This is a genomic window from Pseudoalteromonas sp. 4NS20-0020, assembly GCF_057554385.1.
The window spans coordinates 519,043-634,385 of record NZ_BAAJMI010000003.1 but is presented as its reverse complement, the minus strand read 5'-3'; the positions used below and the strand labels follow the sequence as shown (position 1 = coordinate 634,385).

At 39.6% G+C, this 115,343-nt stretch carries 101 protein-coding genes and 1 tRNA gene (1 of these 102 running past the window's edge); 66 read left to right on the top strand and 36 right to left on the bottom strand.

The window, feature by feature from the left end; genetic code table 11:
- The 3 genes in view from edd to gap are tightly spaced (at most 33 nt apart) and all read left to right on the top strand, a layout consistent with a single transcriptional unit that may run on beyond the window.
- Positions 1–537: the 3' end of a phosphogluconate dehydratase gene (gene edd / locus AC27JL_RS10090; RefSeq protein ID WP_039036878.1), read on the top strand. Its footprint begins 1,314 nt before the window's first position; the window shows 537 of its 1,851 coding nt (coding positions 1,315–1,851); the start codon falls outside the window, past its left edge; its stop codon occupies positions 535–537.
- A gap of 33 nt (positions 538–570) precedes the next feature.
- Positions 571–1,191 carry a bifunctional 4-hydroxy-2-oxoglutarate aldolase/2-dehydro-3-deoxy-phosphogluconate aldolase gene (eda, locus tag AC27JL_RS10085; RefSeq protein WP_008131571.1) on the top strand — a complete coding sequence of 207 codons (621 nt, stop codon included), beginning with the start codon at positions 571–573 and terminating at the stop codon, positions 1,189–1,191.
- Positions 1,192–1,200: 9 nt separating this feature from the next.
- Entirely contained in the window at positions 1,201–2,205 is a 1,005-nt protein-coding gene (gene gap / locus AC27JL_RS10080) for a type I glyceraldehyde-3-phosphate dehydrogenase (protein WP_039036880.1), read from the top strand.
- A gap of 66 nt (positions 2,206–2,271) precedes the next feature.
- Here the strand turns inward: gap and AC27JL_RS10075 are convergent, their stop codons facing one another.
- The 4 genes from AC27JL_RS10075 to AC27JL_RS10060 all read right to left on the bottom strand — a co-directional run bounded on the left by AC27JL_RS10075 (position 2,272) and on the right by AC27JL_RS10060 (position 8,580).
- Positions 2,272–3,603: a leucine-rich repeat domain-containing protein gene (locus AC27JL_RS10075; protein WP_487195544.1), complete on the bottom strand. Its 1,332-nt coding sequence runs from the start codon at positions 3,601–3,603 to the stop codon at positions 2,272–2,274.
- A gap of 33 nt (positions 3,604–3,636) precedes the next feature.
- Entirely contained in the window at positions 3,637–4,350 is a 714-nt protein-coding gene (locus tag AC27JL_RS10070) for a YebC/PmpR family DNA-binding transcriptional regulator (RefSeq protein ID WP_487195543.1), read from the bottom strand.
- A 202-nt stretch (positions 4,351–4,552) separates the two neighbouring features.
- Complete coding sequence (locus AC27JL_RS10065; protein WP_487195541.1) at positions 4,553–6,631, bottom strand: M13 family metallopeptidase; 2,079 nt, start codon at positions 6,629–6,631, stop codon at positions 4,553–4,555.
- Positions 6,632–6,801: 170 nt separating this feature from the next.
- Positions 6,802–8,580: an ABCB family ABC transporter ATP-binding protein/permease gene (locus tag AC27JL_RS10060; RefSeq protein ID WP_487195540.1), complete on the bottom strand. Its 1,779-nt coding sequence runs from the start codon at positions 8,578–8,580 to the stop codon at positions 6,802–6,804.
- Between the two features lie 94 nt (positions 8,581–8,674).
- Here AC27JL_RS10060 and AC27JL_RS10055 point away from each other — a divergent pair, with 94 nt between their 5' ends.
- From AC27JL_RS10055 to AC27JL_RS10025, 7 genes are all read left to right on the top strand, one after another.
- Positions 8,675–9,136: a hypothetical protein gene (locus tag AC27JL_RS10055; RefSeq protein WP_487195539.1), complete on the top strand. Its 462-nt coding sequence runs from the start codon at positions 8,675–8,677 to the stop codon at positions 9,134–9,136.
- Positions 9,137–9,247: 111 nt separating this feature from the next.
- Complete coding sequence (secD, locus tag AC27JL_RS10050) at positions 9,248–11,086, top strand: protein translocase subunit SecD (RefSeq protein ID WP_487195538.1); 1,839 nt, start codon at positions 9,248–9,250, stop codon at positions 11,084–11,086.
- Positions 11,079–12,011 (top strand): protein translocase subunit SecF, encoded by a 933-nt coding sequence (gene secF, locus AC27JL_RS10045; RefSeq protein WP_487195537.1) that lies wholly within the window; start codon positions 11,079–11,081, stop codon positions 12,009–12,011. The genes secD and secF overlap by 8 nt, the downstream gene beginning before the upstream one ends.
- A gap of 117 nt (positions 12,012–12,128) precedes the next feature.
- Complete coding sequence (locus AC27JL_RS10040; RefSeq protein ID WP_487195536.1) at positions 12,129–12,605, top strand: GreA/GreB family elongation factor; 477 nt, start codon at positions 12,129–12,131, stop codon at positions 12,603–12,605.
- A 430-nt stretch (positions 12,606–13,035) separates the two neighbouring features.
- Positions 13,036–13,278: a DUF6678 family protein gene (locus AC27JL_RS10035; protein WP_487195597.1), complete on the top strand. Its 243-nt coding sequence runs from the start codon at positions 13,036–13,038 to the stop codon at positions 13,276–13,278.
- Between the two features lie 252 nt (positions 13,279–13,530).
- Positions 13,531–13,779, top strand: a complete 249-nt coding sequence (locus AC27JL_RS10030; protein ID WP_487195535.1) for a hypothetical protein — start codon at positions 13,531–13,533, stop codon at positions 13,777–13,779.
- Between the two features lie 278 nt (positions 13,780–14,057).
- Positions 14,058–14,459 carry a hypothetical protein gene (locus tag AC27JL_RS10025; RefSeq protein ID WP_487195534.1) on the top strand — a complete coding sequence of 134 codons (402 nt, stop codon included), beginning with the start codon at positions 14,058–14,060 and terminating at the stop codon, positions 14,457–14,459.
- Between the two features lie 50 nt (positions 14,460–14,509).
- On the opposite strand, the gene AC27JL_RS10020 is transcribed toward AC27JL_RS10025, so the two are convergent.
- A complete protein-coding gene (locus tag AC27JL_RS10020) occupies positions 14,510–14,860 on the bottom strand; it encodes a zinc ribbon domain-containing protein YjdM (RefSeq protein ID WP_487195533.1) in 351 nt (116 codons plus the stop codon).
- A gap of 317 nt (positions 14,861–15,177) precedes the next feature.
- Here AC27JL_RS10020 and AC27JL_RS10015 point away from each other — a divergent pair, with 317 nt between their 5' ends.
- The 4 genes from AC27JL_RS10015 to AC27JL_RS10000 all read left to right on the top strand — a co-directional run bounded on the left by AC27JL_RS10015 (position 15,178) and on the right by AC27JL_RS10000 (position 19,433).
- Positions 15,178–16,572, top strand: a complete 1,395-nt coding sequence (locus tag AC27JL_RS10015; protein WP_277054388.1) for a RimK family protein — start codon at positions 15,178–15,180, stop codon at positions 16,570–16,572.
- A gap of 4 nt (positions 16,573–16,576) precedes the next feature.
- Positions 16,577–17,686: a peptidase C39 family protein gene (locus AC27JL_RS10010; RefSeq protein WP_487195532.1), complete on the top strand. Its 1,110-nt coding sequence runs from the start codon at positions 16,577–16,579 to the stop codon at positions 17,684–17,686.
- Between the two features lie 17 nt (positions 17,687–17,703).
- On the top strand, positions 17,704–18,216 hold the full coding sequence (locus AC27JL_RS10005) for an MgtC/SapB family protein (RefSeq protein WP_487195531.1): 513 nt from the start codon (positions 17,704–17,706) through the stop codon (positions 18,214–18,216).
- A gap of 188 nt (positions 18,217–18,404) precedes the next feature.
- Entirely contained in the window at positions 18,405–19,433 is a 1,029-nt protein-coding gene (locus AC27JL_RS10000) for a GGDEF domain-containing protein (protein ID WP_487195530.1), read from the top strand.
- 13 nt (positions 19,434–19,446) lie between these two features.
- Here AC27JL_RS10000 and AC27JL_RS09995 read toward each other — a convergent pair whose 3' ends face one another.
- Positions 19,447–20,457: a GlxA family transcriptional regulator gene (locus AC27JL_RS09995; protein ID WP_010557444.1), complete on the bottom strand. Its 1,011-nt coding sequence runs from the start codon at positions 20,455–20,457 to the stop codon at positions 19,447–19,449.
- Between the two features lie 124 nt (positions 20,458–20,581).
- Between AC27JL_RS09995 and AC27JL_RS09990 the strand changes: the two genes are divergently transcribed.
- Both AC27JL_RS09990 and AC27JL_RS09985 read left to right on the top strand, forming a co-directional pair.
- The gene (locus tag AC27JL_RS09990) at positions 20,582–22,489 is read left to right on the top strand and encodes a beta-ketoacyl synthase (protein WP_487195529.1); all 1,908 of its coding nucleotides are present in this window, start codon (positions 20,582–20,584) and stop codon (positions 22,487–22,489) included.
- A gap of 163 nt (positions 22,490–22,652) precedes the next feature.
- Positions 22,653–23,675 carry an energy transducer TonB gene (locus tag AC27JL_RS09985; RefSeq protein ID WP_487195528.1) on the top strand — a complete coding sequence of 341 codons (1,023 nt, stop codon included), beginning with the start codon at positions 22,653–22,655 and terminating at the stop codon, positions 23,673–23,675.
- Between the two features lie 65 nt (positions 23,676–23,740).
- Here the strand turns inward: AC27JL_RS09985 and AC27JL_RS09980 are convergent, their stop codons facing one another.
- Positions 23,741–24,157: an MgtC/SapB family protein gene (locus AC27JL_RS09980; RefSeq protein ID WP_487195527.1), complete on the bottom strand. Its 417-nt coding sequence runs from the start codon at positions 24,155–24,157 to the stop codon at positions 23,741–23,743.
- A 244-nt stretch (positions 24,158–24,401) separates the two neighbouring features.
- Here AC27JL_RS09980 and AC27JL_RS09975 point away from each other — a divergent pair, with 244 nt between their 5' ends.
- Positions 24,402–24,779 carry a hypothetical protein gene (locus AC27JL_RS09975; RefSeq protein WP_487195526.1) on the top strand — a complete coding sequence of 126 codons (378 nt, stop codon included), beginning with the start codon at positions 24,402–24,404 and terminating at the stop codon, positions 24,777–24,779.
- On the opposite strand, the gene fghA is transcribed toward AC27JL_RS09975, so the two are convergent.
- Together fghA and AC27JL_RS09965 are read right to left on the bottom strand one after the other, a co-directional pair.
- Positions 24,733–25,575 (bottom strand): S-formylglutathione hydrolase, encoded by an 843-nt coding sequence (fghA, locus tag AC27JL_RS09970; RefSeq protein WP_487195525.1) that lies wholly within the window; start codon positions 25,573–25,575, stop codon positions 24,733–24,735. The two genes, AC27JL_RS09975 and fghA, sit on opposite strands and share 47 nt — an antisense overlap.
- 68 nt (positions 25,576–25,643) lie before the next feature.
- A complete protein-coding gene (locus AC27JL_RS09965; protein ID WP_006794756.1) occupies positions 25,644–26,765 on the bottom strand; it encodes an S-(hydroxymethyl)glutathione dehydrogenase/class III alcohol dehydrogenase in 1,122 nt (373 codons plus the stop codon).
- Between the two features lie 131 nt (positions 26,766–26,896).
- Here AC27JL_RS09965 and AC27JL_RS09960 point away from each other — a divergent pair, with 131 nt between their 5' ends.
- From AC27JL_RS09960 to AC27JL_RS09935, 6 genes are all read left to right on the top strand, one after another.
- The gene (locus AC27JL_RS09960) at positions 26,897–27,769 is read left to right on the top strand and encodes a LysR family transcriptional regulator (protein ID WP_487195524.1); all 873 of its coding nucleotides are present in this window, start codon (positions 26,897–26,899) and stop codon (positions 27,767–27,769) included.
- A 137-nt stretch (positions 27,770–27,906) separates the two neighbouring features.
- The gene (locus AC27JL_RS09955) at positions 27,907–29,124 is read left to right on the top strand and encodes a lipoprotein-releasing ABC transporter permease subunit (RefSeq protein WP_138740875.1); all 1,218 of its coding nucleotides are present in this window, start codon (positions 27,907–27,909) and stop codon (positions 29,122–29,124) included.
- Entirely contained in the window at positions 29,117–29,815 is a 699-nt protein-coding gene (gene lolD / locus AC27JL_RS09950; RefSeq protein ID WP_010557437.1) for a lipoprotein-releasing ABC transporter ATP-binding protein LolD, read from the top strand. Before AC27JL_RS09955 ends, lolD begins: the two co-directional genes overlap by 8 nt.
- Positions 29,805–31,049: a lipoprotein-releasing ABC transporter permease subunit gene (locus tag AC27JL_RS09945; RefSeq protein ID WP_010557436.1), complete on the top strand. Its 1,245-nt coding sequence runs from the start codon at positions 29,805–29,807 to the stop codon at positions 31,047–31,049. The genes lolD and AC27JL_RS09945 overlap by 11 nt, the downstream gene beginning before the upstream one ends.
- Before the next feature lie 106 nt (positions 31,050–31,155).
- Positions 31,156–31,617 carry a YehS family protein gene (locus AC27JL_RS09940; RefSeq protein ID WP_487195523.1) on the top strand — a complete coding sequence of 154 codons (462 nt, stop codon included), beginning with the start codon at positions 31,156–31,158 and terminating at the stop codon, positions 31,615–31,617.
- Positions 31,618–31,845: 228 nt separating this feature from the next.
- Complete coding sequence (locus AC27JL_RS09935) at positions 31,846–32,928, top strand: GGDEF domain-containing protein (RefSeq protein WP_487195522.1); 1,083 nt, start codon at positions 31,846–31,848, stop codon at positions 32,926–32,928.
- 44 nt (positions 32,929–32,972) lie between these two features.
- On the opposite strand, the gene AC27JL_RS09930 is transcribed toward AC27JL_RS09935, so the two are convergent.
- Positions 32,973–34,706 carry an AMP-binding protein gene (locus AC27JL_RS09930; RefSeq protein WP_487195521.1) on the bottom strand — a complete coding sequence of 578 codons (1,734 nt, stop codon included), beginning with the start codon at positions 34,704–34,706 and terminating at the stop codon, positions 32,973–32,975.
- A 185-nt stretch (positions 34,707–34,891) separates the two neighbouring features.
- Positions 34,892–35,338 (bottom strand): DUF3010 family protein, encoded by a 447-nt coding sequence (locus tag AC27JL_RS09925; RefSeq protein WP_006794749.1) that lies wholly within the window; start codon positions 35,336–35,338, stop codon positions 34,892–34,894.
- Positions 35,339–35,695: 357 nt separating this feature from the next.
- On the opposite strand from AC27JL_RS09925, the gene thrS reads away from it, so the two are divergent.
- From thrS to AC27JL_RS09875, 10 genes are all read left to right on the top strand, one after another.
- Complete coding sequence (gene thrS / locus AC27JL_RS09920) at positions 35,696–37,606, top strand: threonine--tRNA ligase (protein ID WP_058428952.1); 1,911 nt, start codon at positions 35,696–35,698, stop codon at positions 37,604–37,606.
- A 59-nt stretch (positions 37,607–37,665) separates the two neighbouring features.
- Positions 37,666–38,226 carry a translation initiation factor IF-3 gene (infC, locus tag AC27JL_RS09915; RefSeq protein WP_006794470.1) on the top strand — a complete coding sequence of 187 codons (561 nt, stop codon included), beginning with the start codon at positions 37,666–37,668 and terminating at the stop codon, positions 38,224–38,226.
- A gap of 212 nt (positions 38,227–38,438) precedes the next feature.
- The gene (gene rpmI / locus AC27JL_RS09910; protein ID WP_002960713.1) at positions 38,439–38,639 is read left to right on the top strand and encodes a 50S ribosomal protein L35; all 201 of its coding nucleotides are present in this window, start codon (positions 38,439–38,441) and stop codon (positions 38,637–38,639) included.
- Between the two features lie 15 nt (positions 38,640–38,654).
- Positions 38,655–39,014, top strand: coding sequence for a 50S ribosomal protein L20 (gene rplT, locus AC27JL_RS09905; RefSeq protein ID WP_002960711.1), 360 nt, complete (start codon positions 38,655–38,657; stop codon positions 39,012–39,014).
- A gap of 298 nt (positions 39,015–39,312) precedes the next feature.
- On the top strand, positions 39,313–41,130 hold the full coding sequence (locus AC27JL_RS09900) for a M14 family metallopeptidase (RefSeq protein ID WP_487195520.1): 1,818 nt from the start codon (positions 39,313–39,315) through the stop codon (positions 41,128–41,130).
- A gap of 2 nt (positions 41,131–41,132) precedes the next feature.
- On the top strand, positions 41,133–41,774 hold the full coding sequence (locus tag AC27JL_RS09895) for an MBL fold metallo-hydrolase (RefSeq protein WP_487195519.1): 642 nt from the start codon (positions 41,133–41,135) through the stop codon (positions 41,772–41,774).
- A gap of 115 nt (positions 41,775–41,889) precedes the next feature.
- A complete protein-coding gene (locus AC27JL_RS09890; RefSeq protein ID WP_002960703.1) occupies positions 41,890–42,348 on the top strand; it encodes an Lrp/AsnC family transcriptional regulator in 459 nt (152 codons plus the stop codon).
- Between the two features lie 113 nt (positions 42,349–42,461).
- A complete protein-coding gene (locus AC27JL_RS09885; RefSeq protein ID WP_006794467.1) occupies positions 42,462–44,018 on the top strand; it encodes a SulP family inorganic anion transporter in 1,557 nt (518 codons plus the stop codon).
- A gap of 244 nt (positions 44,019–44,262) precedes the next feature.
- Complete coding sequence (locus AC27JL_RS09880; protein WP_243533537.1) at positions 44,263–45,336, top strand: sensor histidine kinase; 1,074 nt, start codon at positions 44,263–44,265, stop codon at positions 45,334–45,336.
- Positions 45,333–46,157 carry a LytR/AlgR family response regulator transcription factor gene (locus AC27JL_RS09875; RefSeq protein ID WP_006794465.1) on the top strand — a complete coding sequence of 275 codons (825 nt, stop codon included), beginning with the start codon at positions 45,333–45,335 and terminating at the stop codon, positions 46,155–46,157. Before AC27JL_RS09880 ends, AC27JL_RS09875 begins: the two co-directional genes overlap by 4 nt.
- Positions 46,158–46,214: 57 nt before the next feature.
- On the opposite strand, the gene pyk is transcribed toward AC27JL_RS09875, so the two are convergent.
- Positions 46,215–47,651 (bottom strand): pyruvate kinase, encoded by a 1,437-nt coding sequence (pyk, locus tag AC27JL_RS09870; protein WP_039036906.1) that lies wholly within the window; start codon positions 47,649–47,651, stop codon positions 46,215–46,217.
- Between the two features lie 378 nt (positions 47,652–48,029).
- On the opposite strand from pyk, the gene gndA reads away from it, so the two are divergent.
- On the top strand, positions 48,030–49,403 hold the full coding sequence (gene gndA / locus AC27JL_RS09865) for an NADP-dependent phosphogluconate dehydrogenase (RefSeq protein WP_039036907.1): 1,374 nt from the start codon (positions 48,030–48,032) through the stop codon (positions 49,401–49,403).
- Between the two features lie 64 nt (positions 49,404–49,467).
- Here gndA and ansA read toward each other — a convergent pair whose 3' ends face one another.
- Together ansA and sppA are read right to left on the bottom strand one after the other, a co-directional pair.
- Positions 49,468–50,478, bottom strand: coding sequence for an asparaginase (gene ansA, locus AC27JL_RS09860; RefSeq protein ID WP_006794462.1), 1,011 nt, complete (start codon positions 50,476–50,478; stop codon positions 49,468–49,470).
- A gap of 81 nt (positions 50,479–50,559) precedes the next feature.
- A complete protein-coding gene (gene sppA, locus AC27JL_RS09855) occupies positions 50,560–52,425 on the bottom strand; it encodes a signal peptide peptidase SppA (RefSeq protein WP_487195518.1) in 1,866 nt (621 codons plus the stop codon).
- A gap of 288 nt (positions 52,426–52,713) precedes the next feature.
- Here sppA and AC27JL_RS09850 point away from each other — a divergent pair, with 288 nt between their 5' ends.
- The 7 genes from AC27JL_RS09850 to bamJ all read left to right on the top strand — a co-directional run bounded on the left by AC27JL_RS09850 (position 52,714) and on the right by bamJ (position 58,044).
- On the top strand, positions 52,714–54,675 hold the full coding sequence (locus tag AC27JL_RS09850) for an oxidoreductase (protein WP_487195517.1): 1,962 nt from the start codon (positions 52,714–52,716) through the stop codon (positions 54,673–54,675).
- Between the two features lie 89 nt (positions 54,676–54,764).
- Entirely contained in the window at positions 54,765–55,448 is a 684-nt protein-coding gene (locus tag AC27JL_RS09845; RefSeq protein WP_006794459.1) for an HvfX family Cu-binding RiPP maturation protein, read from the top strand.
- A gap of 118 nt (positions 55,449–55,566) precedes the next feature.
- Positions 55,567–56,115 (top strand): NAD(P)H nitroreductase, encoded by a 549-nt coding sequence (locus AC27JL_RS09840; RefSeq protein ID WP_006794458.1) that lies wholly within the window; start codon positions 55,567–55,569, stop codon positions 56,113–56,115.
- A 206-nt stretch (positions 56,116–56,321) separates the two neighbouring features.
- Entirely contained in the window at positions 56,322–56,699 is a 378-nt protein-coding gene (locus AC27JL_RS09835) for a hypothetical protein (RefSeq protein WP_006794457.1), read from the top strand.
- A 126-nt stretch (positions 56,700–56,825) separates the two neighbouring features.
- Positions 56,826–56,916, top strand: a tRNA-Ser gene (locus AC27JL_RS09830).
- Positions 56,917–56,967: 51 nt separating this feature from the next.
- Positions 56,968–57,354: a hypothetical protein gene (locus tag AC27JL_RS09825; RefSeq protein WP_006794456.1), complete on the top strand. Its 387-nt coding sequence runs from the start codon at positions 56,968–56,970 to the stop codon at positions 57,352–57,354.
- Positions 57,355–57,423: 69 nt separating this feature from the next.
- Positions 57,424–58,044 (top strand): BamJ family beta-barrel-assembly machinery protein, encoded by a 621-nt coding sequence (bamJ, locus tag AC27JL_RS09820; protein ID WP_006794455.1) that lies wholly within the window; start codon positions 57,424–57,426, stop codon positions 58,042–58,044.
- A 245-nt stretch (positions 58,045–58,289) separates the two neighbouring features.
- Here the strand turns inward: bamJ and AC27JL_RS09815 are convergent, their stop codons facing one another.
- Together AC27JL_RS09815 and AC27JL_RS09810 are read right to left on the bottom strand one after the other, a co-directional pair.
- A complete protein-coding gene (locus tag AC27JL_RS09815; protein WP_487195516.1) occupies positions 58,290–60,674 on the bottom strand; it encodes a TonB-dependent receptor in 2,385 nt (794 codons plus the stop codon).
- Between the two features lie 136 nt (positions 60,675–60,810).
- On the bottom strand, positions 60,811–61,197 hold the full coding sequence (locus AC27JL_RS09810) for a YkgJ family cysteine cluster protein (protein ID WP_487195515.1): 387 nt from the start codon (positions 61,195–61,197) through the stop codon (positions 60,811–60,813).
- 358 nt (positions 61,198–61,555) lie between these two features.
- Here AC27JL_RS09810 and AC27JL_RS09805 point away from each other — a divergent pair, with 358 nt between their 5' ends.
- Together AC27JL_RS09805 and AC27JL_RS09800 are read left to right on the top strand one after the other, a co-directional pair.
- Entirely contained in the window at positions 61,556–61,984 is a 429-nt protein-coding gene (locus tag AC27JL_RS09805) for a tetratricopeptide repeat protein (RefSeq protein WP_243533552.1), read from the top strand.
- Positions 61,985–62,022: 38 nt separating this feature from the next.
- Entirely contained in the window at positions 62,023–62,622 is a 600-nt protein-coding gene (locus tag AC27JL_RS09800) for a DUF1287 domain-containing protein (RefSeq protein ID WP_243533554.1), read from the top strand.
- Positions 62,623–62,648: 26 nt separating this feature from the next.
- Here AC27JL_RS09800 and yfaE read toward each other — a convergent pair whose 3' ends face one another.
- From yfaE to ubiG, 5 genes are all read right to left on the bottom strand, one after another.
- Positions 62,649–62,921 (bottom strand): class I ribonucleotide reductase maintenance protein YfaE, encoded by a 273-nt coding sequence (yfaE, locus tag AC27JL_RS09795; RefSeq protein ID WP_010557418.1) that lies wholly within the window; start codon positions 62,919–62,921, stop codon positions 62,649–62,651.
- Entirely contained in the window at positions 62,921–64,051 is a 1,131-nt protein-coding gene (nrdB, locus tag AC27JL_RS09790; protein ID WP_006794448.1) for a class Ia ribonucleoside-diphosphate reductase subunit beta, read from the bottom strand. Before nrdB ends, yfaE begins: the two co-directional genes overlap by 1 nt.
- A 65-nt stretch (positions 64,052–64,116) precedes the next feature.
- On the bottom strand, positions 64,117–66,399 hold the full coding sequence (nrdA, locus tag AC27JL_RS09785) for a class 1a ribonucleoside-diphosphate reductase subunit alpha (protein ID WP_008132948.1): 2,283 nt from the start codon (positions 66,397–66,399) through the stop codon (positions 64,117–64,119).
- 412 nt (positions 66,400–66,811) lie between these two features.
- Positions 66,812–67,492, bottom strand: a complete 681-nt coding sequence (locus tag AC27JL_RS09780; RefSeq protein ID WP_487195514.1) for an HAD-IA family hydrolase — start codon at positions 67,490–67,492, stop codon at positions 66,812–66,814.
- The gene (gene ubiG, locus AC27JL_RS09775) at positions 67,492–68,202 is read right to left on the bottom strand and encodes a bifunctional 2-polyprenyl-6-hydroxyphenol methylase/3-demethylubiquinol 3-O-methyltransferase UbiG (RefSeq protein ID WP_487195513.1); all 711 of its coding nucleotides are present in this window, start codon (positions 68,200–68,202) and stop codon (positions 67,492–67,494) included. The genes AC27JL_RS09780 and ubiG overlap by 1 nt, the downstream gene beginning before the upstream one ends.
- Before the next feature lie 177 nt (positions 68,203–68,379).
- Here ubiG and gyrA point away from each other — a divergent pair, with 177 nt between their 5' ends.
- The 10 genes from gyrA (at position 68,380) to AC27JL_RS09725 (ending at position 79,268) form a co-directional block, all read left to right on the top strand.
- Positions 68,380–71,079: a DNA topoisomerase (ATP-hydrolyzing) subunit A gene (gyrA, locus tag AC27JL_RS09770; RefSeq protein WP_008132953.1), complete on the top strand. Its 2,700-nt coding sequence runs from the start codon at positions 68,380–68,382 to the stop codon at positions 71,077–71,079.
- Positions 71,080–71,196: 117 nt separating this feature from the next.
- Positions 71,197–72,279 carry a 3-phosphoserine/phosphohydroxythreonine transaminase gene (serC, locus tag AC27JL_RS09765; RefSeq protein WP_008132955.1) on the top strand — a complete coding sequence of 361 codons (1,083 nt, stop codon included), beginning with the start codon at positions 71,197–71,199 and terminating at the stop codon, positions 72,277–72,279.
- Positions 72,279–73,556, top strand: coding sequence for a 3-phosphoshikimate 1-carboxyvinyltransferase (gene aroA / locus AC27JL_RS09760; protein ID WP_010557413.1), 1,278 nt, complete (start codon positions 72,279–72,281; stop codon positions 73,554–73,556). The genes serC and aroA overlap by 1 nt, the downstream gene beginning before the upstream one ends.
- Positions 73,557–73,662: 106 nt before the next feature.
- The gene (cmk, locus tag AC27JL_RS09755) at positions 73,663–74,373 is read left to right on the top strand and encodes a (d)CMP kinase (RefSeq protein WP_008132958.1); all 711 of its coding nucleotides are present in this window, start codon (positions 73,663–73,665) and stop codon (positions 74,371–74,373) included.
- A 95-nt stretch (positions 74,374–74,468) separates the two neighbouring features.
- A complete protein-coding gene (gene rpsA / locus AC27JL_RS09750) occupies positions 74,469–76,136 on the top strand; it encodes a 30S ribosomal protein S1 (RefSeq protein WP_006794164.1) in 1,668 nt (555 codons plus the stop codon).
- Positions 76,137–76,203: 67 nt separating this feature from the next.
- The gene (gene ihfB, locus AC27JL_RS09745; RefSeq protein WP_006794165.1) at positions 76,204–76,491 is read left to right on the top strand and encodes an integration host factor subunit beta; all 288 of its coding nucleotides are present in this window, start codon (positions 76,204–76,206) and stop codon (positions 76,489–76,491) included.
- Between the two features lie 21 nt (positions 76,492–76,512).
- Positions 76,513–76,794, top strand: coding sequence for a lipopolysaccharide assembly protein LapA domain-containing protein (locus AC27JL_RS09740; RefSeq protein ID WP_008132961.1), 282 nt, complete (start codon positions 76,513–76,515; stop codon positions 76,792–76,794).
- Between the two features lie 2 nt (positions 76,795–76,796).
- Positions 76,797–77,933 (top strand): lipopolysaccharide assembly protein LapB, encoded by a 1,137-nt coding sequence (lapB, locus tag AC27JL_RS09735; RefSeq protein ID WP_006794167.1) that lies wholly within the window; start codon positions 76,797–76,799, stop codon positions 77,931–77,933.
- A gap of 163 nt (positions 77,934–78,096) precedes the next feature.
- Positions 78,097–78,801, top strand: a complete 705-nt coding sequence (pyrF, locus tag AC27JL_RS09730; RefSeq protein ID WP_006794168.1) for an orotidine-5'-phosphate decarboxylase — start codon at positions 78,097–78,099, stop codon at positions 78,799–78,801.
- A gap of 92 nt (positions 78,802–78,893) precedes the next feature.
- On the top strand, positions 78,894–79,268 hold the full coding sequence (locus tag AC27JL_RS09725) for a hypothetical protein (RefSeq protein WP_010557408.1): 375 nt from the start codon (positions 78,894–78,896) through the stop codon (positions 79,266–79,268).
- Between the two features lie 37 nt (positions 79,269–79,305).
- Here the strand turns inward: AC27JL_RS09725 and AC27JL_RS09720 are convergent, their stop codons facing one another.
- A complete protein-coding gene (locus AC27JL_RS09720; protein ID WP_058428938.1) occupies positions 79,306–80,142 on the bottom strand; it encodes a CvfB family protein in 837 nt (278 codons plus the stop codon).
- Between the two features lie 2 nt (positions 80,143–80,144).
- The gene (locus tag AC27JL_RS09715) at positions 80,145–81,467 is read right to left on the bottom strand and encodes a DEAD/DEAH box helicase (protein WP_487195512.1); all 1,323 of its coding nucleotides are present in this window, start codon (positions 81,465–81,467) and stop codon (positions 80,145–80,147) included.
- Between the two features lie 198 nt (positions 81,468–81,665).
- On the opposite strand from AC27JL_RS09715, the gene trhO reads away from it, so the two are divergent.
- The 5 genes from trhO (at position 81,666) to AC27JL_RS09690 (ending at position 89,633) form a co-directional block, all read left to right on the top strand.
- Positions 81,666–82,673, top strand: coding sequence for an oxygen-dependent tRNA uridine(34) hydroxylase TrhO (gene trhO / locus AC27JL_RS09710; protein WP_276754882.1), 1,008 nt, complete (start codon positions 81,666–81,668; stop codon positions 82,671–82,673).
- A gap of 171 nt (positions 82,674–82,844) precedes the next feature.
- Positions 82,845–83,858, top strand: coding sequence for an efflux RND transporter periplasmic adaptor subunit (locus tag AC27JL_RS09705; protein ID WP_487195511.1), 1,014 nt, complete (start codon positions 82,845–82,847; stop codon positions 83,856–83,858).
- Between the two features lie 2 nt (positions 83,859–83,860).
- Positions 83,861–86,941, top strand: a complete 3,081-nt coding sequence (locus AC27JL_RS09700) for an efflux RND transporter permease subunit (RefSeq protein WP_487195510.1) — start codon at positions 83,861–83,863, stop codon at positions 86,939–86,941.
- A gap of 88 nt (positions 86,942–87,029) precedes the next feature.
- Positions 87,030–88,925, top strand: coding sequence for a DUF294 nucleotidyltransferase-like domain-containing protein (locus AC27JL_RS09695; protein WP_487195509.1), 1,896 nt, complete (start codon positions 87,030–87,032; stop codon positions 88,923–88,925).
- Between the two features lie 3 nt (positions 88,926–88,928).
- Entirely contained in the window at positions 88,929–89,633 is a 705-nt protein-coding gene (locus AC27JL_RS09690; RefSeq protein ID WP_487195508.1) for a 3'-5' exonuclease, read from the top strand.
- Positions 89,634–89,691: 58 nt separating this feature from the next.
- Here AC27JL_RS09690 and AC27JL_RS09685 read toward each other — a convergent pair whose 3' ends face one another.
- The 4 genes from AC27JL_RS09685 to pxpB all read right to left on the bottom strand — a co-directional run bounded on the left by AC27JL_RS09685 (position 89,692) and on the right by pxpB (position 95,225).
- Complete coding sequence (locus tag AC27JL_RS09685; RefSeq protein ID WP_006794177.1) at positions 89,692–91,272, bottom strand: BCCT family transporter; 1,581 nt, start codon at positions 91,270–91,272, stop codon at positions 89,692–89,694.
- A 376-nt stretch (positions 91,273–91,648) separates the two neighbouring features.
- Positions 91,649–93,322, bottom strand: a complete 1,674-nt coding sequence (gene asnB, locus AC27JL_RS09680) for an asparagine synthase B (protein WP_010557399.1) — start codon at positions 93,320–93,322, stop codon at positions 91,649–91,651.
- A gap of 319 nt (positions 93,323–93,641) precedes the next feature.
- A complete protein-coding gene (locus AC27JL_RS09675) occupies positions 93,642–94,571 on the bottom strand; it encodes a 5-oxoprolinase subunit C family protein (protein WP_487195507.1) in 930 nt (309 codons plus the stop codon).
- 3 nt (positions 94,572–94,574) lie between these two features.
- Positions 94,575–95,225 (bottom strand): 5-oxoprolinase subunit PxpB, encoded by a 651-nt coding sequence (pxpB, locus tag AC27JL_RS09670; RefSeq protein ID WP_487195506.1) that lies wholly within the window; start codon positions 95,223–95,225, stop codon positions 94,575–94,577.
- Positions 95,226–95,470: 245 nt separating this feature from the next.
- On the opposite strand from pxpB, the gene msrA reads away from it, so the two are divergent.
- Positions 95,471–96,760 (top strand): peptide-methionine (S)-S-oxide reductase MsrA, encoded by a 1,290-nt coding sequence (gene msrA, locus AC27JL_RS09665; RefSeq protein WP_487195505.1) that lies wholly within the window; start codon positions 95,471–95,473, stop codon positions 96,758–96,760.
- An 869-nt stretch (positions 96,761–97,629) separates the two neighbouring features.
- On the opposite strand, the gene AC27JL_RS09660 is transcribed toward msrA, so the two are convergent.
- From AC27JL_RS09660 to AC27JL_RS09620, 9 genes are all read right to left on the bottom strand, one after another.
- Complete coding sequence (locus tag AC27JL_RS09660) at positions 97,630–98,514, bottom strand: LysR family transcriptional regulator (RefSeq protein WP_006794182.1); 885 nt, start codon at positions 98,512–98,514, stop codon at positions 97,630–97,632.
- 331 nt (positions 98,515–98,845) lie between these two features.
- Entirely contained in the window at positions 98,846–99,502 is a 657-nt protein-coding gene (locus AC27JL_RS09655) for a 3-oxoacid CoA-transferase subunit B (protein WP_487195504.1), read from the bottom strand.
- Positions 99,503–99,516: 14 nt separating this feature from the next.
- On the bottom strand, positions 99,517–100,215 hold the full coding sequence (locus AC27JL_RS09650) for a CoA transferase subunit A (protein WP_006794184.1): 699 nt from the start codon (positions 100,213–100,215) through the stop codon (positions 99,517–99,519).
- 102 nt (positions 100,216–100,317) lie between these two features.
- Positions 100,318–101,220 (bottom strand): hydroxymethylglutaryl-CoA lyase, encoded by a 903-nt coding sequence (locus AC27JL_RS09645; protein WP_487195503.1) that lies wholly within the window; start codon positions 101,218–101,220, stop codon positions 100,318–100,320.
- Positions 101,220–103,211, bottom strand: a complete 1,992-nt coding sequence (locus AC27JL_RS09640; protein ID WP_487195502.1) for an acetyl/propionyl/methylcrotonyl-CoA carboxylase subunit alpha — start codon at positions 103,209–103,211, stop codon at positions 101,220–101,222. Before AC27JL_RS09640 ends, AC27JL_RS09645 begins: the two co-directional genes overlap by 1 nt.
- Positions 103,212–103,219: 8 nt before the next feature.
- The gene (locus AC27JL_RS09635) at positions 103,220–103,990 is read right to left on the bottom strand and encodes an enoyl-CoA hydratase/isomerase family protein (protein WP_006794187.1); all 771 of its coding nucleotides are present in this window, start codon (positions 103,988–103,990) and stop codon (positions 103,220–103,222) included.
- A 14-nt stretch (positions 103,991–104,004) separates the two neighbouring features.
- On the bottom strand, positions 104,005–105,612 hold the full coding sequence (locus AC27JL_RS09630) for a carboxyl transferase domain-containing protein (protein WP_487195501.1): 1,608 nt from the start codon (positions 105,610–105,612) through the stop codon (positions 104,005–104,007).
- Between the two features lie 10 nt (positions 105,613–105,622).
- On the bottom strand, positions 105,623–106,798 hold the full coding sequence (locus AC27JL_RS09625; RefSeq protein ID WP_008131008.1) for an isovaleryl-CoA dehydrogenase: 1,176 nt from the start codon (positions 106,796–106,798) through the stop codon (positions 105,623–105,625).
- 54 nt (positions 106,799–106,852) lie between these two features.
- Positions 106,853–107,287, bottom strand: coding sequence for a MerR family transcriptional regulator (locus AC27JL_RS09620; RefSeq protein ID WP_006794190.1), 435 nt, complete (start codon positions 107,285–107,287; stop codon positions 106,853–106,855).
- 330 nt (positions 107,288–107,617) lie between these two features.
- Here AC27JL_RS09620 and AC27JL_RS09615 point away from each other — a divergent pair, with 330 nt between their 5' ends.
- The 7 genes from AC27JL_RS09615 (at position 107,618) to AC27JL_RS09585 (ending at position 115,310) form a co-directional block, all read left to right on the top strand.
- On the top strand, positions 107,618–108,799 hold the full coding sequence (locus tag AC27JL_RS09615) for a thiolase family protein (protein ID WP_487195500.1): 1,182 nt from the start codon (positions 107,618–107,620) through the stop codon (positions 108,797–108,799).
- Positions 108,800–108,890: 91 nt separating this feature from the next.
- Positions 108,891–110,381, top strand: a complete 1,491-nt coding sequence (locus AC27JL_RS09610; protein WP_487195499.1) for a CoA-acylating methylmalonate-semialdehyde dehydrogenase — start codon at positions 108,891–108,893, stop codon at positions 110,379–110,381.
- 134 nt (positions 110,382–110,515) lie between these two features.
- Positions 110,516–111,673 carry an acyl-CoA dehydrogenase family protein gene (locus AC27JL_RS09605; protein WP_039036937.1) on the top strand — a complete coding sequence of 386 codons (1,158 nt, stop codon included), beginning with the start codon at positions 110,516–110,518 and terminating at the stop codon, positions 111,671–111,673.
- Between the two features lie 10 nt (positions 111,674–111,683).
- Positions 111,684–112,469, top strand: coding sequence for an enoyl-CoA hydratase (locus AC27JL_RS09600; RefSeq protein WP_010557388.1), 786 nt, complete (start codon positions 111,684–111,686; stop codon positions 112,467–112,469).
- Entirely contained in the window at positions 112,469–113,620 is a 1,152-nt protein-coding gene (locus AC27JL_RS09595) for an enoyl-CoA hydratase/isomerase family protein (protein ID WP_487195498.1), read from the top strand. Before AC27JL_RS09600 ends, AC27JL_RS09595 begins: the two co-directional genes overlap by 1 nt.
- Positions 113,621–113,630: 10 nt before the next feature.
- Positions 113,631–114,530 carry a 3-hydroxyisobutyrate dehydrogenase gene (mmsB, locus tag AC27JL_RS09590; protein ID WP_487195497.1) on the top strand — a complete coding sequence of 300 codons (900 nt, stop codon included), beginning with the start codon at positions 113,631–113,633 and terminating at the stop codon, positions 114,528–114,530.
- 9 nt (positions 114,531–114,539) lie between these two features.
- Positions 114,540–115,310, top strand: a complete 771-nt coding sequence (locus AC27JL_RS09585) for an SDR family oxidoreductase (protein WP_487195496.1) — start codon at positions 114,540–114,542, stop codon at positions 115,308–115,310.
- Positions 115,311–115,343: the final 33 nt, after the last annotated feature.

Here is a 115,343-nt window from a genome sequence, read left to right as displayed (position 1 = left end):
AATTTAGGTAAAGCGGTTATTAAAGTGTCTGCTGTAGCTGAGGAGCATCAAGTTGTTACTGCACCTGCTAAAGTTTTCAACTCGCAAGGAGCATTACAAGACGCGTATACCCGCGGCGAGTTAAATCAAGACTTTATAGCTGTGCTTAAAGAGCAGGGCCCTAAAGCGAAAGGTATGCCAGAGCTTCATAAATTAACGCCAGTAATGGCAACCCTTCAAGACCAAGGTTTTAAAGTTGCTATTGTAACTGACGGTCGTATGTCGGGTGCATCAGGTAAAGTACCAGCTGCAATTCACCTAGCACCAGAAGCCGTTGAAGGTGGCATAATTGCAAAAATTCAAGAAGGCGACTTAGTTACTTTAGATGCCCCTAACGGAATTTTAAAAGTACATGTTAGCGACGACGAGCTTGCAAAACGTGAGCTTGAAATTAGCCAGCCAAGCTTAACATTTGGTACGGGACGTGAGTTATTTACTGGATTTAGAAATATCGTAAGCAGTGCCGATTTAGGCGCGAGTGCTTTTGGACTTGAATAATAATTAGCCGTACTGGGTAATGAGGAACAAGTAATGAGTATTGAAAAAATCTTAGCATCGGCACCCGTTGTGCCAGTGGTTGTAATCGAAAAATTAGAAGATGCTGCACCACTTGCTAGAGCGTTATACAACGGTGGCTTAAAAGCACTTGAAATTACACTGCGTACGCCAATTGCAGCAGAAGCTGTAAAGTTGATGAAAGCTGAAGTGCCAGAAGCTTTTGTTGGTACGGGAACTGTAGTTGATAAAGCAAGCTTTGAAGCCTCAGTGGCTGCAGGTGCAGATTTCATGGTTAGCCCAGGTGTTAGTACTGAGTTATTAGCACTTGCAAAAGAGTCAGACATTCCATTTTTACCTGGTGCTGCAACTGCGAGCGAAGTAATGCAGTTAGCAAGCCATGGTTTTAAGTATTTAAAATTCTTCCCTGCTGAAGCTGCAGGCGGAACGGCAATGCTTAAGTCTATAGGCGGACCATTACCACATATTACTTTTTGCCCAACAGGTGGCATTAGCCTAGCAACTGCACCTAACTATTTAGCACTTAACAATGTTATTTGTGTTGGTGGTACATGGATGCTAGACAAACAACTAATTGAAAATAAAGACTGGCAAGCCATTGAAGCGCTTGCTCGCCAAGCAAGTGAACTTAAATAGGAGTCTCAAATGATTAATGTAGCAATTAACGGTTATGGTCGTATCGGTCGCAATGTATTACGTGCGCTTTATGAGTCAGCACAAAACAGTGAAATTAAAATTGTAGCAATTAACGATTTAGCACCGGCTAATGTAAATGCACATTTAACACAGTTTGACTCAGTTCATGGTCAATTTTCTAAAAAAGTAACACTTGCAGATAACACCATGCTGATTGGTGATGACGTAATTACACTTACTCAAGAGCGTGACCCTGCAAACCTACCGTGGAAAGAGCTAAACGTAGATATCGTTTTAGAATGTACGGGCTTTTTCACTAAGCGTGAAGACGCGGCTAAGCACATTACAGCTGGCGCTAAAAAAGTAATTGTATCTGCTCCTGGTAAAGATTTAGATGCAACAGTAGTTCACGGCGTTAACAGCGATGTAATTAATGCTGATAGCAACATTATCTCTAACGCATCTTGTACGACTAACTGTTTAGCACCTATTGCAAAAGCAATTAACGACACAGTAGGTATTGAGCAAGGTAGCATGACTACAATTCATGCTTACACAAACGATCAAAACTTATCTGACGTTTACCACCCAGATCTATACCGTGCGCGTAGTGCAACACAATCTATGATCCCAACTAAAACAGGTGCTGCTGCAGCTGTTGGCTTAGTACTTCCAGAGCTTGCGGGTAAATTAGACGGTATGTCGGTACGTGTACCTACTATTAATGTTTCTTTAGTTGATTTTACGTTTATTACTAAGCGCGAAACAACTGCTGAAGAAATTAACGAAGTAATGAAAGCCGCAGCAACAGGTTCAATGAAAGAAATTTTAGAGTACAACGAGCTTCCGCTTGTTTCTATTGATTTTAATCACAACCCAGCGTCATCAATTTTTGATGCAACGCAAACTAAAGCTGATGGCAAACTAGTTAAAGTAATGGCTTGGTACGATAACGAGTGGGGTTTCTCAAACCGCATGTTAGACCAAGTTAAAGCATTAGGTCAGTACTTATAATTGACCCTGTAAAAGTTTAGCTTTATCCAACCAAGCCTGCATTATGCAGGCTTTTTTTTGCTTAATTTATACCAATTCGTTTAATAAGGTGCTTAATGCTTTAAAGCTAGGGCGTGATGCAATAACGCTGTTAGTAGAACGCGTTGCTATATCGGACATTTTACCAAACAATTCGTCTTGCTTAACTGCTGCGCTAACAGTACTTAGTAAATCCTCTATTAAACAACCAAAAGCGCGGACTTCTATTAATTGTATTTGCTTTTGCTGATATTCGCTAAGCATAGCTAAATTTGTTGCTGCTCCGAAATCGCCAAATAAAACGTCATAGTGTTCATTTATCATGGTGTTATGGGCGTAAATATCGCCGTGGCTTACCTTATTCGTATGAAGGTGAGTAAGCGTATTTGCCATTTGTTTTGCTATTTTATAAACAGCTTCAATTGAGTAGTTGCAACCGTCATTAAACGTATCGCGTGTACATGTTTCTAAACTTGGTGGTAACCCTAAATTAGTATAATTGGTATCTATTAACTCCATTACCAAGCCAAGTTGTTCACTTTGCTCTATGTAGCTTAATACCTTTATTAAGTTTGCATGATTAGCAGCTTGTAGGCAGCAATTCACCTCATCAAGTGGGTAACCATCGCTGGTGATCGCGCCTTTAAAAAGTTTCACTGCAACATTATTATGTTCTGTTTTTGCAAGATGAATAACACCCGATGCGCCTTGGCCTATTACTTTTTTAAGCTGAAAATTTTTAAGTGGGGTATTTTTCAACGTACTTTTAGTTAAGCACTGCGCTTTATTAAAGTCGTTACCAGCAAAGGCAAGCCAAGCAAGTTTTGGTAATTCTAGTAGCCAGTCATCGAGTTTTATTAGGTTATTTGCAGAGAGCCTAACAAGCTCTAAATTAGTACAGTTAGCCATGCTTGCTGGTAAATGTGTTAGCTTATTACCCGCAAGCGCAAGCTTTTTAAGCTGGGTGTAATTACCAAGGTCGTCAGGTAATTCGTGTAAGTTATTATCGGTGAGAATAAGCCACTCAATATTTTTTGGCAGGCTGTTTGGTGCAAACTCCGATACTTGGTTTCCTTTAAACGCAACCATAATTAAAGCAGGGCATTTAGCCAATACTGAGGGTATATGTTTAAATTGATTAAACGACAAAAACACACGCTTAAGGCGATGCAAACACGAAAACTCGTCTGGTAAATCACTTAAATTATTATTAGAAAGATCAAGTACTTCAAGTGTATCGGCAAGCTTAAAAATGTCTGTGGGAAACTCAGATAGTTGCTCAACCAGCTGTAAGTGCTTTGCACCGGCTAACTTACCAGCCTTTAGCTCTGAAAGGGTATTCATTAATTTATAAAGCCCTGTAAATAAAAAAGCCAACATGGCTGTTGGCTTTAATTAATATGTAGATGAGGTTTAGAATTGCGCGTTATGATAAACGTTTTGTACGTCGTCACAATCTTCTAGCATTGCTAAAAAGCGCTCCATTACTTCAACATCTTCACCTTCAATTGGCGCTTCTACTTGTGGTACGAACGCAATTAAGTCTTCGTCAAATTCAGTAATGCCCATTTCTTCTAATGCAGTACGTGTGTTGTTGTATTCAGTATGAGGTGCGAATACGGTTACTTTACCGTTATCAACTTCTACATCGGTTACATCAACATCAGCCATCATAAGCGCTTCAAGAACAGCTTCATCATCGTCGCCATCAAAAACAAAAATAGCTAAATGGTCAAATAAATGTGACACCGAATTTTGTGCGCCAATTTTAGCATTTGCTTTTGTAAAACAAACGCGTACGTCTGCAAATGTACGTTTGTTGTTATCGGTTAAACAGTCAACAATAATCATACAGTTACCAGGGCCGTAACCTTCGTAACGTGTTGCTGCGTAGTCTTCACCGCCGCCGCCTTTTGCTTTTTCAATTGCGCGTTCAATTACGTGTGCTGGTACTTGGTCTTTTTTTGCACGTTCAATTAAACGGCGTAATGATAGATTACCATCTGTATCTACACCGCCATTTTTAGCACAAATATAAATTTCTTTACCGTACTTAGAGTAAACTTTAGTTTTAGCACCCGCAGTTTTAGCCATTGAATCTTTTTTGTTTTGGTAAGCTCTTCCCATCTGCGTTTCGCCTTAATTTTATAAATAACTGAAAAATAATAGACCGTATTCTAAAGGTAAATGGCATTAAGGGCTAGTACGGAATGGGGAACATTAATAGTTAAAAAGCTAAAATAACCATTTGAATAAAAGAATATGCTTAAAACTAAACAGCCCGCTGTTGCGGGCTGTTTAGTTTTTGTTTACATGTGTATTTGTGTAATTACCAAATACGAACGCGTTCTTCTTCTGGTAAATACAAGGCATCACCAGGTTTTACGTCAAATGCTTTGTACCAAGCATCGTGGTTACGTGGTGCTTGTGCTCTAAAGCGACCAGGTGCATGCGTGCCACCGCGTAGTTGGTTTAACATACTTTGCTCAGTACGTTTTTCTTTCCATACTTGTGCCCAAGCTAAAAAGAAACGTTGATCGCCGGTTACACCGTCAATGACAGGCGCTTCTTTACCATTTAGGCTTAGTTTGTATGCGTGGTAAGCCATGGCTAAACCACCCACATCACCAATATTTTCGCCTAAGCTATTACGCCCGTTTACAAAGTTACCTTCAATAGGTTCGTATTTACTGTACTGTGCGGCAAGTTGGTCTGCTTTTGCATCAAATGCAGCACGGTCTTCGTCTGTCCACCAGTTACGTTGAATACCGTTAGCATCAGATTTTGAACCCTGATCATCAAATCCATGACCCATTTCGTGGCCAATTACAGCACCAATGCCGCCGTAGTTAACCGCTGGATCGGCATTTGGATCAAAAAACGGAGGTTGCAATATAGCGGCTGGAAACACAATTTCGTTAAATGAGCTATTGTAGTATGCATTTACACGTTGTGGTGTCATGCCCCAACGGTTACGGTCAGTTTTTTGTAGTTCTTTTTCTACGCTTTCAGCGCGGAAAAATTCACGCATGTTTTTAACGTTACCTACTAAATCGTTTTGGCTAATAGTTAAACCATCGTAAGACTGCCATACATCTGGGTAACCAATTTTTGGAACAAATGCTGCTAACTTAGCACGTGCGTTTACCTTAGTTTCAGCGCCCATCCAATCAAGATTATCAATTCGCTCACCTAATGCTGAACGCAGGTTTTCAACCAGTTCAGACATTTGTTGTTTAGATGATTCAGGAAAGTATTGGTCAACGTAAATTTTACCAATAGCAAAGCCTAGCGAGCTTGTGCCCGACATTTCGTTAATTGCACGTTTCCAACGAGGGCGTGGTTCTTGCTGGCCGTTTAGTTCTTTGCCATAAAATGCAAAACGTGTATTAAAAATATCTTCAGAAAGTAAACCTGCATTACCGCTAATTGCATGGTAGGTTAAGTAGTCTTTCCAAACCGCTAAATCTTCATTGTTGATAAGCTCAATCATGGCTTTAACCGGTTCAGGCTGAGATACATTAAGTTGAGGTACTTTGTATCCTGTTTGCTCAAAATATACATCCCAGTTAAAACCAGGGTATGTAGAGGCTAAATCTTCACGTTTAATTTGATTTAACGACAGGTCGCGATTACGTCGTTTTTCGCGCGGCCAATGGCCTTGTGCTATTTTAGTTTCAAGCTCTAGTATGGCTTTTGCGCGTTCTGTTGTGTTATCAACATTGGCAAAATTTAGCATGTCGGCAATGTGGGCTACATACGCTTCACGGGTTTTAACAAAACGCTCAGCATCTTCTAGATAGTAAGAACGGTCTGGTAAACCTAAACCACCAGCGCCTAACGACATTTCGTATTTATTTGGGTCTAAACGGTTAAACCACATACCACCACCAATAGGAGTACGAAGGCCCGATAACCACGATTGCCCAAAAACATAAGCTAAGTCGTCGGTTGATTCCATATTACTAATTTGATTTAACAGCGGTTGAATAGGTTTAACACCAAGTTCATTAAGTGTGTCGGTATCCATGTACGAGTTATAAAAATCAGCAACCAATTGCTCTTCAGCGTTAAGCTCTTTACGTGCTGCAATGTCTTCAATAATTTTTTTAACACGGTCTTCACTGCGTTCTGCTAAAGCCGAAAACGCACCATAACGCGTTTTGTCTGCTGGCATATTGTAGTTGTCGTACCACGTGCCACTGGCGTACATGAAAAAGTCATCACCAGGTTTAACGGCTTCGTTCCGCGCTGATAAATCAACACCAAAGCTACCTAATTCAGCTTTATTGCTAACAACTGTATTTTCTGTGCTTGCAGTTTGAACTTCACTGCTTGTAGTTTGTGGCTCTGAACAGCCTGTTATAAAAGTGGCAGCTAAAGCCGCTGCAATTAAACTCTTTTTCATCGTTTATCCCCCTGGATAATGAATTTGTTAATTTTTGTTATAAAAATATCATTTTGATTGTTATGTATAAAAGACAGGCACACAATTCTTTTGAGGTGAATCACAGCCTGACCCGATAAAACCAATAAACAACGTAAGCAACAAGCTACCAACATAAATTAATAAACAGGTTAATCTTGTTGTTGTAATGCCCACATATGTGCGTATTCACCGCCCAAGGCCAGCAATTCGTTATGTTGCCCTTGTTCAACAATTTGGCCCGACTTAAGCACAATAATAGTGTGGGCATCAGTAATGGTTGATAACCTATGGGCAATCACAATACTGGTGTGCTCGCTGGCTACTTCATGCATTGCCTTTAAAATTGCTTGCTCGGCCTGAGAGTCGAGTGCCGACGTTGCCTCGTCAAATATTAAAATTGGGGATTGTTTTAAAATAGCGCGTGCTATTGCAATACGCTGTTTTTCGCCGCCAGATACTTTTAAACCTCGTTCACCCACTCGCGTTTTATCGCCATCAGCTAACGTATTAATGAAATCTTTTAAATGAGCCATTTCAATGGCTTTATCAATATCACTATCGCTTGCAGAAGGGCGACCATAGGCAATGTTTTCACGAATTGTAGTGTTAAATAAAACGGTATCTTGAGGAACAATAGCAATAGCTTTGCGAAGGCTATCAAGCGTTACCGCACTAATAGCTTGGTTATCAATAGTAATGCTGCCCGATGTTACATCATAAAAACGATAGAGCAGGCGCGCTAGTGAACTTTTGCCAGCACCACTTGCGCCCACAATAGCTACCTTGCTACCTGCTTTCACTTTAAAGCTAATATTATTTAGAATAGGGCGGTTAGCGTTGTAGCTAAAACTAACATTATTAAAGGCAATTTCCCCATTTGGGACATTAAGGGGATTAGCATTTGGAGCGTTAGTGACTTGTGGTTTTTTATTGAGTAAGCCCAGCATGTTTTCTAAATCGGTAAGAGCACGGCGGATTTCACGGTAAACAAATCCTAAAAAGTTAAGCGGTAAAAATAATTGGATCATATACGCGTTTATCATTACTAATTCACCAATGCTTAGTGACCCTGTTACTACCTCGCTTGAACCTAACCACATTAACGCAGTGATGGCACTGGCAATAATTAATGCTTGCCCTGAATTAAGCGCAAGCAAAGACATCCTATTTTTTAAACGCGCGGTTTCCCAATTAGCTAAAAATGAGTCATATGTTTTGGCTTCAAACTGCTCATTATTAAAATATTTTACAGTTTCATAATTAAGTAAGCTGTCTATTGCGCGTGTGTTACTGAGGTTATCAGCTGCGTTTGATTCACGAATAAAACGATTACGCCACTGTGTCACCGTGACTGTAAAAAATATATATACGCCAACAGCAAGAAGTGTAATTAACGCAAACCAAATAGAAAATAGCGACCCAAAAATAATAGCAACGGTGAGAATTTCAAAAAGGGTAGGCACAATGTTAAACATTAAAAAGCGCATTAAAAAGCTGAGTCCACTGGTACCACGTTCTATGTCACGGCTTATACCACCAGTTTGCCTGTCTAAGTGAAATGCAAGTTCAAGCGAGTGCAAATGCTTAAACACTTTTAGGCCAATATTGCGCATAGCATGTTCGGTTACCCGTGAAAAAACAGCGTCTCTTACTTCACCTAAAAACACACTAGCGAAACGCAAACCGCCGTACATTATTAATAATAGAGCGGGAATGACCAACACTGGGTTTATTGATTTATCAACCGAGTCGATAATTTCTTTTAACGCCCAAGGCATTAAAAGCGTGGCGCCTTTAGCACCAATAAGCGCTAAAAGCGCAATAAATACGCGCCCTTTAAACTTTGTAATGTAAGGCCACAACGTTTTAATGCTTTGTTTTAAATTCATGGCGTCTGCACGTTTTTCAACGTTTTGTCTGGAGCGCATTATTTTTCTCGATTAAATACTTAATTGTTAAGCATTGTATTTTAAATAGTTGCCCTAATATACTAGGCATCTCTTATTTTAGTTTGATTTAAGTATGTTTAAATTTCGTGTTTTTATAACTGCTTTTTTGCTACTAGCTGCACTGTTTAGTGTGCAGAGTAATGCTGTGCAGGTAACACAAAATTTAAATCCTGCTGCCAGTTCACACATTTTATTTACAGATGCTATTGATATAACTAAAACGAAGCCTACTAAAAAGTCTGCAGACGCACCTGCGCATAAAAAAACACAACACACCGATTTTGACTCACATCAGCCAAGGCTTACAGCAAGTAATGCGTCACTTTTTTTGCACACAGTTCAAAGTGAGCCAGAATACGATGTTGTTTTTGAGTTTTTTGCGCAGCACCTTGTTAGGCAAATATTTTTACGCCCCCAAGCTGTAAATGCTATTCAGCCTTGGTATACGCTTGTGCATCACAGTAAAAAATCCCGTTTAAGTGGCTGGAAAGATGCCAACTTACTCTACAAAGCAGTAACTACCTACCACGCTTAATTTTCCTTATTTAATTTTTATTAGGTTTTAACGTTTTTCGTTTAAGCCTTGAGATTAATTGTGCTTTTAAAAAGTACGTTGCCAGTAATTTACTGGCAATAAGGAAAAAACATGTTAAGTGTAAAAAAAGATCAAAAGCCATTTATGGCTAAATTTAAATTAAGCTATATAGCCATGCTTATTGTGCTGATTTTATTAGCTATTAGCGCTTTACCCAACTTATACCCTAATAAATCGTGGTTGCATGTAAATAGCGCGCCACATAGCGAAACCCAAGCCATGCCAAGCACTCAAGCCTTAGTTACTTTTTTAAATAACCAAGGCTTAGACGTTGAACAGGGCCTTGATAAGCAATCAACTATAAATATTTTATTAAACGAGCCAACTAAAAGCGCACAAGCGCAGGCAGCCATAAAGGCGCAGTACCCAAACACGCAAGTTAAAATTGTAGAGCATGCAACAAGCCCAATTTGGCTGCAAGAATTTGGTTTATCGCCAATAAAATTGGGACTAGATTTAAACGGCGGTGTGTTATTTGTACTCGACGTAGATTTAGATAAAGCCGTTGATGAGCAATTAGCCAGTGCGTATCAGCAAGCTAAATCAATTATTGTTAAGCAAAAAGCGCACGGCCTTAAAGTGCTGCAAACAGGGCACGGCTTTGAAATTAACGCGCTGCCTAATGCGGTGCAAAAACTTACACCAGTGATTGATGAGCTACAAAGTCGCTTTGCTAATTTAGCGGTTACAACAACCAATAACGGCAATGTTAAAAACGCCAAGTTTAGCTACTCAGAGCAAGGGCGTAGCAAATTTAATAAAGAAGTAATGAGCCAAACGCTTACTACGCTTCGCTCGCGCATTGAAGAATTAGGTATTACTGAAGCCGTAACACAGCGCCAGGGCACACAGCGTATTCGCATAGAACTGCCTGGCGTGCAAGACCCAACAGAGGCAAAGCGCATTATAGGCGCGACTGCTTCACTTGGGTTTTATCAGTTAAAAGAAGTGGGTGGGCAAACATTTGATATGCAGTCTGGTGGAACAATCAAACTTGATCCTGTGCCAATTTTTACAGGCGATCACATTAATAATGCAAACATAGGCCGCGACGACTGGGGTAAGCCACTGGTTCAACTTAGCCTAGATGGGCAAGGCGGCGATGCCATGTCGGCTTTTTCAAAAGCTAATATTGGTAAGCCTATGGCCACGGTTTACTCTGAGTACTCTCAAAACGCAAGCGGTGAAACCGTTAAAAAAAGTGAAGTTATAAACGTGGCTAATATTGCACAGCATTTAAGTTCACGTTTTAGTATTACCAATATGAAAAGCCAACAAGCAGCGGCCGACCTAGCGCTATTATTACGCGCAGGCTCGCTAACTGCACCGGTTACGATTGTGCACGAGCAAACAATTGGCCCAAGCCTAGGTCAAGAAAATATAACTAACGGCTTGGCCGCATTGATGCTGGGAATGGGTATTACACTTGCCTTTATGGCAATGTGGTATCGCCGCTTAGGGCTTATTGCAAACGTAGCGCTGTTATTAAATTTAACGTCGCTTGTGGGGCTAATGTCTTTATTACCGGGGGTTGTATTAACACTTCCGGGTATTGCCGGGCTGGTACTCACCATTGGTATGGCGGTAGATACCAATGTTATTATATTTGAGCGAATTAAAGAAGAGCGCCGTAAAGGGCGTACGCCATACCAAGCAATTCAGGAGGGTTATAAACAAGCAGCAAATACAATATTTGATGCCAATATAACCACCATGATTACCGCGCTTATATTGTATGGAATAGGTTACGGCCCAGTTAAAGGCTTTGCCATAACATTGGCACTTGGATTGATTACTTCAGTATTTACTGGCGTGTACGTATCAAAAGTACTAAGCCAAACGTTATATTTAAAATTGGCTAAAAAAGCAGGAGTAAATGCACATGCTTAACACTTTTTTAAAGGGCGAGGCGGGTACACGTCTGCGTTTTTCGGGCATGCTTTTGAGCGTCATACTTGTACTGCTATCGGTATTTACGCTTAGTCAAAAAGGGCTTAATTTTGGACTCGACTTTACCGGTGGTTACCTAACAGAATTTACCACCAGCCAAGGTGTTGAGCTAAAAGAGCTTCAATCATTTATTACTAAAAATCACAATGGCGAGTTTGAACTAACCGCACAAGGTAATAGCCATTTTCAACTACGCGAAGCGCCTAGCGATTCAACAGCAAACAGCAATGATTGGCAAAGCGCCATTACACAAAATGCAGACATTAACGCCGAGGTTTTATCATCAGCGTATATTGGCTCACAAGTAGGTGATGAACTGTTTGAACAAGGTTGTTTAGCACTATTTTCAGCTATGGTTGCAGTAATGCTTTATTTAGCGGTGCGGTTTGAATGGCGTTTAGCCGTAGGCTCAGTGGTTGCGCTAGTGCATGATTTACTACTCGTACTGGGGCTATTTTCGCTATTAAGTATTGAGTTTAATTTAACCGTACTTGCCAGTTTGCTGGCCATTATAGGTTATTCACTTAACGACTCTATAATAGTAGGCGATAGAGTACGCGAGCTTTTACGTGTTAAATCTAATAATGCGCTTAGCCCGGCAAGTATTATTAACAACGCCATAAAAAGTACCTTAACACGTACGCTTATTACATCGGGCACCACGCTTGCTACAGTTGCAAGTGTTTGGCTCCTCGCGGGCGCGCCATTACAAGGCTTTGCCATCGCGCTATTTACCGGCATTGTAGTAGGTACGTTCTCATCTATTTGTATTGCCGCCACGTTACCCGAGCTTTTAGGGTTAAGTGCTAAAAATTACGAAGAAAAACAAGATGCAGAAACACAAGCGTTGCTCGATATGCCCTAGCAATAAATGCTTTTAAAAATCTGCATTAAAACACTGGCGCTTAAAATAATGGTTTTAAGCGCCTTATAACGGTAAAATTAATCACATAGTTTACCGTATTGGTTATTAGCGCCTTTCATGAATAAATCCCACGTAATAGAACACCTTAAATTTGCACTTGAAGCACAATTAAACAGCGCAAAACAAGCAGCAAAAGCCGCGCACGACGCCGCAACTCACGAAGAAAGCGTTGCAGAAACGCAGTACGATACCCTAGGACTCGAAGCCGCTTATTTAGCACAAGGGCAAGCTGAGCGTGTAAACGATTGCTACAAAAGCATTAAACAATTTGAAGCCATTTTTAAAGAGCCTACTCACAATAAAGTGATTATAAGTTCACTCGTTTGCCTAGAAGACGAAAACGCCCTACAAAAATGGTTTTATTTAGGCCCAGCCGCAGGCGGGTTAACGGTTAAAGTTAAAGGGCAAACTATTCAAGTTGTTACTCCTGAAGCCCCACTGGGTAAACAGCTCTTAGGCAAACAACTTGATGATGAAGTAAGCCTAACCATTACAGGCAAAAACCACGAATACGAGGTAGTAGAAATTTTATAAAATAGCAGAACCAACTTTGATGTATAGGTAATTACATGTTTACATTAAACTTATTTAGTGGAATTATTGAAGTATGTTATATGCGCTGATTTGGTGTGTTATAAACCATCAAAATGGTGTTCAATAGGTTGTTATGTAGCTTGAAGGATATGGACATTCACAATGCAGAATATACTAGTCATGGTCTTAAGAACTTTTCCTAATTACCTATCATTTCAGTTTTTTCTTTACTTATGTGCTCTCTATCTTTATACATGCATCTGAACCATCACCTAAAATTTATCAACCAGGGATGTTTTTTATCTTCTACTTTTAGTGATGGCTATGCTAGTAACACACTTTGGCTACATGACTTCGAGAAGTGGAAGCGAAAGCAAAACACCGTATTTACAAGCATGTGGGATTTTTGTGCTCTACGGATTTATTTGGCATGCTCTTTTTTAATACGCTACATTATAAAAAGTTATGTGCCCAAGGACACCCGATGCTCAGCGTAATGAATAATACTAAGTGGGAAGAGTTGTGTTCCGAAATGTACTCGCTTAAGGTGTCTTCTCCACTGTGGAGGACTAAAGACCTTGCTACTGGGTATTTATCTCCATGGAACGGTGATTGGTTTTATCATTTCAGGGAAGGTGGCTTCAATTCAATTCAATTGAATGGGTCGAATTAAAGATTGATAGCACCGCTCAATATGAAATCATCTTAGGTATTTTAAAGCAAATTAATCTACCAGGCTCTAAAAGTGAGAGTGCCTTCAAAATATACGGTTACGTTCCAATGAGTCAGTACGTTGAATACATATAGGTCACATAATAACCCAACAAAAGCACTCACTTCGTTCGCTGGGGCGCATCACGCGGGGTGGCTTCGCCATTATGCCCCACATGTCGATCCACTTATTGAAAAGATATATGGCTTTAATATGAATGATGAGTTGATTGCTCTTAAAAAGTATTTGGCAAGAAAAAAAGTTCTCAAAAGCACTTATGCCGTAGGAACGCTACCTAATTATGAAGGGTATTGCATACTAGAATCGAAAGGTATTTTTGAAATCTTCTATTATGAAAGAGGTTTAAAGCTCGACATCCTAAGTTTTAGTGATTCAAAAGAAGCCATTCAGCAGTTTAAAATAATGGTACTGACAGACCCTTCAACAAGAACAAGGTTTTAATGTGCACGCATATAACAAAGCACTTAAGTCGTAAAACGCTGCGCGGGCTGCAGGGACAAAAACATAATGCGGCTCCGCTATTCTCGGATTGTGCATCTGCCCCTTAGCTTAGTGATGAGGCTGAAGAATTACTCATTTTTAGAAACATAATTAATTGGACACCTACCTAAATTTTGAAATTAAGATGGGTGTCATTCTAAATAAATAGTTTGAGCGAACCAATTTTCGCTAAGCTTCGAATGCCTGCAGAGCTTGACAATAGTAAATAAGGAAGTACTTTGATTCATAGATTTTTATCAATATACGCGATGCTCTTTTTATTATCAGCTTGCACTACAGGAAAGCTTTATTACACGAAGGCCTCTGGCGAACGTGTTTTAGGGTGTGATGTTGAATTTGTTGGCTTACCAAGCGAAGATAAGTTTGCGGTTGAATATGCACTTAGCCTCTGCGCGAAAAGCTCTGTTAAAAAAGGGTATTCCATAGATAAAGAAAAGGAATATCTACTTACCCTAGATCTTCAAATTCCAGAGCCAAAATGTGGTGAATCATGGAACCATAAGTCGGCAAAAGAGCTGTATAAAACCGGCAAACTGTCAAAGAAGGAATATGGCTATATTGTTGCTCATATAGACTTGGGTTTAGCGGTTGTTTACGAATGCTCACCAATAACTGAATAAAATCAATTATTTCGATCGTTTTGGCGAGACATGCAGGATGGCTTCGCCCTTTATCCGACCGACGAGTTAGCTTTTTTCACAAACTTTGCTGTTACCATCATTTCGCCAATACCATCTACTTTACAATCTAGCTCGTGATCTTTTTTATCAAGCACACGCCTAACAATCGCTTTGGTGCCAATTTTAATAACTTGTGAGCTGCCTTTAATTTTTAAATCTTTGGCTACGGTTACTTTATCGCCATCAGTAAGTAAGGTGCCGTTGGCATCTTTAACTAAAATTGCGTCTTCATTGCCTGTGTTATTTGGGTTCCATTCATAGGCGCATTCAGGGCAAATAAGCAGTTGCTGGTCTTCGTAAACATATTCAGATTGGCACTGTGGGCAGGCTGGGTGTGACATTTATAACGCTCATAAAATAGTAATTTTGCGTATTTTAATCTGCATTAATAGGAAAATATAGTTAATCAATATTTTTTATCTTTACGCTAAAAATATCTCGTTTGTGTGGTTTTTAAAAAGGGCATATAAAGCAGATGTCGCCTAAGCAATTTAGGCGCTAACACTTACAGTAGGTATTTGTTAAAGCACCCATCGGATTAAGTGATACGCGCAATGCCCACTTAGTACGATGGGTGTTTCTATTTATAGTGCGATAATTTAAAGATCGCACGCATTTATATTTGGCTTACTACCGATTGGTATAACTAGGAAAAGTAGTGTTTAAAACCTTAATAGTGGTTGATAACAATGAGCAAACACTTGCTCAATCTTTCGAAAATGTGATTACGTTTAATAGTTACTTGCGTGATTACCCAAAACATAATGAACCTAAAACCCGCATTATTAATTTATGCGACTCAAGCCAATACTTGAGTAAGGGTTACTATTGCTCATTGCTTGCAGAGGCTCGTAAGCACCAAGTATTACCAAGTGTAAAAACAATAAACGCGCTTCGAGGCGGCCACGCACCTATGTTAAATGTGGGTCAAATTGATGGCGAAATTTACTTTGGTAATGCGCTAAACGAATTACAAAGTAAAGCGGCTAAATCGGTATTTAAACAATACCCAGCGCCAATTTTATTTGTAGATGAGCAAGGTTTGTTACAGCAAGGTTCGCTAAGCTCTTTAAACGAGGAGCAATATAGCAATTTTGTAGCAAAACTAAATACGTTTACCCAAACACAGTGGCGCATTGGAAATGTGCAGCGCCGTTTTAGATGGGATATGGCAATACTGGTTGATCATAACGAAAAAGTTCCACCGAGTGATAAAGATGCCATTACCCGTTTTATAAAAGCAGCGGCTAAACATGGTATTAATGCACAAGCACTCAGTTTTGATGAAATAGACAATATTGCCCAGTTTGATGCGTTATTTATTCGCCAAACTACAGCGATTGACCATCCAACGTATCGCCTTGCAAGCAAAGCGCAAAGCCTAGGTTTAGTGGTAATAGATGATGCTGAATCTATTTTACGTTGTTGTAATAAAGTGTATTTACACGATGCGTTTAATTACCAAAAAGTGCCCAGTTTAAAAACGGTTGTAGTGGCTGATCAATCAGCGCAAACGCTTGAGCAGCTAGAAGAAGCGTTTACCTATCCGCTGGTTTTAAAAATGCCTGAAGGGTCGTTCTCAAAAGGTGTATTTAAAGTTGCAAACCGCAGTGAGCTTGAAGCTAAACTAACCGAGCTGTTTGAATATAGCGCATTGGTACTTGCACAAGAATACATGTACACAGAATACGATTGGCGAGTAGGTGTATTAAATGGCCGCGCTATTTATGCGTGCCGCTACTTAATGGCACGTAACCATTGGCAAATTTATAATCACGATGCTAAACGGTTTTTCTCTGGTGGCTTTGAAACGCTACCTACCTTTGAGTTACCAAAAGCCGTATTAGATGCCGCTTTAAAGGCCTGTAAAACAGTGGGTAAAGGATTATATGGCGTAGATGTTAAAGAGCATCAGGGCAAAGCATATGTGCTTGAAGTAAATGACAATCCAAGTATTGATCACAAAGTAGAAGATGGCTATTTAGGCGACGAACTATACATGATCATTATGGATGAATTTAAACAACGCTTAGAAGCGCGAGGCCGTGGTTAATAACATGAGCAAGCTTGTTATTCGAAAAGCACTTAGCAGTGATTTAACCGCACTAATAGACCTTGAAAACGCGTGCTTTAATAACGATAAATTGAGCCCGCGTAGCTTAAAACGCTGGTTAAATGCTAAGCACGGTATTTTGCTAATTGCCGATAATGGCGAGCAAGTGTGCGGCTATGGGCTGGTGTGGTGCCATAAAGGCACACGTTTGGCGCGTTTATATTCGCTTGCTGTAAAACCCACAATGCAAGGTAAGGGCATTGCAAAAGCACTGCTTACAAGCCTTGAAAAAGAAACGTGTGAGCGCGGGCGACTTTACTTACGATTAGAAGTAGCCGTAAATAACGAAAGTGCGATAGGGCTATACAAAAGCTTGGGTTACAGAGTGTTTGGTCAATATAGCGATTATTATGACGATCACAGCGATGCACTACGAATGCAAAAAAATATTCGCCAAACGCGTGAGCTTAAATTGGCGCGGTTAACGCCGTGGTATCAGCAAACTACCGAGTTTACTTGTGGGCCTGCTGCGTTATTAATGGCAATGGGGGCACTTGATCCAACAACTGAGCTTAGCCAATCGCATGAGCTGGCACTTTGGCGTGAAGGCACCACCATTTTTATGACCTCAGGACACGGTGGTTGCCATCCGTTTGGTTTAGCGTTGGCGGCAAACAAACGCGGCTTTAAAAGCGAGGTAATGGTTAATACCACAGAGCCTTTGTTTTTAGATGGCGTACGCAATGAGAACAAAAAAGTGGTACTTACAACAGTACACCAACAATTTGTGGATGGTATGGCGCAAGCAAATATACCGCTTGTGCATAAAGATGTTGAGCTTGAGCATATTGAACAGTGGTTAAGCCAAGGCTTTAGTGTGCTGTTATTAATTAGCACATACAGTTTTGATGGTAAAAAATCACCTCATTGGGTTTGCGTTACCCACCTTGATGAGCACTGCGTGTATGTTCACGACCCATTTTGTGAGCAAGGAAGCGACAAACAACTCGCAATAGATTGCCAGTACGTGCCTATAGCGCGCAGTGATTTTAGTAAAATGTCAGCATTTGGTAGCCAACGTTTAAGAACCGCAGTGGCCATTGCTAATAATTAATGGGTTTAATGTAAAGAGTGACTTTTTTAGATTTAATTGATGTAGCCCCATATTCGTGGGCGGCCATTGGTACCGCCGCTTTTTGCGGTGCAATAATTGGGTTAGAGCGCCAGTTACGCGGTAAACCTGTAGGTATTCGTACCTCAGCTTTAATAACGCTGGGCACGTATTTGTTTTTATCGACCGCGTTTAACTTACAAGGTGATGTGATTGATCATTCGCGTGTAGTGGGGCAAATAATTACAGGCATTGGTTTTTTAGGCGCAGGCGTAATGCTTGCAAAAGACGGCGCTGTGGTAGGGGTAACATCTGCTGCAACCATTTGGGTACTTGCCTCAATTGGCGTAATGATAGCTACCGACAATTTAGGCGCTGCCATTAAACTTTCAGTGCTGGTGGTTGGTATTTTATACGGTGTAGATGTACTGGAGGCAAAATTTAAAAGCCTAAGCAAAGGGGTACACACTAAAGTAAAAAATTATCAAAAACGTTACTACCGAAAAGACTTTAACGACATAGAACGCCACTAATTTAGTGGCGTTTTGTTTTAGAATGACTTAAATATACATTGTGTTTTTAAAATTATTACTGGCCTATTATTCAGCGGATAACTTTTCGATTGAACTCTAATCATATGCGTGCTGTTAATTTACATATATCTAATCTAATATTAATAAATATATTTATGAACAAATAGTTAGTAATTTAAAAGGATTTTATGAACCGTCATTCATTCGATAAAACACAAGAGGTAAGAACAAAAGTTCTTCAAGGAATGAGTTTAATAATAGCGCTAGTTGCGCTTGTTGTAGCTTATGTAAATATAATTATTTCGAAGGTTTACATATTAGGAGCGATAGAAGTTTTACTCGCTGTGTTTTGTTTTTACACGTATTACAAAACGTGTATATCTGCCTCAAAGGTTTGGCATAGATGGGCGGTAGCCTATGCTTATTTCTTTGTTGTATTTTTAGCTGTTTATATTTTAAAAACAGATGAGGGTATAACGCATTGGATTTGTACATTTCCCATTTTGGCGTATTTGTTATTTGGTAAAAAACACGGGCTTATAAGTAGCTTTTGCTTACTGTTTGCGTCGGTAATTCCTTTATATTCTTTCCTCAGTTTAGGTGGTGCTAATAGTTTGCACTTAATTGTTAACTTAGGCCTTTCGTATATGACTATATGGACCGTTTCGCATATTTATGAAGCGATGAGATATTCTAACCAAGAAACAATTTTAAATTTGGCACTTAGAGATCCATTAACAAAAGCGTTTAATAGACGTGCATTACAAAGCCGCTTTAGTAAACAAACAGTTATTGATGAGCCTGTATGCGTAGCACTTATTGATATTGATTTTTTTAAAAAAGTGAACGATAAATATGGGCACGACGCAGGTGATGCTGTTTTAACGCAACTAACTGACTTATTTGTAGAACAATTTAAAGAAGATAATGTATTTAGAATGGGCGGTGAGGAATTTGTTGTTGTTATAAATGCTGATCAGCAAGCTGCTTATGACTTAGCAAAGTGTTTAATTAAAACGGTTGAAAGTCATAAGTTTACTTATGAGAAAAACTGTTTAAAAATTACAATAAGTATTGGTTTGGAAGAACTGGTTACTGATTCGTATGTTGATTTATCTAAAATACTTAAAGCAGCTGACGGTTATTTATACATAGCAAAAAATAACGGAAGAAATTGTGCTGTTTGTAGTATAAATAATTCAATATTAGGTAATTAAAAAAGCTTATTTGTTAGCCAAATAGCTTTCTTCTAACCACTTTTCTGTACTCGCTTGGCGTTTGGCTAAGTACTTTTTTAAACACGCGGGTTAAATGGCCTTGGTCGTTATAGCCGACCTCAAGTGCCACTTCTTGTATTGTTAAATTAGATGAAGCTAATAACTCTTTAGCACTTTCAACCCGTAATTGCTGCCAATATTCTATAGGGCTTTGATTAGTTGCAAGCTTAAAGCGTCGTGTAAATGTACGGTAGCTCAAACTAAATTGGGCGGCTACTTCTTGTAAGTTTAACTCGCTGGCTAAATTAGTTTTAAGCCAAAACTGAATTTGCGCTATGAGTTCATCTGGGTGGCGGTCAACCGCGCCTTCAAGGTAGCGCTGATCTTCGTATGGTTTACGTACTTCGTGTGAAAAGTTACGTTCTACGTGCTGCGCAGCGGCTTTGCCGTAGTATTGGCTAATAATATGTACGATCACATCGGCAAGAGCATTTAAGCTTGCTACCGTATACATGCGCTCAGACTGGGTTATAAAAAAGTCGGGCTTTAAGCGCACTAACGGGTAGTCATGGCTAAATTGTTTTGCGTAATGCCAATGAGTTGTTGCAGGGTGCCCATCAAGTAAACCCGCTTCTGCAACTAGGCAATTACCCGTGCCTACACCAATTATATGGCTGCCAGTTTCAAAGCTTTCTTGTAGCCATTCAACCACTTCTTTATTAGTACGTACTACAGGGCGAGGATTTCGCCATATGCCGGGGACTATAATTAAATCGTTATACGGTGCGTTAGCAGTAGTGCAATCCGGGACTATAGCAAGGCCAGTACGGTTTTTTATTGGCTCATTACTTTTAGCAATTAAATTTATACTAAGCGGTCTAAAGTCAGTTTGGTCTAAGTGGCCTTTTGCGTAGGCTTCGCCGGCTCTTAGCATTTCAATAGGCAGTGTTAAACTGGTAATAAGTAAATGCGGGTACACTGCTATGGCAATATTTAACGCTGGGTTTACTGATTTTTTATGCATGCGAATGCTCCGACCAGTACTTTTTGGCCTTTAATGCTGAATATTTGGCTATTAAAGCACAAAGTGCTGTGGTTAATCCAATTAAACTGTTTGCTTCTCCTATAACACGTTTTAAAGGTTAATTATGACAGCATTACCCGTAATAGTAGGCATGGGTGGTATTAACGCCGCTGGCCGTACTTCTTTTCATCAAGGTTACCGCCGTATCGTGTTAGACGCATTAAACGCACAAGATCGTAGTGAAACATTTTTAGGCCTCGCCACATTAATGAACTTAGTACGCGTTGTTGATGGTCAATTACAAGACACAAACGGCAATAATGTTGAGCAAAGCGACATAGAAGCACGCTTTGGTGAGCAAATTATTGCTGGCACACTTATTCGTAAAATTGAAAAAGAACATTTTGATGCAGATGCCACGCCTTGGCAGCAAAAAATGACATTAAAGACATCTGATGAAAACGCGATTGTATTTGAAACTCGCGCACGCGATTTACCAAGTCCAGTACCTGCCAGTTGGAAAGTACAAGAGCTTGAAGGTAAAAAGGTAAAAGTGACTATAGCGGCAGAGCTAGATGTAAAGCTTGATTCTACACGTGATAACCCAATTAAATCGGCGGGGCAGTTTCCTACCGGGTTTGATCCATCAATTATGTATAACAGCCGTTATCAGCCACGCGGTTTGCAAGCCACCATATTTGCTGCAAACGATGCTATTAAGTCAACTGGCCTTGATTGGCAACGCATAATGAATAGCGTAGAACCAGATAAAATTGGCACTTATTCAGCCTCGGTTATTGGCCAAATGGACGATAATGGATTGGGTGGTTTAGTTAAAGCACGCCAGCAAGGCGATCGTGTTAGTACAAAGCAATTAGCACTTGGCTTAAACACGATGTCGACTGATTTTATAAACGCCTACGTTACAGGTAATGTAGGTACTACGTTTTCTACCTCGGGTGCATGTGCCACATTTTTATATAACTTACGCGCTGCAGTAAACGATATTCAAGCAGGGCGCACCCGTGTTGCGGTGGTAGCAAGTGTTGAATGCGCTATTACGCCTGAAGTAGTAGAAGGCTTTGGTAATATGAGCGCCCTTGCTAATGTTGAAGGCCTGCGCCGTTTAGATAATTTAAGCAGTGAACAAGAGCCAAATTATCGTAAAAGCAGCCGCCCATTCGGTGAAAACTGTGGTTTTACATTAGGTGAAGGCGCACAAGTCACTATTTTAATGGATGATGCATTAGCACTTGAGCTTGGTGCAGATATTATGGGCTCAGTACCTGATGTATTTGTAAATGCCGATGGTATTAAAAAATCAATCACCTCACCGGGTCCGGGTAACTACATTACAATGGCTAAATCTGCGGCATTGGCAACAAGCTTATTAGGCAAAGAGGCGTTACAAAAGCGCAGCTTTATTTTAGCGCATGGTTCTAGCACACCGCAAAATAGAGTAACAGAATCTCTTATTTACCATAAAGTGGCACAAACGTTTGCCATTGATAGCTGGAAAGTGACGGCGCCAAAAGCCTATGTTGGTCATACAATAGCCCCCGCAAGTGGCGATCAGCTTGCTATTGCGCTGGGGGTATTTAGCCATAATATTATGCCGGGTATTACTACCATAGATAAAGTGGCCGACGATGTTCATGCAGATCACTTAGATATACGTAACTACCATTACGATTGTGGCGACATGGACATAGCCTTTATAAACTCAAAAGGTTTTGGCGGTAATAACGCCACAGCTACTGTACTAAGCGCTAAAGTAACACTACAAATGCTTGCTAAACGCCATGGTGAAAAAGCGATGAGTGATTACGCTGATAAAAACACATCCGTTGTTGCTGCGCAAAATACCTATAAAGCGCAAGCTGACCTTGGTAAGTACGAATTAGTATACCGTTTTGGTGATGGCGCCATTGACGATAACGACATTGTAATTGGCGAGGACGGAATAGAGCTTCCCGGTTTTGATAAAGCAATTTCGTTTAATACAACCAACTCCTATCAAGATATGTTTTAAGCACACATACTTGAAACCCAAGGCGCTTAATAAAGCGCCTTTTTTATATTTATGAGTTTATTAGTCTATAGTTAAATTTTGGTTAGTTATAAATATAAGCTTGCATCTTTTTATAATGTTTGTTTCTATAATAGCTACTTTGCGTTCTAGGATGGATAATCAAATGAAAAAACTCTCTATAGCTCTTTCTATATTACCTGCGTTAACTTGTGTGCCAGTAATGGCAGATTTTGTGCCAGCTGAAGTTGTTAAGGACAACTACAATAAACAAACAAATACATCTTCTCGTGTGTCACGCTTTGAAGGCTTAAATTTAAGTAGTTATGTTGTGAATGAAAGCGGTCAGGTTAGTGATATTGAAATTGTTGCATCTATCGGGCAAGACAAATACAAAAGAGAAGTTGTTGAGTATGTGTCAAAACTAAATTACAAGAGTGCTCGGGTCGATGGTAAAGCTGTGCCTAGTGCAAAGCTTATTACAGTGACTTCTCAAAACCTGCACTTGGGGTACACTAACGACAAAGCAACGCATGGCTTTTTTAATGATTATGAAACGGCAAGTAATTTAATTAATGAAAAAAAATTAGATGATGCGCAAAGTAAAATAATAGAGCTAGAACGCGACCATGCTAAAAATACTGTTGAAATAGTATTACTTTCATGGCTAAAAAGTCAGCATAGCTACTTTACCCAAGATTGGATTGGCTTTGATAAACATATTAATAATGCATTTTTATTTAGAGATAATTTACCAGATCAGATTAAAGTGCGAGTGGTAAAAAATGCCTTGCAATGGTTTATATCTAAACAGGACTATGTGCGCGCTTATGATGCAATTGATGCCCTAGGAAATATTAAAGCCTTTGTTTTTACAGATGAAAACAAGCAGCAGTTGCTAGCTCAAGTTAATGATATTTATAAAAAATCAGGCGATATAAACCAACAAATAGCTATTGAGACAGATCAAGCTGTCATGCCTTTACTGTCTAAAAGTGAGGTACTGCTTGAATCAACAATGCCACTAAGCAAGGTTCAGCTGCGCTGTGAAAATAAAGTGGTAAATTACAACACAAGCGCTATTGATAAAATTGTCATTTCTAAAGATGATTTACGTTGCGGGTTATTAATTAAAAGTGCGCAAGCACAAACAGTAACGCTAAAACAAAGTGGTAATGCTTTTTTGTAAAGACCAAAAAATATTTTTATTTAAAACCCCATATATAACGATGGGGTTTTTACTTTTAAGCTATATTACTTCAATTTTTTTACATACCTGAGCGTTATAAAGTTAATAATAGCTAGTAAAATGGCTACTTCATATCGGTTATTTGCTACAGCAATACCAATTAATCCCATATTCCATATGCTCGCTGCTGTCGCAGTACCTGATGTTGACTCATTATTTTTCAAAATTGCACCACCGCCTATAAATCCGATCCCGGTTATAATTCCTTGTAACATTTTAGATTGTGCTTCAGATGAGTCTAGTACCGACATGGCTATAAGTGCATACCCACACGATGCAACTGCTACTAACGGAAATGTTCTTAGTCCAGCGCCGTCTTTACTTCGCTCTCTATCGTAGGCCATTGGCAAGGCTAGGGCGTAGGCAATACCTAAATGAATTAAGTTATCTAAGATTTCATTCCACTGTAAATCAAATTCCATTGCGATTCTCTATTAAAAAATTTAACTTACAAAAGCAATTGCCACGCCAAATATAAAAACATTTAAAATCAATGTGTTGTTTTTTATTTTAGGTTGATTTAGAGCATATTTAGTAAAATGTACACATTGGTTTATCACTTTTACTTAATGTGTTTACACATGTATTTAAATTGGTTTTACAACTTTTTACAGTCTTAATTTTATAAACGTATAGTATAAATACATGCTTTTAGAGGAGGGGACTATGAAGCTATTACTAACACTATTAATAAGTGTGTACTTAAGTGGTTGCACGGTGGCTGGAGTTTTAATAGATGGTCATGCTCAAAATAACGAAAAATTAAATCAAAATATGAATAGCAAAGCTCGTTCAGACCCTTACAAAGATCCATTTAAAGCCATTCCAAAAGATAGAGAAGGGTTTTCTTTTACAAAATTAGGTTTAATAATTGATTCTGCATTAGTCGACTTTGTCAGTGTGGAAAATAAGCAACAACGCCAAGTGTGTAGGAAGGTGAGTAAAAGTTTAAAAGAGTGTGTAGAACTAAATAAGCCAGAACTACACACTAACGAGGCTACGCAGTTAAAAACTGACTATGAAATAATAAGTGTTGGTCAATAAAACTACTTATAAAGAAGTAACTATGATCGTAACCTTCTTGCATTTCAAGCGTTATCGGGTAACTCTTATCGTGAGCGATAGCCACTAGGTTTTGTGGTTTAAGTTGCTCCTCTAAAAAGCCATCGGCATCACCCTGCGATACTAGCATAGGTAGGTAATCGTCCTGCTTTGCTAGTTTCATCAACTCACACGTATCGTATTGAGCCCAGAGCTCTTTGTCAGTGCCTAAATAACCGTTAAACGCTTTTGTGCCCCATGGGCAATTGATTGGGTTAACTATTGGGCTAAAAGCAGAGGTACTTACATAGGCTTGTGGGTTTTTAAGAGCAACCATTAAAGCACCGTGCCCACCCATAGAATGACCACTAATAGCTTTTGTACTTGTTACCGGAAAATGCTGTTCAATAAGTGCTGGTAGCTCATTAACTACATAGTCGTACATATTAAAATGTGTATTGTAAGGTGCTTGAGTAGCATTAACATAAAAGCCAGCACCTTGAGCAAAGTCATAACTATCTTCATTGGGTACGTTATCGCCACGCGGGCTTGTATCCGGTGCCACTATTGCAATACCCAGCTCAGCAGCTTTTTTAAACGCGCCCGCTTTTTGCATAAAGTTTTCGTCAGTACAGGTTAAACCCGATAGCCAATAAAGCACAGGGACTTTGTTTGTTTCACTTGCACCTGGTGGTAAAAATACCGCAAAACGCATTGTGCAATGGGTACTTGTTGCAGCGTGAGCGTATTGTTTATGCCAACCACCGGCTACTTTTGTACTTGAGATATTCTCTAACATAATAATCCTTAAAAGCCGCAAACGTTCAAGTTTTACGGCTTTTTATCAAGTCGTTTACTAAGTGCTTATTAGTAATGAATTACTGTACGAATACTCTTGCCTTCGTGCATTAAATCAAATGCGTCGTTAATTTCTTCAAGGCTCATTGTATGAGTAATAAAGTCGTTTAGTGCAAATTCGCCTGCCATGTAGCGCTCAACTATTTCAGGAAGTTGCGAGCGACCTTTAACGCCACCAAATGCGCTACCACGCCATACACGACCGGTAACAAGCTGGAAAGGACGAGTTGAAATTTCTTGGCCAGCACCGGCTACACCAATAATTACCGATTCCCCCCAGCCTTTATGGCAACATTCAAGGGCAGAGCGCATTACATCAACGTTACCAATACATTCAAATGAGTAATCAACGCCGCCGTCAGTCATTTCAACAATTACTTCTTGAATTGGCTTGTCGAAATCTTTAGGGTTTATTAAATCGGTTGCGCCAAGTTTAGTGGCAAGGTCAAATTTACTGGTGTTAATGTCTACACCAATAATACGACTCGCGCCCGCCATTTTTGCACCAATAATGGCTGATAAACCAATGCCGCCAAGGCCGAATATAGCGACTGTATCGCCTTCTTTTACTTTAGCAGTGTTAGTTACAGCACCCATACCGGTTGTAACACCACACCCTAATAAACAAATTTCTTCTAAAGAGGCTTCTTTGTTTACTTTGGCGAGTGAAATTTCTGGAAGTACTGTGTACTCAGAAAATGTAGACGTACCCATATAGTGATAAATTGGTTGGCCGTCTTTAAAAAAGCGCGTTGTGCCGTCTGGCATTAGGCCTTTACCTTGTGTTTCGCGTACTGCAGAGCAAAGGTTAGTTTTGCCTGATGTACACATTTTACACTCGCCACATTCAGCGGTGTAAAGTGGAATTACATGATCCCCCACTTCAACACTCGTTACACCTTCGCCAACTGCATAAACAACACCTGCGCCTTCATGGCCTAAAATAGCTGGGAATATACCTTCTGGATCTTCACCTGATAATGTAAATGCATCGGTATGACAAACACCAGTAGCAGTAATTTTTACCATTACTTCGCCTTTTTTAGGCATCATTACATCAACTTCTTCAACGCTTAAAGGTTGGTTAGGGCCCCAAGCAATCGCCGCTTTTGATTTAATAAAATCAGACATGTGTTTATCCTTAGTAGTGTTATTTAATATCAATTGTAGACCCATTTTGTTTGGGTGATGGGACTATTGTATTTGTTTCTCATATAATGATAATCTCTTATTTATTAAAACACTTTTACAGTATGGTAATAATGGCGCGTTGGGATGGGATTGACGAATTTATAGCAGTCGGTGAGGAAGGAAGCTTTACTGCTGCAGCTAGGATATTGGGCCTTTCGGTTGCGCATATTAGCCGTCATGTAACCGCCCTTGAGCAACGTTTAAATACCCAGCTTTTAACGCGCACCACACGAAAAGTTGTTCTCACCAAAGAAGGTGAGATATTTTTACATCAAATAAAGCACTTACAGCATGCAATGGACGATGCTACGCAGGGCCTTGCCTCACATCAAACAACCCCAAAAGGTAAAATTAAACTAACAGCCCCGGTAATGTTCGGCGAAACTTTTATTATGCCTATTGTGCACAATTTTATGCACGATCACCCCGATGTTGAAGTTATTGCAAACCTAAGTAACGAACAAGAAGATTTACTTGAAGGCGGGTTTGATTTAGCAATAAGGTTAGGCCATTTAAAAGATTCGAGCTTAAAAGCGCGACGGTTAAGTGAACGGCGCTTTATTATGTGTGCATCGCCTGCTTATTTAAGTCGCTTTGGTGAGCCACATACCTTAGGTGAGTTACATAACCACCAGTGTTTAGTAGGGAATAGTAGTTATTGGCGTGTAAACGAAAATGAGCGTGAAAAACACATTAAAATTGCTGGCAGATTACATTGCAATAGTGGTTGGGCACTTGTTGATGGTGCTAAAAAAGGCTTAGGTATTGTGCAACTTCCTGATTACTACATAGACAATGAGCTTAATAGTGGTGAGTTAGTGCCTATTTTAACGTCTTACCAACCCAAGCAAGAAGGTGTGTGGGGGGTTTATCCACCACGTCAGTTTGTAGCCACCAATGTACGTGTATTACTCGACTATTTAGTTGCTGGGCTTAAAGAATAAATTGCACTAAATAAATTGCTGAAAAATCATCCAAGTCTCAGATTTATAAATTATTTCTTACATTTATGGTCATATTCAATTGTGCTAACTTCGTGCTACTATAACCCCACACTTTTAGCATAAATGTTTTAAATTATATGTTTCAACCGGTTAGCTTATTTATAGGACTTAGATACAGCCGCTCCTCAAAAGGGAATGCGTTTATATCGTTTATTTCTTTTTTTTCTATTGCCGGTATTGCTATTGGTTTAATGGCTTTATTTACTGTAAGCAGTGTAATGAATGGGTTTGAGCATAGCTTAAAAACTAATATGCTTGGCCTTATTCCGCACATTGAAGTTAAATCTGATCAGCACACCCCAGAGCAAATAACGAGTTTAAAGGCAGCTCTTACTAAATCGTCTTATGTGAAACATGTTAATTTGTATCGCCAAGGCGAAGCTATTTTGCAAACCAATAAAGATCTTCACGGTGTATTACTGCAAGGTTTATATGACAATAACGGTGCGTTATACAAAGTTACTGAGAAAATAGTACAAGGCAATTGGCAAACAGTACTTAATAGTAATTATAACATTGCTATAAGCCGCTATTTGAGTCGGAAGTTAGGTGTTGGTTTAGGTGATAAACTTCGTGTGATCATGCCAAATGCATCTACTTATACGCCTTTGGGGCGTGTGCCTAGCCAGCGTTTATTTAAAGTTGCAGCAATATACGAAACGGGCTCTGAAATAGACATGGCACTTGCTTTCACGAGTGGGCCATCGCTTCAGCGTGTTTTAAAGTTAAATAAAAATGTTGCCCCAAATTTAAGTGTGTCACTTTTTGAACCCTTTGAATTGGACGAATTTACGGACGCAAGCCAACTTATATTAAAAGGTTACAACTATTCAGATTGGCGAAGCAGCCAAGGCACGTTATTTGCCGCAGTAGCAATGGAAAAGCGGATCATGTCCATGTTACTTGCACTTATTGTGCTGGTGGCTGTGTTTAATATTGTATCTGCCTTAACAATGATGGTGAGTGAAAAGCAAGGGGAAGTTGCGATACTTCAAACACTTGGGCTTACACCATCGCAGGTGCAAAAAGTATTTATGGTTCAAGGTCTTTACAATGGCGTTATTGGAACATTAATTGGCGCTTTTTTTGGGGTGCTACTGAGTTTATACATAAATGAGCTTCTTGAATTAGTTGGCCTTAGTCTACTTGCTGGCATTGAACTACCTGTGAAATTTGATGTGCTTAGTTTAGTGATAATTGCGTTTGCCAGTATTGCTATGAGCTTTTTAGCTACCTTATATCCTGCGCGCAAAGCCGCAAAAGTAAAACCAGCAGAGGTGTTGCGTTATGAATAATTTAGTAATTAGTTGTGAAAATTTAAGCAAAGTATACCAAGATGGCAACAACCAAGTTGAAGTGCTAAAGGGCGTGGATTTAGCGCTACAGCAAGGTGAAATGCTTGCTATTGTAGGTAGTTCTGGTTCTGGTAAAAGTACGCTTTTGCATATACTCGGTACGCTTGATACTGCCACTGCAGGTGTTGCTAAAATTAAAAATCAAGAAGTTGCTAAGTTATCTCGAACTGAACAAGCGGCTTTTAGAAACCAAAATTTAGGTTTTATTTATCAGTTTCACCATTTATTGATGGAGTTTAGTGCTGTAGAAAATGTAGCAATGCCTTTGCTAATAAAAGGCTTAACGGCAAAAGAAGCAAAAGTACAGGCGCTCGACATGCTTGAAAAAGTGGGTCTTGCACATCGTAGTGATCATAAACCTTCTGCACTTTCAGGAGGAGAGCGTCAACGAGTTGCTATTGCCCGTGCTTTGGTTACTAAACCTGCGTTGGTTCTTGCTGATGAGCCAACAGGTAATTTAGACAAGCAAAATGCGATTAAAATTTATGATTTAATAAATGAGCTAAACCAGAGTTTAAACACGAGCTTTGTAGTGGTAACTCATGATTTAGAGCTTGCTGATAAGCTAGGTAAAATAGCTTACTTAGATGACGGTAAACTATCGGTAAAAGAGTCACAATATGTTGCTTAGTGCATTTTTAAGTAAACGTTTTAGAGCATACTCAGGTCATAAAGACGAAAAAAACGGGTTTGTTAGTTTTATAGCTAAAGCGTCTACTATAGGTATTTTATTGGGGGTCGCTGTTTTAATTGTTGCCCTTTCAGTAATTAATGGCTTTGAACAACAATTAGTCCATCGTTTACTAAGCGTAGTACCTCAGGTTGAATATGTTGCACCAAGCAGACCTATTGCTAATTGGCAGCTAAAAGTAGCTAATATAGAAAGTCAGCCGCATGTAACGGGAGCAGCCCCATTTATCGCGGTTAATGGTATGGCGCAGTATAAAAGCCAATTAAAAGCGGTCGAAATACGCGGTGTTAGCCCTTCTTATGAGGGCAATGTTTCTGCAGTTAACCAGTTTGGAACAGGTAAATTAGTGAGCCAATTATCCTCTGAAGAGGTTATTTTAGGCCAACAAATAGTAAAGCAACTTGACGCAAAAGTGGGCGACAATATTACTTTGCTAATTCCTCAGGTTGGGCAAGCAGGTGGTCAGTTATTAGCACCTAAACGCGTTACCCTGAGCCTTGCAGGTGTTATTGAAATGGGCGGCCCAATTGACAGCACGGCCGCTTTTATACATTTGAGCAAAGCGCAGCAAACACTTGGCTACGACGAAACCCAAGTTACAGGTTTAAGGTTAAGTGTTGATGATGTGTTTTCAGCGCATCAAATAGCGCTTAATGTAGGGCAAACCATTAGCGATTATGTCTATATTTCTAGTTGGTTTAGAACACAAGGTAGCTTATATCAAGATATACAAATGGTTCGTACCATTGTTTATATTGTTGTGTTTTTAATTATTGCTGTTGCGAGTTTTAATATTGTGTCTTCTCTTGTCATGGAAGTGCGTGAAAAAGAAGGCAATATCGCAATTTTAAAAACAATGGGCGCTAAAGACAGCACTATTTTAGCAACCTTTGTAATGCAGGGATTAACGCAAGCGTTTGTGGGTGTCTTACTTGGCTCGTTCATTGGTGTTGTATTAGCATTAAACATAAGTGAATTATTTGCTTGGCTGAGCCAGCTAATGGGTGCTAATCCGCTTGAAGGGGTTTATTTTATAGAATTTTTACCTAGTAAGCTTGTGCTAGAAGACATCGGCATTACAGTAATTGCAACATTCGTACTTGCTATTTTTGCGACTATTTATCCCGCATGGCAGGCTACGCGAGTCGATCCGGCAAAGGTGCTGGGTAATTAACCTTACTAAAACAATAGGGGCGGGTTTGTAAAGCTGCTAAACTACGCGCTCATTTAATAGTGGGCGCTAATGCTTATCTATTTAAAACCTTACTCAGGAAATCACTTTGACAAATAACGATATTTTACGCCGTCTTCGCTATACCTTTAATTTAACCGATACTGCCGTGGTTGACATTTTTGCTGCGGCAGAGGCTACAGTAACAACAGAGCAAGTCATTGCGTGGTTAACAAAAGAGGGCGAGCAAGAGTTTGTTAAAATTTCAGACACTGAGTTTGCAACCTTTTTGAACGGGTTTATTAATACCAAACGAGGTAAACGCGAGGGTGTACAGCCAATACCAGAGAGTAAGCTCAATAATAATATTATTTTTATGAAGTTACGCATTGCTTTAAACATGAAGGCTGAAGATGTAATAGCTACGCTTGCATTGGTTGATTTTGATTTAAGCAAACACGAATTAAGTGCGCTTTCTCGTAAAGTAGACAACAAGCATTATCGGGTGTGTAACGATCAAATACTTCGTTTATTTTTAACCGGTGTACAACAACAACACCGCCCTGAATAATTGCTAATAATTATTTTGGCTTAAAAACGTTGTGAAAAACAACGTTTTTAAGCCAGTCATTATTAGTGTTTACTAAGATTGTAATTAATCTAACTTAGCGATAATATTTAAAAGTTAACTTTGCTAAACCAATCTAAGTGCATTAAAAACCAAGTGTCATAAAAACACAATCATATCCGTTTTAAGTTCGCTATTTCCAGGTAACGAAAATACAAAAAGGAATTTAGAATGCAATTAATACCCTCAACATTTTATTTTCCACCCGACAAAGAAAAAGACTTCCAGCATCAACTTAATAAAAGCACCGTTCACTTTGCTAATATAGCCTTGTATTTAGCTGCTTTATTTTTAACGATTTTGGTTATTCTTTCGTGGTTGAATGATGAACAATCTATATCCTCTGTTATTAATATTCTTAGGCTTTCGATGGTTTGTTTGTCGTTTGTATTGGTTTATGTAAACAATAAATTAAAGGCAAAATACTTACATTATCGTTGCTTTGCTTATGGCATTTTATTTTGTGTTTTATTTGGGTATTTATTTTGGTCCTTTGTTGGGTTGTATGGTTATTTAAACGAGGGAGGGCCTATGCTTGTAGTGGCTTCCTTTTCTGCAATACCCATGCTTCATTTAGGCCATAAACTTATTTTATGGACAATTACGGGGCTAAGCCTTTTAAGTGTTCATTTGTTTTCATCCACGCCAATAATATGGAGTCTTTACTTTTACATTAGTATTGTAATTGTGATGGCGTGTATTCAATATCAACTTGATATACTTTTACGTAAACAATATGAAGCAGAGCTATCAGAAACACAAAAAGCGAATATAGATCAGCTAACAGGGTTGCATAATAGACACAGTTTTGACTCAGAATGTAAACGCTTAATGAATCAAATTAAGCCATCGCAATCGCTAGCGCTTGCTATGATCGACATCGATGATTTTAAAAAATACAACGATAATTACGGTCATTTAGATGGCGATAACATACTCATTGATGTTGCAAGCAGATTGCGAAATTGCAAGGCAGATATCGTTGTCAGGTTTGGCGGCGAAGAGTTCATTTTAGTTAAAATTTTAGACCAAAATAACTTAGACTGGCTTGACGATTTACCTACTCGCTTTGCCTCAAGTCCGATAAGCCACGAATACTCAACATTTAAACGTGTAACTGTTTCTGCTGGCGTTGTCGTAGCTGATTTTTCCGCCCTTTGTCCAGACATGAAAGCATTGCTATCTGCAGCCGATAAAGCGATGTACAAAGCAAAAAATACAGGTAAAAATAAAGTAATTAAAGATTACATATAAAAATGGCCCAACATATATATTGTGTCATGCTGGGCAAGTTTATATTATGAAAATAATTTACTTGATAATACTTCTTGCATTTGTTCTCGCATTTTGAACTTTTGTAGTTTGCCTGTCACTGTCATAGGGTAACTTTCTACAAAGCGAATATACCGAGGCATTTTAAAGTAGGCTAGTTTGTCTTGTAAAAAAGCACGAATCGCTTGTTCATCGAGTGTTGTATCTTCCTTTGGTTGGATCCATGCACACACTTCTTCACCGTATTTTTCATCGCTGATACCAAATACTGCGGCGTCTTGTATGCCTGGATAAGTATAAAGCACCTCTTCAATTTCTCGAGGGTAAACGTTTTCTCCACCACGGATAATCATGTCTTTAATTCGTCCAACAATACTCACAAACCCTTCGCTATCCATAACACCTAAATCGCCTGAATGAAGCCAGCCGTCACTATCTATTGTGGCTTTTGTTTTTTCTTCGTCATTCCAATAGCAGCGCATTATCCCTACGCCTTTTGAGCATACTTCACCGGGTAAACCTATTTTTTGAATGTTACCCAGTTCATCAATAATTTTTACCTCAGTATGTGCAAGGGCGCGGCCAACGGTTGTTACTTGGCGCTCTATTGATGAATCAGTTTCGGTTATATTATTGATTGGGCTGCATTCAGTTTGCCCATAGGCAATTAAAACTTGGTGCATATTCATTTGTGTTTGAACTTTGCGCATGACTTGTTCTGGACAAGTAGAGCCTGCCATAACACCGGTTCTGAGTGACCTTAAGTCATATTCATTAAAGGTACTGAGCTCAAGTTGACTAATAAACATAGTGGGAACACCGTGCAATGCTGTACAACCTTCTTGTTCAATTACATCAAGCGTTGTTTTGGCGTCAAACGAATCACTCGGATAAATGGCTGCGGCACCTTTAGTAACGCATAAGAGACTACCTAAAACCATACCAAAGCAATGATATAAAGGCACTGGAATACAAAGCTTGTCGTGCTCAGTAAAATGCATAGAATCGCCAACAAAAAGCGCATTATTTAATATGTTTTTGTGAGTGAGTGTAGCGCCTTTTGGGTTACCTGTTGTGCCTGAAGTGAATTGTATATTTATATCCTGTTCGGCATTTAAATTTGTAGCAATAGCATTAAGTTCAAGCTCATGAGCTGGCGTTGCCATACGCATAATATCGGAAAACGAAAACATGCCAGCGCTTACTTCATTACCAATACGAATTACATTCTTAAGATTGGGTAGAGCTTTAGCTGAAAGCTTGCCACTGTCACAATGTTTAAGTTCTGGCGCTAGACTATTTAGCATTTCTATATAGTTGCTGCCTTTAAATTGTGAAGCGGTAATGAGTGTTGAGCATTCAACGCTATTTAATGCATATTGAAGTTCATTTGGCCGATAGGCTGGGTTAATGCAAACCATAATGGCACCAATTTTTGCGGTAGCGAATTGAGTTAAGCACCACTGTATATTATTAGGTGACCATATTCCGACCCGATCGCCTGGTTTAACACCGATGGCTAATAGCCCCATAGCGAGTTGATTAACCTCTTTTTGAAATTCTTTGTAGGTTAAACGAATGTTTTGATGATTGACCACTACCGCAAGCGAGTTAGGGTTTTTGTCGACAATGAAGTCGAAGTAGGCACCAATGGTTTTATTGGTTAAAGCTGTATTTTGTGAGCCTTTAAAATAGCTTTTAGACAACGGTAATGAATTTATTACTTCTACTTCTTTAACCGTTTTATGTTGTGTGTGCATGTTTTTCTCCGTGTCGATGTGTGTGTATTACATAAACTAGGAACTAAATAAACACACATTGTCGACAAAAAGAAGGGTGGTTAGACTAATGTATTATAAGTAAAGATATAGCCAGTAAAATAGTAGCAATAAAAAACGCGCCATATTGGCGCGTTCATAATTTAAAAAACTTTAAACGTTTTAAATTACATTTCGTCACTACGATACGTTTTTTTCATTATGTATACGTAGGCGTTCACAAATGCATTTTCTTGGTACTTTTTAAGGCCTGTTTCCTCAAATGCAATAGGGATAGGATTACGCTTAACTTGCTCTTTAATCTCTGTAGTTGAGAATACGCGTACATCTAGGTTTTCAATGAGCTGAATAGCGGTTTCCATTTTAAAGCCTTTCGCACTGCCGGCAAATTTACCTTTTGGTTGGCGTTCGCGAATGGCAACAGAGTCAATTTGGTAATCTTGCATTAGCTTTGCAAAATCAAATTGAAATTTGCGCATTATTTCAGTGTCGTTACCATTACCTAAAGTAAAACGTGTTTGACGCACATCGCGAATATCAAAAACGTCGTTATCTTTACTTAAAATACAAAGTAGTACGTCACTACCGGTAATTTCTACACCACATGTTCTCATTGCTGTTCTCTAATAAAACTTAATTATTGCGTATTATACGCAACATCGAATAAATTGCGAGAATAAGCAATAAGGTGAATTCTTACTATGCATTTCTCAAAATTGTCATCGTTTTTAACTATATTTACAAACTTACGCAAAATAACATTGATTACAGCGCCTTTAAACTTGTAATTGTTTCTCGCTCACGCGACAATATATTTTTGTAGTTGAGCAGACTCAGCATCTACATCAGCCTGTTAGGCGAAAAATAGTCAATGCTTATTCGTAAGAGCGTTGTCGAGTCATTCTCATTTAATTTTATTTAAAATACACGTGATACATTGTAGGTGTCACCACTGTATGTAAGGATTTATAATGCCAGTTATTACCCTTCCTGACGGCAGTCAGCGTAGTTTTGAAAACCCTGTAAGTACCCTTGATGTTGCAAACGATATTGGTCCAGGCCTAGCCAAAGCAACCATTGCTGGTCGTGTTAATGGCGACCGTGTTGATGCATGTGACCTAATTAATGATGATGCACGCCTTGAGATCATCACAGCAAAAGATGAAGACGGACTTGAGATTATTCGTCACTCGTGTGCTCACTTAATAGGTCATGCGGTTAAGCAACTTTTCCCTGAAGCAAAAATGGCTATTGGTCCAACTATTGATAACGGTTTTTACTACGATATCGATATGGAACATTCTTTGTCACAAGATGACTTAGATGCCATTGAAAAGCGTATGTTGCAACTTGCAAAAACAAACTACGACGTAGTGAAAAAAACAGTAAGCTGGCAAGAAGCTCGCGATACGTTTGAAGCGCGTGGCGAAACATACAAAATGGAAATTTTGGACGAAAACATTGCAAAAGATGATCGCCCAGGATTATACCACCACGAAGAATACGTAGACATGTGTCGTGGTCCTCATGTACCTAACATGAAATTCTGCCAAAACTTCAAAATAATGAAAGTAGCAGGTGCGTACTGGCGTGGTGATTCAGAAAACAAAATGCTACAGCGTATTTACGGCACAGCATGGGGTGATAAAAAGCAACTTAAAGCGTACCTTAAACGCTTAGAAGAGGCTGAAAAGCGTGATCACCGTCGTATTGGTAAGGCTCTAGATTTATGGCACTGGCAAGAAGAAGCGCCAGGTATGGTATTTTGGCACAACGATGGTTGGAGCATTTACCGTGAGCTTGAAGAGTTTGTTCGTGAAAAATTACGTGAATACCAATACGAAGAAGTAAAAGGTCCAATGATGATGGACCGATCTTTGTGGGAAAAATCTGGTCACTGGGATAAATACTCAGACGCCATGTTCACCACAGAGTCTGAAAAGCGCGAATACGCTATTAAACCAATGAATTGCCCGGGTCACGTGCAAATTTTTAACCAAGGTTTAAAATCGTACCGTGATTTACCACTGCGTATGGCCGAGTTTGGTTGTTGTCACCGTAACGAACCATCAGGCGCTTTACACGGCTTAATGCGTGTACGTGGCTTTACACAAGATGATGCTCACGTGTTCTGTACAGAAGAGCAAGTAATGGACGAAGTTTCAGCGTGTATTAAGATGGTTTATGATACCTATGAGACATTCGGTTTTGACAAAATTGTAGTTAAGCTTTCTACGCGTCCTGAAAAACGTATTGGTGACGATGAAATTTGGGACAAAGCAGAGGTTGCATTAGCTGATGCACTTAAGGCAAACGACATTGAATTTGATTACCTACCAGGTGAAGGTGCCTTTTACGGACCTAAAATTGAATTTACTTTGTACGATTGTTTAGACAGAGCGTGGCAATGTGGTACAGTGCAACTAGATTTTGCACTTCCGGGTCGTTTAGGCGCTACTTATGTAGCAGAAAACAACGAACGACGCACTCCAGTTATGATACACCGTGCTATTTTAGGCTCAATTGAGCGCTTTATCGGTATTTTAACTGAAGAATACGCTGGTTTATTCCCAACGTGGCTTGCTCCAAAGCAAGTGGTAATTATGAATATTACCGATAAACAAGCAGATTACGTGCACGAAATTGTACAAAAATTAAATAAACTTGGAATTAGAGCCGCTGCTGACTTGAGAAATGAGAAGATTGGCTTTAAAATCCGTGAGCATACATTAAAGCGTATACCTTACTTACTGGTTGTTGGCGACAAAGAAGTTGAACAACAAGAAGTAGCGGTTCGTACGCGAACAGGTGAAGACCTGGGTAAATTTAATGTCGATGACTTTGTAGCTAAAATAAGCGAAGAGATTAAAAATCGACAGTAAAAATCGAGCGTGTAGGGCTGTAACTAAAAGTCATCTACACGCTTATATTATTGATATTCTTGGAGGAACGTACCATTAGAGGCGGCAAGAAAGGGCAACAAACAGCTCAAAAAAATCGTATTAACGAAGAAATTACAGCTCAAGAAGTTCGTTTAATCGACATCGACGGCGAACAAGCTGGCATTCAGTCATTAAAAGACGCACAAGCTATGGCTGATGCAGCGGGTGTTGATCTTGTAGAGATTAGCCCAAACGCAGAGCCGCCTGTTTGTAAGGTTATGGACTACGGTAAGTTCATCTTTGAAAAAAGCAAAGAACTGAAAGAGCAGAAGAAGAAGCAAAAGCAAATCCAGATTAAAGAAATCAAATTCCGTCCTGGTACGGATGAAGGTGATTATCAGGTTAAGCTTCGCAACTTACGTAAGTTCTTAGAAGCTGGCGATAAAGCTAAAATTACCATCCGCTTCCGTGGCCGTGAAATGGCTCACCAAGAAATTGGCATCGAACTATTAAACCGCGTTAAAGGCGATTTAGAAGATTTAGCAGTCGTTGAGTCTTTCCCAAATCGCGTTGAAGGCCGTCAAATGGTTATGATGATGGCACCTATTGCTAAAAAGTAATTTTTAAGTAATAATGCGCACCGAATTTAGCTCAGGTCTGCAAGCAATATGCAAATATTCACCTGAGTTAACCGGTTTTAAAGTAAAGTTGCAACATTTTATGTTGGGCTTTCACCGGAACATGGCAGTAAGTTAGGCCTAAAAGTGGAGCTATAGAAATATACCTCACGCCTGCTTACTAATTTAAAGGCAATACAATTGGAGTTATTGCAATGGCTTATAAGCTAAAAAGTCACAGTGGCGCTGCTAAGCGTTTCAAAAAGACTGCTTCTGGCGGTTTCAAGCGTAAACAAGCGCATCTTCGTCATATTCTGACTAAGAAAACTTCTAAGCGTAAGTTACACCTACGTCCTAAGATGATGGTTCATAAAAATGACCATGGTCTAGTTTCACGTATGTTACCGTTCGCTTAATAGGGGTTTTTAGAAATGGCAAGAGTTAAACGCGGCGTTGTCGCACGTGCACGTCACAAAAAAGTTTTAAAACAAGCAAAAGGTTACTACGGAGCACGTTCACGTGTTTACCGCGTAGCTTTCCAGGCTGTTACTAAAGCGGGTCAATACGCTTACCGTGACCGTCGTGCGAAGAAACGTACTTTCCGTCAATTATGGATTGCACGTATCAATGCTGCTTCACGTCAAAATGGTCTGTCTTACAGCCGTTTTATCAATGGTCTTAAAAAGACTTCTGTAGAAATCGATCGTAAGATCCTTGCAGATATCGCTGTTTACGACCAAGTTGCATTCGCAGCGCTTGTAGAAAAAGCTAAAGAAGGCCTAGCCGCTTAAGCTTTTTTATAAGAACTGAAAAGGAGCCCATTGGCTCCTTTTTTTGTGCCTAAAATTTGCAATGAAAACCCCACCACATAAAAGCTATTCTAAGTTCCCGAGTAAGATAAGCTGTTATTAATTTAAAGACCCAGCTGTATTTAATTGGATGCTAATTGTGCTGAAATACCAATAAAGCATTTTTGATCCATTATTAAATTACCTTAGGCTGTGTTTTTTGTTGAACTACCGCAGTTTTTTCGTAACGATCAGTTAAGTTGTTATAATTTGGCCATTAAAGCGTTTTTTTGAGAATAATATGTTAGCCAGCTTACTTTTTTTATCTGCAAGTATGACTTACGACAGCCATTTACCACCTTTGCTACCTTGGCAAGGACAAAGCTTATCGCTGATACAACAGGCAGGTCCTCTGACAACGGATTTTGAACTTTCAGATGGTTATATATCTCCTGACTACAAAAACACAATGGCTTTTGTAGAGCGTTTAGTTGCTGCAAACCCAACTCAATTCAAATCGCAAATAATTGGTTATAGTAGTAGTAAGCGCGCTATTAAAATGGTTGTAGCGAGTGAGCAAGGTTTTTTTGATGCAGATCAGCTTGCTAATAGCACCAAGCCTACAGTGCTTGTTCAAGCGGGAATTCATGCTGGCGAGATTGACGGTAAAGACGCCATGTTTATGTTGTTACGCGATATAGCGACAGGCAAACGCAGGGATATTTTAAAGAAAGTAAATATTTTGTTTATCCCAATTTTAAACGTTGACGGACATGAAAGAAGCGGCCACTTCAACCGTATTAATCAACGCGGCCCAAGTAAAATGGGTTTTAGAACTAATGCAAATAATTTAAATTTAAACCGTGACTTTACAAAACTTGATACACCCGAAGTTAAAAGTGTTTTGAAGGTTATTAATGACTATAACCCAAATCTGTATGTTGATGTGCACGTTACTGACGGTGCAGATTATCAATACGATGTCACCTATGGGTATAACCCGGTTTTTGCGAGCGAATCACCTGCTATATCTGCTGCCCTAGACCAATACTTCAAACCTGTAATAGATGAAAAGTTAGCATCGCAAGGCCATATACCTGGACCACTTGTATTTGTTATGAATAAGCGAAACTTTAAAGAAGGGCTTGCAGGTTGGGTTGCTACACCACGGTTTTCAAATGGTTGGGGCGACTTAAAGTCTTTACCTACAATTTTAGTCGAAAACCACTCCCTGAAACCCTATAAGCAACGTGTGTTAGGAACTTATGTATTTATTGATGGTGCAATTGATGCCTTATCAAATCACAGCCATGAACTAGCTAATGCAGTAAAAAAAGAACAGGCATTTGTGCCAAAAGAGCTTATTGTTCAACGAGGGTATAGTGAAACTCCTGTTGAAATTGAATTCAAAGGTATTCGTTATACCTCAAAAATGAGTACGTTATCAGGTCAAACAGAAGTTCAATATATTGGCGAGAAAGAAGCATATACAAACCTCCCTGTATATTGGCAAAAAGACGTACAAAAGCGTGTTGAAGTGCCTAAGGCATTTTTTATACCACCTGTTTACACGGATTTAATTGAGAAGTTATCGCTTCATGGTGTGTCTGTGAACAAATTAGTTGGTGAAAATACACAACCATTAAAACAGGCCAAAATAAATGAGTACTCTTTTGCTAAGTCACCGTTTGAAGGACGATTTAGAGTAACGGCTAATTTTGATTATAAGCCTGCTATTAATGTAAATTTAGACGGTTGGTTTGAAGTGACAACTCAACAAAAGGCAGGAGAATTAGCTGTTCATTTGCTGCACCCGGAGGCACCGGATTCATTTTTTGCATGGGGTGAGTTTAATACTGTTTTTCAACGAACAGAATACATGGAAAACTACGCGCTAATCCCGTTTGCCCGTCAAATGCTAAAAGATAATCCAAAACTTGCATTAGCATTTGATAAAAAGCTAAAAAATGATAAGTCATTCGCTAATGATGCTAATGCTCGCTTAAACTGGTTGTATGAGCATAGCCCGTTTTATGACCAAGCTTATTTAAAGTATCCAATACTTATGTCGTTTGAAGAAGAAATAGCAATACGAGAACAAAAAGATAAAGAAATATAGCGATGAAAATTATAACAATACCAGTGACACCTTTTGCACAAAATTGCAGAATAATAGCTTGCGAAAGTACTCAAGAAGCAATCGTTGTCGACCCCGGTGGTGACAGCGATAAGATAATAGCTACTTTAACGAGTAATAGTTTAACCTTAAAAGCGGTTTGGTTAACCCATGGGCACTTAGACCATGTTGGTGCAGCTGAAGTGCTTCGTAGGCAGTTTGATATTAAAATTATTGGCCCGCACAAGGATGAACGTTTTTGGTTTGATAATTTACCAATGCAAGCTCAAATGTTTGGTTTTCCTCCTATTGATCCTTTTTACCCAGATGCGTGGCTATCGCATGGTGATACTTTGAGCCTAGGTAAATTAAAATTCGATGTAATGCATTGCCCAGGTCATACGCCAGGACATATTGTATTTTATGAACACAATAATAAATGTGTAATTGTTGGTGACGTTATATTTAAAGGCTCCGTGGGGCGAACCGACTTTCCACAAGGCAATAGTCAACAACTTTTAGAATCTATTAAGGCTAATATACTAACCTTGCCGGTGAAGACCGCGATTTTGTCGGGGCATGGCAGTGAAACAACGGTAGAGCATGAAATTAAAACGAACCCTTTTGTGAGTGGGCAGTACGGATAGTGGGTTAAATGTATTAATTATGAGTAATTTATACATAGAAAAACTAAAAATAAGCAGACTGTTTTTAAAAATGGTTGTATAATTTAACCAGTTTATTTGATAAATAAGAAATAAAATGTCTCTAAATCACGTAGATCGCCAAATTTTGGCACTTTTGCAACAAGACGCAAGTCTATCAACTGCTGAAATAGCCGACAAAGTAGGCTTATCTCAATCACCTTGTTGGCGTCGAATTGCTAAACTTGAACAAGACGGCTACATAAAAAGCAAAGTGGCATTGTTAGATGAAAAGAAACTAGGCTTTGATATGCTGGTATACGCACATGTGCGTTTATCTAACCATGGTAAAAAAAATCTGGCTGAGTTTGAAAAGCTGATCATGAGTTATGATGAAGTTACTGAGTGTTATACAATGGCTGGTACCATGGATTTTATGTTACGTATAATCTCGCAAGGTATAGAGGGTTACGAACATTTTGTTAGAGATAACTTATTAAGTTTAGAATATGTACAGGAAGTGCATTCAAACGTAACAATGACATGTGTAAAACGAAGCACTTCTCTTCCTTTGTAAACGAATAACTTTTTAGAGCTATTTAGTTTAAAAGACAATGTAATTGTTAAATGAGCGCTAATTTGCTAGAATTTAGCGCTTTTTTTATACCCAAAACACACCTGAGGATCTCAATGTTTAACTTACTCAGTAGGGCGCCAAGCTCTGCTAAAAACGATATTCTATCTGGTTTAACTGTGGCGTTAGCCTTAGTGCCAGAAGCTGTTGCGTTTGCCTTTGTAGCAAATGTAGAACCTTTAGTTGGTCTATATGCCGCGTTTATCGTAGGTTTAATTACGGCTATATTTGGCGGCCGCCCTGGTATGATTTCAGGTGCTACCGGTGCATTAGCGGTTGTTATGGTAAGTTTAGTACTTGATCATGGTGTTGAGTATCTCTTCGCAACCGTGCTGTTGATGGGTATTTTGCAAATACTCGCGGGAATATTCAAGCTCGGTAAGTTTATTCGTATGGTACCGCATCCTGTAATGCTAGGGTTTGTAAACGGCTTAGCTATTGTTATATTTTTAGCCCAGTTAGGTCAGTTTAAAGTACCTGACGGTATGGGCGGTCAGCAATGGATGACGGGTGAACCATTGTTTATTATGCTAGGGCTAGTCGCGCTAACTATGGGGATTATTCATTTCCTTCCTAAGTTAACAACGGCTATTCCTTCATCTTTAGTTGCGATTGTGACGGTTACAGGCTTAGTGATTGGTTTAGACCTTGAAGCACATACCGTATTAGATTTTTTAAAAGGGATGACAGGTGATGAAGCAGCAACAATCGCAGGTGGGTTGCCAGAGTTTCATATTCCTATGGTGCCATTTAATTTAGATACACTGCAAATTATCTTCCCTTACGCACTGATACTTGCTGCTATCGGCCTAATAGAATCATTATTAACGCTTAGCTTAATTGATGAAATTACTGAAACGCGTGGTCACAGTAACAAAGAGTGTATTGGCCAAGGCGCTGCAAATATAACGTGTGGTTTTTTTGGTGCAATGGGTGGTTGTGCAATGATTGGCCAATCAATGATTAATATTAATTCTGGCGGTCGTTCACGTTTATCAGGTATCAGTGCAGCATTAATGTTGCTAGCATTTATCATTTTTGCCTCAAGTTTAATTGAAATGATCCCACTTGCCGCACTTGTTGGGGTTATGTTTATGGTTGTGCTTGGTACATTTGAATGGGCAAGTTTTAAAATGATGAAGCGCGTTCCATTGTCAGATGCCTTTGTAATCGTGTTGGTTTCAGGTGTAACGGTGATTACCGATTTAGCGATTGCAGTGTGTGTAGGTGTCATCGTGTCTGCACTTGTTTTTGCATGGCAACATGCTAAGCATATTTACACAACTAACTACATTGATGAAGAAGGCTCAAAAGTATATGAGTTACATGGGCCATTATTTTTTGGTTCAGTTAAAAACTTTTCTGAATTATTTGATGTTAAAAATGACCCAGAGAACGTTATTGTAGAGTTTAAACATAGCCGTGTATCAGATCACAGTGCAATAGAGGCTATTGACGCATTAGCTGATAAATATACTAAAGCAGGTAAACAGCTTCATTTGCGTCATTTAAGTAAAGACTGTACTCAGTTACTGCACAAAGCGCGTGATTTAGTTGAGGTCAATGTAATAGAAGATCCTACTTATAAAGTTGCGTCAGATAAGCTAGCTTAAATACTAACTATCAACGTATGAACGAAAGCGAAAGGGTAACACCTTTCGCTTTTTTATTGCGTGTGAGTAGAGTTTGCGTTGATTGTATTAAAAACTAAGATAGGCGGTAGTGCTAAACAGCCTCGTAAATCTATATAATAGGCGGTGATATGAATTAGTTTATTTATAAAATTAATTAGTTATTAATAAATACAAGCTAAGAATAGATTTTAAAGTAGTTACTATTTTGGAGACAGTGTAAATTTTGAATTGGCAATCTTTAATTGATAACCGTCAGCGCTTTTTTTGGCTTTTGCAGATTGCGGGCTGGATAGGGTATGCGCTTGTCAATTACATTGGTTCTAAAGTATTTGAAATGCGTGATATTTACGTATTCGTTATATTATTAAATGCTTATGCTGGCTGTCTTATGACAGTACCTCTTCGCTATATTTACCGTACAGTTTGGAATGCTTCACCTATAGTGCTGATGTTAGTGGTGTTTGGTTCATCTTATGTAACGGGTACATTATGGGCTGTTGTACAAAAATTTAATCTATGGGAAATATATCGCCATGGTTACAGGCCAGAAGAGTGGTTTTATTACCTGCAACAAGGATTGGATTCTGTTTACATTATTTTGTGTTGGAGTGGTTTGTACTTTGGCGTTAAATATTATCAGCTATTGCAAAGTGAACGTCAAAAAGCATTAAAAGCCACTACAATGGCCCACGAAGCCCAATTAAAAATGCTTAGGTATCAGCTTAACCCGCATTTTTTATTTAATACGCTAAATGCAATTTCAACATTAGTTTTGGTAAAAGAAAATAAAGATGCTAACTTAATGGTCTCTAAATTGAGTGACTTTTTAAGATACACATTAAATACCGATCCCATAAAAAAAGTACCACTTGAGCAAGAGTTACATGCATTAAAGCTATACCTTGATATTGAGAGAGTACGTTTTGATGAACGTTTAAAGGTAAACATAGACGTAAGTGAACAAGCAAAACAAGCGCTTGTGCCTAGTCTTATATTGCAACCTATTATTGAGAACGCAATTAAATATGCGATTGCCCACTTATCTGAAGGTGGTGTAATTGATATCAAAGCCCAAGTGTTTGCTAACGAATTACTCCTTGAAGTGGGAGATAACGGGCCTGGCACAGAATTAGAAAATGGCAAGCTTGTTAACGCACAAGGTGTTGGCATTGCAAATACCAAAGATAGATTAAAAACGCTCTACGAAAATAATTATTCGTTTGTATTATCACATAATACGCCAAGTGGATTAAAAGTTAATCTGCGAGTGCCGTTTGAGAAGGCTGTGAAGAAATGATGAAAATCAGAACGCTTATTGTTGATGATGAACCATTAGCGCGCAAAGGTTTAGATGTAAGACTTTCAGAATTTGATGATATTGAAGTTATTAAATTATGCAGTTCAGGTGCAGATGCAATACAGACGTGTAAAAACGAAAAAATAGATTTAGTATTTTTAGATATTCAAATGCCAGGCATGAATGGTTTTGAAGTTGCTCGCGCGTTAAGTGAAAGCACTAAAGTACTACCTGCAATCGTGTTTGTTACCGCATTTGATCAATTTGCAGTAAAAGCATTTGAAATTCATGCATTGGATTACATTTTAAAACCCGTTGATGATAACAGACTAAAACAGGCGGTAGAAAAAGTGCATACCTATTTAAAAACGCAACAAGACAACGCCCATAAGAAAAAACTCGCGAGTTTTGTAGCTGGCATTACCGGAAATAACTGTGAAGAAATTCTCAAAAAGCTGGCAACCGGTGATACTTTAGCTGATAAACGTTACCCAGAGTCGTTGGCAGTAAAAGAGCAGGGCGAAATTATTCGTGTTCCAGCAGCAACCATTCAATGGGTTGATGCAGCAGGTGATTATATGTGTTTACATTGCCAAGATGGACAAACACATATATTACGTAAAACAATGAAAGAACTTGAGCAAGAGCTCGACCCTCATTTATTTGTTAGGGTTCATCGCAGCGCAATTGTAAATACAAAACAAATCAGTAAATTAGTAACACAGGTTAGTGGCGAGTATTTACTTGTTTTAGAAAATGGACAAGAGTTAAAAGTAAGCCGAAGTTACCGAGATAAAGTAAAAGCAGCATTAGCGAGCTAAAATTATAGTTAGAAATAAAAAATGCGAGCTAAGCTCGCATTTTTTTTAAAGCGTTAATTACTCAACAGTAACAATTTTCATTGTATTTGTTGCGCCAACCGTTTCCATTGAATCACCATGCGTTAAAATCACAGTATCACCTGACGCTAATGATCCTTGGGCAACAAGCGTATCTAAAGCTGCTTTAACCATTGCATCTTTTTCTGTTTGTGTTGAATCAAAAAACACAGGGTAAACACCACGATAAAGTGCGGTTTGACCAAGCGTACTAGCATGACGAGATAGTGAGTAGATTGGTAAACCCGAACTAATACGTGACATTAGTTTTGCTGTGCTACCTGATTCAGTAAGCGTTACAATAGCTTTAACAGAGTCTAAATGGTTTGCTGCATACATAGCAGATAATGCAATTGATTCTGCATTATTAGAAAAACGGCTATCTAAACGGTGCTTAGATACGTGTGTTTCTTTTTGTGACTCAGCACCTAAACAAACTCGCGCCATAGTCGCTACAGTTTCTTCAGGGTAATCACCCGCTGCGGTTTCTGCAGAAAGCATTACAGCGTCGGTACCATCAAGCACTGCGTTTGCAACATCCATTACTTCAGCACGTGTTGGCATTGGATTATCAATCATTGATTCCATCATTTGCGTTGCTGTAACAACAGTACGGTTCAATGAACGAGCACGACGAATAATAAGCTTTTGCTTGCCCATTAACGCAGCATCTCCAATTTCTACACCTAAGTCACCACGCGCAACCATAACAGCATCTGAAGCAAGTACAATGTCGTCAATCGCTTCTTGCGTTTCTACAGCTTCAGCACGTTCAATTTTTGCAAGAAGTTGCGCTTTAGAGCCAGCTGCTTCTGCTAAAGAACGAACGTAACGCATATCATCACCACTACGTGGGAAAGATACCGCAATATAATCTACATCGATTTCTGCTGCTGTGATTAAATCTTCTTTGTCTTTATCAGTAAACGCAGGGGCAGTTAATCCACCACCCAAACGGTTAATCCCTTTATTATTTGATAAAACACCTCCCACTGTAACGGTACAGTGAACTAGATGATCAACTACTTTATCAACTGTAAGTTGAATTAAACCATCATTTAAAAGAAGTAAATCGTTAGGAGATACGTCTTGTGGAAGCTCTTTATAATCGATACCTACAGCGCTTACATCGCCTTGCCCTTTTTCCATTTTTGCATCAAGAATAAACTTAGCACCCACTTCTAGGGTTACTTTGCCTTCTTTGAACGTTGATACACGGATTTTAGGACCTTGAAGGTCGGCAAGGATAGCAATATGTTTGTTCAATCGTTTTGCAATATCACGAACTGCTTGTGCACGGTCTTTATGATCTTGAGCCACACCGTGTGAGAAGTTTAAACGTACTACGTTTGCGCCTGCGCGAATAATTTTTTCTAAGTTGTTATCTCTATCGGTAGCGGGCCCAAGGGTAGCGACTATTTTTGTGCGTCTTAGCATCAATTTCTCCTGTGTGCTTGGTGAAAGCAGGTTGACGGTTATTTTGTTTACGATAGATATAGCTTTATAAAGCTATATCTTTAGTTGTAGGCAAGGCTAAAAGAATTGCCACTATTTTATACAAAACTATTGTGTCATCATTATGACACCGGTGTCAAAATGCGTCAATGATCATAATTTTAATTTGCTTTGCTTTTAGTCACCCTTTGCTCGATGATATTTGATATAATTGCGAGGCTTTTATACCTGTAGTGAAATATTACTTTGTATTGGCTCATTGTTAGTATTTTATTACTGTATACGTATAAAGCATGCGGTATTATTGAATGAATACATTGAATTTTCTAACCAAATAGTTGTTACCGAGGAGGACACTAAATGCAAGTTGCATTAGTCGGGTTAGGCGTTATGGGGAAAAATCTTGCCCTAAATTTGATAGAAAAGGGGATAACGCTTGTTGCTTATGACAAAAACCCACATGCGGGTGAAGAGTTAATAAGTTGTGCTAAATCTCAAGGCATGGCTGACAAACTTCACATTGTTTCTGATTTAGGAGACATGGTAAGGCGTTTAGAAGCACCTCGTTCTATTTTATTACTTGTTCCTGCGGGTGAGTTAGTAGATACCGTTTGTAATGAATTGGTAAACGCAGGCGTAGAGTGTGATGATATTATAGTTGACTGTGGTAACAGTAATTATAAAGATGGTATAACGCGTAAACTCAAATACCAAAACAAATTTGAGTTTGCCACCATGGGTATTTCTGGTGGTGCCGAAGGTGCCCGCCATGGCCCAGCAATGATGGCCAGTGGATCAGAAGGTGGCTGGGAACGTATCGAACCATGGTTTGAAAAAGTAGCAGCAAGTTACAATGGTAGCTCTTGTTTTGCACGTGTTGGCCAATCGGCAAGTGGACACTTTGTTAAAATGGTTCACAACGGCATTGAATATGCACTTATGCAACTCATTGCGGAAATGTATCAATTACTACGCTCAGGAACTAACCGTTCTCCAAAAGAAGTAGCTGCAATATTTGATGAGTGGTCACAAGGGCAGTTAAATAGTTACTTACTTTCTATCTCTAGCCACATATTAACCCTTGAAAATGATAAAAATGAGCCACTAGTCGACCTTATTGATAATAAAGTTGGCGCTAAAGGTACAGGTTTGTGGACTGCACAAAACGCGCTAGAGTTAGGAATTGCAGTACCATCACTTGTCGCTGCTGTTCAAGCCAGACACCTAACCAATGCCTGCGATACAACCGCTGCACAAGAAATGACGTACGCTTCAAAATCAACCAATATCGTTGATATTGATCTCGAAGAGCTTAAAGATGCATTTACACTTGCTAGTTTACTTGCGTATCGCCAAGGTTTAGCACTAATTAAAGGCGCATCTCGTACACACCAGTGGAAAGTTGATTTGTCGAAAACATTACAAACTTGGCGTGCAGGTTGTATTATTCGAGCTGACTACCTAGATAGCGTGGCGCAAGGAGTCGAATTTATAGATTCACTCGATAAAGAGGCGAATGCACTACGTAAGATAACTGGACAAGCAGTTATGTCTGGTTTGGCGTTTCCTGTATTAAGCTCTACACAAACTTACTTAGCAACGTTAACAACACCAAGTAATGGGCACCTAGTTCAAGCCCAGCGTGATTATTTTGGTGAGCATGGCATTAAAACCCATAGTGGTGAAACCTGCCATTTGACTGACCTAGTTGAGATTGACGCTAAAGTTCGTTAATTCTTTATTAGAAAAAAGGCACGCTATAAGCGTGCCTTTTTTGATTCTGCAGATGTGTAACTCTTTATCTTGTTAATTCACCACGCATATTATCTTGCATTAAGTGGCGAATAGTCTCGATTTCTAGATTCTGGCTGAATAGGCAATGAAGTTTGGTTAGGCAGGCTTCTAAAGTCATATCATACCCACTAATAACGCCAATATTTAATAATGCGTTGCCGGTTGCGTAACCGCCCATATTGACTTGGCCTTTTAGGCATTGTGTTAAATTAACAATAATCATTCCTTTATTACTTGCTTCACTTAAAACAGATAAAAACTTATCGTCTTGAGGTGCATTACCCACGCCAAAGCTTAATAACACTAAAGCCTTAATGTTATCGTTTACAAGGCTCTTCACAACCTCGGTACTTATTCCTGGGTATAAATAAAGTACGCCAATTGGCTGTGGCGTTATTGTGGTTACTTGAAGTTCGTTTTCAACATAAGGACTTAGTTGGCCTTTAATAAGTTGAATATTAATGCCTGATAATGCAAGAGGCTCTAAATTTGGTGAAGCAAAGGCATCAAAACCATCTGCATGTGCTTTAGTAGCTCTATTACCTCTAAATAACTGGTTATTAAAAAACAGACTCACTTCTGCAATTGGGTAATTAGCAGCTAAGTACATTGCATTTAACAAATTAACCTGTCCGTCAGATCGTAGTTGAGAAAGTGGAATTTGCGATCCGGTAACAATAACGGGCTTAGTTAAATTATCAAACATGAATGAAAGTGCGGATGCAGTATAGGCCATGGTGTCTGTACCATGCAGTACAACAAAGCCGTCGTATTGCTGATATTTGCTTTTTATATCATCTGCAATAAGTTGCCAGTGCGCAGGGGACATGTCAGATGAATCAATAAGTGGACAGTATTCGTGAATATCAAATAAGGGCATTTCATCACGATTAAATTCGGCATTGTTCATAACCGTTTCGGTTAAGAAACCTTCTGCGGGAATGTAACCCCGACTTGATTTTTTCATTCCTATGGTACCGCCGGTATAAGCGATATAAATGCGTTTACGTTTCATAAAAAAAGCCCAGTAAAAAAACTGGGCTTAGTATAACCTGTCGCTAGTGTAAATAAAGCAACGAGTGTGGATCACGCACCTTTATTGTGCAACTTTACACTCTAAACAACGAGCGTACACACCCTGTGGATCGTTATAATCCTTGAGGCTTTCAACTTCACTACTCAGTTGTTGAATGACGCTGTTTAAATTAGCTTGTGTTGCTAAAACAGATGGTGCTTTTGTTTGAAGACCCAACATCGATTTCACTGATGCACTTCCAAAAATGTCTTGTAGCATTTTTTCTTGCGGGCTCAAATCTTGTGTGATTGTTTTAACATCGTAGTTTTCTAACTTTGCAAGGGCGGCTGCAGCATCAATTGCATCTTGCTTATCACCTAGCTTATCAATTAATCCCAGTTCAAGTGCTTGAGAAGCAATCCAAACTCGACCTTGCGCAATTGCATCAACTTCCTCAGGCGTCATGCCTCGAGCCTTAGCTACAACATTCAAAAATCGACCGTAAGCCTCTTCAACACTCATTTGAATAACTTGAGCCATTTTTTCGTTAAGTGGGCGAGTGACAGAAAAACCTGCCATTTCGGTGGTTGCAACACCATCAGAATACACCCCAATTTTTGATAGTGTATTTTCAAATGTCATAAATGTACCAAATACGCCAATCGACCCTGTAATCGTACTTGGTGCAGCCCATATTTCGTTTGCAGCAGATGCAATCCAGTAACCGCCAGATGCCGCAACAGAGCTCATTGATGCGATAACAGGTTTACCGGCTGCTTTTAGAGCTAATACCTCTGCGCGAATAACTTCAGATGCGAACATACTACCGCCACCTGAATCAATACGAAGTACCACTGCTTTTACTTTATCATCAAGTCTTGCTTTACGAAGAAGGGCAGCGGTAGAGTCACCACCAATTTCGCCCGCTCTGCGCTCACCATCTACAATTGTTCCTCTCGCTACAACAACCGCTACTTTCTCAGTAATTGGGTTATCAAAAACGACAGGAGGCTTAACCAGGCTCAGGTATTGACGAAACGATACGTGTTTAAATGTTTTACCATCTTCTTGCGCACCCACTAAATCTATCAATTGTTGGCGTATTTGCTGAGTTGTTTTAAGCGAATCAACCCATTGATTATCGAGTGCATATTTACCAGCATCACCGTTAGCCGCTTGCATTTTTTCTAGGTAAACATCCATAGTTTCATCAAAGTTTGACTCATCGAATGGACGTGCAGCAGAAACATCTTGCTTATATTCATTCCAAAGTGCACCTAACCATACACGGTTTGCTTCTTTAGCCGCATCAGACATATCGTTACGGATAAAGGGTTCAACAGCTGATTTAAATGTACCTACTCTGAAAATATGCTGTGTTACTTCTAGCTTTTCTAGTGCGTCTTTAAAATACAGTGGGTACATGCCGTAACCTTCAATAGCAACGCTTCCATACGGATGCATCGCTATTTCGTCAGCATGTGCAGCAATGTAATACTGCGCTTGCGTGTAGTAGTAACCTGTAGCGATTACTTTTTTGCCAGCTTGTTTGAAGCCTTCAATAGCGTTGGTAATTTGTTTAAGTTTATTTAAATGCGCTTTAGGCATTTCTTGTAAATCAAGAAGTAGCACACTAATACGACTATCTTTTGCTGCTTCGTTTATGACTTCAACAACATCATCAAGTAAAATCTCACTTGGTTGGTCGTTACCTGATGTTGCGTCATTTAAAGCCGCCTCAATAGGATCTACATATAACTTTTCTTCAACCAATGGACCATTTAGGTTTAACCTAAGAACAGAGCCTTCCTCTACAATAATTTTATCATCATCGCTTGATATACCTGCAATAAATACAATAACAAGTAGCACAAACAAAAAGTTGATTATTAATCGACGAGAAAAGTTTATTCCAGCCCAAATGCCTTTGAATATTTTTGCTATCAAAATAGCTCCTTAATTTGGTACAGCTAATACATTTGTTTCATCTTATCCTAGAATAAATATAAATTTAACTGCTAAATCGTAACGAAGTGTTTATAAATACGTTCAAGCTACCGAAAACAATGGATTTATTATGCGATACAACCTCGCATTAAATAGTAATTTTGAGATGAGTACGTATTTTAAGCGTGTCTTAAGTATTAATTAAATACATGCAAATATTGCTTATTCGTTATCATTAAAGCAGAATTAGTGAATCTACACAGGTTAGACCAGTTAATGGGGCATGAGATGTTAGAACAACAACTAAAATTAAAACACACACAATTACGAAACAGATTAGTTATGGGCTCAATGCATACGGGCCTCGAAGAGGGATGGCATAACAGAAAACGTTTACGTGCATTTTATGAAGCCCGTGCAAAAGGCGGCACAGCCATGCTCATTACCGGTGGCTATAGCCCGAACCTGCGAGGCAAGTTAACGCCAATATCGTCTTCTTTTAACAGTTATTATGATGTTTTTAAGCATCGCGCATACACAGACGCTGTTCATAAACATGGTGGGAAAATTTGTTTACAGTTACTGCATGCGGGGCGCTATGCTTATCATCCTTTCAATCAGGCACCTAGTGCTATTCGGGCTCCAATTAATCCCTACAAGCCTAAAGAAATGTCACTGAGCTCAATTAAAAAAACGATTAAAGACTTTGCGCACTCTGCTTATATGGCTGAAAAAGCTGGGTATGATGGCGTTGAGGTAATGGGATCTGAAGGTTATTTGATTAATGAATTCATGGCGCCACACACCAACAAACGCGAAGACGAATTTGGTGGAAGCCTTGAAAACAGAATGCGCCTAGCGCTTGAAATAGTCAAAGCGGTTAGGGCTAAAGTATCTGATAAATTTTTAATTATATTTAGACTGTCAGTTATGGATCTAATCCCTGATGGGTCCACTCCTGATGAAGTGGTTATTCAAGCCACTGAACTTGAAAAAGCCGGGGTTGATATTTTTAATACGGGTATTGGCTGGCATGAAGCGCGCGTTCCTACGATTGCTAGTATGGTTCCACCAGGAGCCTTTAAAGAAGCGTCTAAGCGCTTAAAAAGTGTTGTTAGCGTTCCAGTCATTGCAGTAAACCGTATTAATACACCTGACATTGCAAATGACATTTTAAATGCGGGTGAAGCCGACCTCATATCAATGGCTAGACCTTTATTAGCTGATCCTGAGTTTTTTAATAAATATCAAAACGATCAAACAAAACAAATTAACATTTGTATTGGCTGTAACCAAGGCTGTTTAGATCATGTATTTAAAAATAAACGTGCAACCTGCTTGGTTAATCCTCAAGCGGCTTTTGAGCTTGATTACCCGCTCAATAAAGCGACAAACTCAAAAAATGTACTTGTTGTGGGCGCAGGCCCTGCTGGCTTATCCGCAAGTTGTTATTTGGCTCAAAAAGGTCATAAGGTCACTTTGATTGACCAAAAAGCGCAAATGGGTGGCCAATTTAATTTAGCCATGCAAATACCTGGCAAAGAAGACTTTAATCATACACTGGCATACTTTATTAATGAGCTAGAACGTTTAGATGTAGCGGTTAAACTCGAAACGTCATACAACGAGTCAATGCTGACACAGTACGACGATATTGTATTTGCAACGGGTGTTCGCCCACGTGAGGCGTCAATTAAATGTGGTGATAACAAACGCGTATTTGCATACGATGAAGTAATTCGTGGCGAAGTCGAGTTAGGCAACTCTATTGCCATTTTAGGTGCTGGCGGCATTGGTTTTGATATGGTGGCATTTTTAAGTGAACATAAATCACAAACCATTGATGAGTTTAAAACGCAGTGGGGAATTGAATGTGAACCGAAGCCACACAAAGACGAGCGTCAGTTGTACATGTTAAAAAGAAGCGCTGGCCGATTTGGTAGTGAACTTGGAAAAACAACAGGTTGGATCCATCGTCAAGTAGCTAAGCAGCATGGTGTAAAACAAATTGCAGATTGTCAGTATCAAAGCTTTGATAGCAAGGGTTTAACTATTACAGTTGGTGGTGAAACTCAGGTTTTACCGGTCGACACTGTTATTGCGTGTATTGGTCAAGTTTCAAATGATGAAGTTGTAAAGCCTCATGCTGAAAACGCTAAAGTACACGTTATTGGTGGCGCTAAACTCGCTGCTGCAATTGATGCTAAGCGCGCTATTTTTGAAGCCCTTCAAATAGCGAGAAGTATTTAACCTTTCGACAAGTTGAAATAGTTTGGTAATTCATGCGGTCTTGGTTGTTTATAGTCTATAACTAAATAAACATTAAACACAGGATACGCATGAACACACTGACTCGCTTCTACGTAGCTGCAATAGGTAAACTATCATTTTTAGATGGGTTACCTCCTTTACTTTTTAGATTAATTTTAGCCCCTGTGATGATTATCGCGGGTTATAATAAGCTCGCCATCAGCGGCGATGCTACTGGCTTTTTCAATAATTTATTAGCATCACCTGATGTTGTGCAATGGTTTGGAAATAGTGAATGGGGCTTGGGTTTACCGTTTCCCGACTTACTTGCATTTTTAGCTGGTTGGAGCGAATTTTTGGGAGGTTGGTTTTTATTATTAGGCCTATTGACTCGCCTCGTAAGTATTCCTCTAATGTTTACTATGGTTGTTGCTGCAACATCAGTGCATTGGCACAACGGCTGGTTTGCAATTGCTCCGACTAACCCTGACACGAGTGCAGCTCAGGTACTTGATTGGTTGTCTATACCCGGCGCCAAAGAAAGTCTTGAAAACTCAGTTGAAGTACAAGAGCGAATTGGCAAAATACGATCAATAGTCGATGAGCATGGGTTTGTAGATTACCTGTACGAAAAAGGTAAACCTTCAATTTTAAATAATGGGATAGAATTTGCTGCCATTTATTTCGCAATGCTGCTGAGTTTATTTTTCACCGGAGGTGGGCGCTTTGTTAGCGTTGATTATTGGCTCAGAAGAAGTGTCTTTAAAGAGTAAATTTAACGTAAGTTTATATACGCCAGCAAAAATTATTTTTTGCTGGCGTTTTTATTTCAATATTTATCAACACAGACTTAAAATGTTACCCTAGCGTTTTAAATATCGAGAAATAATTATGGACGCTATTGAGCTTTTATTAACTCGCCAATCTGACTCAAAACTAACAGAGCCAGGCCCATCAATTGAGCAGCTTAATATTATTAAACAAGCTGCACTTCGTGTCCCCGATCATGGTTGCATAGCGCCATGGCAATTTATTGTTGTTGAAGGGCAAGCGCGTGAAAAGTTAGGGTCGATTTACCACGAGAGTGCTGTGGCAGAGCAACAAGAAGATAAAGTTATAAACCGAGCTAAAGAATTACCGCTTCGTGCTCCAATGATCATCATTGCCATTGCTAAATATCAACAACATCCTAAAGTTCCTCGTATCGAGCAAGTGCAAAGCGCAGGGTGTAGCGTACTTGCAATGCAACAAGCCGCATTTGCACAAGGGTTAGGGGGTATTTGGCGCACGGGTTATTTTGCACAAAGTAATGCGGTTAAGCTAGCGCTTAATTTAAACGAGTTAGATGAAATTGTGGGTTACTTGTATATAGGTACACCTGCCGTCGATTGTAAAAAATCTCCAAGACATAAACCGGAAACTTATTTTACGGATTTATAAATAAGTGTGAACTTTTACATACATATAGGGTCACTTATAATTGAGTATAAATTTTAATCACTGATTATCAATGTTAGTGAGAAACTGCAAGAAGGGCATGGATGCTAAATAACTTGATAATTCTTCTGCAGATTGTTTTTTAATCGGTTGTTTTTTGATAATGTATGGAGAGTCTCAAAATAATAACGATAAAGAAGACTTAAATTATGGGAAATTTATTTTTACGTGAAAAAGAAAACTGGCTCGCTTGGTCAATTTGGGGGCTTCTAGGTGCGTTTGTTACGTTATATGTAGCAATGAGTACAAATGCTGCCCCTTTTATTGCCGGTTCAGCCGTCAGTGTATTGGTACTACTTACTTGGTGGATGCAACAATCTAAACGATTTGATTTTGGACGTGCATTTAAAGTGTGTTGTTATGTACTTATGTTGAGTATTCTGCCTACTTTTATGTTTGTCATTGTGCCAAGTGACGACTTAAACCGTTTTGATTTAATTTTTCAAGGGGTTACTTTTTTCTCATTGAGCTTGTTGGTTTGCTTAGTGTGTTCTTGGATTGCGCGTAGGCCTAAACAGTATTATTAGTAACCGCTATTTTTAAAATCTTAAAATGAATAAGTGATAGTTTTTTTACGCTACTAGATTAAATTTTATTTTTTTACATTTAAAGCTTTACAAATATCTCGATAACCCATATTATTCGCGCCGTACGGAGAGATGGCAGAGTGGTCGAATGCACCGGTCTTGAAAACCGGCATAGGTTTGTAGCCTATCTAGGGTTCAAATCCCTATCTCTCCACCATTATTTAAAAAACCGCCTTATGGCGGTTTTTTGCTATCTGGGGTTTGATAAATGACAGACAAAGCAACTATTCCTATGAGTGCACAGCTTTTAAAACACATTCTTTTATGGACCGTGTTTGGTTACTGTTACCAAAGCGGTATGAGCGTACTAATTAAAATGGCAGCCGATGCACAACCAGAACACCCATTAATTACAGCGTTTGCATATGGTGTAGGTTTTAATATTTTAGTGGCCCACTTAATTACTAAGTACGATACAAAATGGCCCCTAGTTGCCTCAGTTTTTATTGGTGTAGTTGGATTAGTCGCTGTACCAATTATTATTGGCGGCACCGCTAGTTTATTAACTTTTTCATTGCTTGCCGGATTTTTATTCAGTTTGATACTTAGTTGCTTTATTGTTGGTCTGTTAAAGGTAAAACTCAATAAAAACTAGCACCAAACGTGCGTTATTTTGTGATAGCATACTCATGTCTTTTAACTAACAAAACGTGAAAAACACATTATGTCAGATAATTTTACTACAGATGCTGAAAAAGCAAGTTACGGTATTGGCTTACAAATGGGTGAGCAACTTAAGTCTAATCCTTTTGAAGGCTTAAACCTAAATTCAGTGTTTGAAGGCATGAAAGATGCGTACGCAGGTAGCGCTTTTCAAGTTGAGATCCCAGAGATCCAAGCTGCATTTGAAAAAGTTAACGAAGAGATTCAAGCTCGTCGTGAAGAAGAGTCAAAAGTACTTTCTGCTGAAGGTATTGCATTCTTAGAAGAAAACGCAAAACGTCCTGAAATCACTGTTACTGAGTCTGGTCTTCAATATGAAGTATTAGCAACAGGTGAAGGCGAAAAGCCAACTGCTGAGTCTACAGTACGTGTTGATTACCACGGTACATTAATTAACGGTACAGTATTTGATAGCTCTTACGAGCGCGGTCAACCAGCTGAATTCCCTGTAGGTGGCGTGATCAAAGGTTGGACTGAAGCTTTACAAATGATGCCAGTAGGCACTAAATGGCGTATTTACGTTCCTCATGAGCTAGCTTATGGTGAACGTGGTGCAGGTGCTGCAATTGCACCTTTCTCAACGCTTGTATTTGATGTTGAGCTACACGAAATCCTTTCTTAATAGTCGTTATTAAGTTAGTTAAAAAACCGCGCTTATTATTAGCGCGGTTTTTTTGTGCCTATAAAAATTACCTTTAATTATTGTCAGGCAATACGCATAGTCACTTTTAAAATGATTAACGCCAAACGCCAAACGCCAAACGCCAATTACAAAGCAAGTCATTAAAAAAAACCGCATTTAAAAATGCGGTTTCAAAAGGGAGTTATTAATTAAACACTTTAATCTCAAAGCATAGCTTTTAATGATTAAAAGTAGCCGCGAACACCCAAGCGAATATTTCTACCTGGAAGAGGGGCTTTATCTTTTATAAATGAGGTATGAACAAACCCAAGCTCATCAGTCAGGTTATCAACATTTATATAAAATTGAGCATCAACAGCACCTAACCCTAATTGGTAGTTAGCTTGAGCATCAAATAAAGTATAACCATCCGTTTGGCTTTCAAACGCAGTGATATCATTTTGATCGAAGTAATGTGTGCCAGTTAACGTTAGTTGTAGGTTACCTAAATCATACTGTAACTCAGAGCCTAACTTATTTGCTGGTATACGCGGCAAGTTGCCTTCATTACTTTTAAGTTTAGCGCGGGTAGAGTCACCAAATACTTTAACCATTGTGTTTGGTGTAATTTGGTAGTGTGCATCGAACTCAAATCCATAGAGCTCTGCATCTTTACTTTTAAATTGGTAAACAGCCACTGCATCGTCGTGTGCACCAACAGCTGATTCTAAACCCTCTTCTTCACCGTAAACTAAGCCCGTATTTTCTTGGAAATAGAAATTTTTAATATCGTTATAGAAAAAGTTTACAGTGTAACCAAAATCTCCACTAAAGCGTCTAAAGCTTAAATCAAGGTTAGTTGATTTTTCTTGTTTAATGTCCTCAGGTTCAAAGTGGGCTTCGTTATCTTCGATGTGGTAACCTAAGCCAAGTTCGTAAGTACCTGTTGCAATGTGTAGGCCATTAGATAACAGCTCAGCAGAAAGCGGCGCACGCTCAGAATGAGATAGACTCAGTGCTAAACTTTGTCCTGGCGTATATTGCCAAATAGCCCCTGCAGATGCACTTACGTTAGTAAAGCTTTCACTGTAGGCAATTATCTCTTCTTCATGTTCTTCTTCAACTTCTTCATCATGGTCATGATGATGCTCAGCTGAAGATATATTACTTTCAATTTTGTAATCTTCAATACGAGCTCCAAGCTCTAAAGTTACATCACCAAACACGCGTTCTTCTAACACATAAAGTGCATTTGAGGTTGTTATACTGGCTGGAGTAAATGCTTCATCACCAATTGCGTCGTAGTCAGAATCGCTGTAATGATAGCCTAACATACCATGCCAGTCCGCGAACTTATGTTCTACGTTTAAACGCGCTTCGGTAGTTTTATTAGTGAACGTGGTACCAATTTCACCATCTTCAATTTCACTGTGTGAATAGTCTGTATAACCTATACGTAGGTTGATTGTCTCTATCCAGTAATTGTGAAGCGCATAGCTGACTAAGCCTTGCCAACGGTCTTGCTCTAGCTGTGCAAAAACAGCTTCTTCGCCTTCTTTTTCATCCTCATGTTCTGCATGTTCTTCTTCAGTTTCACCTTCGTGATCATGCTCATGATGATGTTCATGTCCAGGTATTCCATAGTCAGTTTCTATACTACCGTAAGAAAATCCAACAGTAAGGTGCTCGCTAACGTAGCTAGTACCAAAATTTAGTGTTTCGCTATCAATAAACGTGTTTTTTACTGAGTTTTCAGTTTCTATGTCGCCATCTTCGTCAGTTACTGTAAATGTAGGCGTTTCATAGTCATCGCCACTGCGTTTAGTCCCATCAAAATGAAAGTTAAATCCGTCATTTCCTGTTTCTAGTTTTGCGGCCACGGTATTTGAGTTAGAAACCGTGTCATGGCTGTACTCAGCGGCACCGGTTAAATCATCTAAATTACTCGTTGGAATACGGTTATCAACCACATTTACCACACCACCAATTGCACCTGAGCCATACAAAAGTGTACTTGGTCCACGAAGTACTTCAATTTGTTCAGCTGCTAAGCTGTCGCTTGAGGTTGCATGGTCTGGTCCAATGCGCGATGCATCACTAGCATCTAATCCGTTTTGGGTGATTTTAACGCGAGGACCATCTAAACCTCGAATAATAGGGCTTGAGGATACAGGGCCAAAGTAGCTTGCATTAACACCAGGTAAACCTTTTAGTGTTTCGCCAAGTGTTGGTTTAGATTTATTTCTTAACTCATCACCCGACAGAACGCTTACCGGTGAAATCATTTCTAAGCTGCTTTTGTGTAGCGCAGATGCATAAACCACAACGGTTTCAACCGAGGTTGGTAAAAGTGAAACCGTGACATTGTTTGACGATTCAGTAACCGTTATTCTTGAATCTACGTAGTTGTCTTTGCTGATATGAAGTTGGCTGTTAGCGTCAATTTCAATTGAGAATTCGCCAAGCTCATTACTTTTTATAGTTTGATTTTTTCCATGAACATGAATGGAAGCGTTTTCAATAGGTTGATTTTTATCGTTTATTACCTTACCTGTTATTGTTGCAGCTAGGGCGGATTGGGTGCATAAAACCGATAAAATGGCAGAAGAAATTAATGTTAACTTTGTCATTAGTAAATTATTTGGTGATTACATGTTGTGATATAATATAACAGTTCATAATTTTTGAATCAACAATGTTATACTATAACTTTTGCATTTGCGTTTAATCAACTAAAAATGATGATAAATCACTCAGGTTGGTATTTTATCTGCTATCAATCATTAGTACATCAAGCTTGTATTGTGCACGTTTTTGGTTTTTTAAGTCAGTAGGCTCTAGCATTTCACATTCGTCACGTAGCATTTCGGCTATTAGGCTAGGGTATTGGCGGCAATCTTCAGGTCGGTCTAGGTAAATATTACATATGAATTTATCGCGATCACCTTCATCTTTTTTAGGTTCAATTGCTAAAAATGGGCAGTTATTTAATTTATCACCTGTGTTCGGATCAAACCAAATTTTATTGTTTTGTACATATTGATAAATCTCGGGATTAAAGAGCGCCCACATTTCAATTTCTTCTGATGATACGTCGAGGTCACCACCACCATATTTGGTACAGCACTTACCACACTGGTTACACTCTTTCATGATTTATTTATCTTTATATAGTTTTTACAATTTTTAGTTTAACAGCTCGTGTTAAATTGTTTGAAATTATTATTTTTTATTAACCCTAAGCATTTAAGTTTATAGCCTGAAGAAGCTTAACAAATATTCTTTTTCGTTCTGATATTTACAAATCCACAATAGTTAAGTCTTTTAGAGCGCTCTACTATCTATAAAATAGGTAAACCTTATCAAAAATACATTTTTAGCTACTGCCCCTGGAGTTAAATCGTTTGCTATACACTTTAATGTTGTATGATCGGCCTAAGGGCATATTTAATGAGCCATTTAAATTTATATTTTGCTATTTTAAGCATAAATACATTAGGGGTGATAAGTAATGATGAATACAAAAGTATACAAAGCGGTACATGATTTGGCTGAAGAATTAATGAGTGCGGCGAATAAAAATGATCGCAAACGCTTTGAGTTACTTTTTTCTAAACTAAAAGCAATTTGTGAAGAAAACGAAAATACCTCTAAAGATCATCCTGTTCAGTGGGAAACACTGGCTGATTTTACAGAAGAGTTAGAAGATGCTATTACTACCTACGAGAAGGCACTAGCAAAATCTATTGCTATTAATAATAAAGACCATATGTCGTCGGTTGCTTTTTCTATGGCGACACTACAACTTGAGATGGGCCAAAAAGAAGAGGCTATAAAAAATCTTCAAAGTGCCAAAGTCAGTGCAAATAAAATAGAAGACAAAGTACTTAAAGCAGAGATTCATGACTTGTTAGAGTCACTTGTTGAAGAAGAAGGCTAATTAAAGCTTTGGCGTATAGCGTTTTTAAAAGGGTGATTATGTTTAAATACGGTTTATATTTATTTACGTTTTTACCTTTTTGTTCGTTTGCTAACTCTTTCAATCAGCAAATATCCGCAGCTCTGATTGAAAGAACAACACACAATATTACTTATGACGGCAGTTATTATTCAATGACCTATCCCGGTGGTGATGTACCAAGTAATATTGGTGTGTGTACCGATGTTATTATTCGCGCTTACAGCCAATTGGGTGTGGATTTACAACAAAGAGTACATGAAGATATTCGAGCAAATTTTGTGATGTATCCGTCTGAGCGAATTTGGGGTTTAAAAAAACCTGATAAAAATATCGACCACAGGCGTGTACCTAACCTTCAAGTATTTTTTAAGCGTCAAGGCACAGAGTTAACTATTTCAAGTAACTCACGTGATTATAAAGTTGGTGATATAGTTACTTGGATGTTACCCGGTAACTTACCCCATATAGGCATGGTTGTTACGGAAGCTTTAAGCAGCGCCGAGAATGTTCAAATTGTACATAATATAGGGCGAGGACCAGAAATAAGCGAAATGCTATTTGATTATAAGATTACTGGTCATTATCGTTTTACTAATAAACATTATAATGCCCAGTAAAGATGGGGCTGTTATAAAGCTATTAATTATTTTAGATTAATACTTATATTGCCGTTTGGCTTGCTACAGCATAAAAGTATTTCACCATCACGAACAAACGCGAGTGGCTCTTCATTATATTTAACATTGCCAGATACTAAAGTTGCTCTGCAAGCACCGCAGTAGCCTTCACGACATTGATAAGCAACGTCTATTTTTTGAGATTCTAAGCAGTGTAAAAGAGAAGGGCAGCCAGGGCTATATTCAATGCGCTGGCTGTTTTCTGCAAGTGTAACACTTGCAGTCGTTTCGTTATTCATTATAAGTCAAAGTCACCAAATTCAGCAGCATCAACTTGTGAATCTATTTGACCTACAAGGTATGAACTAATTTCTGCCTCTTGTGGTGCAACCTGAACATTATCAGACACTAACCATGAGTTGATCCATGGGATAGGGTTACTGTTGTTTTCAAATTGGGCTGGCAAACCAATAGCAGTCATACGTGCGTTAGTAATATATTCAACATACTGACATAAAATATGCTTGTTTAAGCCAATCATAGAGCCATCTTTGAATAGGTACTCTGCCCATTCTTTCTCTTGCTCGGCAGCTTGTACAAACATTTTAATTGCTTCATCGCGACATTGAGCTGCAACGATTGCCATTTCTGGATCGTCTTTGCCGTCTTGCATGATATTTAAAATATGCTGTGTACCCGAAAGATGAAGTGCTTCGTCACGTGCAATTAGTTTAATTATCTTAGCGTTACCTTCCATAAGTTCACGCTCAGCAAATGCAAATGAACAAGCAAAGCTGACATAAAAACGAATTGCTTCAAGAATGTTTACCGACATCATAGCGAGGTAAAGTTTCTTTTTCAGCTCGAATAAGTTTACAACCACTGTTTTACCGTTGATTTCATGCTTGCCTTCACCGTAAAGGTTGTAAAGTGAAACAGAGTTAATTAAATCATCGTAATAAGTCGTTACTGCATCAGCGCGCTCGCTAATTTTATCGTTGCTAACGATGTCATCAAAAATAAGCTCTGGTGATTGTGTTACGTTACGAATAATGTGCGTGTATGAACGGCTGTGAATTGTTTCACTAAATGCCCACGTTTCTATCCAGGTTTCAAGTTCTGGGATAGACACGATAGGTAGTAGCGCAACGTTAGGAGAGCGGCCTTGTACACTATCAAGCAGTGTTTGATATTTTAAGTTACTTAAAAATATGTGCTTTTCATGCTCTGGTAGCGCCTGAAAATCTAAACGGTCTTTACTCACATCTACTTCTTCTGGTCGCCAAAAGAAAGACAGTTGCTTTTCAATTAACTTTTCAAAAATAGGATATTTTTGTTGATCGTAACGCGATACGTTAACGGTCTGGCCAAAAAACATTGGCTCTTGCATTTGGTTATTATGATTACGACTAAAAGTAGTATAAGACATGTTTATCACTCAAAAAACTATCAGAACAAAGCGGGCTGTATGCCCGCTTAAGATAAAATTAACGACTATATTTTACACGCGCCGCCTGCACAATCGTCATCTTCCACTTCTGGAGTGTCGTCTTGTGCATCAGATGCGCCATCACGGGTATTATGGTAATACAACGTTTTGACCCCCAATTTGTAGGCGCTAAGTAAGTCTTTTAATAAGACTTTCATAGGTACTTTACCGCCTTCAAATTTATTTGGATCATAATTTGTGTTTGCAGAAATAGTTTGGTCAACAAATTTTTGCATGATACCGACAAGCTGTAAGTAACCATCATTAGAAGGTATGTCCCAAAGTAACTCATAGTTGTCTTTCAAACGTTCGTACTCAGGTACAACTTGTTTTAAAATACCATCTTTACTTGCTTTAACACTAATGTGACCGCGTGGTGGCTCGATACCATTTGTTGCGTTCGAGATTTGCGATGACGTTTCTGATGGCATTAATGCGCTTAGTGTTGAGTTACGCATACCGTGTTCTTGTATGCTCTTACGTAGTGCATCCCAATCAAGGTGCAGTGGCTCATCACAAATTTTATCTAAGTCTGTTTTATACGTATCTGTAGGCATAATACCTTGAGAATACGTTGTTTCGTTAAACTTAGGACATGCACCACGTTCTTTTGCAAGTTCGTTTGACGCTTTCATCAAGTAGTATTGAATAGCTTCGAATGTTTTATGTGTTAGTGCATTTGCACTGCCGTCTGAATAACGCTTACCATTTTTAGCTAAGTAGTAGGCATAGTTGATTACACCTATTCCTAACGTACGACGTCCCATTGTTGCGTTTTTGGCAGCTGGTACTGGGTAGTCTTGGAAGTCGAGTAAGTTATCGAGTGCACGTACTGCTAGCTCCGCAAGCTCTTCTAGTTCATCTAGAGACTCAAGCGCACCTAGGTTGAAAGCAGACAATGTACATAATGCAATTTCGCCTTCTTCGTCGTTAACGTTGTTAAGTGGTTTAGTCGGTAATGCAATTTCTAAACACAAGTTAGACTGACGAATTGGCGCAACTTTCGCTATAAACGGGCTATGTGTATTACAGTGATCTACATTCTGTAAGTATATGCGGCCAGTACTTGCACGCTCTTGTGCAAACACAGAGAACAATTCAATGGCTTTAATACGCTTTTTACGAATTGACTCGTCTTGTTCGTATTTAACATATAATGCATCAAATTCGTCTTGATCTTCAAAAAACGCATCGTAAAGACCTGGCACATCTGATGGGCTAAATAACGTGATGTAATCGTCTTTAATCAAACGAGAATACATTAACTTATTAAACTGTACGCCGTAATCTAAATGACGAACACGGTTGTCATCAACACCCCGGTTATTTTTAAGAACTAAAAGGTTCTCTACTTCTAAATGCCATAGCGGGTAGAATAGGGTTGCTGCGCCGCCGCGAACACCACCTTGCGAACAACTCTTAACAGCTGTTTGAAAGTGCTTGTAAAAAGGGATACAACCTGTGTGGTATGCTTCGCCATTACGGATATGGCTTCCTAATGCACGGATACGACCAGCATTAATACCGATACCAGCACGCTGAGAAACATATTTTACAATAGCTGACGATGTAGCATTGATTGAATCAAGGCTGTCGCCACACTCAATAAGTACGCAAGAGCTAAATTGACGAGTAGGCGTACGTACACCAGCCATGATTGGCGTAGGCAATGAAATTTTAAATAACGATACCGCGTCGTAAAAACGTTTTATGTATGAAACTCGTGTTTCTCGTGGGTAATCTGCAAATAAGCTTGCAGCCACTAAAATATATAAAAACTGTGCGCTTTCATAAATTTCACCCGTTACACGGTTTTGAACTAGGTATTTACCTTCTAATTGCTTAACTGCAGCGTAACTAAAATTAAGATCGCGTGAGTGATCAAGGTATTCGTCTAATTCGTCAAATTCTTGCTCTGTGTAATCAGCAAGTAAGTGAGCATCGTAACGTTTATCACTCACCATTTTTGTTACATGGTCAAATAAACGCGGTGGCTCAAATTGACCGTATGCTTTTTTACGTAAGTGGAATACAGCTAAACGTGCAGCAAGATACTGGTAATCAGGTGATTCTTTAGAAATCTGATCGGCAGCCGCTTTGATAATCGTTTCGTGAATATCTTTTGTACGAATACCATCATAAAATTGAATATGTGACTTTAATTCAACCTGTGAAACCGAAACGTTATTTAAACCTTCGGCGGCCCATTCTATAACGCGATGGATCTTATCAAGATCAAGAGGCTCTTTGCGCCCGTCACGTTTGCTTACAGATAACTGTTGGTTCATAGCTTTGCCTGTATTCCTTGGGGATAATGTATTTTTGACCAATGTTGTACGTCTCAAAAAGAGAAGTAGTGCTCATTTTTTATAAGTTTTACCCAATGAGGTAAATTTAATTGAATAACATTTGGCCACAATATCTGGTGTTGTTCAATTTAGAGATCACAAGATAGTGTGGTCTGAGTTGATTTGCAAGGGGCATAATTGCCCCTATTTGTGGATAACGTTGGGATAACGTATTTGTGTTAGTAGGCATTAACCTTTGATCATTCATTGAAGTTGAAATTTTTAAAAATCAACTCAGGATCGACTAAATTTACACATTTTGAAAATAAATTTCGGCTGCTTTTTTTATCATCAAGCTTTGCGTAAAAACTAACACAATCACAATATATAGTGTTTATATCTAAAATGGGCACTATATATGGTTAAATGCGTCAATAGGGCTACGCCAGTTAAAATCAGCTTTCCAAGTAAGTGCTTCTGCATCGCTTGGAATGTACCCCCACAGAGCAGTAGCTGTAGGCATACCTGCTGCTTTACCAGCTTGAATGTCTCGCTCGGCATCACCTATGTATAAACAGCGAGCTGGTATTACGTCCATTAGTTTTGCGCAATGAAGTAAAGGTAGAGGAGAGGGTTTGGCTTCTTCAAGCGTATCACCGCTAATAACAACTGCCGCATTTTTTAAAGCGGGGATCGCAGCGACAAGCGGCTCAGTTAAAAAGCCAGGCTTGTTTGTCATGATCCCCCATTTGATCTTTTTGTGATCAAGTGAGATCAGTAGTGGTTCAATACCGGCAAAGCATTGGGTGTATTTCGCAATGTTTTGGGCATAGCTATCGACCAATTGTTTTATCAACTGTGCTTGTGCAAGAGAGGGCCACAACTCTTTAAAACCCGCTTCCAATAAAGCTGCCGCACCATTGGAAGCCGCTGGGCGATATATTTCGCTTGTTACTTCGGCAATTTTATTTGCTCTTAGTACACTATTAAGTGCAGCGCCTAAATCGTCAGCTGTGTCGAGTAAGGTGCCGTCTAAATCAAACAAAAACGCATCATATTGATAAAGTTCTAATGATGAACCTGCGCTCTTCATTACACCAACTTCTCAAAATGAAGGATATAATTAACACTAACATCATTATTAAGTGTGTATTGTTTAGAGAAGGGGTTATACGAAAGTCCTGAGCTTGCACGTACTTTTAAGCCCGCTTGCTCGGCCCACGCAATTAGCTGCGCCGGTTTAATAAACTTTTTGTGATCGTGAGTTCCCTCTGGAACCATTTTTAATAGTTTTTCAGCACCTACAATTGCGTACAAGTAGGCTTTCGGTGTTTTATTGAGAGTAGAGAAAAAAACATCAGCGCCAGGTTTTGCAAGTTTGGCAACGGCGTGAATAATTGAAGCAGGGTCTGGAACGTGTTCGAGCATTTCCATACAGGTAACAACGTCAAATCGTTCAGGGTGTTCTTCAGCAAACTGTTCTGCGGGTATTTTTATGTAATCTACATTAACACCCGTTTCTAGGCTGTGTAATTTAGCGACAGTCAAAGGCTCTTGTCCCATATCAATACCTGTTACCTTTGCCCCCATACGTGCCATACTTTCGCTTAAAATACCCCCACCACAGCCAACATCGAGTGTTTCTTTATCAAATAAACCTTGCGTTTTATTTGCAATAAAATCTAGGCGTAACGGATTAATTTCGTGAAGAGGTTTAAACTCACCCTCTAAATCCCACCAACGCTCTGCGATGGCTTCAAACTTTGCTATTTCTGCGTGATCTACATTTTGATGTTCGGTCATAAAATACTTCCTCGTCAATCTGAGGCCATTATATAGGCCTAAATTGATAAATCGCAAAGTTTTGCGCCTGTAAATTAAAATTAATTGTGATAGCATGTCTGTTAGTAATAATAACAATACTCTTTAAAACCTAATACTGGGTTATCAAGAGCTGCTACTGAAGGAATGTGATATCAAATGACTGATCTCGCCAATGAAATTCTGCCAGTCAATATTGAAGACGAGTTAAAAAACTCCTACTTAGATTACGCAATGAGTGTAATTGTAGGACGTGCATTACCAGACGTACGTGATGGCTTAAAGCCAGTTCACCGCCGCGTTTTGTTTGCAATGAACGAGCTTAGTAATGATTGGAACAAGCCTTACAAAAAGTCGGCACGTGTTGTCGGTGATGTAATCGGTAAATACCACCCACACGGCGATAGCGCAGTTTATGACACGATAGTTCGTATGGCACAGCCATTCTCACTTCGTTATATGCTTGTAGACGGCCAGGGTAACTTTGGTTCTGTTGATGGTGATTCAGCTGCTGCAATGCGTTACACCGAAGTACGTATGGCTAAAATGTCTCATGAGTTATTAGCGGATCTTGAGAAAGAAACGGTTGATTTCGTTCCTAACTACGATGGCACAGAGCAAATTCCTGACGTTTTACCAACGAAGGTACCTAATTTACTTGTAAATGGTTCTTCTGGTATTGCCGTAGGTATGGCGACAAACATCCCACCACATAACTTAACTGAAGTTATCAATGGTTGTTTAGCATTAATTGTTAATCCAGATTTAACCATAACTGAGTTAATGGATTACATTCCTGGCCCAGATTTCCCTACAGCCGCAATCATTAACGGTAAAAAAGGGATTGAACAAGCGTATCAAACGGGTCGTGGCAAAGTGTACATGCGTGCACGTGCTGACATCGAAACAGACGAAAAAACGGGTCGTGAAACAATTATTGTTCATGAAATCCCTTATCAAGTTAACAAAGCACGCTTAATTGAAAAAATAGCGGAGCTTGTTAAAGATAAAAAAATTGAAGGCATTAGTGCACTACGTGATGAATCAGATAAAGACGGTATGCGTATCGTTATTGAGATAAAGCGTGGTGACGTAGGTGAAGTGATTCTAAACAACCTATATGCACAAACACAGTTACAAACAGTGTTTGGTATGAACATGGTTGCACTCATCAATAACCAGCCTAAGTGTTTTAATTTAAAAGAAATGCTTGAAGAGTTTATTATTCACCGTCGTGAAGTAGTAACTCGTCGTACAGTATTTGATTTACGTAAAGCGCGCGACCGTGCACACATGCTAGAAGGTCTAGCAATTGCACTTGCCAACATTGACCCAATTATTGAACTTATTCGTAAGTCTCCAACACCAGCAGAAGCAAAAATAGCGTTAACTGCACGTTCGTGGGAATTAGGTAATGTTAAAGCAATGCTTGAAAAAGCAGGTGAGGCTAACGTTGCTCGCCCAGATTGGTTAGCTGATGATTTAGGTATACGCGACGGCCAATACTTTATTTCTGAGCAACAAGCTCAAGCGATTCTTGACTTACGATTACACAAGCTAACAGGTCTTGAGCACGAAAAAATCTTAAGTGAATACCAAACACTGCTTGATTTAATTGCTGAACTGTTACACATACTGGCAAGCCCAGAGCGCTTAATGGAAGTAATTCGTGACGAGTTAGTTGAAATTAAGGCGCAATATGGCGATGAGCGCCGCACTGAAATCAACGCAGCCGCGCATGATATCAGCCTTGAAGACCTAATAACTGAAGAAAACGTAGTTGTTACGCTTTCTCACGAAGGTTATGTTAAGTATCAGGCGTTATCTGATTACGAAGCGCAGCGTCGTGGTGGTAAAGGTAAATCTGCAACAAAAATGAAAGACGAAGATTTTATTGAACGTCTTTTAGTTGCAAACACGCATGATACTATTTTATGTTTCTCTACAGCAGGGCGTTTATATTGGCTGAAAGTATATCAATTACCACTAGCAAGCCGTGCAGCACGCGGTAAGCCAATTGTAAACTTATTACCTTTAGAAGCTGACGAACGTATTACCGCTATACTGCCAGTACGTGAGTACGAAGAAGATAAATACATCTTTATGGCAACAGCATTTGGTACAGTGAAGAAAACACCTTTAACAGCCTACAGCCGTCAACGTGCTAGCGGTATTATTGCCGTTAACCTAAATGAGGGTGATAGCTTAATTGGTGTTGATATTACTGACGGTACCAACGAAATAATGTTGTTTACCGATGCGGGTAAGGTTGTTCGCTTTAAAGAAGCTGAAGAATCTGCTGTTGTTGACGAAAATGGAAACCCAGTATTAGACGAAGAAGGTAACCCAGAAATTCGTTTCAAGGGTGTTCGTCCAATGGGCAGAACGGCAACGGGTGTACGCGGTATTAAAATGACCGACGAGCAACGTGTTGTATCGCTCATCGTGCCAAAAACTGATGGCGCAATATTGACTGTAACTGAAAATGGTTATGGTAAACGAACTCAACTTGAAGATTACCCATCTAAGAGTCGTGCAACACAAGGTGTTGTATCAATTAAGGTGAGTGAGCGTAATGGTGCTGTAGTAGGTGCTGTTCAAGTTGATGACAACGACGAAATAATGCTTATTTCAAATCGCGGAACGTTAGTGCGTACTCGTGTGAACGAAGTTTCAACAGTTGGTCGTAACACACAAGGTGTTATTTTGATCAGAACTATTGACGAAGAGCAAGTAGTTGGTTTACAACGTATAGAAGAAATTGAAGTTACAGAAAGTGACTTAATCAATACTGAAGACGTTGAAACAGTTGATACAGTTATAGATGAAGTCGTGGATGATAATCCTCCTTCAGAATAATTGAGATTGAAAAAGCGGCCTTGGCCGCTTTTTTTAATGTTGTTGAAAAAAATTAATACAGCGTGGATTTAATATTTTCATGTTGAGTGTCTAAATTACTGGAATGAGGCAAAGGTAATGAGTAAATATAATTTTTGTGCAGGGCCGGCTATGCTTCCGCAAGCGGTAATGCAAAAAGCACAAAAAGAATTCTTAGATTGGCAAGACATGGGCGTTTCTGTAATGGAAATTAGCCACCGTAGTAAAGAATTTTTGGCATTAACTGCAAAATGTGAAGCAAGCTTAAGACGCTTAATGAATATTAGTGATGAATTTGAAGTTTTATTTATGCATGGTGGTGGTCGCGGTCAGTTTAGTGCAGTGCCCCTCAATCTTCATCAAGCAGATAAAAAAGCTATCTACTGCGAAAATGGTGTGTGGTCTAAAAGCGCGACAGACGAAGCTAACAAGTTTACTTCAACAACCAGTGTTGATGTACGTAACGATGCAGATGGAAAATTCTCAATTAAAAATGTAGCTGATTGGGTTTTACCTGCAGATGCCTCATATATTCATTATTGTCCGAACGAAACCGTAGATGGCTTAGAAATTTTTGAGGTGCCAAGTCATCCAACGGCACCAATTGTTGCTGATATGTCGTCAACGATTTTATCGCGCGAAATTGATGTAGATAAATTTGATTTAATTTACGCTGGTGCGCAAAAAAATATCGGTCCATCAGGTATCGCTATCGTTATTGTGCGCAAAACATTACTTGATCGTGAAGGTTTAGCTAAGCCTGGTATTTTAGATTATGCACTCGAAGCGAAGCAGGGCAGTATGTTTAATACACCACCCACATTTGCATGGTACTTAGCTGCAGAAGTGTTTGAATGGTTAGAAGCACAAGGTGGTGTAAAAGCAATGGAAGCTCAGAATATCGCTAAGGCTGAACTTCTTTATAATTTTATTGATGAGTCTCCTTTTTATTCAAATAAAGTAGCCAAGCATTGCCGCTCACGTATGAACGTCCCATTTTGGCTTAATGACGAAAGCTTAAATGAAAAGTTTGTATCACAATCTAAAGAAGCTGGTTTATTAGCGCTTGAAGGGCACAGAATAGTAGGCGGTATGCGCGCAAGTATTTATAACGCAATGCCACTTGAAGGCGTGCAAGCGCTTGTTGATTTCATGGCAGCTTTTGCGAAGGAGAATAGCTAATGGAGCAACTTCGTTTAGAACCGATATCGCGTGTTAACGGCTCTGTGACATTGCCTGGATCAAAAAGTTTATCTAATCGTATTTTACTGCTGGCTGCTCTGGCTAGCGGAACAACCGTTGTAGAGAACTTACTCGATAGTGATGATATTCGTCACATGTTGGGAGCATTAGAGCTTTTAGGTGTAACAGTAACACTTAATGAAGACCGAACAGTTGCAACTGTTCATGGTGTTGGTGGTGAGTTCAAAAAACCTAATGAACCTTTATTTTTAGGTAATGCGGGTACAGCATATCGTCCGTTAACAGCTGTTTTAGCTGCTGTTAAAGGTGAATATGAGTTAGTCGGTGAGCCACGCATGGAAGAGCGCCCAATAGGGCACTTAGTTGATGCGCTTCAAGCCCTTGGTGGTGATATTACCTATACAAAGCACAAAGACTACCCACCGCTTAAAATTGTTGGTGGGCAAATTAATGGTGGCGAAGTTGAAATTGATGGCAGTATCTCAAGTCAATTTTTAACCGCTTTATTAATGGCAGCTCCATTATTCAGTGGTGATACGCAAATTACAATTAAAGGCACATTGGTGTCTAAGCCTTATATTGATATTACTTTAGGGGTTATGGCGCGTTTTGGTATTACCGTTGAACATTCAGACTATTCACTATTTAAAGTAAAAGGTGGCCAACAGTATAAATCACCTGAACGCATAATGGTTGAAGGTGACGCATCATCGGCTTCTTATTTTGTTGCAGCCGCAGCCATTGCTGGTGGCGAGATTGAAATTAAAGGTGTGGGTGCTAAATCGGTTCAGGGTGATATTGGCTTTGCGAAGGTGATGGAACAAGTCGGTGCACAAATCGATTGGTACGATGAACGTTTAGTTGTGAGGAAAGGCGAGTTAAAAGGGGTCGACATAGACGCCAATGCCATTCCAGATGCTGCAATGACGTTGGCTACCGTTGCTTTATTTGCTAAAGGTCCCACAGCTATTCGTAATATTTATAATTGGCGTGTAAAAGAAACAGACCGTCTTTACGCTATGAGTACAGAACTTCGTAAAGTAGGTGCAAAAGTGGTTGAGGGGGAGGATTTTATTGAAATAACTCCGCCATTAACATTTAACGATGTCGCTATTGATACTTACGATGATCACCGGATTGCTATGTGTTTTGCCATGGTTGCAGTGGGCGGAAAGCCTATAACAATCAATGACCCTAAGTGTACCTATAAAACATTTCCTACGTTTTTCAATGTATTAGCATCAGTGAGTGAATAGGCTTTTTATAACTATTTATAAAAAGTTACACACTAATAGCAGATATATTTTAATAACTGACGTATAATGTCGCGGTTTATTTAGGTGTGCATTGCAGGAGGTTTAAATGCAGGCGTTATTAATGCCCGTGATCACCGTTGATGGCCCAAGTGGTTCTGGTAAGGGAACTGTTTGTCGTTTGTTAGCCGATAAGTTGGGTTGGGATGTATTGGATAGTGGTGCAATTTACCGCGTTTTATCCCTTGCAGCACTTCATCACCAAATCGCATTAGATAACGAAGAGGCACTTGTACCACTGGCTGCAAATTTAGACGTGCAGTTTTTGGTAGATAGCCAAACTAATGCTGGAAAAGTTATTCTAGAGGGAGAGGATGTAACCACGACTATTCGTAATGAAGAAGTGGGTGCAGCTGCATCAAAAGTAGCAGCTCTTCCTCGTGTTCGTGAAGCGCTATTAAGGCGTCAACGCGCTTTTAGAACCGAAAATGGTTTAATAGCAGACGGCCGTGATATGGGTACTGTTGTATTCCCAGATGCGCCATTAAAAATCTATTTGACAGCGAGCGCACAAGAGCGTGCTCGTAGACGCTTTGTTGAGTTGAATGAGCGTGGGCTTGATGTTACACTAGGTGGTCTATTAGAAGACATTCAAGCTCGTGATGACCGTGATATGAATCGCGCCGTCGCACCGCTTGTGCCTGCAGAAGATGCAATTGAACTCGATACTAGCGAGCTAAATGCACAGCAAGTGTTTGATAAAGTTATTACTTTATTAGATGCAGCTATCTCTGAAGGTAAACTTCCTAAACGAAGTTAAACACATTTTATGCACCAGCAGGATGCCAGTGCTATTTTAACAACCCCATGCAGCATGGTTGCTTATTGGTATTAATATATGAGACGTATATTCGTATGTCAGAAAATTTTGCGCAGTTATTTGAAGAAAGCTTAAAGGGTTTTGAAGCAGAGCAAGGCTCTATTGTTAAAGGTACAGTAATCTCAATCGAGAACAACATTGTACTTGTAGATGCTGGTCTTAAATCAGAAAGTGCTATCCCTGCAGAGCAGTTCAAAAATGCTGCTGGTGAACTAGAAGTTGCTGTTGGCGACGAAGTAGATGTTGCACTAGATGCAATCGAAGACGGTTTCGGTGAAACTATCCTTTCTCGTGAGAAAGCGAAGCGTCACGAAGCGTGGATCCGTCTTGAGAAAGCATGTGAAGAGCAAGAGACTGTTACTGGTGTTATCAACGGTAAAGTTAAAGGCGGTTTCACTGTTGAAGTTGATTCAATCCGTGCTTTCCTACCTGGTTCACTTGTTGATGTTCGTCCAGTACGTGACACAACTCACCTTGAAGGCAAAGAGCTTGAATTTAAAGTAATCAAGCTTGATCAAAAACGTAATAACGTTGTTGTTTCACGTCGTGCAGTTATCGAATCAGAAAACTCACAAGAACGTGAAGAGCTTCTTGCTAACCTTGTTGAAGGTCAAGAAGTTAAAGGTATCGTTAAGAACCTTACTGACTACGGTGCGTTCGTTGACCTTGGTGGTGTTGATGGTCTACTACACATTACTGATATGGCGTGGAAGCGTGTTAAGCACCCTTCAGAAATCGTTAATGTTGGTGACGAAATCGCAGTTAAAGTTCTTAAATTCGACAAAGATAAGACTCGTGTATCTCTTGGCCTTAAACAGCTTGGTGAAGATCCATGGGCAGCTATCGCTGGTCGTTACCCAGAAGGTTCTAAACTTTCTGGTCGTGTAACTAACCTTACTGATTACGGTTGCTTCGTAGAAATCGAAGAAGGCGTTGAAGGTCTAGTACACGTTTCTGAAATGGATTGGACTAACAAGAACATCCACCCTTCAAAAGTTGTTTCACTAGGTGACACAGTTGAAGTTATGGTTCTTGAAATCGACGAAGAACGTCGTCGTATTTCTCTAGGTCTTAAGCAATGTATTGCTAATCCTTGGCAGGAATTTGCTCGTCTACAAAACAAAGGCGACCAAGTTACTGGTAAGATCAAATCAATCACTGACTTCGGTATCTTTATCGGTCTTGACGGTGGTATTGACGGTCTTGTACACCTTTCAGATATTTCTTGGAATACACCTGGCGAAGAAGCTGTACGTGAATTCAAGAAAGGCGACGAAATCACTGCTATCGTATTGCAAGTTGACCCAGAGCGTGAACGTATCTCTCTAGGTGTTAAGCAAATCGAAGCTGACCCGTTCAATAACTACCTTGATGCAAACAAAAAAGGTGCTATTGTTAAAGGTAAAGTGACTGAAGTTGATGCGAAAGGCGCAACTGTTGAACTTATCGAAGGCGTTGAAGGTTACATCCGTGTAGCTGATATCGCTCAAGAGCGCGTTGAAGATGCAACTACTGTTGTTTCTGTAGGCGACGAAGTTGAAGTTAAATACGTTGGTGTTGATCGTAAGAACCGCACTTTAAGCTTATCTGTTAAAGCTCTTTTCGAAGCAGAAGAGAAAGAAGTACTAGAGAAGCTTAAGAAAGAAGAGCCAGTGTTTGAAAACGCAATGGCAGCTGCTTTCGCAAATGCACAAAAAGACTAATAAATAATTAGTTTTTAGTTGGGAGGGCACTTTTGCCCTTCCTATATCTTTTTATTAAGGAAACGCTATGACTAAGTCAGAATTGATAGAAACACTTGCGGAACAACACGCACACGTTCCAGTGAAAGATGTTGAAAATGCTGTAAAAGAAATTCTAGAACAAATGGCCGGTTCATTATCTTCTTCAGATCGAATAGAGATCAGAGGATTTGGTAGTTTCTCTTTGCATTTCCGCGCTCCTCGCACAGGTCGTAACCCTAAAACTGGCGATACAGTAGAGTTAGATGGAAAGCACGTACCTCATTTTAAACCAGGTAAAGAATTACGCGACCGCGTCAATGCGAGCATTGCCTAGTTAATATAACGGAGTAGTTACTTGTTCAAGGTATTGAAATTTATTCTGGTAGCGCTGTGCCTAATTAGCGCATTTGTATTAGGGTCACAAAACCCGCAGTTAGTACAAGTAAATTATATTATAGCCAGTAATACTCTGCCTTTAGCTGTAATAATAAGTATCTGCTTTTTATTAGGTGTTCTAATAGGTTGTTTTATAAGCTTTAAGCTATTCTCTCAATTAAAGTGGCAAAATTACCGTTTGAAAAAACAGTTAGCGCCTGAGAAAAATAAAAACAAGCTTGACGTTAATAAAGACACCTAATTATGATTGAGCTTTTGTTTTTACTACTACCTGTTGCAGCCGGTTATGGCTGGATTATGGGTAAAAACAGTGCTAAAAATCATGCTCACCAACTTAATCGTCAAATAACTTCTGAATACAGTAAAGGGCTTAAGTTTTTATTAGACCGCGAAGAAGATCAAGGTTTAGAACACTTAATAAATTTACTAGAAGTTGCAGCCGATTCAGTCGAACATTACTCTACACTTGCCACTATGTTTCGTCGCCGAGGCGAATTAGACCGTGCAATCAAAATTCATGAACTTCTCCTAAAACACCCAAGTTTGAGTGAGCAGCAAGCCGCTACTAGTCGCTTAGAATTAGCCGAAGATTATATAATGGCTGGATTGCTAGATGGTGCAGAAGAGCATTTGGTTTGGTTGGTCAAGGCCGGCCATGTAGAAGCTCTCGATCCTATTATTACCTTATACTCGCAAACTCGTGAGTGGGATAAAGGCATTAATATGTTTGAATCTCACAGCGAATTATTCTCTAAAGAGCAACAATTTAAGGCTATCGCGAATTTTTATTGTGAGTCTGCCCTTAGTGACAATACTCCTCAAATTATGCGAAAAGCAATTAGTCTAAACTACAAAGCCGTTAGGCCTTTGTACGAGCTAGGTGTTATCGCTTTTTCTAAAGAAGATTATGTTAAAGCGATCTACTATTGGCGTGAACTTATTTGCCAGTTTACTTTGTTTGCCCCCTTATTCATTGATGATCTGGCGCATAGCTATAAGCAACTAAATTTAACGCATCAATTTCATGAGTTAGTAAACGATTTACTAGATAAGGGTGGTGTTCTTATAAAAATAAAACATTGCCAAGCTCTTTTAGAGCAAGGTCATACAAAACAAGCTTTCGATTTTTTAACTGACAGTTTAAAAAGACAACCAACGATCAGGGGGTTTAGTTTTTTACTGCAGCTAATGGGTGACCAAAATAAAAATACAAAAGAAGTACTTAATGAAATTGATAGCCTTGTAACGTCATATATTGCTACTAAGCCAGATTTTCAATGTCAGCATTGTGGCTTCACAAGTTATACAATTTATTGGAATTGCCCTTCTTGTAAACATTGGGAAACCATTGTCCCAAGTAGAGGTTTAGACGGATTTTAATAACCCCTAAATACTTAATTATTGTAATGCCCTTACAAATTCGACTAGAAGTTTAACTAGCATCTATATACTAATTAAACCTCCTTACTCACTTTGTGTAAGTTCGCCTTGATAACTAAGTTGAATATATAAAAACTCTTTACTGCTATAGATTAGGATAACTATGTCTTTCGAAAATTCAAAAAAAGTGCTTATCGCTTTAGACTACGACGATCAAGAAACAGCATTAGCATTTGTAAAACAGCTTTCGCCCGATACTTGTCGATTAAAAGTAGGCAAAGAAATGTTTACTTACTTTGGCCCTGAATTTGTAAAAGAGTTAATTGAACTTGGTTTTGATGTATTTTTAGATTTAAAGTTTCATGATATTCCTAATACAGTTGCAAAGGCAGTTACAGCTGCTGCAAAAATGGGCGTTTGGATGGTAAATGTTCATGCGTCAGGCGGTTATGAAATGATGCACAAAGCAAAACTTGCTTTAGAAGAATTTGGAGATAGAGCACCAATTCTTATTGCTGTAACTGTGTTAACAAGTATGGATGAACCAGAATTAAAACGCTTAGGTATAAACAAATCACCACAGGAGCAGGTAATATACCTTGCAAAACTAGCTAAGGAAGCAGGCCTTGATGGTGTTGTTTGTTCTGCTCAAGAAGCGAATGTTTTAAAGGCTGAACTTGGTGAGCATTTTAAATTAGTTACCCCAGGTATTCGCCCTGAAGGCAGTGAAGCAGGCGATCAAAAAAGAATAATGACTCCAAAACAAGCAATTGAAGCTGGCAGTGATTATCTAGTTGTAGGCAGACCGATTACTAAAGCAGCAAATCCAGTAAAAGTACTGCAAGATGTTAATGAATCTATAAAATAATTTACAAAAAACAGCAAATAAGTACTAAACCCCTTACGTTATGTGTAATTTGTGTTACATTTATAATATCAAAATGATGTAAGGGGTTTATTTTGAAGCTATTATTTGGTTCAGTGTTGATTATCATTGCAGGCTTTTCAGTTAACAAACATGTATTTTCTAGTAAGGCTTATGATGGCGTTACAACAGTAACAGACGTTATATCAGCTTATCCTGTAGACATGTTTGATTTTAAAAAAACAATGAAGGATTATGCTCACCACCTTTGCTACAGAAATTCTGACGCGTTAAATGCTCAAGATATCACTGTCAGTGATTGTTTATCTCATCATGATGAAAAGAAATTGGAGTGTGAAATAAAGGTTTTTAGATTAGCGCCGCAAAACTTAGAATCAGAAAGGGAAGTACTTAATTACTCAAGAGAGTATACACAGTGTACATTGCCTTATAAGTATATTTTAGGGTAAGCACTCACAATATAAAGATATCATGAGCGCTATAAAATTATTTAGATTTTAAGCGGATAGATTTCGCTTCAATCTCAATCAGCTCTTGCTTAAATAATCCACCAATTGCTTTTTTATAGTTAGCTTTACTTGTTGAAAATACTTTCTTAATAAGTTCAGGATCAGATTTATCGCCAATGGCGAGTATGCCGCCTTCGTTTTTAAGCTTTTCCATTATTTTATCGCCAAGCTCACTTACTTTACCCATGCCTGGTTTTTCGAGTACAACATCAATTTTTCCGTCTTCTCGTACTTTTTGAACAAAGCCCTTAAGCTTTTGCCCTACAAATAAGTTTTTGAATACCATATTGTAAAATACAACACCAAAGTGAGATTCTTCTATAAGCACCTTGTAGCCAATATCTGTTTTACCAGCAACAATCAAATCAACCTCTTGTAGGCGTGTGTATTCAGGCTCATCCTTTGATAAAAAGCGATTAAAGTTAGTTGAAGCACAAATGCGTTGACTCGCATTATCAAGATACAAACGAACAAGATAAGAATGCCCCTCTTGCATACGTGGCTTTTGTTCATTAAATGGGGCTAATACATCTTTTTCTAATCCCCAGTCTAAAAATGCACCAATACTATTTATTTCCTTAACACGTAAAAGGGCGTATTCACCTACTTGAGCATGTGGTTTTTTAACAGTCGCCGTTGGTAAATTAGCATTATCTAAATATATAAATACGCTAATGCTGTCACCAGCTTCAAGCTCATCTTTAATTTCGTTTTTTGGTAAAAAAACTTCACCTAAATCATGACCGTCCAAGTAAGCGCCTTCATTACTCACTTCTTTTACAAATAGGGTTTGTGTTGTTCCAAGGTAACTCATAATTATTCCTGCTCAGGCTTTTTTTTACGGCGCATTGGTGAATCGCCATCGATATTCATAGGGGCTTTAATGGGTGCCGCTGGTTTTTTAGGTTTTGCTTTACGTTTAATTTGTGGCTTTTTAACCTGCGTTACTTTTTTAGCTTTAACAGTTGCAGCAGGTTTTTTCTCTTTTATCCCTTTAAATTTAGCTTTAAGTCCGTCAATAGTTGCAAATTTAAGCTCATCATTTAAAAAAGATTTAATTGCTAAATAACTAGCCCAATCTTTAGGGCCTACTAACGAAATAGCGGTACCTTTAAAACCAGCACGTCCAGTTCTACCTATTCGGTGTACATATTCTTCAGCATGTTTTGGCAAATCAAAGTTAATTACATGCGTTACGCTTAACAAATCTAAACCACGGGATGCGACATCAGTGGTAATTAATATCTTGAAGTTTCCTCTGCTAAACGAGTCCATAATGTCTAAGCGTTTGCTTTGTGTTAAATCACCCGCTAGTGCGACTGATTTAAATCCTTTGTTGTTTAGCTCTTCGCTCAAACGACTTGTATCTGCGCGGGTGGCAGTAAATATTATGCATTGGCCAACTTCGTCTTGCTTTAAAAAGTGTGCTAATAACGCTTCTTTGTGATCTAGGTGGTCGGCTAAGTAGAGTGTTTGCGTTATATCGCTGTGCTGTTCGTTTGCAGCACTAAGCGTGATCTGTTTTGGTTTTTTTAATAAATTACGCGAAAGAGCATCTACTTGAGCGTGGTCTAGGGTTGCTGAAAACAATAATGTTTGGCGAAGACGGTGATTGGCTTCGTCGTTAATTAACTTTAGTTGTTCAGTAAAGCCCAGATCTAAAATACGGTCTGCTTCATCAAAAATTAGCAGTTCTAAACCACTTAATTGTAACGAGCGTTTGGTAACATGATCGGCCAAACGACCGGGTGTTGCCACTACAAACTGTGGGTCGTTCCTTAATGCTTTAATTTGGTCATTAAAGTTTTCCCCACCTAATACTTTTACAGCTTTAATCGCCGTGCCCGCTATTAACAAACGCAACTGTGAAAATACTTGCGTAGCTAATTCGCGTGTAGGGGCAACAATAAGTACACGTGGATCGCGTTTACTGAGTGCTTTTTGTTTCATAACCCGTTGTACTGCGGGTAATAAAAACGCCAAGGTTTTGCCCGACCCAGTCTTTGACTGAGCAAAAATGTCATGCCCTGCAAGTGCGGTAGGCACTGCATGTGCTTGAATGTCTGTGGGCTGGGTGATCCCTTGATGTGCTAATTGTGTTTCAAGGCGAGTATCAATCCCAAGATCAGTAAAGTGCAATGTAATGTTCTCCAATGTGCAACTTAAATTAATTGCTGCATTATAGCGTACACATGGCTTATCCCGACAGCAAAAAGCAAAGTATGGTGCTATTTTTTGCAATTAATCTAAAAAAGCGTAAAATACGCGCCCCATATGCGCCGGATTTACGATTCGGTAAACGCCAATATTGGCTAATAAGGCAAAAGAGGAAATAAAATGACAGCTGTTCATAAAGATGATCTTACCAGCGAACACTTTGTAGTGTGCGCTTTATACAAATTTGTAGGCCTACCTGAATTTGAAGCATTACGTAAACCTCTACTGGAGGTTATGGAAAAAAATGAAGTGCGAGGCACATTACTTTTAGCTGCTGAAGGAATTAATGGCACTGTTTCTGCAAAACGAGCGGGCATTGATAACCTCCTTGCATGGTTAGATGAACAGCCAAATTTAAAAAACATTGTTACTAAAGAATCCTATGATGACGAATGTCCGTTTTATCGCACAAAAGTAAAACTAAAAAAAGAAATCGTAACAATGGGCGTAGAGGGAATTGATCCTCTTAAAGTAGTGGGAAGCTATGTTAAACCTCAAGACTGGAATGCATTAATTTCTGACCCCGAGGTTGTACTTATTGATACGCGTAACGATTACGAAATTGAAATTGGCACATTTCAAAATGCCGTTGATCCAAATACAACAACGTTTCGTGAGTTCCCTCAATGGGCAAAAGAAAATCTTGATCCTGAAAAACATAAAAAAGTTGCTATGTTTTGTACAGGTGGTATTCGATGTGAAAAATCAACAGCTTACATGAAAGAGCAAGGCTTTGATGAAGTTTATCACTTAGAAGGTGGTATTCTTAAATACTTAGAAGAAGTGCCAAAAGAAGAAACTATGTGGGAAGGCGAGTGCTTTGTATTTGATAATCGCGTTGCTGTGGATCATGACCTACAGAAAGGTTCTTACGATCAATGTCATGCGTGTCGTATGCCTATTACTGAACAAGAAAAACAAAAGCCTGAATATTTAGAGGGTGTTTCATGTCATCATTGTATTGATAAGGTAACTGATGAGCAGCGTGCCCGTTTTGCAGAGCGCCAAAAACAAATTGAGCTTGCACAGGCTCGTGGTGAAGGGCATATAGGTAACGAAGCACAGACCGTTCTTCAACAACGCAAAGAGGCTAAAAAAGCTCAAAAAGATGCTCAACGTAGTAAGTAAGTTATCTTTAAAATGTATTTAATAAAAAAGAGCTTCACGGCTCTTTTTTTTGGCTAAAATTTGTTATTCATCTTACATAGTTGAGTGTTCAGCGTTAACACAGGCTAATTTTGATCACACTTTTGTTACACTGCGTATAGTGGTCAACAAAATGGTTTATAAGGTGGTTCTTTGAAATTGCGTATACTTCAATTAAATATCTATTTGTTATTATTCATTTTTAGCACAGCAGCATCTAGTGCAAATGTAATGGTACAAAAAGTTACAACGGAACGTACAAAAGAAGAGGTTAAAGCTGTAGGTAATGCAGAAGCAATTAACTCCGTTACATTATTTCCTGCTGTTGGCGATAGAGTAACAGCCGTCCACTTTAAACCGGGTAACTTCGTAAAGGAGGGAGATGTTTTAGTCGAGCTTGACTCTCGCAGACAAAAAGCAGCTCTTCAACAAGCAGAAATAACCTTAGCAGATACCCAACGAACACTTAACAGGCTCAGTGAAAGTCACAAAAAGGGAGCAATTCCTAAAAGTGACTTAGATGATGCAAAAACTTTGCATGCACTGGCCGAGGTTGCTCTTATTAATGCTAAAACAGACCTGGAAGACAGAACTGTGCTTGCGCCATTTGATGGTGTGATGGGACTTACTGATGTAGAAAAAGGGGATCGCATTACAGAGCAAACTGCCATTGCAACAATTGATGATACCCGCAGTTTGTATATTAATTTTAACGCCCCCGAGTCAGCTGTCTCAATACTAAAAAATAAAGGTATTGTGGAAGTAACACCATGGCAAAGCGCAAAAGCTATTAATGCTCAAGTTTCATATCTTGATTCTCGAATAAATCCACAAACCCGTACCTTACGTGTCAAAGCCAAACTGGAAAATGAAAATGAGCAGTTTATGCCTGGTATGAGTTTTCGAATTAATATTACCATGCAAGGGGAGTCATATGCTGTTGTGCCTGAGGCTGCACTTATGTGGGGAGCAACAGGTCCTTATGTTTGGAAAAGTATAGATAAAAAAGCAAAGCGCATAGATGTAAAAATAGAGCAACGCTTAGCTGGGCGATTGTTAGTTTCAGGCAATTTAAATGAAAACGATATATTGGTTGTTGAAGGCGTCCAACGCTTGCGCGAAAACCAAACATTAACGTTTGCTAATCCCAGTAATTTAGAGGAATAACAATGAAAAATTCCCCTATGATGCAAGACCTACCCTCAATGGCAATTCGCCGCCCAGTGCTCATTGTTGTTTTGAATCTACTAATAATAATTGCTGGTTTAGCTGCTATTGCAGGAATTGAAGTCAGAGAATTACCAGATGTTGATAGGCCACGTATAACTGTTTCGGCTTCATTTCCAGGTGGGTCTCCAGAAACGGTCGATACAGAAGTAACCAGTAAACTAGAAGGGGCAATAGCCCGTGTAAGTGGTGTTAAATCAATTCGCGCACAAAGTGAAGAAGGCAATGCGCGTATTGTTGTTGAGTTTCGACCTGGCGTAGATTTAGACAATGCAGCTAACGAAACCCGTGAGTCTGTTGCGCGTGTACAGCGAGAATTACCAGAGGAAGTTGAACGTGTTGCAATTATCAAGGCCGATAATGATGCAGAAGCTGTTGTTTCGCTCACTGTATCAAGTAACATTCTAGCACTTGAAGCCCTTACTGAACGCGTTGAAACCGATTTAGCTCCCCAGTTTTTAACCATACCGGGTGTTGCCGATGTCAGGTTAAACGGGGACCGAAAACGTGTTTTGCGAGTTCGCTTAGATCCATTAAAGCTAAGTAGTTTTAATCTTACTATTCCTGATGTGGCAGATGTTTTACGAGAAGCGCCATTTGATGTACCAGCAGGAAGCCTTAAATCAAGTGACCAACAAGTCATAGTCAGAGCCGATGCGACTTCTATTACCCCCAATGAAGTAGCAGATATTATTGTTAGCGGTGATACGCGAGTAGGTGATATTGCATCAGTCTATTTTGGCCCTGCAGATCCACGCTCTATGGTTCGTTTAGATGGCAAACCAGTAATAGGTATGGAGGTTATTCGTCAAGCGCAATCAAATACAATTGAAATATCGGACGAAGTTTTACAGTTACTTGAAAACATGCGCGAACGATTCCCTGAACTCGAATTTACGCTGACATCAGACGATGCACAATTTATAAGAAGCTCTGTTGACGAAGTAATAAACTCCTTAGTGCTTACAGTTTTGTTAGTGGTAATAACGTTATGGGTGTTTATAGGTTCGTGGCGCGCAACACTTGTGCCTGCGTTTGCCATACCTGTTGCGCTTATAGGGTCTCTTGCACTTATTTGGGCCCTTGGTTTTTCTATTAATATACTCACTTTATTAGCACTGGTTTTAGCCACAGGTTTAATAGTTGATGACGCAATTGTTGTAAGTGAAAACATACAACGTCAAAGAGGGCTAGGGCTTGGTCGGCGAGCATCAGCAGTAATAGGAACTCGAGAAGTATTTTTTGCGGTAGTTGCAACGACTGCTGTATTGGCTGCGGTTTTTATCCCTATTGCATTTTTACCTTCTACGGCAGGACGATTATTTAGAGAGTTTGGCGGGGTGCTCGCAGGTGCAGTCATTATTTCAAGTTTTGTTGCTTTATCACTTGTCCCTGCATTGACTTCAAAATTAAAACTTAAAAAACAAAGCAACCACCCATTTGCCAAAGTAGGTAATAAGTTAGTAAGCCTTTATAGCATAACGATTAAAAGCGTTCTGAACCGCGCTTGGCTCGTGCTCATAGCTTGTATATTAATAGCCTTTGGTTCTGGCGCATTGTATTTAAACCTCGATAACGAACTATTACCCACAGAGGACAGGGGGAAAATTCGTATATTTGCCAGAGGCCCAGACGGTGTTGGGTTGAACTTTATGGACAGGCAAGCAATGCAAATGGAAGATATTTTGTTACCCTTTGTAGAAAGTGGTGAAATAGAATCTATTTACACAGTTGTTGGGCAATGGGATCCAAATATTGTTTTTATTACAGTACCACTAAAGCATTGGGACGACCGTCAATTTAGCCAGCAAGAAATCATAAATAAAATTCGCGGACCATTAGGTGAAATCCCAGGCGCAGCTGGTCGTGCATCCGGTTCTAATAGTTTAAATCTTAGAGGTCAAGGTGGCGGTATAGAAATCGCTTTATTAGGCCAAGACTACCAACAAATTTTTGTCGCTGCACAAGATTTTGCAAAGCAAATTGAAAACGCAATCCCGGGTACTGCGCCTGTAAGAGTCTCTTATCAGCCGTCACAACCACAATTACGTGTAAATATTGATAGGCGAAGAGCCGAAGAGTTGGGTGTATCGCTAAGTGATATCTCAATTACACTTCGCGCTGCCATCAATGGGGATGATGTTGAGGATCTAAACATTGGCGACCAATCAATACCCATCATGCTGCAAGTGCAAAACCAGGTTATTCAAGATCCAAGTGATTTAGCAAACCTCTATGTGGCAAGTTCGCAAGGGAGGTTAGTGCCGATTAGTAGCTTAGCTAATATTAGTGAAGAAGGAGTAGCCGCTGAGCTTGAGCGTCATGCACAGCGTCGTGCTATTGAATTAGATATGGAGCTACCGGATGGTATGACGATTGCCGATATAGTCGATCAAATTCGCAATTTGTCTCAGCAATCGTTGCCTCAAGGTATTACCCTTGCGTTTAAAGGTGAAGCGCTGACCTTTGAAGAAACAGCAAACGAAGTACTTTTAACTTACGTGTTGGCTTTTCTAATTGTATTACTGGTATTAGCAGCTCAATTTGAAAGTGTAAACAGTGCAATAGTGGTAATGCTAACAGTTCCATTTGGTATTACCTCTGCTATTTTAGCGCTTTATTTAACAAATACGTCTCTTAATATTTATTCACAAATTGGTCTAGTGATGCTCATTGGTCTAATTGCGAAAAATGCCATTTTATTAGTCGAATTTGCAGATCAACTTCGAGACCAAGGCTTATCAGTTCGCGAGGCGGTTGAAGAGGCTGCGCTGGTAAGATTACGTCCAATCACCATGACACTCGTTTCGACGTTACTAGGTGCACTGCCATTAATTTTATCAAGCGGGGCGGGTGCTGAAGCACGTAATGCAATAGGTTGGGTTGTATTTGGTGGTCTTTCACTTGCTGTTTTATTTACTTTATACTTAACCCCAGTCATCTATTTAGGGCTTGCACGTTTCACTAAGCCAAGAGGGGATGAAACTAAACAGCTGGCCCAAGAGCTTGAACAAACAGAATAAACCTTTAGTGGCCTAATTAATCTTTTTTCTTTAAAAAACGGTTAATTAGGCCCACAATTGCATTAATGGAAATCAGTAGGGATCTATAATGCAAAGCGAACAAATTGAAATAGCGCAATTTTTATCACAACACCCTCCTTTTGATGATCTTCCTCAAAAAGCATTAGATGAACTTGCTAAACAAGTCGAAGTCAGTTACTTCAGGGCTAATACCGATATTTTACAATACGGCCAAGACATAGCCGATTTGTACATCATAAGAAGTGGCGCTGTTGAAATGTATCGCCGTGATGGCGAGCTCTATAACCGTTTGGCCACTGCGGGAATATTTGGGCAAATGGGCTTGTTGATGAATCGCAAAGTACGTTTTCCGGCTACAGCGCTTGAAGACACGTTAGTGTATTGTATAAACGTTGACATATTTTTGCAGTATTGTGATGAATTTGAAGTCTTTGCAGATTATTTTGAAACCGATGGTAATGTGCGTTTGCATCAAGCAATTGTTGAGCAAGCCGATGGCAACGATTTAACCACTGCCAAGGTGAAATCGTTACTTCACCGAGACGTTGTTACAGTCGATGCAACTGAAACAGTAAAAAATATTGCACAGCTCATGACCGATGAGTCGGTTTCGTCAGTGCTAGTGACCGACGTTAATAAGCCTATTAATAACGACCCTCAAGAAGATGACGGGCAAGTCGTTGGCATAATAACAGATAAAGATTTACGTACTAAAGTTGTTGCGCAGGGGCTTGAGTACAACACGCCTGCACACGTTATTATGTCAACTAACCTAGTGCTACTTGATCAAAATGACTATATTTTTGAAGCCGTTTTAGCCATGCTCAGAGATAATTTACATCATCTTCCTGTGGTACAAAAAAAACGGCCAATTGGTGTTATATCATTGTCAGATATTCTACGTTATGAATCGCAAAGTAGCTTATTGTTGGTGCGTGGTATATTGGCTCAGCAGTCTGTTGAAGACTTAGCTCACTACGCAAATCAGCTTCCCCGTGTATTTGTGCGCATGGTAAATGAAGATGCAAACTCTCATATGGTTGGTACTGCAATGGCTGTCATTGGTCGTACATTTAAACAACGGTTGCTAATACTCGCAGAAGAAAAATTTGGCCCGCCGCCAGTACCCTACTGCTTTATCGCATTAGGCTCTATGGCTAGAGATGAGCAGCTTATTGTTACCGATCAAGACAATGCACTTATACTAGATAATAGCTATGACGACGAAAAACATAATGCTTATTTTCAAAATTTGAGTGACTTTGTTTGTGATGGATTAGCTCAATGTGGCTATAGCTATTGCGACGGTGAAATTATGGCGTCATTCAAGAAGTGGCGAAAAACACAGGACCAATGGTTTGAGCAATTTGCCCAATGGATTTCTGAACCCAAACCACAGGCTTTACTTAACAGTTCTATATTTTTTGATTTAGACGGTGTGTGGGGTAAAACAAAATGGGCTAATGAGTTAAAAACATATATTGCTAAACACAGTGCAAATAACAGACTGTTTCTAGCAAATATGGCAGCAAATGCTCGTAACAGAACACCTCCACTTGGCTTTTTTAAAGGGTTTGTTCTCGAGCACAACGGGCAGCATCAAAAATCTATGAATTTAAAACGACGTGGCACAGCGCCATTAAGTGATGTTGTTCGCGTCCATGCACTTGCCATTGGATCTCGTAAGCAAAATTCATTTGATCGCCTAGAAGATATTATAGAAGCCAATGTTTTGCCTGCAGGCAAAGCGCAAGACTTACGTGATGCGTTAGAGTACATTTCGATGACCCGTATACGTCATCAGGCATGGCAAATTGAGCAGGGTGAAGTACCCGACAATAATCTTGATCCGCATCTACTTTCTCCATTTGAACAGCGTCATTTAAAAGATGCTTTTGCTATTCTAGATAAGGCGCAAAATTACCTTAAATTTTGTTATACCGCACACTCGGGTGTGAAATAATCTATGTTTTTCAAAGAAGTTAAAAACTGGAATACACGTTATGCTCAGCTTGCCGATGATGCGCAAAACAACTTACTAAAAGAGTTTTATTTATCTACATTTAGTGATGCTAGTGCTTCTGTAAAAGACATTCCTTTTGTTGCATTAGATTTTGAAACAACAGGGCTTAATAGTAAAACAGATGATATTGTGAGTGTGGGGTTAGTGCCATTCACATTAGCGCGAATATACTGTAAACAGAGTAAACATTGGGTGGTTCAGCCAAGACGAAACCTAAGTGAATCATCTATTGTGATCCACGGTATTACTCATAACGATGTTGATAACGCGCCTGACTTTGACAACATTATAGCCCCTTTACTTGATGCTTTGCGTTCTAAGGTAATAGTCGTTCACTATGCGGCAATCGAACGTGGCTTTTTTAATAGTGCCTTATTATTGCGATTAAAAGAGCATATTGAGTTTATGGTTGTAGATACCATGGAACTTGAGCGAAGAGCGCTCAAAGCAAAACAAGGCTTAATAGGGCAGATATTTAACACTAAACTGGGATCGCTAAGGCTAAATGACTGTCGTAAACGTTATTCTCTACCTTCTTATGAAGGGCATCATGCGTTAACCGATGCGCTTGCAACCGCTGAGCTTTTGCAAGCTCAATTGCGCCATCATTACACAGAAGAAACACCGTTGTGCACTATATGGAGCTGAACATATATAAATAAAAACGCCGCAAAAAATGCGGCGTTTTTTTATTGTTGTTAATTTATTACTTAACTGGGCGAGGCTCAGTTCTTAAACCTAATACTAAGCTTACACACATAAGTAAAAGAACAAACGTAAATGGTAAACCTGTTGACACAGCACCCGCTTGTAAAGCTTCAATGGCTTGTGTTCCTCCAATCCAAAGTAGCGCAGCAGCAATAGCGCCCTCAACTGTAGCCCAAAATATACGCTGGGGAACGGGAGCGTCAATCTTACCACCGGCTGTAATAGAATCGATTACTAACGACCCAGAGTCTGACGAGGTAATAAAAAACACAAGTACAAGAACAATCGCAATAAACGATAATATATTTGAAAGCGGCAGTTCATCCAGCATATGAAACATTGCTAAAGGGACTTCAGTTAAGCCATTAAGCCCAAGCGCGCCAACACCATTGATAATTTGATCAATTGCAATACCACCGTAGATAGACATCCACAATACCGTTACTAAAGTTGGAATAAGTAATACAGCGATTAAGAATTCACGAATAGTGCGTCCGCGTGAAACACGAGCTATAAACATACCAACAAACGGTGACCACGAAATCCACCATGCCCAGTAAAATACAGTCCAACCGTGCATCCATGTTTCGTCTTCACGGCCGTGTGGGTTACTCAAAGGGATAATGTTTTCTACATACCCCATTACTGTATTTGGAACATTCCCCATAGCTACAGCAAATCCAACTAGGCAAACAAACAACAGTAATACAAACGCTATCAGCATGTTTATATTACTTAATAGCTTTACACCGCCATCAATGCCGCGAACAACGGATATAACGGCTAATAAAGTAACCCCTACAATAACTAAAATTTGCGAGCCAATACCGCCTTCTAAACCAAATACATGGTTAATCCCCGCTGAGGCTTGCTGCGCACCTAAACCTAATGAAGTTGCTAACCCAAATAAAGTAGCCAAAACAGCCAAAATATCAATAATATGACCCGGCCATCCCCACGCTTTATCACCTAAAATCGGATAAAAAATCGAACGGATTGAAAGCGGGAGCCCCTTATTGTAAGCAAAAAAAGCCAAAGATAAACTAACCACTGCATAAATTGCCCACGGATGAAGACCCCAGTGGAACATGGTTGCGCCCATGGCTAATTTTGCAGCTTCTGGTGTGTTTGCTGCAACGTTTAGTGGTGTTTCGTACCAGCCAGTATAATAAGCGACGGGTTCTGCTACACCCCAAAACATAAGGCCGATACCCATACCAGCGGCAAATAACATTGCAAGCCATGAAAGGCGAGTATGAGAGGGTTTAGCTTCACTTCCTCCCAAGCGTATATTTCCGTATGGAGATACAATAAGCGCTAAACAGAAAACGACGAAAAAGTTAGCAGCCCACATAAATAGCGCATCAAAGTTATTAATAATATCGAATTTAATAGTATCGAGTGCAGTTTTAGCTGTTTGTGGCTCGGTGACAAGTAAGGCAACTAAAAATAAAATAATAAGACCCGCACTAATCCCAAAAACAGGGTTATGAATATCAAACCCCCACTTTTGGACGTTATCCTGTCCTACGGTGTAATCTGTATTATCAATACTATATTTGTCATGATTTTCCTTCATGCAATACCTCTTTTGTAATTATAAATAACTGGTTATCCAGCCGCCCATTAAATACATTAGTCTATATACTGAGAATAAAAAATAATTTGAAGACTAACTATTTATTTTTCTATCTTACAGATGATACGCAGCTACATAAACGATAAAAGTAACAAATAGTTAAAATAGCGTGTTTTAAGGGTAATGTTAGCCATAAAAATAGCTTTTTAAAAAATTAATAGTAGGTAGATAAAAACTATAAGCTTAGAGCTTAAACTATAATTAAAGTAATTATTTATAGACCAAGCAGTCTAGTAAGTTGAAGAAGAAAATGAACCTAAAGGGGTAGTGGAAGTTTATACACTGCATAAAACTTATGCAGTGTATACGTTAGTGCTTATTTTTTACCTGTGTAAGCGTCGTTGTGTACGCCCGCTGCACGACCAGAAGGGTCCGCATTATTTTGGAATGATTCATCCCAAGCAAGTGCTTCTGGTGTCGAGCAAGCGACTGACTTACCGTGTGGTACACACTTAGCCGAGGCGTCACCAGGGAAGTGCGACTCAAAAATAGCACGGTAGTAATAAGCTTCTTTTGAATCAGGGGTATTAATAGGGTATTTAAACTTAGCGTTAGCGAGGTCTTGATCGCTTACTTGCTCTTCAACATACTCTTTTAATGTGTCTATCCAGCTGTAGCCAACACCATCAGAAAACTGTTCTTTTTGGCGCCATAAAACTTCATCAGGTAGGTAACCACCAAAGCCTTCACGTAAAATATGCTTTTCAATTTTGCCTTCTTTACACATTTTAGCTTCAGGATTGATGCGCATAGCAACATCAACAAATTCTTTGTCTAAGAATGGTACGCGAGCTTCAACACCCCATGCGGCCATTGACTTATTAGCGCGCAGGCAGTCAAACATATGAAGTTTAGATACTTTACGGTTTAGTTCTTCATGAAATTCTTGTGCATTTGGCGCTTTATGGAAGTATAAGTAACCACCAAATAATTCATCTGCACCCTCACCAGAAAGAACCATCTTAATACCCATGGCTTTAATTTGACGAGCCATTAAATACATAGGGGTTGATGCACGAATAGTGGTTACATCATAAGTTTCTATGTGGTAAATAACTTCACGAAGCGCATCAATACCTTCCTGAATAGTAAAAATGATAGGGTGGTGCACTGTCCCAATCATGTCGGCTACCTTTTGAGCTGCCGCTAAATCGGGTGAACCCTCAAGACCCACTGAAAACGAGTGAAGCTTAGGCCACCAAGCATCACTTTCGTCGTTATCTTCAATACGTTTAGCTGCAAAACGCTGTGTGATAGCAGAAATTACCGATGAGTCTAATCCACCAGATAGTAATACACCGTAAGGTACATCACACATAAGTTGGCGTTTAACGGCTGCCTCTAGTGCGTCTTTCACATCTGATGATTCTGCACTGTTATCTTTCACTGCGTCGAATGTTTGCCAATCGCGTTTATAATACGGCTTTAATTCACCATCTTTACTGTAAAGGTAATGACCAGGAGGAAATTCTTCAATATGTTTACAAATTGGAGAAAGTGCTTTTAGCTCAGATGCAACATAAAAGTTACCGTGCTCATCGTGGCCAGTGTATAGCGGTATAATACCAATGTGATCGCGACCAATTAAGTAGGCGTCATTTTCTTCATCGTATAAGCAAAATGCAAAAATACCGTTTAAGTCATCTAAAAACTCAGGACCTTTTTGTTTATACAGCGCTAATATTACTTCACAGTCAGACTGTGTCTGAAAAGTAAAATCAGTGTTTAAGTTTGCAGCTAACTCTTTGTGATTATATATTTCCCCGTTTACCGCTAAAATATGCGTTTTTTCAGGGTTGTATAAAGGTTGCGCACCACTAGATACGCCAACAATTGCAAGACGTTCGTGAACTAAAATTGCTTTTTCAGACGCGTAAACACCAGACCAATCTGGGCCTCGGTGTCGTAGTAATTTTGACATTTCAATTGCTTGAGTTCGCAATTGAGCGGGATCAGATTTAATATCTAATACCCCAAAGATTGAACACATAGTAACTCCTCATTCCTATTATGTGTGCAGATCAGCCACTTTGCTGAACTGCGAACCCTTGTTTTATCAGAAATATTTACTCAAGTCACATAGCTTTTGCAATTAATTAAGAATAATTTATGCACCAATGTTTAAGTGACCGCACCTTGTTGGTGAACAAGGAGTAACTATGATTATTTTTTCATCAATTCTATTGTTCAAACTCTGTACTATTAGTGAGTTATCCAAGTGAGCTTGCTTCACAGACGGCTCGTTTTTGTAACACAGTGGTGCAATAGCAACTACTAATTAGTTAAAGTTCTACGTAACCAATTATTGCTTAACGTTTGCTTTTAAGTGCAATTTTTAACTGGTTTAAATGACCGTCGAGCTTCTGTTTGGCTTGTAATGCTTGCTTAAACGTCACATATTCAAATTCAATTGTATCTAGTGGTCTGTATTGCGCAAATTGATGCAAGTCTGCTTCAATTACGGTGCCTAATAAGGGGTAACCCCCCGTTGTTTGCGCATCGTTTAACAAAACAATAGGTTCTCCATTTGGAGGAAGTTGAATACTTCCGGGGCTCACAGCAAGAGAAGGCAATGAGTGTGAGTGGGTTAAAGAATAATTATCACTTTGAAGCCTAACACCCATGCGGTTACTATTGTGACTCACTTTAAACGACGACTGAGTAAACCCATTAATGATCTGCTTTGAGAAAAACTGTGCATGTGGGCTTGGGTATACGCGAACAATTTTACGTTTTGGCGGCATAAGTGCACCGCATTGAGTAAATTCTGATTGGTAAGGGGTTATTTTAATAGTGTCACCGGCTATGAGCGATTTACCATTTAGCCCGCCAAAACCAGCATTTAAATCAGTTGCTTTAGAATTCATAACAACCGGGCTTTGAATCCCTCCTTTAACGGCAATATAGGCTCTTAATCCAGCTCTGCCGGTTGAAAATTTTAGCACCTGTTTTTGTTTAATATTATATGTCCAACCTGGATAAATCGGTTTTTCATCAAGTGTTGCATTTAAATCAGCACCAAATAAGGAAATAACAGTGTTGCATTCAAACGCAAGTTCGCACAAGCCAACGGTTACCTCAAGAACAGCGGCGTTTTTATCATTATTTAAAAGGCAGTTTGCTATGGTTTGTGCGTAAGGGTCTAAGCTGCCAGACTGACTAACGCCTAAATGGCGGTATCCGTTACGTCCAAAATCTTGGATGCTCAGTAATGGGCCACTTTTAATAACTTTAATCATTATTTATTTCCCCACAGATACAGGTATAAATTCAAGCGTGTCACCAGGCTGTATTAAGCATGGGCTTTTTTGCGTTGCATCAAATAATGGTATGTCAGTTTGGCCAATAATATGCCAGCCACCAGGCGAATCTGCCGGGTAAATGGCTGTTTGCTCAGCACCAATAGCGACAGACCCTTTAGGTACTTTAAGACGAGGTTCTGAGCGTCTTGGTGTAAAAAGTTGCTTGTTTAGTCCATTTAAGTATGCAAAACCAGGTTGAAACCCCAAAAATAAAACAGCGTACTGGGGCTCACTGTGAAGGTTAATGACGTCATCAATGCTTAAACTATGAAAATTTGCCACGTAGTTTAGGTCTGCGCCGTTGTAATGCGTTTTGATTTTGTGGTGTTTAGCTACGAACTCATTAGGTTTAATGTTATTCCAAATATCTGGTAATTGCTCAAGCCATTTAGCTAACTCAATATTTTGCTTTAAATATAAAGTGAGTGAGTTCATACCGGGTACAATATCAATAAATGAATTATCTTTTTTACAGTGATTTGCTAAAGACCAAATTTTTTTTTGAATACTGAGTGTTCCGCTAGTGCTTAAGTGAGAGGCATCAAGCAATAAGCTATTGTTTGATATGGCGTAAACGTGAGGATTTTGCATTAGTAAAACTTAATTCGAACATCATTAAGCAAACCTATCACATATTTAATTAATTATTTATACCCTTGAGACCAACACAGAACATTTATGCAAAATTGTTAACACACTTAAATTTAAATCTTATTGTCAATTAGATTTAAAAGAAAACTTTATATGTTTAGCCTCGTAATAAATAAGCACGACGTTTGAAATAATAATTAAATTTAAATGGTCTTAATTAGTACGGACTTGTTTTGAGGTACATTATGAATTATCAGCATTTATTATATTTATCGGGCGCTGCAATTATATTTAGCGCAGGCGCGTTTGCTTTATCGATGGAAAAAGTCGAACAAAGCGATGTAGCAGCCAGTATGCATGTAGAAAGCCTTGTACTAGGAGCAGGGTGTTTTTGGGGCGCAGAAAAACGCTATGAAGCGCTAGATGGAGTAATTGATGCAGAATCTGGTTATGCAGATGGCAATGGGTTTGAGGCTACTTACAAAAACATTACTAAGCAATCACGCCGCTTTGACGAAAATAATTACGCTGAAGTAGTGAAAGTGACTTACAACAGCAATATTATTTCTGCGCAAGAGTTACTTAAAAATTACTTTGAAAGTCACGATCCTACTCAGTTAAACAAACAAGGTAATGACATTGGTACGCAATATCGATCTATTATATTAACGAGCAACGATGCGCAAAAAGACACAGCGTTAAAGATTAAAGCGCAATACCAACAATTATTAACCAATGCTGGGTATGGAAATATAGTCACCGTTATCAAGCCACTTGAGGGCTTTGTAGCTGCTGAAGAATACCACCAAAATTATTTGCAAAAAAATCCTAATGGTTATTGCCCTGATCATTCTACTGGTGTGGTTTTCGAACCAGTACCAGTTAAAACGAAAGACAACACTGCATTATTAACGGGTAAACAAATTGTGATCATAGACTCTCGAGACTATTGCCCTTATTGCGAGAAGTTTAAAAAAGAGGTGGCAAATGACTACAAAGGCACCATCCCTTTATCATTTAGATATGCAGATCAATTAGATGGGTTAACCATTAAATCAGCGACATGGGCAACACCCACAATTCTATTTTTAGAAAATGGTGAAGAAGTATATGGTCGCCAAGGCTACGCAAGCCGTGAGACATTTTACAAAGCATTAGGTGCATTTAAATTAGGAGATAGTGAAGCTTATAAAGTTGCATTTAATGCAAAAACAGATCGCCCATATTGTAAAGAATATAAAATATTTAAAAACACACCCGATGGCACCTTTGTCGATAAGCTCAGTGGTGAGGCTTTATTTGATACTCGAGATCGGTTTAATTCTGGTACAGGTTGGCTGTCGTTTACGCACCCTGTTAAAAACAGTGTAACCGAACACGAGGACAATAGTTGGGGCATGCAACGCATAGAATTAAGGTCTAAAAGCACAGGTATTCACCTGGGGCATTTATTTCCGGGTGAGGGGCCAAGAGGAAAAGATAGATATTGTATAAACGCAACCGTATTAGACTTTGTCCCTCGAGATAATAGCTAATACCGCATATAAACCTATCGGTCTATAATTGGTGTTTCGACTAGTAAAGAAACAAGTACAAAAAAGCCCTCATAATTGAGGGCTTTATAAATATTTACTAAGTGGTGCAATTTTGTTGAAAAATAAAACAGCCCAAACTAAGTCACCACCTAATTTGAACTGCTTTTCACACTGACAACATCTTCACACACAATAAAGATTCGTTTACTGCCAAAAGCAGATTTTTATATTATGTGGCCGTTGGAGAGAATAAAAACAGCCCAAACTAAGTCACCACCTAATTTGAACTGCTTTTCACACTGACAATATCTTCACACACAATAAAGATTCATTTACTGCCAAAAGCAGATTTTAATATTATGTGGCTGTTGGAGAGAATAAAAACAGCCCAAAATAAGTCACCACCTAACTTGAACTGCTTTTCACACTGACAACATCTTCACACACAATAAAGATTCGTTTACTGCTAAAAGCAGATTTTAATATTATGTGGCTGTGGAGAGAATAAAAACAGCCCAAACTAAGTCACCACCTAACTTGAACTGTTTTTCACACTGACAACATCTTCACACACAATATAAAGATTCTTTTATACATTTATTTGAGTCATAAAAACTAAATTGGTTTCAAACTTAGTTATTTAAATAACAACTCAATTAGTCATTAAATGTTTTCGTTAAATAAACTTTATGTTGTTTCCTAAATTCAAACAAACGATAAAAATAAAACTGATAAGTGAAAAAATTTAAACCATAAAATTAAATAACAAAAAAGCCAACTCATTGATAATAAGTTGGCTTTTACATTAATTTAATGTGAATTTTTTGTGATTTATACAGTAAATAAATTAACTAAGTGTGAACTAAAAATTATTGTTCTTGTGTTTTTCTAAAAGTATCAACTACCCATTTAGCAAACAGATCTAGAGGGTGGTTGGCTACATTTGAGTCGTGTTGAACCAAATAATATTTATCTTTAGTCGTTAATGGCTGTTCAAACAATTTATATAACCATTGCTCGTCTAACCAGCTTTGGCTTATAGGTAGAGGAATAAGTGCAATCCCCATACCTTGCTGTGCGGCACGTGCAACACCAAACATACTATCTATCTGAATAATTTGCGTAGGCGAAAAATCATCTATGCCCACTTTTTCAGCCCACTGGTGCCATGCCCAAGGGCGTGCTTTGTGTAAAATTAGTGGTACTTGGTTAAGTGCTTGTAAATCGTTGTTTTTCCACTGTTCAAGTAATTTTTTATTACATGCAGGAATGTATTCTAAATTAAATAGCTCAGTGACTGCGCCCTCAGTTGGCTTACTTGACGAAAGCACAATAGACAAATCACTATGGCGGGTAAGTTCTTTACGTGTTTTAAGCGTGTCCATTTGCAAATTAATATTAGGATGCTGAGTGGTCCATTCGCTTAATTTTGGCATCAGCAATTCACTGGCAAAAAACTCGGGTAAAGTAATCGTGATATTTGTGTTTTGTTGTAATTGACTAAACTCATTAATGGTACCTTCTAACATAGTAATGATAGGGGAGATCGCATCAAAAAAGTTTTTTCCAGCCGTAGTTAGGCTAATCGAACGTGTTTTACGATGAAACAGCTCTATACCAAGTTGTTCTTCTAGTTGTTTTATTTGGTGGCTTACCGCCGACGGTGTTAAGTACAGCTCATTGGCTGCATGCTTAAAACTTAGGCTTCTTGCTGCAAAGCAAAAAGAACGAAGACCACGAATAGGAGTTTGCATGTTTTCCAGTGTTTAAATGTTTAGATTACCTGTACAGGCAAATATCGATCCAAATGTTATTATTCAATACTATCAATAACTTAATTTTATTGATAGGGCAGCTTCACAATTTTGGTGCATCTTAACAACAAATTAGTGCAATAGCTCTAGCTAAATAACACAGTATTTATGCACCTATTATAGATAATAATATATTAAGCGTGTATTAATTAACCATAAAAATAGCATTGTAGGCAAAAAAAAATCCCTCTTGCGAGGGATTTTGGGTAACTCAGCGCCATTGGCACTGGGAATGAGGTCGGTACAGGGTAAAGTTAACTATATAATAATCTTATAAAACCATTTCTGGTACTTCACCGTCAACAAGTAATTTACCTGCTGTTTTGCTAATAATTTCATCTACAGATACACCAGGTGCACGCTCTATTAAATGAAATGCGCCGTCTTTAACTTCTAAAACGGCTAAATCTGTTACTATTTTCTTTACGCAATTTACACCGGTAAGCGGTAAACTACATGATTCAAGAAGCTTAGATTCACCATGCTTACTGGCATGGGTCATTGTAACAATTATATTTTTTGCGCCAGCAACTAAGTCCATTGCGCCGCCCATGCCTTTAATAAGCTTTTTGGGGATCATCCATGACGCGATGTTACCGCTCTGGTCAACTTCAAAAGCACCAAGAACTGTTAAGTCTACATGACCACCCCGTATCATGGCAAAACTATCTGCACTATTAAATATGGCAGCACCTGTGGCTGCTGTCACGGTTTCTTTACCCGCGTTAATCATATCAGCATCAAGCTCAGCTTTAGTTGGGTATTGCCCCATACCTAATAGGCCATTTTCTGACTGTAGCATAACTTCAATATCATCAGGTACATAGTTTGCGACGAGTGTCGGAATTCCTATGCCCAAATTAACGTAGTAACCATCTTGTAGTTCTTGCGCAACGCGCATTGCAACTTGTTCACGTGATAATGCCATTACTTTGCTCCTGCTTAATCTCGTGTTGTTACACGTTCAATGCGTTTTTCAAAGTTACCTTTAATCACGCGATTTACATAAATGCCAGGGGTGTGGATTTGGCTTGGTTCAAGTTCACCCGGCTCGACGATTTCTTCCACTTCTGCCACAGTAATTTTTCCTGCTGTTGCAGCCATTGGGTTAAAGTTCATTGCTGTGTGTCTAAATACCAGGTTTCCATACCGGTCAGCCTTCCACGCTTTCACAATGGCAAATTCACCAGTGATAGACTCTTCTAAAATGTAAGGGCGACCATCAAATTCTTTTACATCTTTACCCTCTGCAACGGGCGTACCGTAACCTGTAGCGGTATAAAATGCGGGAATACCGGCACCACCAGCGCGCATTTTTTCTGCAAGTGTTCCTTGTGGCGTAAGCTCAACATCTATTTCGCCATTTAATAATTGCTGCTCAAATAGGGCGTTTTCTCCAACATACGAGGCAATTACTTTTTTTATTTGTTTATCTTGCAATAAAATACCTAAACCAAAATCATCAACACCGCAGTTGTTAGATACAACGGTTAACTCTTTTGTGTTCATCTTTTTAATTTGCTTTATTAAACCTTCAGGTATTCCACATAAACCAAAACCACCGGCAATAATGGTATCACCGTCTTTCAACCCTTCCATTGCAGCTTCGTAGCTTGAAACCACCTTATCAAAACCGGCCATGAGTCTCTCCTCATTGAGTGCTAAATTTTGTTAACTATTTACCTTCGTTTTACACTTACTTAAGTAATATATAGGCTAAAAAGTAGTTAACACGTAAGTGTGTCATTGTTGTTTTTTGTGCAGCGCTACAGAAACTTTACTTACTGGCGTTTTGTTAAGCGCATCAGTAATGGCCCAACCTGCATCAACAAGCCTTTGTAAATCAATTCCATGGTTTATGCCAAGGCCATCAAGTAAGTAAACGACATCTTCAGTGGCAACATTTCCTGACGCGCCTTTAGCATAAGGGCACCCACCAAGGCCGGCAACTGCTGCGTCAACCGTTGATATTCCTAGGCTTAGCGCTGCGTAAATATTTGTGAGCGCTTGCCCGTAGGTATCATGAAAATGCACTGCAAGCCGGTTGTTGTCTATGTGCATTAACAGTAATTCTATGAGTTGAGTTACTTTTTTTGCGGTACCTACGCCAATCGTGTCTCCAAGGCTTACTTCGTAACAGCCTAAATCTAATAGCTTTTGTGTTACATCAAGCACAGCCTTAGCGTCTATGTCTCCTTCGTAAGGACAGCCAAGTACACAACTTACGTAACCACGAACACGAATATTATGCTCTTTTGCAAAGTTCATAACTTCACTGAAGCGTGTGATACTTTCGTCAATAGAGCAGTTGATGTTTTTTTTACAGAACGACTCGCTTGCGGCGGTAAAAATTGCAAACTCTTTAATACCAGCGTCATGGGCCGCGTGCGCACCTTTCAAGTTTGGTGTCAGCGCGCTTAAGTTAATATTTGGTAAGTTAAGTGCGTTAATCACATCTGCCGAGTCTGCCATTTGTGGTACCCATTTAGGGGATACAAACGCACCTGCTTCTATATCTTTTAAACCGGCTTGTGCAAGGGCATTAATCAGTGAAATTTTATCCTGAGTATTTACCAAACTCTCGTTTTGTAGGCCGTCACGCGCACCCACCTCAACAATACGAACCGAATCAGGAAAGGCACTCATTAGGCACCTTCCTGTTGTGTGGTATCTTCAACAATGGCGAGTAGGGCACCGTGAGATACCAATTCACCTTCGCCAAAACAATAGCTTTGTAAAATGCCATCGTGTGGCGCATTGAGGGTGTATTCCATTTTCATAGCTTCAATGATCACAACAGGATCGCCTTTGCTAATCGTACTGCCAACATTAACCAAATGTTTAACCACGGTGCCATTGAGTGGTGCTGCTAGTGGCAATGCATCACTTTCATGTGAACTTATGTAATGTTTATTAATGAGTTCAAGGTTAATTTGTAGTGCTTTATTCATAACCGTAATGGCGTCATTACAGTGTGAGACATGAGCAATATGCTTATTGCCATCAATAAATACAGTACAAACGCCTTTAATGGCTGTCCCTTGAAGATTAAATACCGTGTTGTTATGGGTAATGTTGAACCCTTCAGATGTTTTAATCGCACTCAGCTGCAAATCTTTAAAAGGCACTTTAATGATGCGTGGAGAATTTAAGTTAAATCCGTTAAGTTGCTGCCATGGGCTACCATTGCTTTGCTGAGCTTGCTCATTATTCAAAGAGCATAAGTACGCAAATGCACCTATGAGCTCACTAGATTGTAAAAGCGCACCATCAACGGCAACTAAAGAGTCGCCTTGCTCTGCAATAAAGTGTGTACTTGGCGCGCCCTGGTTAAAAGTAGGGTGATGAGCTAAGTTACTTAAAAAGCCAATGTTGGTACTAAAACCCGCCAAATGAAATTCCCCAAGTGCTTGGCGTAAACGCCCTAATGCTTGCTCGCGGTTATCATCATGTACTATTAGCTTTGCAATCATTGGGTCGTAATAGGGGCTGATTTCATCGCCTTGTTCAATGCCGGTATCTATGCGTACAAACTCACTATTAAGCGGAGTATTTAACGATTCAATTACGCCTGAACAAGGAATAAAGTCGTTGCTTGGATCTTCTGCGTAAATTCGCGCTTCAAAGCTGTGGCCTTGTAGTTGTATGTCAGATTGCGTTAAAGGCAAGGTATCCCCGGCTGCTATATTGATTTGCCAATTCACTAAATCTACACCGGTTACCATTTCGGTTACTGGGTGTTCTACTTGTAGGCGTGTGTTCATTTCCATAAAGAAAAACTCATCGCCACACAGCAAAAACTCAACAGTACCTGCACCGCGGTAATTTATAGCCAAAGCACAGCGTACTGCGGCTTCACCCATTTCTTTTCGTAATGTGTCACTTAAACCCGGAGCTGGCGCTTCTTCAATTACTTTTTGATGACGACGTTGTAAAGAACAGTCTCTATCACCTAAATAAACACAGTTACCGTGATTATCTGCAAACACCTGTACTTCAACATGGCGAGGCTGGTTAACATAGCGCTCTAGCAGTACTAAGTCATTACCAAAGCCTGCTATAGCTTCACGCTGTGCGCCTTCAAGAGCACTCATGAAATCTTTAGCTTGCTCAACAACGCGCATACCTTTACCACCGCCCCCAAAAGCCGCTTTGATCAGAACTGGATAGCCAATTTTTTCGGCCTCAGATTGTAAAAAGGCAGGGTCTTGATTATCACCATAATAGCCAGGCACTAACGGTACATTTGCTTCAGCCATTATTTCTTTAGCGCGGGTTTTAGAGCCCATGGCTTCTATGCTGCTTGCAAGTGGGCCAATAAACGCAATGTTGTTAGCTTCACAGGCTTTAGCAAACTCGCTGTTTTCAGATAAAAAACCATACCCTGGGTGAATACAATCTGCGCCGCTATTTTTGGCTACTTGTAAAATTTTATCGGTTACAAGGTACGAGTCTTTACTCGGAGCAGGCCCAATATGGTAAGCCTCATCAGCCATTTTTACATGTTGTGCGTGTTTGTCGGCGTCAGAATAAACGGCTACAGTCGTTAACCCCATTTGCTTTGCACTGCGCATGATACGGCACGCAATTTCACCTCGGTTGGCAATGAGTATCTTTTTTAAAGTGTGTGTGTTCATAATTAATCCTACAGTTGCCAAGCGGGTGGGCGTTTATCAAAAAAAGCACTAAGCCCTTCTTGGCCTTCATCAGATACACGGATCTTTGCAATCCGTTCGGCCGTAAGCTCAATAAGTTGTTCACTAATAGGCTTGTTTGCCACATCATTAATTAAAGCTTTAGCGGCTTTGACTGCAACAGGGCCGTTATCAATCAGTGTTTGTAGCATGTTATCAAGAGCGCAGTCTAAATTGCCGGTTACTTGATGAACTAATCCAAGTTGTTTGGCTGTGTGGGCATCAAACACCTCAGCAGTTAAAAAATATCTGCGAGCAGCACGCTCACCTATGGCTTTAATTACATACGGGCTAATTACCGCAGGAATAAGCCCAAGTTTCACCTCACTTAAGCAAAACTGAGCATCATCTTTACACAGTGCAATATCGCAACAGGCAATTAAGCCTAGCGCACCACCAAATGCAGCGCCCTGAACAGCACACACGGTTGGGTGGGGGCTGGTGGCTAAAACCTGCATTAGTTTTGCAAGTTGCATAGAGTCGGCCAGGTTATCGGCATAATTGTTATCAGCCATGGATTTCATCCAGGCTAAGTCTGCCCCGGCTGAAAAGTGTTTGCCTTCTGTTTTTAACACAAGCGCTTTTATATCGAGCGTATTAGCATGTTCAATGCATTGAATTAATTCGTGTATTACTTCGCTATTAAATGCGTTTCTTTTTTCAGGGCGGCTTAAAACAAGTACAGCCACATTAGATTTTGTTATTTGTAGTGTTACTGACATTTACTGCGCTCCGGTTACATTCTAAATACGCCAAATTGAGAATCTTGCGCTGGTGCATTCTTAGCAGCACTTAAGGCAAGTCCTAATACGTTACGTGTGTCGGCTGGGTCAATAATACCGTCGTCCCACAAACGCGCGCTGGCATAATATGGGTGGCCTTGCTCCTCGTATTGCTCAATAATTGGCTTTTTAAACTCGCCAATTTGCTCATCGGTCATACTTTGGCCTTTTCGCGCTAAGCCGTCTTGCTTAACTTGGGCCATTACCCCTGCGGCTTGCTCGCCGCCCATGACTGAAATACGGGCATTAGGCCACATCCACATCATGGTGGGTTCAAATGCGCGGCCACACATACCGTAGTTACCAGCGCCATAAGAGCCGCCAATTAGTACCGTAAATTTAGGTACATCGGCACACGAAACCGCCATCACCATTTTAGCGCCGTGTTTTGCTATACCTTCGGCTTCGTATTTTTTACCTACCATAAAGCCGGTAATATTTTGTAAAAAAACCAATGGGATATTGCGTTGTGCACACAGTTGAATAAAGTGTGCGCCTTTTTGAGCAGACTCGCTGAATAAAATGCCGTTATTAGCCACTATGCCAACAGGGTTACCGTAAATGCTTGCAAAACCAGTTACCAACGTTTCACCAAAGTAGCGTTTAAATTCATCAAACGATGAATCATCAACTGTTCGGGCAATAACTTCTCGTACGTCAAATGGCTTTTTAAGGTCGGTACCTACAATGCCGTAAAGTTCGCTTATATCGTACCGAGGCGCTTTTATATCTTTTAATAACGGTGCAGTAGGGCGTGTGTAATTAATGCGTTCAATACATTGGCGCGCAATAGACAGTGCATGCTCGTCGTTTTCAGCAAAATGGTCAGCCACCCCTGATGTTTTACAATGAACGTCTGCCCCACCTAGCTCTTCAGCTGTCACTTCTTCACCTGTTGCCGCTTTTACAAGCGGCGGGCCTGCTAAAAATATGGTGCCTTGTTCTTTTACTATTATGCTTTCATCTGCCATAGCCGGTACATAAGCACCACCAGCAGTACATAACCCCATTACCACTGCAATTTGAGGAATGCCTTTACCTGACATTCGAGCTTGATTGTAAAAAATACGGCCAAAATGTAATTTATCGGGAAATACATCATCTTGCTCAGGTAGGTTAGCACCGCCAGAATCAACCAAATAAATACACGGTAAATGGCATCGCTCTGCAATGTCTTGTGCTCGCAAATGTTTTTTAACAGTAAGCGGAAAGTAGGTGCCGCCTTTAACCGTGGCATCGTTTGCAATGATCATGCATTCGATGCCTTTTACACGGCCAATACCAGCTACGACACCTGCGCACGGGATAGCTTGCTCATAGACGCCAAATGCAGCGAATTGAGAAATTTCTAAAAATGGTGAACCTTCGTCAATTAGCGTACTAATACGATCGCGTACAAATAATTTACCGCGACCTTCGTGGCGCTCTTTTAAAGCAGTCCCACCACCTAAGCTTATTGTGGCAACTTTATCGCGTAAATCATCCACTAGCGCCGACATGTTCTTATGATTTTGCACAAAAGTAGGATCGTGTGGATTAACGCTCGATTTTAAAATCGTCATAATCTAATCCTTAGCGGCTTTCAGTGAAAAGTTCGCGACCAATTAGCATGCGGCGAATTTCAGACGTGCCGGCGCCAATTTCGTATAGTTTAGCGTCACGTAGTAATCGACCCGTTGCGTATTCGTTTATGTAGCCGTTTCCACCTAGTATTTGAATCGCATCCAGTGCCATTTTGGTTGCCAATTCGGCGGCATATAAAATGGCGCCAGCAGCATCTTTACGTGTGGTTTCACCGCGGTCACAGGCTTTAGCTACCGTGTAAACATATGAACGAGCAGCGTTCATTTGTGTGTACATATCGGCAACCTTGCCCTGAATAAGCTGAAATTGCCCAATAGGGGTATCAAACTGTTTACGCTCATGAATGTAAGGCACAACAATATCCATACATGCTTGCATAATACCAAGGGGGCCTGCTGCCAATACAACACGTTCGTAATCTAGGCCGCTCATAAGTACTTTTACGCCTTCGTTTAAGTTACCTAGAATGTTTTCTTCAGGCACTTCACAGTTTTCAAATACTAACTCACAGGTGTTTGAACCACGCATGCCAAGTTTGTCGAGCTTTTGTGCGGTTGAAAAACCAGGGAACGTCTTCTCTACTATAAATGCAGTGATCCCTTTAGCACCGGCGTTTAAATCTGTTTTAGCGTAAATAACCAGTGTGTCTGCATCCGGGCCATTGGTGATCCACATTTTATTGCCGTTCAAAATGTACTTATCGCCTTTTTTCTCAGCTTTAAGTTTCATCGATACCACGTCAGAGCCCGCATTAGGCTCACTCATAGCAAGCGCACCAATGTGTTCACCGCTGATAAGTTTTGGAAGGTATTTTTCTTTTTGTGCTTGTGAACCATTACGGTTGATTTGATTAACACACAGGTTTGAATGCGCACCGTAGCTCAAGCCAATAGATGCACTTGCGCGGCTAATTTCTTCCATTGCTATAACATGCTCTAAATAGCCTAAGCCAGCACCACCAAACTCTTCAGGAACGGTCATGCCTAACACGCCCATTTCGCCCATTTGCGGCCAAAGTTGATTTGGAAATGTATTGTCAATGTCGGTTTGTTCAGCTAGTGGCGCAATTTCTTGGCTTGAAAAACTATTTACATGGTCGCGGATCATATCGGCGGTTTCGCCAAGACCAAAGTTCATCTCTTTATAAAGTGAAATAGTGCTCATGATTCATTCCTGTGTGAGTGTGTGTTATCAGTGTGTTTTTATTTTAAAAATAAACTACTCGTCTATTTTATTCAGTGTGTCTCTACAGCGTCGTTCTGCGGTTACCAGTTCCATTAGGACAACTTTAATATCGTCCATTTGCTGCGAAAGGTCGGCTTTTTTCTCTGAAATCAGATCTAGCATAGTGACTAGTTGTTTAGCGCTTGATTTATCAGCGTCATACAGTTCAAACAAACGGCCCGTTTCGGCAAGCGTAAAGCCTAGGCGTTTACCCCGTAAAATGAGCTTTAAGCGCACTTTGTCGCGCTTTGAGTAAATACGTGTTTGCCCATTACGCTCAGGTGATAAAAGCCCTTGGTCTTCATAAAAGCGTATAGAGCGAGTTGTAATGTCAAACTCTTTAGCTAAATCGCTAATGCTGAAAGTTTGTTCATTACTGGTCGGTATAGTGGCGGAACTTGCAAAGTTTGTTTGATTATCTGGTTTCATAATTGTAATTACCTCATTCGAATAACTCCAATATAAGTGAAGTTTACGTAAAGGTAAAGCGATGGCTGGTGTGAAATAAATATAAGCGAAGTGGTTTGCAGTATTTGTAATTTAAATTATTTAATTACAATGACTTAATTTTAACTTAGATTGTAAGAGCCAAAGGTGGCAAAGAAACCTTACAGATAAGAAAGTATAATTTTAACGGTTTTTAGTTGACGTTAGCGTAAACGTTAGTATTGTGTATGCTTATTAAATAATAATTTAAAACACAATTAATAGAGTAAATATTCTAACAACTATTTACCCTTAAATACAATGGAGTTAGCTATGTCTTTAGAATCAGTGGTAATTGTAGCAGCAAAACGTACGCCTATGGGTGGCTTTATGGGCGGGCTAAGCGATGCTCAGTCTACTGAATTAGGTGCAACGGCTATTAAAAGTGCATTAGCGCAAACTGGTTTAAACACCGATGCAATTGACGAAGTAATTATGGGCTGTGTACTCCCTGCTGGTTTAGGCCAAGCGCCAGCTCGTCAAGCAATGTTAAAAGCAGGGCTAGCATTAAGTACCGGGGCTACCACCATTAATAAAGTATGTGGTTCAGGTTTAAAAGCCGCCATGCTTGCTAACGATTTAATTAAAGCAGGCTCTATAGAAACAGCTATTGCTGGTGGTATGGAAAGTATGACCAACGCCCCTTACTTTATTCCAAAAGCGCGTGGCGGAATGAGAATGGGCCACGGTGAAATTAAAGATCACATGATGAGTGATGGCCTTGAAGATGCATACGACAATAAAGCCATGGGTTGTTTTGCACAAGATACCGCCGACGAATATGGCATTGGCCGTGAGCAAATGGATAATTTTGCACTCAGCTCATTCAGCAAAGCGAATGCCGCAATTGCAAACGGCAGCTTTGAAAACGAAATAGCACCGCACACAATTCAAACACGAAAAGGCGATGTAACGGTATCGGTTGATGAGCAACCAGGTAATGCACGCCCAGAAAAAATTCCAAGTTTACGTGCAGCCTTTAAAAAAGACGGCACTATAACAGCTGCTAACTCATCATCTATTTCGGATGGTGGCGCAGCCCTCGTTTTAATGACTGAGTCAAAAGCAAAAGCACACGGTTTAACACCCCTTTGTAAAATTGTAGCGCACAGCACACATTCTCAAAAACCGAGCGAATTTACGGTAGCACCAGTAGGTGCAATGAACAATGTGCTCGAAAAAGCCGGTTGGACAACAACTGATGTAGACCTTTGGGAAATTAACGAAGCATTTGCCATGGTAACAATGCTTGCAATAAACGAGCTTAAGCTTGATGAAAGCAAAGTAAATGTTAACGGTGGGGCATGTGCACTTGGCCACCCAATTGGTGCCAGTGGCGCACGTATTTTGGTTACGCTTATTCACGCTCTTAAAAACCGAGGCCTTAAAAAAGGCGTTGCTTCTTTATGTATTGGTGGCGGTGAAGCCGTTGCAATGGCAGTAGAAGCTTACTAAGTACCAATCACATTAAAAATACGCAGCAACATAACAATAATAAAGCTGCGTTATTTTTAAAACTAACACACTAATACAATAGGATTTAACCATGCACCAAGTTCCACTATTAATAGATGGCGAATTTATTCAATCGGCTTCAAAAGAATTAATCGATGTTATAAACCCAGCAAACCAAGAGGTTTTAGCTCAGGTTCCTTGTAGCACCGATGCAGAAATGGATGCGGCAATTGCTTCAGCCTCTGAAACATTTAAAACATGGAAAGATGTGCCAATTACTGAGCGTGCCCGCATTATGATGAAATACGCCGCGCTTTTAAAAGAACACCATGATGAACTAGCCACTATTATTTGCCACGAACTAGGTAAAACCTTTGAAGATGCTAAAGGTGATGTATGGCGAGGTATTGAAGTTGTCGAACAAGCAGCTAATGCACCTTCGCTGATGATGGGCGAAACAATGGAGAACGTAGCGCGCAAAATCGATACTTATTCTTACATGCAGCCATTGGGTGTGTGTGCAGGTGTTACGCCGTTTAACTTTCCGGCAATGATCCCACTTTGGATGTTTCCGCTGGCAATAGTATGTGGTAACACATTTATATTAAAACCTTCAGAGCAAGATCCACTAACGCCAATGCGTTTAGCTGAGCTATTTATTGAAGCGGGTGCACCTAAAGGCGTTCTGCAAATTGTACATGGTACAAAACCGCAGGTAGACCGGTTATTAGAAGATAAAGCCGTTCGTGCTATTTCGTTTGTAGGCTCGTGTGGTGTAGGTGCCTATATTTATTCAAAAGGCACACAAAACCTTAAGCGTGTTCAAGCCTGTGTAGGTGCAAAAAACCATATGGTAATTATGCCAGATGCGAGTAAATCGCATGTTGTAAATAACCTTGTTGGTGCATCTGTTGGTGCCGCAGGGCAGCGTTGTATGGGTATTTCGGTAGCTGTATTTGTTGGTCAAGCAAGTGATTGGGTAGATGAAATAAAAGCAGGCTTTGAAAAAGTACGCCCAGGTTTATGGGATGACAAAGACGCAGCCTACGGCCCACAAACGTCAAAAGCAGCAAAAGAGCGAATTTTATCGCTTATTGCAAGCGGTAAAAAACAAGGCGCGACCTGTTTAATAGATGGCTCTGACTTTACCGTAGAAGGTTACGAGCAAGGTAACTGGGTTGGCCCAACTTTATTTACAGACGTTACAAAAGAAATGGACTTATACAAAGAAGAGATTTTTGGTCCTGTTTTGGCTTGTATGTTTGTAGACACATTAGAAGAAGCTATCGCCTTAATTAACGAAAGCCCTTACGGTAATGGCACCTCGCTATTTACTTCAAGCGGTGCAGTTGCACGTAAATTCCAACACGAAATAGAAGTAGGCCAAGTAGGAATTAATGTTCCTATTCCTGTGCCACTGCCGTTCTTCTCATTTACCGGATGGAAAGGCTCTTTTTATGGCGATACTCATACGTATGGTAAGCAAGGTATTCGTTTTTACACAGAAACCAAAACCATTACCTCACGTTGGTTTGAAGACGATATAGCGTCAGGCCCAAACATGAGCATTAACTTAAAATAACTAATAAACACACACAAAAAATAATAACAAAGACGGGCGCGAAGGTTTTTCACACACATAAATATGCCTTCGCCGCTCTTCACTCATAATCCCAATACGGGAAAACCGACAACACACAACTAAAGAGGTCTACCATGGACTTTAACTTATCAGAAGACCAACAAGCCTTTGCACAAACTGCTCGCCAATTTGCCGAGTCAGAGCTTGCACCTCACGCGGCTAAATGGGATCGCGAACATATTTTTCCTAAAGATACGATAAAAGCAGCCGGTGAGTTAGGCTTTTGTGGTTTATACACACCAGAGGACGCGGGCGGCCTTGGTTTATCACGTTTAGACTCAAGCATTATTTTTGAACAACTTGCACTAGGGTGTACGGCAACCACTGCCATGCTCACTATTCATAATATGGCTACCTGGATGGTTGCAAGTTTTGGTACAGACGCAATAAAAGATCAATATGTAGACCAATTAGTTATGGGTGAGTTATTAGCATCATACTGCTTAACCGAGCCTGGTTCTGGTTCAGATGCAGCTTCACTTAAAACAAAAGCAGTACGCGATGGCGACGAATACGTTATTAACGGTTCTAAAATGTTTATATCGGGCGCAGGCGAAACCGAAGTGCTAGTGGTCATGGCGCGTACTGGTGGCGAAGGCGCTGCGGGTATTTCTGCGTTTGTTGTACCGGCCGATGCAAAAGGCGTTGAATACGGCAAAGCAGAAGAAAAAATGGGGTGGAATGCACAGCCTACACGACTAATAAGCTTTGAAGATGTGCGTATTCCTGCACATAACTTACTTGGTGCAGAAGGCGAAGGTTTTAAGTTTGCAATGCAAGGGCTAGATGGCGGGCGTATTAATATTGCCACCTGTTCAATTGGTACCGCACAAGCGGCCTTAAATACAGCACGTGAATACCTCAAAGAGCGCTCACAATTTGGTAAACCGCTGGCTGCTTTTCAAGCGTTACAATTTAAAATTGCTGATATGAACACAGAGCTTGTAGCGGCGCGCCAAATGGTAAGGCTTGCGGCATTTAAACTTGATACTGGCGACAGCGAAAAAACTACTTATTGTGCTATGGCCAAACGCTTTGCAACCGATGTTGGTTTTACAGTGTGTAATGAAGCACTTCAAATACATGGTGGTTATGGTTACATAAAAGAATACCCATTAGAGCGCCATGTACGTGACGTGCGCGTTCATCAAATACTTGAAGGCACAAACGAAATAATGCGTGTGATTATTGCGCGTCGAATTTTAGCTGAATCAGCAAGCGAAATATTATAAGGAGCACGGTATGTCTGAATCAAAACCAAGCATTGAGTTAACAACCGAAGGCCATGTTGCTATTTTAACGATGTCTAACCCGCCAGCGAATACCTGGACAAAAGACACCTTAATTGATTTAAAAAATAAAGTTAACGCGCTTAATAACAATAAAAACATTTATGCCTTAGTGCTAACGGGTGAAGGCGATAAGTTTTTTAGCGCAGGCGCCGACCTTAATGTATTTGCAAGTGGTGACAAAGGTATTGCTGCAGACATGTCGCGTGTATTTGGCGAAGCGTTTGAAGCATTAACTAATTTTAGAGGCGTGTCGGTTGCTGCTATTAATGGCTATGCGATGGGCGGCGGTTTAGAGGTTGCATTAGCGTGTGATATACGCGTTGCTGAACAACAAGCGCAAATGGCACTCCCTGAGGCAAAAGTCGGTTTATTGCCGTGTGCAGGTGGCACGCAAAATTTAGCATGGTTAGTGGGCGAAGGCTGGGCTAAACGCATGATTTTGTGCGGCGAGCGCTTAAAAGCTGATAAGGCACTACACATTGGATTAGTCGAAGAGGTTGTTGGCCAAGGTGAGAGTTTTGCTGCTGCGCTTAATCTTGCAAACCAAGTAAGCGAGCAAAGCCCTAGCTCGGTTGCGGCATGTAAAACATTGATTCAAAAAGGGCGCCACCAACCCATGGCGAGCGTTTTACCATTAGAGCGCGAACTATTTGTTGGTTTATTTGATACTGATGATCAAAAAGAAGGCGTAAATGCCTTTTTAGAAAAGCGCAAAGCAAAATGGGTAAATGGCTAATGAGTGATTTAACCTTATTAAATAAAGCGGATGATTCAGTACTTTTTGAGACGGCAACCGCAGCCAACGGCCGTTTAATTGGGCTTATTACACTAAACGCACCTAAATCGTTAAATGCGCTTAATTTTAACATGATCAAATTGCTTACTCCTCAACTAAAGGCATGGGCAAACGACGATGCCATCGCAATGGTTATTTTAAAAGGGGCAGGAGAAAAAGCGTTTTGTGCTGGTGGCGATGTAGTAAGCCTTCATCATGCAATGGCACAAGGTGAACCAACAAGCTTAGTTGAAGAGTTTTTTACCCAAGAATATAAGCTCGATTACCTTATACATACCTACGTTAAACCTATTCTTGTTTGGGGAAACGGGATTGTAATGGGAGGCGGTTTAGGGCTAATGGCTGGCGCAAGCCACCGTGTTGTTACCGAAACCTCACGTATTGCAATGCCAGAACAAACAATAGGTTTATACCCCGATGTAGGCGGCAGCTATTTTTTGCATAAAATGCCCAAAAGTGTTGGCTTGTTTTTAGGGTTAACGTCAGCGTCTATTAATTGCGACGATGCGTGTTTTGTATCACTTGCCGATCACTTTATTGACAGCGGTAAATACAACGACATGCTAAACACTATTTTAGCTACAAGCTGGAGTAAGAGTGCAAGCGAAAACCACACGGTGCTAACTAATTTACTAAATGAGTTAAACGCGCAGTCTGACGATATGCCAATAGGAAACGTTAGCGCTAATTTAAAAACAATTCAAACACTAGGCAGTTTTGGCTCATTGCAAGAGCAAGTAGATTATTTATTAAATTTAAACACTGATGATAAGTGGTTGCAACGTGCGCAAAAATCGTTAAAACATGGGTGCCCACTCAGCTGTGCATTGGTCAGTGAGCAGCTTAAAGCAAGTGAAGGTAAAACCCTTTTAGACTGCTTTAAAATGGAACTAGGCATGTCGGTAAGAGCCGGTGAAGTAGGTGAGTTCCAAGAAGGCGTTAGAGCACTGTTAATCGATAAAGACGGTGCTCCCAATTGGCAATACCCAACACTCCATGATGTGCCAAGTAGCGTAGTTAATAGCTTTTTTGATAATCGTTACGGCACTAGTCATCCACTTGATGACCTAGACACGGCAACACAAAAATAAAGGAAAGACGATGACTAAACTTAATATTGGTTTTATCGGATTAGGAAACATGGGCGGCCCTATGGCGGCAAATTTAGTAAAAGCGGGGCACACAGTCACTGTTTTTGATTTAAACCAGTCGGTCGTAAGTGAACTTGCTAGCCAGGGGGCTAAAGCGGGCGTTGATGCAGCGCAATGTGCCACCAATGCCGACGTTCTGATCAGCATGTTACCTGCAGGCAAGCATGTTAAATCGCTATACTTAGGTAATAACGATAACAATGGACTAATTGAGGTTTTAAGCGAAAATACCTTAGTGATTGACTGCTCTACAATTGATGCCGAATCGGCACGCGTTGTAGGAAATGCACTTGACGAGCAAGGTATACGGTTTGTTGATGCACCGGTTTCAGGTGGTGTAGCCGGGGCAACGGCAGGAACGCTTACGTTTATCGTGGGTGGTGAACAAACCGCATTCGAAAAAGCAAATACCGTATTAGTAGATATGGGTAAAAACATATTTCATGCTGGCGATATTGGTGCAGGTCAAGTTGCAAAAATATGCAACAACATGCTGCTTAGCATATTAATGGCAGGCACAAGTGAAGCCATTCAAATGGGTATTAATAATGGGTTAGATCCAAAAGTGCTGAGCGATATTATGACTGCAAGCTCAGGTCGAAATTGGACATTAGAGTTATATAATCCGTGTCCAGATGTAATGGAGACAGCACCGGCTAGTAATAATTATAAGCCAGGTTTTATGGTTGACTTAATGGCAAAAGATTTAGGTCTTGCCATGGAAGCGGCTCAACAAAGTAATTCATCAACACCAATGGGTTCAATGGCAAAAAACTTGTACACTATGCTTCAGCATCAAGGTGCAGGCAGTGATGACTTTAGCGCCATATTTAAATTGTTTTCGAAGTAGGAGTAAACCGTGGAAATTAAAAATAATACGGTAGTAATCACAGGTGGGGCGCAAGGTTTAGGTTTCGCTATGGCGCAAAAGTTTGCAGCTATGGGCGCAAATATTGCACTTATTGACATGGCACAAGATTTATTAAACAACGCATGCGAGCAACTAAACCAGCTTGAAGGCGTAAAAGGTATAATTAAAGGTTACGCTGTTAATGTGACTGTTGAAAGTGAAGTAGAAAACGTATTTAGTACCATTAACAATGATTTTGGCCACATTAGTGTGCTTATTAACAACGCTGGTATTTTGCGTGACGGCATGTTCATAAAAGCTAAAGACGGAAAAGTGGTTAAAAAAATGTCGCTAGAGCAATTTCAATCAGTGATTGATGTTAATCTTACCGGCGTATTTTTAGCAGGGCGCGAAGCTGCAAGCCACATGATTGAATCAGGCAAAGGCGGCGTCATAGTTAATATGTCGAGCGTAGCGCGCGCGGGTAACATAGGCCAAACAAATTACGCGGCATCAAAAGCCGGTGTAGTGGCACTTACCACCACATGGGCTAAAGAACTTGGCCGTTTTGGTATACGCGTAGGCGCTATTGCACCAGGTGTAATAAGCACCGCCATGACCGACGCCATGAAGCCAGAAGCCAAACAACGTATGCTTGCGGTAACACCCGTAGGGCGCTTGGGTGAAAGCGACGAAATTGCCCATACCGCACAGTACATAATCGAAAACGACTTTTTCACCGGTCGCGTGGTTGAAATAGACGGCGGTATTCGTTTGTAAATTAAGTTTTTTACGTTTGAATTTAAAAAGCAT

Excerpts from the sequence above, each read along its gene's own strand:
- AC27JL_RS09685 (WP_006794177.1), bottom strand. The coding sequence starts at position 91,272 with ATGAAGGAAAATCATGACAAATATAGTATTGATAATACAGATTACACC.
- AC27JL_RS09990 (WP_487195529.1), top strand. The coding sequence starts at position 20,582 with ATGACAGCATTACCCGTAATAGTAGGCATGGGTGGTATTAACGCCGCT.
- AC27JL_RS09645 (WP_487195503.1), bottom strand. The coding sequence starts at position 101,220 with ATGAGTGCCTTTCCTGATTCGGTTCGTATTGTTGAGGTGGGTGCGCGT.
- AC27JL_RS10030 (WP_487195535.1), top strand. The coding sequence starts at position 13,531 with ATGAATGATGAGTTGATTGCTCTTAAAAAGTATTTGGCAAGAAAAAAA.
- pxpB (WP_487195506.1), bottom strand. The coding sequence starts at position 95,225 with ATGCAAAATCCTCACGTTTACGCCATATCAAACAATAGCTTATTGCTT.
- AC27JL_RS09835 (WP_006794457.1), top strand. The coding sequence starts at position 56,322 with ATGGGAAATTTATTTTTACGTGAAAAAGAAAACTGGCTCGCTTGGTCA.
- AC27JL_RS10020 (WP_487195533.1), bottom strand. The coding sequence starts at position 14,860 with ATGTCACACCCAGCCTGCCCACAGTGCCAATCTGAATATGTTTACGAA.
- AC27JL_RS09850 (WP_487195517.1), top strand. The coding sequence starts at position 52,714 with ATGTTAGAACAACAACTAAAATTAAAACACACACAATTACGAAACAGA.
- cmk (WP_008132958.1), top strand. The coding sequence starts at position 73,663 with ATGCAGGCGTTATTAATGCCCGTGATCACCGTTGATGGCCCAAGTGGT.
- AC27JL_RS09780 (WP_487195514.1), bottom strand. The coding sequence starts at position 67,492 with ATGAAGAGCGCAGGTTCATCATTAGAACTTTATCAATATGATGCGTTT.
- AC27JL_RS09925 (WP_006794749.1), bottom strand. The coding sequence starts at position 35,338 with ATGAGAACATGTGGTGTAGAAATTACCGGTAGTGACGTACTACTTTGT.
- aroA (WP_010557413.1), top strand. The coding sequence starts at position 72,279 with ATGGAGCAACTTCGTTTAGAACCGATATCGCGTGTTAACGGCTCTGTG.
- AC27JL_RS10035 (WP_487195597.1), top strand. The coding sequence starts at position 13,036 with ATGCTCTTTTTTAATACGCTACATTATAAAAAGTTATGTGCCCAAGGA.
- pyk (WP_039036906.1), bottom strand. The coding sequence starts at position 47,651 with ATGCTAAGACGCACAAAAATAGTCGCTACCCTTGGGCCCGCTACCGAT.
- AC27JL_RS09985 (WP_487195528.1), top strand. The coding sequence starts at position 22,653 with ATGAAAAAACTCTCTATAGCTCTTTCTATATTACCTGCGTTAACTTGT.
- nrdB (WP_006794448.1), bottom strand. The coding sequence starts at position 64,051 with ATGTCTTATACTACTTTTAGTCGTAATCATAATAACCAAATGCAAGAG.
- AC27JL_RS09995 (WP_010557444.1), bottom strand. The coding sequence starts at position 20,457 with ATGCATAAAAAATCAGTAAACCCAGCGTTAAATATTGCCATAGCAGTG.
- AC27JL_RS10000 (WP_487195530.1), top strand. The coding sequence starts at position 18,405 with ATGAACCGTCATTCATTCGATAAAACACAAGAGGTAAGAACAAAAGTT.
- AC27JL_RS09965 (WP_006794756.1), bottom strand. The coding sequence starts at position 26,765 with ATGTCTGATTTTATTAAATCAAAAGCGGCGATTGCTTGGGGCCCTAAC.
- serC (WP_008132955.1), top strand. The coding sequence starts at position 71,197 with ATGAGTAAATATAATTTTTGTGCAGGGCCGGCTATGCTTCCGCAAGCG.
- AC27JL_RS09805 (WP_243533552.1), top strand. The coding sequence starts at position 61,556 with ATGATGAATACAAAAGTATACAAAGCGGTACATGATTTGGCTGAAGAA.
- AC27JL_RS09690 (WP_487195508.1), top strand. The coding sequence starts at position 88,929 with ATGTTTTTCAAAGAAGTTAAAAACTGGAATACACGTTATGCTCAGCTT.
- AC27JL_RS09630 (WP_487195501.1), bottom strand. The coding sequence starts at position 105,612 with ATGACGATTTTAAAATCGAGCGTTAATCCACACGATCCTACTTTTGTG.
- pyrF (WP_006794168.1), top strand. The coding sequence starts at position 78,097 with ATGTCTTTCGAAAATTCAAAAAAAGTGCTTATCGCTTTAGACTACGAC.
- AC27JL_RS09875 (WP_006794465.1), top strand. The coding sequence starts at position 45,333 with ATGATGAAAATCAGAACGCTTATTGTTGATGATGAACCATTAGCGCGC.
- AC27JL_RS09980 (WP_487195527.1), bottom strand. The coding sequence starts at position 24,157 with ATGGAATTTGATTTACAGTGGAATGAAATCTTAGATAACTTAATTCAT.
- AC27JL_RS09890 (WP_002960703.1), top strand. The coding sequence starts at position 41,890 with ATGTCTCTAAATCACGTAGATCGCCAAATTTTGGCACTTTTGCAACAA.
- AC27JL_RS09945 (WP_010557436.1), top strand. The coding sequence starts at position 29,805 with ATGTTGCTTAGTGCATTTTTAAGTAAACGTTTTAGAGCATACTCAGGT.
- AC27JL_RS09720 (WP_058428938.1), bottom strand. The coding sequence starts at position 80,142 with ATGAGTTACCTTGGAACAACACAAACCCTATTTGTAAAAGAAGTGAGT.
- AC27JL_RS09595 (WP_487195498.1), top strand. The coding sequence starts at position 112,469 with ATGAGTGATTTAACCTTATTAAATAAAGCGGATGATTCAGTACTTTTT.
- AC27JL_RS09825 (WP_006794456.1), top strand. The coding sequence starts at position 56,968 with ATGACAGACAAAGCAACTATTCCTATGAGTGCACAGCTTTTAAAACAC.
- AC27JL_RS10075 (WP_487195544.1), bottom strand. The coding sequence starts at position 3,603 with ATGTTGGCTTTTTTATTTACAGGGCTTTATAAATTAATGAATACCCTT.
- ihfB (WP_006794165.1), top strand. The coding sequence starts at position 76,204 with ATGACTAAGTCAGAATTGATAGAAACACTTGCGGAACAACACGCACAC.
- AC27JL_RS09815 (WP_487195516.1), bottom strand. The coding sequence starts at position 60,674 with ATGACAAAGTTAACATTAATTTCTTCTGCCATTTTATCGGTTTTATGC.
- msrA (WP_487195505.1), top strand. The coding sequence starts at position 95,471 with ATGAATTATCAGCATTTATTATATTTATCGGGCGCTGCAATTATATTT.
- yfaE (WP_010557418.1), bottom strand. The coding sequence starts at position 62,921 with ATGAATAACGAAACGACTGCAAGTGTTACACTTGCAGAAAACAGCCAG.
- gyrA (WP_008132953.1), top strand. The coding sequence starts at position 68,380 with ATGACTGATCTCGCCAATGAAATTCTGCCAGTCAATATTGAAGACGAG.
- AC27JL_RS09930 (WP_487195521.1), bottom strand. The coding sequence starts at position 34,706 with ATGCACACACAACATAAAACGGTTAAAGAAGTAGAAGTAATAAATTCA.
- AC27JL_RS09885 (WP_006794467.1), top strand. The coding sequence starts at position 42,462 with ATGTTTAACTTACTCAGTAGGGCGCCAAGCTCTGCTAAAAACGATATT.
- AC27JL_RS10060 (WP_487195540.1), bottom strand. The coding sequence starts at position 8,580 with ATGCGCTCCAGACAAAACGTTGAAAAACGTGCAGACGCCATGAATTTA.
- AC27JL_RS09900 (WP_487195520.1), top strand. The coding sequence starts at position 39,313 with ATGTTAGCCAGCTTACTTTTTTTATCTGCAAGTATGACTTACGACAGC.
- nrdA (WP_008132948.1), bottom strand. The coding sequence starts at position 66,399 with ATGAACCAACAGTTATCTGTAAGCAAACGTGACGGGCGCAAAGAGCCT.
- secF (WP_487195537.1), top strand. The coding sequence starts at position 11,079 with ATGCTTAACACTTTTTTAAAGGGCGAGGCGGGTACACGTCTGCGTTTT.
- lapB (WP_006794167.1), top strand. The coding sequence starts at position 76,797 with ATGATTGAGCTTTTGTTTTTACTACTACCTGTTGCAGCCGGTTATGGC.
- AC27JL_RS09615 (WP_487195500.1), top strand. The coding sequence starts at position 107,618 with ATGTCTTTAGAATCAGTGGTAATTGTAGCAGCAAAACGTACGCCTATG.
- AC27JL_RS09620 (WP_006794190.1), bottom strand. The coding sequence starts at position 107,287 with ATGAAACCAGATAATCAAACAAACTTTGCAAGTTCCGCCACTATACCG.
- AC27JL_RS09800 (WP_243533554.1), top strand. The coding sequence starts at position 62,023 with ATGTTTAAATACGGTTTATATTTATTTACGTTTTTACCTTTTTGTTCG.
- AC27JL_RS09935 (WP_487195522.1), top strand. The coding sequence starts at position 31,846 with ATGCAATTAATACCCTCAACATTTTATTTTCCACCCGACAAAGAAAAA.
- AC27JL_RS09600 (WP_010557388.1), top strand. The coding sequence starts at position 111,684 with ATGTCTGAATCAAAACCAAGCATTGAGTTAACAACCGAAGGCCATGTT.
- ansA (WP_006794462.1), bottom strand. The coding sequence starts at position 50,478 with ATGAAACGTAAACGCATTTATATCGCTTATACCGGCGGTACCATAGGA.
- AC27JL_RS10010 (WP_487195532.1), top strand. The coding sequence starts at position 16,577 with ATGAGCAAGCTTGTTATTCGAAAAGCACTTAGCAGTGATTTAACCGCA.
- AC27JL_RS09810 (WP_487195515.1), bottom strand. The coding sequence starts at position 61,197 with ATGAAAGAGTGTAACCAGTGTGGTAAGTGCTGTACCAAATATGGTGGT.
- asnB (WP_010557399.1), bottom strand. The coding sequence starts at position 93,322 with ATGTGTTCAATCTTTGGGGTATTAGATATTAAATCTGATCCCGCTCAA.
- AC27JL_RS10070 (WP_487195543.1), bottom strand. The coding sequence starts at position 4,350 with ATGGGAAGAGCTTACCAAAACAAAAAAGATTCAATGGCTAAAACTGCG.
- ubiG (WP_487195513.1), bottom strand. The coding sequence starts at position 68,202 with ATGACCGAACATCAAAATGTAGATCACGCAGAAATAGCAAAGTTTGAA.
- AC27JL_RS09840 (WP_006794458.1), top strand. The coding sequence starts at position 55,567 with ATGGACGCTATTGAGCTTTTATTAACTCGCCAATCTGACTCAAAACTA.
- AC27JL_RS10055 (WP_487195539.1), top strand. The coding sequence starts at position 8,675 with ATGTTTAAATTTCGTGTTTTTATAACTGCTTTTTTGCTACTAGCTGCA.
- gndA (WP_039036907.1), top strand. The coding sequence starts at position 48,030 with ATGCAAGTTGCATTAGTCGGGTTAGGCGTTATGGGGAAAAATCTTGCC.
- AC27JL_RS09895 (WP_487195519.1), top strand. The coding sequence starts at position 41,133 with ATGAAAATTATAACAATACCAGTGACACCTTTTGCACAAAATTGCAGA.
- AC27JL_RS09655 (WP_487195504.1), bottom strand. The coding sequence starts at position 99,502 with ATGGCATTATCACGTGAACAAGTTGCAATGCGCGTTGCGCAAGAACTA.
- AC27JL_RS09960 (WP_487195524.1), top strand. The coding sequence starts at position 26,897 with ATGGCGCGTTGGGATGGGATTGACGAATTTATAGCAGTCGGTGAGGAA.
- AC27JL_RS09650 (WP_006794184.1), bottom strand. The coding sequence starts at position 100,215 with ATGGCCGGTTTTGATAAGGTGGTTTCAAGCTACGAAGCTGCAATGGAA.
- fghA (WP_487195525.1), bottom strand. The coding sequence starts at position 25,575 with ATGTTAGAGAATATCTCAAGTACAAAAGTAGCCGGTGGTTGGCATAAA.
- AC27JL_RS09700 (WP_487195510.1), top strand. The coding sequence starts at position 83,861 with ATGAAAAATTCCCCTATGATGCAAGACCTACCCTCAATGGCAATTCGC.
- thrS (WP_058428952.1), top strand. The coding sequence starts at position 35,696 with ATGCCAGTTATTACCCTTCCTGACGGCAGTCAGCGTAGTTTTGAAAAC.
- AC27JL_RS09975 (WP_487195526.1), top strand. The coding sequence starts at position 24,402 with ATGAAGCTATTACTAACACTATTAATAAGTGTGTACTTAAGTGGTTGC.
- eda (WP_008131571.1), top strand. The coding sequence starts at position 571 with ATGAGTATTGAAAAAATCTTAGCATCGGCACCCGTTGTGCCAGTGGTT.
- gap (WP_039036880.1), top strand. The coding sequence starts at position 1,201 with ATGATTAATGTAGCAATTAACGGTTATGGTCGTATCGGTCGCAATGTA.
- AC27JL_RS10065 (WP_487195541.1), bottom strand. The coding sequence starts at position 6,631 with ATGAAAAAGAGTTTAATTGCAGCGGCTTTAGCTGCCACTTTTATAACA.
- trhO (WP_276754882.1), top strand. The coding sequence starts at position 81,666 with ATGACAGCTGTTCATAAAGATGATCTTACCAGCGAACACTTTGTAGTG.
- mmsB (WP_487195497.1), top strand. The coding sequence starts at position 113,631 with ATGACTAAACTTAATATTGGTTTTATCGGATTAGGAAACATGGGCGGC.
- AC27JL_RS09640 (WP_487195502.1), bottom strand. The coding sequence starts at position 103,211 with ATGAACACACACACTTTAAAAAAGATACTCATTGCCAACCGAGGTGAA.
- AC27JL_RS09845 (WP_006794459.1), top strand. The coding sequence starts at position 54,765 with ATGAACACACTGACTCGCTTCTACGTAGCTGCAATAGGTAAACTATCA.
- AC27JL_RS09605 (WP_039036937.1), top strand. The coding sequence starts at position 110,516 with ATGGACTTTAACTTATCAGAAGACCAACAAGCCTTTGCACAAACTGCT.
- bamJ (WP_006794455.1), top strand. The coding sequence starts at position 57,424 with ATGTCAGATAATTTTACTACAGATGCTGAAAAAGCAAGTTACGGTATT.
- AC27JL_RS09625 (WP_008131008.1), bottom strand. The coding sequence starts at position 106,798 with ATGAGCACTATTTCACTTTATAAAGAGATGAACTTTGGTCTTGGCGAA.
- rplT (WP_002960711.1), top strand. The coding sequence starts at position 38,655 with ATGGCAAGAGTTAAACGCGGCGTTGTCGCACGTGCACGTCACAAAAAA.
- secD (WP_487195538.1), top strand. The coding sequence starts at position 9,248 with ATGTTAAGTGTAAAAAAAGATCAAAAGCCATTTATGGCTAAATTTAAA.
- AC27JL_RS09955 (WP_138740875.1), top strand. The coding sequence starts at position 27,907 with ATGTTTCAACCGGTTAGCTTATTTATAGGACTTAGATACAGCCGCTCC.
- lolD (WP_010557437.1), top strand. The coding sequence starts at position 29,117 with ATGAATAATTTAGTAATTAGTTGTGAAAATTTAAGCAAAGTATACCAA.
- AC27JL_RS10040 (WP_487195536.1), top strand. The coding sequence starts at position 12,129 with ATGAATAAATCCCACGTAATAGAACACCTTAAATTTGCACTTGAAGCA.
- AC27JL_RS09675 (WP_487195507.1), bottom strand. The coding sequence starts at position 94,571 with ATGATTAAAGTTATTAAAAGTGGCCCATTACTGAGCATCCAAGATTTT.
- rpmI (WP_002960713.1), top strand. The coding sequence starts at position 38,439 with ATGGCTTATAAGCTAAAAAGTCACAGTGGCGCTGCTAAGCGTTTCAAA.
- AC27JL_RS09695 (WP_487195509.1), top strand. The coding sequence starts at position 87,030 with ATGCAAAGCGAACAAATTGAAATAGCGCAATTTTTATCACAACACCCT.
- rpsA (WP_006794164.1), top strand. The coding sequence starts at position 74,469 with ATGTCAGAAAATTTTGCGCAGTTATTTGAAGAAAGCTTAAAGGGTTTT.
- AC27JL_RS09660 (WP_006794182.1), bottom strand. The coding sequence starts at position 98,514 with ATGCAAACTCCTATTCGTGGTCTTCGTTCTTTTTGCTTTGCAGCAAGA.
- AC27JL_RS09610 (WP_487195499.1), top strand. The coding sequence starts at position 108,891 with ATGCACCAAGTTCCACTATTAATAGATGGCGAATTTATTCAATCGGCT.
- AC27JL_RS09635 (WP_006794187.1), bottom strand. The coding sequence starts at position 103,990 with ATGTCAGTAACACTACAAATAACAAAATCTAATGTGGCTGTACTTGTT.